Source organism: Mesorhizobium sp. B1-1-6, from assembly GCF_006443035.1.
GTDB lineage: Bacteria > Pseudomonadota > Alphaproteobacteria > Rhizobiales > Rhizobiaceae > Mesorhizobium.
Window position 1 is genome coordinate 104,627 of record NZ_VFWR01000011.1, and the last position, 115,343, is coordinate 219,969.

Genomic DNA, 115,343 nt, shown 5'->3' on the forward strand with positions numbered 1-115,343 from the left:
TGTCGGACGGGCGGCACTGCTGCGGCCGATGCCGGTGCTGGACGAGACGCCGGCAACCGATCTGACCGGCATCAAGGCGCTGATTGTCGCCGGCGCCGCCGACCTGACCTACGGACCCTTCGCGCCGGCCCTGGTAACGCTGCTCAGCCAGCGCGGCGCCGAGGTCGACGCGCGTATCGTCGCTTCGGGCCATGAAATCGGCGACCCCGATGCCACGATCGTGCGGCAATGGCTTGCCCCGCCCGCTCCTGCCGCCTGACGGGCAAGACGCGGATCGCCGCGCTCAGCCTCCTTCAGCGATGCCGGCCTGCGCCCCGGCAATCAGCAAGTCGAGGCCGCTTTCGAACAGCGCCTCGTGACCGCCCGCACGATAATCGGCCAGGGCCTGGCTGAGCAGCGGGTAACCGCTTGCCTTGGCATCGAGCGCCGCACCTCGACCCGGGCCGGCCGGATATTCTGCCTGTTCCTCGAGGACGCAGCCCACCGTGTAGCGCCCGACGATCATCAGCAACCGCATGGCCATGACGGAAGGCATGCCGGCCTCGCGCAGAAAAGTGAGCAACCGTTCGACATGTTCGAGATCGCCCGGATCGGCCTCGGTACCGGCATGGACGCGCGCACCGTCGCGATAGGCCATCAAGGCGCCGCGGAAGCTGCGGGCGTTGTTGCGTACGAATTCCTGCCAGCTCTCGCCCGGCAGCGGTACCTGATGTCCATGGCCGCGCCGCAGGATCTCCTCGTTCATTGCGTCGAGCAGGGCGCGCTTGGTCCTGAAATGCCAGTAGAGTGCCGGCTGCTGGACCTTGAGCCGCTGCGCCAGCAGCCGGGTCGAGAGCGCATCGATGCCGACGTCGTTCAACAGCTCGAGCGCCTGCGCGACGATCAGCGCCTTGTCCAGCTTCATATGCACCTCGCTTGCCCAGCCAATTTATCGGTGATAAACGCCACCTTATCACCGATAAATTTTAGGAAAGAAGCATCTCGATAAAAAGGGCCTATCTTGTCGTGCTGACGGCAATGGCGCTGGACGCGGCCGGCATCGGGCTGATCATGCCGGTGCTGCCGGGGCTGTTGCGCGAGGTTGGCCATGTCGAGGACATTGGCTGGATTTTCGGCGCGTTCCTCGCCGCCTATGCCGCGATGCAGGTGCTGTTTTCGCCCCTGCTCGGCGCGTTGTCCGACCGCTACGGCCGCCGGCCGGTGCTGCTTCTGTCGCTTGCCGGGTCGATGCTCGATTATCTGTTCATGACCTTCGCGCCGTCGCTGCCGCTGCTGTTCGTCGGCCGACTGATCGCCGGCATAACGGGCGCCAGCATGGCGGTGGCCTCCGCCTATATGGTCGACATCAGCAGCGAAGAGCGGCGCGCCCGCGCCTTCGGCCATCTGAGCGCCGCTTTTGGCGTCGGGTTCATCGCCGGTCCGGCGCTCGGCGGCCTGCTCGGCGATGTATGGCTGCGCGCGCCGTTCCTGGCGGCGGCAGGGTTCACCGGCATCAATCTGGCGCTGGCCTTCCTTCTGCTGCCGGAGCCGGAGCGGGTCGGCGGCACAGGCGAGCCGCTGTCGTTCAACCCGCTGGCGCCGCTGCGTTGGGCCCTGACTTTTCCGGCCCTCCTGCCGCTGCTCGGCGCCTTTACCGTGCTCGGCCTTGTCGGCGAAGTCGGCGGCACGGTCTGGGTTCTCTACGTACAGGACAAGTTCGGCTGGAGCCTTTTCACCGTGGGCATATCGCTGGCATTGTTCGGCCTCTTCCATGCCGGCGCCCAGGGTTTCGTCGCCGGACCGATCGCCGAGCGCTGGGGCGAAAGGCGAGCGCTCATGGTCGCCATCCTTGCCGACAGCACGGCCTATGTATCGATCGCGCTGGCCTGGCGAGGCTGGATGGCGTTCGCGCTGTTGCCGCTTTTCTGTCTCGGCGGCATCGGAGCCCCGGCGCTGCAATCGTTGCTGACGTCACGTGTCGCGGCAAATCACCAGGGGCGATTGCAAGGTGTGCTCACCAGCATGACGAGCCTGGTCTCGGTGTTCGGACCACTCGTGATCGCCATGCTCTATTTTCGCACTCGAATGGTCTTCCCAGGCATGGTGTGGGTCGCGGGCGCGACCCTCTATGTCCTCTGCCTGCCCCTGCTGCTCGCAACCGGATCGCCCACGGCCAAACGGGAGGCGGCGGAGTGAGGATAATAGTGGCTGGCGACAGGGTTATCCCTGCCCCATCCTGTTCCAGGCGTCCAGCCCGGCGATCTTATAGGCCTCGGCCAGCGTGGGATAGTTGAATGTATTATTGACAAAGAAGTCGACCGTGCCACCCAGATTGATCACCGCCTGGCCGATGTGAATCAGTTCGGTGGCGCCCTCGCCGACGATATGCGCGCCGAGCAAGCGGCGTGTCTCGATCGAGAACAGAAGCTTCAGGAAGCCGGTGTTGACGCCCATGATGTGGCCCCGCGAGGTCTCGCGGAAACGGGCCACGCCAACCTCGTAGGCGGCGCCGCTCTCGCGCACCTGTTCCTCGGATTGGCCGACGGTGGAGATCTCGGGCACCGCGTAAATGCCATAAGGAAAGGTTTCCGGCGGCGGCGGCAAGGTCACGCCGAAAGCATGGCACGCGGCTACCCGGCCCTGCTCCATCGAGGTGGAGGCCAGGCTCGGAAAGCCGATCACGTCGCCGGCGGCGTAAATGTTGGGCACGCTGGTCTGGAAGGTGTGCGGATCGACCTTGATGCGTCCCCTGGAGTCAGCCTCGATGCCGACCGCATCGAGGCCGAGGCTACCGACATTGCCGGTGCGGCCCGCGGCGTAGAGCACGATCTCGGAACGTATGGTGCGCCCGTCGGCCAGCGTGACCTCTGCATGGTCGGGCCTGGAGGCAATCTCCTTCACGGCGCTTCCCAGCCGGATGGTCATGCCGCGGTCGCGCATCTGGTGGATGAAGTCGTCGACGATCTCGCGGTCGACGAAATCGAGGATCGTGTTGCGCGGCTCGACCAGCGTCACCGGCACGTCGAGTGCCGAAAAGATCGTCGCGTATTCGACGCCGATGACCCCGGCGCCGATGACCGTCAGCGTGCGCGGCAAGCGGTCGAGCTCGAGCATTTCGTCACTGTCGAACACGCGGCTCTTGTCGAACGGCACGTCGCCCGGCCGGTGCGGCCTGGTGCCGACGGCGATCAGCGCATTGGCGAAGCCGACCTCGCTGTAGTCGCCATTGTCCGATGTCAGGCTGACCCTGTTGGGCCCGAGAAATTTCACCGCGGCGCGGGAGCTCTTGACCGTGTTGCGCATGAACTGGTGCTGCAGCACCTCGACCTCGTGGTCGAGCGTCTTGTGCAGGCGCTCGACCAAGTCTCCGACCGAGATGTCCTGCTTAACCCGATAGCCGCGCCCATAGAAGCCGCGCTCACGCCAGCCCGAGAGATTGAGCACGGTTTCGCGCAGCGTCTTCGACGGAATGGTGCCCGTGTGCACGGAAACGCCGCCCAGGCGCCGCCCCCTGTCGACGACCAGTACCGATTTGCCGAGTTTGGCCGATTGTACAGCGGCACGACGGCCGGAAGGGCCGCTGCCAATGACCAGCATGTCGTAATCCATCCTGCCCGTCCCTGCCCCTTGGCGCTTTTGGTGCGCCGCAACAAGCTAACGCCATGTCAGGCGCGAATTCAACCGGCCCGCCGGCCGCTTCCCCCGCCTTGCGCACCGGGAAAGGCTCGATCTTGATTCCGCCATCAGCCTTTACCATTTTCCCAGCAGGTGGGGCGCAGGCTAAGCAGGCCCCTGTTACGAGGAAATGACATGAACGCTCGCGTTCTCGACGGTGAAATCATCAATACCAGGCTCGACGACGTGAGGGCCTATGAAGGGGTACGCACGCGGCGTGTCCTGGCGGTCATGATCGACTATGTCATTGTCGCGCTGCTCACCATCCCTGTCGCCATCCTGGTGTTCTTCCTCGGGCTTTTGACCCTCGGCCTTGGCTGGATGCTGTTTGGCGTCCTGGTCCCGGCCGTCGCGATTCTCTACATCTGGAACACGCTTGGCAGCGCCGACCAGGCGACCACGGGCATGAAGATGATGGGCATCCGGCTCGATCGGCTCGACGGCAGGCCGATCGACGGGCTCACGGCAGTGGTCCATTCGGTGCTGTTCTGGGCCGGCAACGTCATCCTGTCGCCGCTGGTGCTGCTGGTGACGCTGTTTTCCGATCGCAAGCGCACGCTGCACGACCTGCTGCTCGGCACGGTGGTCAGCCGCACCGGCCGCTGAGGCGCATTTTCGCAAGCATCGCCGCGGCGTCGGCACAAATGTGAAGGCGTCCGCATGGCCACGCCTTCACAATCCTGTTGAATTTTTCGCTTTCCGCGCCAAAGGTAGAGCGATTCGAAGGAGTGTTTCCGAGACTCGATGACGCAGCACCCGACCCAGTCGCCGCAGTTCTTCCTGACCGCGCCGTCGCCGTGCCCCTATCTCGACGGCCAGTTCGAGCGCAAGGTGTTCACGCATCTGGTCGGCGACAAGGCGTCAGAGATGAATGATCTCCTGACCCAAGGCGGGTTCCGCCGCTCCCAGAACATCGCCTACAGGCCGGCCTGCGAAACCTGCCGCGCCTGCGTCTCCGTGCGCATCCTGGCGCAGGAATTCGTCGCCAGCCGCAACATGAAGCGCGTGCTGCAGCACAATTCCGATCTCGTCGGCGCCATGCACAATGCCGAGCCCTCGACCGAACAATATTCGCTGTTCCGCAGCTATCTCGATGCCCGCCACCGCCGCGGCGGCATGTCGGACATGACGGTTCTGGACTACGCCATGATGGTCGAGGACACCCATGTCGACACCAAGGTCATCGAATATCGCCGGCGCGGGCCCGATACTTTCATCACCGGCAAGGGACAGGGCGAGCTGATCGCGGTGGCGCTCACCGACAAGATGGCCGACGGCCTGTCGATGGTGTATTCCTACTTCAATCCCGACTTCGAGGAGCGGTCTCTCGGCACGTTCATGATCCTCGATCACATCGCTCGCGCCAGGGCGATGGGGCTGCCCCATGTCTACCTGGGATACTGGGTCAACGGCTCGCGCAAGATGAATTATAAGATGCGCTTCATGCCGCAGGAGCATCTCGGCCCGAAGGGCTGGGAGCGCTACACCAACGAAGCGGTCTCACGCTGAGTTTTTCCAAGATCCACGTTTAACTGTTTCAACGCAGGGGATGCTGGTCTTTCAGCCGCTTGGCGGGAGAGTGCGTCATTGCGCCGATCGGCTGTCCCATCTGTATTTCATTACGAAAGTTTGCAAATGACGTCCCACAGCGACCACCAGAAGGGCCTTCTGATAACCGCCATTGGCGGCCTAACGCTGACCCTCGACATTCCGCTGATCCGCCTCGCCGATGGCGGCGCATGGACGATCCTGCTCTTGCGCGGGGCCGCCACCTTCATCGCCGCAATGATCACATGGGCTGTCTGGCGGGCGCTGAGCCGAAACGCGCCCGAGCTCATTCCAGGCTGGTCGGGACTTGCGGCCGCGATATGCTACGGGCTGACCTCGATCACGTTCGTCACCGCCGTCTTCTACACCTCGACCGCCGACCTGGTGTTCATCCTGGCCTTCAACACGGTGTTCGCTGCGCTCTTGTCCTGGTTGTTTCTCCAGGAAAAGCCGCGGGCGGTGACGCTCGCGGCGATGCAGGTCATGATCCTCGGCGTGCTGGTAATCGTCGGCGGATCTGTCGGCACCGGACACCTGTTCGGCAATTTCATGGCGCTGTGTTCGGCCTTCTTCATTTCCGTGGCCATCACCATTTCGCGGGCCAGCGGCAAGGACATGGGCTTCACGGCGCTCGTCGGGGTGGTTCCGTCGCTCGTGCTGGCGGCCTTCATGGTGTCAGGTGAAGGCATCCATGTGAGCGCGCCCTGGTGGATCATCTTTAATGGCGCCGTGATCATGCCGATTTCGTTCTTCTGCCTGGCGGCCGGCCCCAAATACATCTCCGGACCGGAAGTGGCGATGTTCTACCTTCTGGAGACCGTGCTGGCACCGGTGTGGGTATGGCTGATCTTTTCCGAAACGCCGTCACGCAACAGCCTGATCGGCGGCGCGATCCTGATCGTCACATTGGTGGTCCATTCGGTGTGGCAGTTGCATGACGGACGCAGGCGCCGCGCCGCACTTGCGGTGCGTCATCCGGCCTGAATCTTCTTCGCCTCGCCGTCGATCTCGATCAGCGACGGCGAGCCTTCCTGTTCAGGGGAAGCAGGCATCTCGTCCATCATTTCCACCTCGCGCAGCCATTCGCGCCAGATCGCCACCAGCAGTGCCATCAGCACCGGGCCGATGAACAGGCCGAGAAAGCCCATCGTCTTGACGCCGCCGATCAGGCCGAAAAAGGTCGGCAGGAAGGGCAGTTTTATCGGCCCGCCGACGAGCTTCGGTCGCAAGGTCTTGTCGACGATGAACAGTTCGACCGTCCCCCAGATGAACAAAGCCAGGCCGGCCACCGGTGAGCCGCTGGCAGCGAGATAGATCGAAACCAGCGTGAAGGACAGCGGTGCCCCGCCGGGAATCAGCGCCATGACCCCGGTGAGCGCGCCAAGCGTCACGGGCGACGGCACGCCGGCCAGCCAGTAGGCGATGCCGAGCACCAATCCCTCGCCGATGGCGATGACGGTCATGCCGGTCACGGTCGAGGAAATGGTCGCCGGCACGACCCGCGAGATGCGCTCCCACCTCGTCGGCAGGATGCGCTCGCCCAGGCGATCGACCTGGCCCGCGAAATGCTCGCCGTCGCGATAGGCGAAGAACAGCGCGATCATCATGAACAAAAGCGTCAAAAGCAGGCCGAAGGCGCTGCCGCCAGCGGCAAGGACGCCGCGATAGATGCTGCCGATATTGGCGCCGCTGACCAGTTGGATCAGTTCGCCGATGCCGCCGGGATGGCCGAGATTGGTCGTCCATTGCTGGTTCAGCCATTCTCCTATGATAGGCAGCGTGGCGATCCAGTGCGGTGTCGGGGCGCCGTGCCGGTTGGTCTCGATCGCCCAGCCGACCCATTCGCGCACCTCGTTGATGGCGTAGGTGCCCGCGAGCGCGATCGGTATGACCAGGAAGGCAAGGATGAACAATATGGCGAAGGTGGCGGCGATGGTGCGGTTGCCGCCGACACCGGCCAAAAGCCGCCGGTAAAGCGGCCAGCTTGCGAAGGCGATGACCAGCGCGGCCAGCACCGGGAACAGGAAGCCGTGGAAGAAATAGACGCCGGCGGCAACGATCAGCACCAGCAGCCAGCGCGCCGCCGAGAGCGGTGGGATGACGGCGGCTCTGAGCGGCGTCGACAGACCGAACAGGCGCTGCCCCGGTTTCTGGATTTTCGCTTCCTTCAAACGCTCGTCTCTCCCCGGCCATCCCGCAGCTTATGCTCTGATATAGTGCAGCAATCGTGACGATAGTTCAAAAGGTGATGGTGAAGCTGCGGATCTCCCCCCTCGAGGGGGAGATGGCCGGCAGGCCAGAGGGGGTAGCCGCGCGTAAGGCGCTAGCATTCTTTGTTCAAAGCGATGAGGTTGCGTCCAGTCGAACCGACCCCCTCTGTCGCCTTCGGCGGCATCTCCCCCTCGAGGGGGGAGATTACCCAAATTTCCCGGTCCTCGGGAAACCCTTCGGCACCATGCGGCCAGCCGACGCGCGGGCGCCGATCCATTCGGCCAATTCCTCGCGCGACCTTATAAAGGTGCGGTCGGCCGAATCCTGCCAGGAAAGGCCGGTCTCCAGCGTAAACGGCTTGAGATCGAGAAGCCCGCCATCCTTGTATTTCTGCAGCCGCACGCCCTTGCCGCGGCTCATTTCCGGAATGTCGGACAGCGGAAACACCAGCATCTTTCGGTTCTCGCCGACGATAGCCAGATGATCGCCGCCGACCGGCACGCAGCGCTTGGCTTCGTCGGGCGCCTTGACGTTCATCACCTGCTTGCCCTTGCGGGTGTTGGCGACGACCTCTTCCTCCGGCACGATGAAACCGTTGGCGTCATGCGAGACCAGCAGCAGCTTGCGCTTCGGATCGTGGACGAAGGCGGTGACGATGTCCTGGTCATTGTCCATGTCGACGATGATGCGGATCGGCTCGCCATGGCCGCGCCCGCCTGGCAGCCGATCGGCGCCGATCGTGTAGAATTTGCCGCCGGTGGTGAACACCAGGATCTTGTCGGTCGTCTGCGCATGGAAGGCGAGTTTAAGGCTGTCGCCTTCCTTGAACGCAAGCTGCGAATGATCGGTCAGATGACCCTTCATCGCCCGCAGCCAGCCCTTTTCCGAAACCACCACGGTGACCGGCTCGCGCTCGATCATAGCATGTGCGATGTCAGTCAGGTCATGCTCGGGCGCGTCGGCGAACTGGGTGCGGCGCTTACCGAGCTCGGTCTCGGGGCCGAATTTGTCCCGCAGGCTCGCAACCTCCCACTTGATCGTCCCCCATTGCTTGGCTTCGGACGCAAGCAGCGCCTCGATCTGCTTCTTTTCGGCAGTGAGGCCGTCGAATTCCTTGCGGATCTCGAATTCTTCCAGCTTGCGCAGGGCGCGCAGGCGCATGTTGAGAATGGCTTCGGCCTGGGTGTCGGTGAGCGACCAGCGGGCCATCATGACCTGCTTGGGCTCATCCTCCTCGCGGATGATCTTGATCACCTCGTCGATATTGAGATAGGCGATCAGGTAGCCGGCAAGGATCTCCAGCCGTCTTTCGATCTCGCCGAGGCGATGTTTCGAGCGGCGGATCAGCACGTCGCGGCGATGCTCGAGCCATTCCTGCAGCACGCCCTTCAGCGACAGGACATTGGGCACCTTGCCGCGCGACAGCACGTTCATGTTGAGCGGGAAACGGCTTTCAAGCTCGGTGAGCTTGAACAGCGATTCCATCAGGATGCCGGGATCGACGGAACGGCTCTTGGGCACCAGCACGACGCGGATGTCCTCGGCGCTCTCGTCCCTGATGTCCTCGAGCAGCGGCAATTTGCGCGCCATCAGGAGCTCGGCGATCTTCTCGATCAGCCGCGCCTTCTGCACGCCATAGGGGATTTCGGTGACGACGATGCTCCAGGTGCCCCTGCCCTGGTCTTCCTGGCTCCATTTTGCCCGCACGCGAAAGCCGCCACGGCCGATTTCATAGGATTCGAGGATGGAGGCTCGGCTATCGACGATGATGCCGCCGGTCGGGAAATCCGGGCCCTGGACGAAATCCATCAGCTTGGCCACCGGCGCGTCCCGATGCTCGATCAGGTGAAGGGCGGCGTCGCAAAGTTCGGCCGCGTTGTGCGGCGGGATCGATGTCGCCATGCCGACAGCGATGCCGGACGAGCCATTGGCCAGCAGATTGGGGAAGGCGCCCGGGAGCACCACCGGCTCCTCGTCCTCCTCATTGTAGGTCGGCCGGTAGTCGACGGCATCCTCGGTGATGCCCGCGAGCAGCTCGGTCGCCACATCGGTCATGCGCGCTTCGGTGTAGCGCATGGCGGCGGCGTTATCGCCGTCAATGTTGCCGAAATTGCCCTGGCCGTCGACCAAGGGGTAGCGCATCGAGAAATCCTGCGCCAGCCGCACCAGCGCATCGTAGATCGACTGGTCGCCATGCGGGTGGAACTTGCCCATCACCTCGCCGACGATACGAGCGCATTTGGCGAAGCCTTGGTCGGGGTTGAGGCGCAGCAGGCGCATGGCGTGCATGATGCGGCGATGGACGGGCTTCAGCCCGTCGCGGACATCGGGCAGCGCCCGGTGCATGATGGTCGACAGCGCATAGGCAAGATAGCGCTCTTCGAGCGCCTTCTTCAGATCGACCGGTTCGATGTGATCGCCGCCACCATTGTCAGGCGGCAAAAGCCTTTTTCCCATGGGCTGGAACTAGCCGAGCGGGTGATTCGCGGCAAGAGGGCAAGCCTTGAAGTGGGTGCATGCCCTGCCCTGCAACACGAAGCCGCAGGCAAGCCCGCCAGCCAACATCAATCCGTTACATGCCGTCTCTATTGCGAAGCGCGACGACGCCGGGCGGCCCGGTCTCCAGCATGTTCGGATCGAGTTTGCCTTTCGCCGCGATTTTTGACCATTGTGGCGGGATGCGCCTTTTTCCCGTCCAGTTCGTCACTGAAGGGTGATGGCGCCAAAAATTGAAAAATAATTTTCAGGACACTCGCAGGGGCATTCGCGATGACAATCAAACGCTCGACTCTCAGGAAATTCGCCTTTTCGACCTTCTTGCTCACACTGCCGCTGAACGCGGCGCTCGCCCAGGACACCGCGGTCGCCGACCGGCTGAAGGCGGCACTTGCCGCGCAGGGCGTCAACATCTCCTGGACCGGCGTGACCGGCGACAACGCCAGCATGGTGTTGCAGGGCGTATCCATCAAACCGGGCGCGGAAAAAGAAGCCCTTGCGATCGGCGACGTCAAACTCGAAGGCGTGACCGAAGCCAATGGCGGCTATGATATCGCAACCGTGTCGACCTCGGCATTCGAACATAGCACGGACGGCGTCACCCTCAATTTAAGCCCCCTCGTCATCCACGACATGATGGTTCCGGCCAGCGGCGCCAGCGGCCCGCTGGGCTCGCTGATGATGTACAAGTCCGCCGAACTCTCGAACATGAGGGTCAAGATCGCCGACAAGACCGCTTTCTCGATGGACGGGCTTGCCATCGAAATCACGCCGCCGGCCGACGGCCAAGCGATGAAATTCACCGGCACCACCGAGAAGTTCAATGCCGACCTGACGCTGGTCGAGGATCCCAAGTCGAAGGAAGTCATCAACGCACTCGGCTACCAGAACATTGCGGGCAATTTCGAGATGGCCGGCACCTGGCAGCCCACTGACGGCAAGATGGAGCTGTCGAAATACAACATTTCGGTCGAGAATGCCGGCACGCTCGGCATGACCTTCGATCTCGGCGGCTACACGCTCGACTTCATCAAGTCGCTGCAGGAAATGCAGAAGAAGATGGCCGCGCAGCCCGAAGGGGCCGACAACTCGGCGCAAGGCATGGCCATGCTCGGCCTGTTGCAGCAGCTTTCCTTCAACAGCGCCTCGATCCGTTTCGACGACGATTCGCTGACGGGCAAGGTGCTGGACTATGTCGGCAAGCAGCAAGGCATGTCGGGCAAGGATATCGCCAACCAGGCCAAGGCGATCGTGCCGTTCGGCATGGCGCAGCTCAACAATCCCGAGCTGACGGCGCAGGTAACGGCGGCGGTCGGCAAATATCTCGACGATCCGAAGAGCCTCGAAATCTCGGCTAAGCCGCCAGCGTCGGTGCCGTTCGCACTGATCATGGCGGGCGCCATGTCCAATCCGACCGACCTGCCGAAGACGCTCGGCGTCACCGTCAAGGCCAACGAAGACTGATCGAAGCGACCTCGACTTGCTTCAAGATACGAAAAGCCCGGCAGCGATGCCGGGCTTTTGTCTGCGATTCTCAATCGAACGAGTCACTTCGGAGGCTTCTTTAAAGCGCCGTCCGAAGCGCCATCATGCCTCTTTCTTGATCGGTGCGACACGCAGCGACAAGTCGCGAAGCTGCTGCGGCGTGGCTTCCGACGGCGCATTCATCAACAGGTCGTAAGCCTGCTGGTTCATCGGGAACATGGTGATCTCGCGCAGGTTCTTGGCGCCCACCAGCAACATCACGACGCGGTCGATACCGAATGCCGCTCCGCCGTGCGGCGGGGCGCCGTACTGAAACGCACGGTAAAGGCCGCCAAAGCGCTCCTCGACGGTCTGGCGATCCAGTCCGACCATCTCGAAGGCCCTGACCATGGTTTCGGGCAAATGGTTGCGGATGCCGCCCGAGGCAATCTCGAAGCCGTTGCACACGGCGTCGTACTGGAATGCCTTGATGCCGAGCGGCTCCTGGTTGTTGAGGGCGTCGATGCCGCCCTGCGGCATCGAAAACGGATTGTGGGCGAAATCGATCTTCTTCTCGTCCTCGTTCCACTCGAAGAACGGAAAGTCGACGATCCAGCACAGCTCGAAACGGTCGCGGTCGACCAGGTTCAGTTCCTCGCCGGCGCGGGTGCGCGCAGCACCCGCGAAGGAGACGAATTTCTTGGGATCGCCGGCGACGAAGAAGGCGGCATCGCCATCGGCAAGGCCCAGCTGAAGGCGGATCGCCTCGGTGCGCTCCTCGCCGATGTTCTTGGCAAGCGGACCCGCGCCTTCGAGTTTCTCGCCTTCCTTGCGCCAGAAGATGTAGCCCAATCCGGGCTGCCCCTCGCCTTGCGCCCAGCTGTTCATGCGGTCGCAGAAGGCACGGCTGCCCCCGGTCTTGGCCGGAATGGCCCAGACCTCGGCCTTGGGATCGTTGGCCAGGATGTTGGCGAAGACCTTGAAGCCGGAATCACGAAAATGGTCGGAGACCGCCTGCATCTCGATCGGGTTGCGCAGATCCGGCTTGTCGGTACCGTATTTGCGCATCGCAACATCATAGGGAATGCGCGGCCAGTCCTTCGTGACGGGCTTGCCGTTGGCAAAGGCCTCGAAGACCGATGTCATCACCGGCGCCATGGTGGAAAGCACGTCATCCTGCTCGACAAAGCTCATTTCGAGGTCGAGCTGGTAGAATTCGCCGGGCAGGCGGTCGGCGCGCGGATCCTCGTCGCGGAAGCAGGGCGCGATCTGGAAATAACGATCGAAACCCGAGACCATGATCAGCTGCTTGTATTGCTGCGGCGCCTGCGGCAGCGCATAGAAAGTGCCGGGGTGAATGCGCGACGGCACCAGGAAGTCGCGCGCGCCTTCGGGCGACGATGCGGTGAGGATCGGCGTCGAGAATTCGGTGAAGCCGACCTCGCCCATGCGCTTGCGCATCTCGGCGATGATCTTCGTGCGCGCCACGATGTTCCTGTGCAGCGTCTCGCGGCGCAGGTCGAGGAAGCGGTATTTCAGCCTGATGTCCTCGGGATAGTCCGGCTCGCCGAAGACCGGCAGCGGCAATTCCTTGGCCGCCGAAAGCACTTCGATCTCGCGCGCGAAAATCTCGATCTCGCCGGTCGGCAGGTTGGCATTGGTGGTTTCAGGCAGGCGCGCCTTGACCTCGCCGTCGACGCGGATCACCCATTCGCCGCGCACTGTTTCGGCGATCTTGAAGGCCGGCGAATCGGGATCGGCGACGATTTGGGTCAGGCCATAGTGGTCGCGCAGGTCGATGAACAGCAGGCCGCCATGGTCGCGCACGCGATGCACCCAGCCCGACAGGCGAACGGAAGCGCCGACGTCGCTCTTTCTCAACTGGGCACAGGTATGGCTGCGGTAACGGTGCATTGTCATGGGCAAAAGTCCGGGATGTTGGGTTGCCGGCCGAAGCATCGCGGCCCGGCCTGAAAAATTTGCGCGAAAAGCGCATGGGAGGCCCGGTTTGTCAAGGCGAGTGGGCGGAGGGCCAGGGCAACGAACCCGGGTTGACGGGTTCTTTCGGAGCATTCGCCGGCGCGCAGGTCGCCCTATGAACCAAGGCTTGACAGCCGCAGGCGATGCGCGAGGTGATCGACGACCAATACGGCGCTTGCGGAAGACGTTGTGGCCCGATGAAGGCGGATCTCCGCCCCGGGCAGCGGCGGCACATAAGGGCCAGGATGGACATCGCGCAGGCCGGGCGCGAGCATGCTGCCCTTGACCACGGTAACCGCAAGGCCCTGCTCGACGATCGCCTCCGTCGCGGCAAGGCTCGGGCTGACATAGGCCAGTCGCCACGGCCGGCCCGCTCTGTCGAGCGCGTCAATCGCCCATGCGCGAAACAAGCAATCGGGGTCCGACAACGCGACGGGCAGCGGATCGAGTTCTTCGACAGAGTGGGTCCTCGCCGCCGCCCATATCGCTCTTTCGCGGCGTATCAGATCGCCCTCGGCCACACCTTCCGGATGCATGGCGATGACCGCGTCAAATGATGAGCCGAGCCGTTTCAGCAGCCGCGCCGTGAGGCCGATCTCCATTTCGACCTGCATGAGCGGAAATCGCACGGCGATATCGGCGAGGAGGCGTGGCAGGATCTTGGTGCCGTAGTCCTCCATGACGCCTATCCGGATGCGTCCCGCTACCCGTTGGTTGGAGACACGGGCAATCGCCTGCTCGTTAAGTGCAAGAATGCGGCGTGCGTCGATCAGAAACCCCTCGCCGGCGGCCGTAAGCTCGACATGGGCCGTCGATCGACGGAACAGCGAAATGTCGAGGCGCTCTTCAAGGCGCTTCACCTGCAAGCTGACGGTGGCTTGCGTTCGATTGAGCTGCTCGGCGGCTCGCGTGAAAGAGAGCCGCTCGGCAACGACGACGAAAGTCCGCAACAATTCCGGATCGAGACTCCGACTGCTCATTGCGCAAGCTTATCAAGCTCATTGCATTTATTCGATTCCTTTTACCCGGTTTGCCCGATACCGCTGGACTCCGAACTGGCAGAGGGGAAGCGATGGAAACTGGAGGCGTGCTCGCGGCGATTCTCTCCAGCGCCTTTGGCGGCACCGCTGTCGGTGCAACGCGCTATCTCGCGCGTTCGCTGGATCCGCTCACCATCGGCGCGATCCGGTTCGGGGGTGGTTTTCTAGTGCTCGCCGCCGTAGCGCTTCTGCGGCGGGACAAGTGGCCTGCGAAAAGCGATTGGCCGGGCGCCGCCGCATTGGGCCTGCTGTTCTTCGGCCTATTCCCGGTGCTCTTCAACGGAGCCCTTGTCTACACGACGGCGGCGCGAGGAGCTCTGGCGCTTTCGACGCTGCCTGTGCTCACAATGCTCGCAGGCGCGGTTCTAGGGATCGAACCGCCGACGACGCGCAAGATCGTCGGCGTCCTGGTCGCGATGGCCGGAGTGGCTGTCGCGCTTGGCAGCAGCCTGACGACAGCTCCCCAGGGCGCCTGGCGCGGAGACCTCCTGATGATCGCGGCGGCATTCTGCATGGCGCTCTACAATGTCTGGTCGCGACCTTTTCTCACCCGCTGCGCGCCGACATCATTCGCCGCGTTTGGCATGGCCGTCGGCACGGCCTGCCTGTTGGCGCTGTCGACTTTGACTGGAGGCCTGACGCGACTTGCCGCGCTTGAGGCGTCGCAATGGGTTGCCAGCGGATACCTGGCCGTAATTTGCGGCGCCCTGATCTTCTTCCTCTGGGCGTTCGCGCTTGAACGTGCGCCGCCAACGCTGGTTGCCGTTTCAGTTGCCGTGAACCCCGTGACGGCATCGATCTTCGGCGCCGTCTTTCTCGGTGAGCAAATCAATGCAAACCTAATTGTCGGGCTCATCGCTGTCCTCGCGGGAATAGCCATCGCGTCGGGAGCAGCCGGGCGGTTCGCCGTGGGACGTCGAGGAGGCAGGCGCCGACTTCCTTGAACAGAAAGGCGGACACATCCTGTTGGCGCGGGGAATTGCCGCTGGTATTGACGGAAGCGATGGTTCAAGTAGGGATCACAGACATGTGATCGCCTCTTAATGTCCTCCATCCGTCCGCTGATCCCGCTCCTCATCGCCGCAGGCATCCTGCTCGGCGGCAATGGGCTGCAAAGCACGCTGATCGCGCTGCGCGGCGCGCAGGAAGGTTTTTCGGCTTCCGACATCGGCCTGATGGGCACGTTCTATTTCGCCGGCTTCCTGCTCGGCTGCCTGGCCGTCACCCGCATCCTGAAGGCGGTCGGCCATGTCAGGACCTTCTCGGCGCTGGCCGCGGCCGCCTCGGCCGGCACATTGCTCCTGGTTCTGGTCATCGACCCGGTGATGTGGTGCGCGGTGCGTTTTGCCGGCGGTTTCTGCTTCGCCGGCCTGTTCACGGTGATGGAGGCCTGGCTCAACTCCGGGGTCAGCAACAAGGACCGCGCCCGCGTGCTTGCCATCTACCGCATGGTCGACATCGGCTCGGTCACCGGCGCGCAGTTCCTCATCCCGATCTTCGGAGCAGGCGGCTTCGCCATATTCGCCATCATGTCGATGATGATCACGCTGTCGCTGGTGCCGGTATCGCTGGGCGATCGCTCCAACCCGACGCCGCCGGAAGACGTCAAGCTCGACCTGGCGCGGGTCTGGCGCATCTCGCCGCTCGGCTGTTTCGGCTGCATCGCCGTCGGCGTCACCAACAGCGCGTTCCGCACGCTGTCGCCGGTCTATGCCGAGCAGATCGGCATGTCTGTCGCCGATGTCGTAACCTTCGTCAGCGTCGGTATCTTCGGCGGCGCACTCATCCAATACCCGCTAGGCTATCTCTCCGATCGCTGGGACCGGCGCTCGGTGCTGCTGGCGACGACATGCTGCGCCATGCTGGCAGCGCTGGCGCTTGCGTTCGTGGCGGGAGCCGACCCGTTTCTCAACTTCCTCATCATTTTCATCTTCGGCTGTTTCGCCATGCCGCTCTACTCGCTGTCGGCGGCGCACTCCAACGACCGCGCCGGCGCGGGCGAGTTCGTTCTGATCAACGCCGCCTTGATGCTGTTTTATTCCTTCGGCGCCATTGGCGGCCCTTTCGCCGCATCGACGGCGATGCAGTATTTTGGCCCAAGCGCGCTGTTCGTGTTCAGCGCGCTGGTCTATGCAATCTTCATCGCCGTCATCCTCTATCGGATGCGGGCACGATCGGGCGTGCCGGCTGGCAAGCGCAGCCGCTTCACCGCGCTGTTGCGCACCTCGACGGTTTTCGCCCGGCTGGCGAGAAGAAACGGCGATCCGGACGGGCCGGACGGGCCGTGATGCGAGCGCCAACGCTTGACGAAAGCCTTCCCGGCTGAAATCTAGGAAGACCCTACTCCTGCCAAAAGCGATTTGATGCACGTCATCACCACCCAAAAAGAACTCGAGACCGTTCTCGCCGCTTTCGAAAAATCGGATTTCGTCACCGTCGACACCGAATTCATCCGGGAAACGACCTTCTGGCCGATCCTGTGCCTGATCCAGATGGCGGCGCCCGGAATAACGGCGCTGATCGATCCGCTGTCGCCAGACATCGACCTGAAGCCGTTTTTCAGGCTGATGGCCAATGAATCTGTCGTCAAAGTCTTCCATGCCGCGCGGCAGGACATCGAAATCATCGTCCATCTGGGCGATCTCGTTCCCCATCCGGTGTTCGATACCCAGGTTGCGGCGATGGTCTGCGGGTTCGGCGACAGCGTTTCCTACGATCAGCTCGTGCAGCGCGTCACCGGCGCGCGGCTCGACAAGTCCTCGCGCTTCACCGACTGGCGCCACCGGCCGCTGTCCGAAAAGCAGCTCGACTATGCGCTTGCCGACGTCACCCATCTTATCGAGGTCTACCAGCATCTCAGCGCCGAACTGGAGCGGGAGAACCGCGCCCACTGGCTGAACGAGGAGATGGACGTCCTGACCTCGCGCGAAACCTACGATCCGCACCCCGAGGATGCCTGGAAGCGGCTGAAGATGCGGCTGCGCAAGCCGCAGGAGCTGGCGATCGTGCAGGCCGTGGCGGCATGGCGCGAGCGCGAGGCGCGCGAACGCGACGTACCCCGCGGCCGCGTGCTCAAGGACGACGCCATCTACGAGGTGGCGCAGCAGGCGCCGCGCGACGCGGCCGCGCTGGCCAAGCTGCGCACGATACCGAAGGGCTGGGAGCGCTCCTCGACCGCGGCGGCGCTGCTTGGCGCGGTCAACACCGCACTAGCTCTGCCCAAGGAGCAATTGCCGAAGCTGCCAAAGAGTTTTCAGCCGCCCGAGGGATCGAGCGCCGCCGCGGAGCTGTTGAAGGTGCTGCTCAGGATCGTGGCCGAAAAGCAAGGCGTCGCATCGAAGGTCCTGGCTTCCAGCGACGACATCGACCGCATCGCTGCCGAAGGCGAAGCCGCCGACGTGCCGGCGCTGCAGGGCTGGCGCCGCGCCGTTTTCGGCGAGGCGGCGCTGAAGCTGGTGCGCGGCGAGATCGGCATCAAGTTCGACAAGCGCAAAATAGCGGTGTTCGATTTGTAGGCGGAGCGCCCCAACGAAGGGGAGTACTGCTCAAACCACCCGGAGCAGGTGCAGCGCGAGCCAGATCCAGCCCAGCAAAAGAATCACTGCCCCCAGGGGAAAAAGACCGGCTGCGCAGGAGCAGATTGTTGCTGGTCAGGTGAACCCAGGCATGAAAATAGCGGGTCGCGACAAAGATCCACATCAGGGCCAAGGTCAGATAGTTGACGCCGTTGGTCAAGTGCAACATCAGGCACAGCACATAGAAAAGCACCGGCAGTTCGAACTGGTTGCTGAGGTTGCTGGCAACTGTCACGCAGGAGGCCGGCTCGGTCGAGCGCGCCTTGTACTGGCTGACTTTGGCTTCGCCCGATTGGATGGCGACATACCTGCGCCGGGCCATGGCGCCATAGACGATGTAGACCAGCAACACGTGCGCCAGAACAGGCCAGAAAATCGATGTCTGGTTCATGAACCCTCCCCGCCCGGTGCCGGGTCAGATCAATTCTGTTTCTGACCCGCCAGCCAGAAGACGGCGATGACGATCACCGGAATTGCGAGCAGCGCGAATTTGGTGACGATCAGCGCCGAGGCGAGACCCAGGGAATCGGGATTGGCCGACAGGAAATCCGACAGAAGGCGGGCCACGGCGATGTTCTGGGCGTAGTTGGCGATCGTGTAGGGCAGCACCAGGATCAGTGCGAAGATCGATTGCATCTGGCCCGGGAGCACGCGGAAATTCCTCAACCGCCTTCCCGTTGCCAGGATCAGGCTGACCAGCGTCACCGACAACAGCGCGGGGAACAGGAGATCGAAGGTCAGATAGTGCCAGACCAGGATGATCTCGCCGCCGCGCCGGCCGAGCGCCGTCAGCCAGGCCATGCCTTCGTCCGGCGTGAAGCCAAAAACGCGCATGTCGAGCGACGGCAAACCGCCGCTCAACTGGCGGAAATAGAAGAACTCCATGAGCGTCATGGCGATGAAAACCGCCACCGATGCGGTGCAAAGGGCGGCAGCGTGGCGCGATAGCCGCAAGATGGTCGCGGCCAAATTGCGCCAGAACGTGTACTGGTCGGGCCGATCAGGCTCCGCCGGGATAGTTGGGGCTTTCGCGGGTGATCGTGACGTCATGGGCGTGGCTTTCACGAAGTCCGGCGTTGGATATGCGCACAAAGGTGGCGCGTTCGCGGAAATCGGCAAGGTCGCGGCCACCAACATAACCCATAGCGGCTTTCAGGCCGCCTGCAAGCTGGTGCAGCACGCCAGACACAGGTCCTTTGTAGGGAACCTGCCCCTCGATGCCTTCCGGCACCAGTTTCAGCGTGTCGCGAACCTCCGCCTGGAAGTATCGGTCGGCCGAGCCGCGCGCCATGGCGCCGACCGAACCCATGCCGCGATAGGCCTTGAACGAGCGGCCCTGGTGCAGATAGACCTCGCCCGGGCTTTCGTCGGTGCCGGCAAGCAGCGAGCCGATCATGGCGGCACTGGCGCCGGCGGCAAGCGCCTTGGCCAGATCGCCGGAATATTTGATGCCGCCATCGGCGATCACCGAGGCGCCCGATTTGTGCGCAGTTTCCACCGCCGACATGATGGCCGACAGCTGCGGCACGCCGACGCCGGCGACGATGCGGGTGGTGCAGATGGAGCCGGGGCCGATGCCGACCTTGACGGCATCGGCGCCGGCATCGATCAGCGCCTGGGTGCCCTCGGCGGTGGCGACGTTGCCGGCCAGGATGCGCACCGAGTTGGACAGTTTTTTCGCCCGCGTGACGGCATCAAGAACGCGCTGCGAATGGCCATGCGCGGTGTCGATGACCAGAAGGTCGACGCCTGCCTCGATCAGCCGCTCAGCGCGCTCGAAACCGTCGTCGCCGACGCTGGTGGCGGCCGCGGCGCGCAGACGCCCCTGCGCGTCCTTGGTGGCGTGCGGGTTGAGCTGCGATTTCTCGATGTCCTTGACGGTGATCAGCCCCACGCAATTGCCCTGCTTGTCGACGACGACGAGCTTTTCGATGCGGTGCTGATGCAGAAGCCGCTTGGCCTCGTCCTGGTCGACATTCTCCTTGACGGTGATCAGGTTCTCACGGGTCATCAATTCGTAGACCTTCTGCGCCGGATCGGAGGCGAAGCGCACGTCGCGATTGGTCAGGATGCCGACCAGCCGGCCGCTCTTGTGGCCGCCGGAGCCGCCATTCTCGACCACCGGAATACCCGAGATCGAGTAGGTGCGCATCAGCGACAACGCGTCGGCCAGCGTCGCGTCGGGACCGATGGTGACCGGGTTGACCACCATGCCGGATTCGAATTTCTTCACCTGCCGCACCTGCTCGGCCTGCTCGGCCGGCGAGAAATTGCGGTGGATGACGCCGATGCCGCCGGCCTGCGCCATGGCGATGGCAAGCCTTGCCTCCGTGACGGTATCCATGGCCGCCGACAGGATCGGCACGTTGAGGTCGATGTCGCCGGCAATCCGGGTGCGGATGTCGGTCTGGCCGGGCATGACTTCGGAATGGCCGGGCTGCAAAAGCACGTCGTCAAAGGTCAGCGCCAGCGCGCCGGTGGACGTTTCGATGATTTTTGCCATGGCCAGCCCTTTGAATGCGGGAAAAGCGCTGGACCGGGATGGACAGCGCGACTCTCTTCTTCCCTTTCAGGATTGGCGGTGGCTGGTACCACGTCCCGGCACGGAAGAAAAGCCGATCGTTGCGGACGCTTCAGCTTCTATTGCGAACCAAGGAAAGCATCCAGCAAAGCGTGACGCGGCGATGCAAAGGGGTTGACGACGGTTACACCGCCCCAGGTGAAGCCGTCCTGCAGGTCTTCCGACAGAAGCAGCCGGCAACCCGTTTGGGATGCAGCCGAAAGAATGACGGCATCCCAGATGCCGAAGCGATGGTCCGCCGCAAGATCGACAGCCATCGTCATCACCTCCGGCGTCGTCCCAGCAACCGGGAACGCGTCGCGCCAGCTAAGCAGCGCATCCCGAGCCTCCTGGCGCGACCTTCCGGCTTTGCGGACGAGGACATTGAACAGTTCACCCAGCACCTGAACCGGAACAATGGCAGCGTCTTGTGGAACCTTGCGCAGCAGTTCGAGAACGTGGTCGCGTTTGTCTACGTTGTTAACGCCCTCTGCGTAGGCAAGAATGTTGGTGTCGAGCGCGACCCTCACAGGTCATCCTCGTAGAGCTCATCGCGGGTCCAGCGTCCTGCATCGGCAACCGGCTGCCGTTCGAGTCGCGACAGCAATGCCGCGCGCGAGCGGGAGGCCACACCCTCGTGCCTCTCCGCAGGCACGATCCGTGCCACCGGCCGACCATGGCTTGTCACGACGTAGCTCTGGCCCTCGCGTACCTCACGCAGGATGCGAGAAAATCTGCGATTGGCATCGGCTGCCGAAACGGCCTCTTCCATGATCATAACGTCCTGTAGTTATTTTCACTACAATAGGGATAGTGTCCGCTTTTTGCAAGCAATCGTGTATCGCAGCCGCCATCGGAGGTTGCGGTCGCATAAAAGTGACAGCAATTTAACACGACATTGGTGTCCAGCCGTGATAACCGCCCTGCCTGCCGGCAAACTCCCGGTCGGCAACATCTGGAATCAAGCCCGGACGCGTTCCTTTGAACCGAACCATTCCGCTCATATTGGCGGTCGCTCTTTTCATGGAAAACATGGATTCGACCGTCATCGCCACATCGCTGCCGGCGATCGCCCTCGACATCCACACCAGCCCGATCGCGCTCAAGCTGGCGTTGACCTCCTATCTTGTGTCGCTGGCGATCTTCATTCCCATCAGCGGCTGGATGGCGGATCGCTTCGGCGCCAAGAACGTTTTCCGCGCCGCGATCGCGGTGTTCATCGTCGGTTCGGTCGCCTGCGCCGTTTCGGGCTCGCTGCCGGCCTTCGTGGTGTCGCGCTTCCTGCAAGGCATAGGCGGCGCCATGATGACGCCGGTCGGGCGCCTGGTGCTGGTGCGCGCCACGCCCAAGAGCGAACTTGTCGCGGCGATGTCCTGGCTGACCGTGCCGGCATTGGTGGGCCCGCTGGTCGGACCGCCGATCGGCGGCTTCATCACCACCTACTTCACCTGGCACTGGATCTTCCTGATCAATGTGCCGATCGGCCTGATCGGCATCTGGCTGGCCACCCGCTTCCTGCCGGAAACCGAATCGATGGAGACGCCGCCGCTCGATTTCGTCGGCTTCGTGCTGAGCGGGCTGGCGGCGTCCGGCGTCGTGTTCGGCCTGTCAGTGATCAGCTTGCCCTATCTGCCGCCGGCGACCGGCTTCATCACCGTGGGCGTCGGGCTGGTGTCGGGCGCTCTCTACCTCATGCATGCGCGCCGTGCCAGGAACCCCCTGCTGGCGCTCGACTTGTTCCGCAACCAGGTATTCCGCTCCTCCGTGCTTGGCGGCGGACTTTTCCGCATCGGCATCGGCGCCGTGCCGTTCCTGCTGCCGCTGATGTTCCAGATCGGTTTCGGGCTGACGCCGTTCCAGTCCGGCATGATTACCTTCGTCTCCGCGATCGGCGCCATCGGCATGAAATTCGTCACAGCGCTGATCTTCCGCGTCGTCGGCTTTCGTCGCGTGCTGATCGTCGGCTCGCTGGTGGCCGCCGCGTCGATCGCCGTCAACGGCCTGTTCACGCCCGATACGCCCTATCTCTTGATGCTGGCCATGCTGCTGGTGGGCGGCTTCATCCGCTCGATGTTCTTTACCGGCATCAACGCCCTCGCCTACGCCGAGGTTTCAGCCGAGGACACGAGCAAGGCAACACCGATCGCCGCCGTGTTCCAGCAACTGTCGATCGCGCTGGGCGTGGCGGTTGCCGGCGGCATCCTGGAAGTATCGACGGGTATCCACGGCGGCCCGTTGACATTGCCGGACTTCCATACCGCCTTCTTCATCGTCGCGGCAATTTCCGCCGCCGCATCGCTGTCGTTCATGCGGCTGGCGCCCGATGCCGGCAACGCCGTATCGGGCCACGGCCGCCTGACCATGCCCAAGCCGCTGGAACCGGTGAGGTCGCCGGGGGAGTGAGACGGTTCAGCCGTCGCCGTCCGCCGGCCCTTCGCCATGGCTCCGTGCGCTCAAGTTCTTCGAGACATCCACTGGACGTTCCGATCCGCCTGATGGCGGACCGGATTCTCGCCCTTTGAAATCCTTCGCCAGTAGATACAGCTCCACCGACTCATCGCGCGACGCAGGCGGCTTGACGTGGTGGACGGACCGGAAATTCTTCTTCAGCATCGAGAGCAGCTCGTTTTCGGCGCCGCCCTGGAACGTCTTGGCCAGGAAGTGGCCGCCCGGCCTCAGCACCGACAGCGCGAAATCGGCGGCCACCTCGCACAGATGCATGGTGCGGATGTGGTCGGTCCGCTTGTGGCCGGTGGTGGGCGCCGCCATGTCGGACAGCACGACATCGGGATCGCCGCCAAGCGCCTCGGCCAGCTTCCGCGGCGCCTCGGGATCGAGGAAATCCATCAACAGCACCGGCGCGCCGGGCACCGCGTCCATCTCGAGATAGTCGATGCCTACGACATGCGGATTTTCCGCGGTCGATTTGGTCCGCGCGGCCGCGACCTGGCACCAGCCGCCGGGGGCCGCACCAAGGTCGATCACCTTCATGCCGGGTTTCAGCAGATGGTGCTTGTCGTCGATCTCGATCAGCTTGTAGGCCGCGCGCGAGCGGTAGCCGTCAGCCTTGGAGCGCTGGACGTAGGGATCGTTGATGTGACGCTGCAGCCAGCGGCGCGACGATTCCTTCAGCCCGCTTTTCTTCTTGATCCGCGTCTTCAGCACGCGAATGCCGGCCGAGCCCGGCTTTTCCGGTTTCTTGGTCATTGGTTGACTTCTTGTCCAAGTTTTCTCGCTTGCCGGGTTGTGGCCGTTTTTCGGCGGCAGCGCGTTTGGCAAACGGCTTCCCCCACTCCGTCGCTGCTTCGCAGCGCCACCTCTCCCCCCTCCGGAGGGAGAGGAAGGGCGCCAAGATTGGCTAGCTCGCGCCAATCCTCTCCCCCGTCGATCGGGGGAGAGGTGTCGAGCGAAGCTCGACGGAGTGGGGGTCGACTGCTCACCGGAGCAACGCTTGCGCCAGCTTGCCCGAGCGTGACTTCCGGACAAACGGAACCGTTTGTCCGCGAAAACCGGTCGCCACTTTTCGCTGACGCGGTCCTGCGGTTCGGGATCATGTTCTGCCGCGCCCATCGTTGCGCCAGACGCCGTCATCGGCCATCAGCTCGCTCAATATGCCCTCGCGCAAGCCACGGTCGGCAACGCGCAGCCGCTCCGACGGCCACACGGCGCGGATCGCTTCCAGAATGGCGCAGCCGGCCAGCACCAGGTCGGCGCGGTCCGCGCCGATGCAGGGATTGGCGACACGCTGCTGGAAATCCCAGCCGACCAGCTTTTCGACCATGCGGTCGACGCTGTCCCTGTCCATCCACAGGCCGTCGACGCGGCGGCGGTCGTAGCGCTCGAGATCGAGATGGACGCCAGCCAGCGTCGTCACCGTTCCGGAAGTGCCCAGCAGATGAAATTTCGGGCTGGCCTTGAGGTGGCTAAGCCGATCGCGGCCATCGAAGGCGGCGAGCCGGGCGGCGACGTCGTCGACCATGGCGCCAAAAATCTCGCGCGTCACCGTGCGGCCGCCGAAACGCTCGGCCAGCGAGACGACGCCGACCGGCAGCGACGTCCACGACACGATATGGTTGGCGAGTCGCGGCGAGCGGCGGCCGGTGAGATCGATCAGCGCGATTTCGGAGGAGCCGCCGCCGATGTCGAACAGCACGACGCCCTGCGTGTCGCGCTCGACCAGCGAACCGCAGCCGGACACCGCCAGCCGCGCTTCGGTCTGTCGGTCGATGATTTCGAGCTTGAGGCCAGCCTCGCGCTCGACGCGCTCCAGGAACTCGACGCCGTTCGCCGCCGAGCGGCAGGCCTCGGTGGCGATCAGCCGCGCCTTCCTGATCTTGCGGTTGCGCAGTTTCTCGCCGCAGACCTTCAGGGCCTCGACCGCGCGGTCCATCGCCGGTTGGCCGAGGCGGCCGCTGGCCGTGAGCCCCTCGCCCAGTCGCACGATGCGCGAAAAGGCGTCGATGACACGAAACTGGCCATGACGCGCCGGCACGGCGACCAGCAGCCGGCAATTGTTGGTGCCGAGATCGAGCGCGGCGAAGACCGGCAATTCTGGCATCGGCGGCCGATGAGCCCCCGATTCGGGCCGAGCCACCGCGATGGGCGGTGTGGCTATGCCTGCAAGCGCCGCGCCAGCCGCGGCGGCGCGTGCCGTCGGCGCCCCGTTCGCCGCGGGACGGATATCGTCGCGCGCAAAAACCTTGCGCCCGCGCCGGCGTTTGCGCCTTTTCTTGGCCTTGCCCTTTTGATGGTGGTTCGCGTCGCTCGCCTGCCCGTCGGCGGAGCGTGGCTCCGTCGGGCGGCGTTGCTGCCATTTGGCGGTCCCCGGGCCTGCCGGCCCCGGGGAAGCGCTGGACGCGCCCACCTCCGGCGCGCCGGCGCCGGTGTCGCGGTCTTCCACTGTCGTTCCTTCCGGCGCCGCGCGAACCGGCGAACGGACGCAGCAGGCGCTTCTTTGTTTCAAGTTGCCGCCAGACTAACAGCGCCGGCCCGGATCACCAAGTGCCGCGTGGCACGAATTTTGCCGGGCTGTCCGCAAACCGCCCGCTGCCGCGTCTTACGCAAAGTGGGGGTAAACAGCGACTTTCAGCACAAATGCGTGTGGGGACGGTCGCATGGCCGGGCCGATATTCCCGCTCGGCTGTCGATTTTCCGCCTCTCGACGACGATAACGATTGCGGCTTGCCATGGCGGCAAGGGCCGGCGGTTGAATAGCCGGCTTCGATGAGGCATCTCTGAAATAGAGGGGGCAAAGCGATCGGAATCGCCGACCGCTTTCCCGCAATGACAGCGAAGACAACGGGCCCGCAACGCATGGCAGTCAGGCAATGAACTGGAGACGCTATTTCTGGCCGGTCGTCGGCATCGGGGCGGTGATTTTCTCGCTCCTGCTGCTCTGGCACGAATTGCGCGGCATTTCGCTGGATGATGTCTGGGACGGCATTGCGGCGATCCCGGCGCGCGGCTGGATCCTCGCGGGGCTGAGCTCGGTTGTCGCCTATGCCTCGCTCGCCGGCTACGACCACATCGCGCTCCTGCATATCGGCAAACGCGTGTCGTGGCTGTTCGTCACGCTGTGCTCCTTCACCACCTACGCGCTGTCGCACAATATCGGCGGCTCGGTGTTTTCGGGCGCCGTCATCCGTTATCGCGCCTATGGCACGAGGGGATTGAGCGGACAGGACGTCGGCGTGCTGGTGGCGATCTGCTGGATTACCTTCGTGCTGTCGACGGTACTTGCCTCCGGCCTCGTTCTGGTGCTCGAACCGCAGATCATCGACCGCTTCTCCGGCATTGCCCATCACGGCCTGTCGCGGGCTGCGGGCATCGTCATGCTTGCCGTCGTCGCCGCCTACATCTTCGGCAGCTGGCTGCATCTGCGGCCGCTGAAGATCGGCAGCTTTCAGATTCACTATCCGGCCCTGCCGATCGTGGCGCGGCAATTGCTGATCGGCCCGATCGAACTCCTGGCGGCGGCCGCGATCATCTTCTTTGCCCTACCCGGGCCCCATAACCCCGGCTATTTCGTGGTGCTCGGCGTGTTCCTCGTCTCCTTCTCGATCGCGCAGATCTCGCACGCGCCGGGTGGGCTGGGCGTGTTCGAGGTGGTGTTCCTGGCCGGGCTCTCCGACATGGACCCCGTGGGCGTGCTAGCGGCCCTGCTGGTATTCCGGCTGTTTTATCTCATCGTCCCGCTGTTTCTGGGCCTGGGCATCGTGCTCTACTTCGAGCGCTCGCAGTTCGGGCGGACAGGGAGCTGAGGCGCCGCGCCGAAACATCACAATTGAAACACCGGCAGGCTTGACTATTTTCTGCTGGCGGCTACAAGGCAGCGCTCAAGCGGCTCAGCCGCTCGGCCCGCGCGGTTTTCACGTTTGTCGTGATAGTCACGCCTGCTGGGGAATAGGTTAACGGTAGACCCACGGACTCTGACTCCGTTAGTCCTGGTTCGAATCCAGGTTCCCCAGCCAGCTTCACTCCCATCGTCCGCACCAGACCAACCAGCCTGATCCGCCGTCTCGCGATCGAACAGGCAGCCCGATCGCGGGTTGAAATATCGGGACGGCCTCTTACCTCGGTAAAGGGCGGGCGAACAATCCAGCAGATCGGAGAGCGGTTTTGGCGTCTCGCGGGATTCGACTACCGGCTATCCTGTTTCTTCTCACCGGCACGGGCGCGCTCTGGTCCTGCGTCGTTCCCGACGATACGTCCAAGCTTGCGAAAGAGGATCCCACAACGGCTGCCGCCCAAAAGGAAATGGTCGGCCTCAGCGAAGCGGATCTGCGAATGTGTGCGGGATTCCCCACCGCCACCGCCGACGAAGGAGCATCGGGGCAAATCTGGAGCTACGAGCGTGCGGTGCAGCGGGGCAATGTCAATGTCGTGCTTCCTACCTTCGCGGTAGGCCCCATCCCTTCCGTCGGCGGGTCGTTGAATGTCGCTCCGGGAGGTTATTGCAACACACAGGTTCGCATCGTCGATGGCCGTGTGGCTGAGGTCGCCTATGCGGGCGACAACAACCTTCCAAACCGCCGCGATGGGCTGTGTGTCAGCGCCGTCGACGCATGCGTCGTCTATGCCCGCAAACAAAACAAGGGCAGGTCTGGCAGTTAATGGCGTTCGACACCGGTGCGGGTGAGCCCGGCGTTGCCATAGGCGCTGCACGGGCTGGTGGAATGCCTGACACGGCGCGGCGAAGCGAGGCGTTGCCGGCGCTGCAAGCAAGGTTGGCCAAGACGGATGTACCAATCAGCTCGTCATGCCTGTGCAGGACGAGCGTGCAGCCGGCGCCGAGTTCTTGCCGTTAAGTCTATCATCACATGCATCCGCGCGACCGCCGGACGTCCCGATCCGTATTCCTCATACTGGCGGTCGGTGATCGCGGCTCAAATGCAGGGGGGAATGGAACCAGATCGGCCCTGCAACGTCATAGAAGCAGGTGCTCATGCAGGAGTGTGACGTCGATGACCAGGCTCCTTCTCGTCGCGGCTGTCGTGCTCGCCATGGCATGTGACGTATCGGCGGCGGCAAAGCTGGACGTCGCAGCCGTCAACAACGCGCAATTCGACGACAGCGAAGCAAAAGGCGTCAGTGCGACCGTGCTGAAGGCACAGATCCTTCTGGATCGCGCGCGCTTCTCGCCGGCCCTGATCGACGGCCGCGCAGCAGAGAACTTCGCCAAGGCGGTCCGGGCGTTTCAGGCGGCCAACGGGCTGCCCGCCGATGGTAAGCTCACCCGCCAGACCTGGGACAAGCTGGTCGCGACCTCCCCGAGCCCGGCGCTCGAGACGTACGAGCTGACGCGCAAGGATGTGCGCGGACCGTTTACCAGGCGAATTCCGGCGCGCATGGAGAAAATGGCCCGCCTGCGCAGGCTCGGCTACCACAACGCGGCGGAAAAAATAGCGGAGCGCTTCCACGTCAGCCAACAGTTGCTTCAACGGCTCAACCCTGGCGTCGGCTTCAGGAAGGCCGGGCAAAAGGTGCTGGTGCCTGCCGTCACCCGAGGCGATCCGCCCGCGGGTGTTGCTGAGGTCGAGGTCGACAAGGGCGCGCGCCAGCTTCGCGTGCTCGACCCGTCCGGCAAAGTGCTTGCGGTGTACCCCGCCTCGATCGGCAGCCAGGAGAAGCCGGCGCCGAGCGGCCAGGCAGAGGTCAAACGCGTGGTGCACAACCCGACCTATCACTACGATCCCGACTTCGCCTTCAAGGGGGTCAGGACCAAGCGCCCCTTCACGATCGCCGCCGGGCCAAACAATCCGGTGGGATCGGTGTGGATTGATTTGTCCATCGAAAGTTACGGCATTCACGGGACTCCGGACCCGAGCAAGATCGGGAAAACCTTCTCGCATGGCTGCATCAGGCTGACCAATTGGGACGCCGAAGATCTCGCCTCCGAAGTGCACGAGGGCACGAAGGTCATCTTCACCGGCGAAGCGGTGGGATCAATCGACCAGGGATCGCCGTAGAGGCAACCGGGGGACTCACTTTCACTTGGCTGCTGCCATTGAGGCGCTGCCGGCCTTGGCCGTTAGCCGGCCGGCGCCTCAGTTTACTGCGAAGTTACCCCAGCCACTTCTCATAGTCGGACACCAGCAGGTGCAGCGGGGCGACGTCCTCGTCGATGTTGGAGAAGCGACCGATCGGCTCGCGAAACACATTGTCGGTGAGATCGTCATTGACGGTCGACACCTCGCCGATCAGTACGTCCTTGCCTTCGGCCCAGAAGGCATGCCAGACGCCGGGCAGCAGCGTGACGCTCTGGCCCGGATCGAGCTTCAGCAGCCCGCCCGCCGGCAACCGGTGGATGGTGCCGTCGACAGGCACCGACACCTCGGCCTTGGGATCGATGCCGCCGTCGCGATCGTGCATGAACAGTTCCAGCACCAGCTTGCCGCCGCCACGGTTGATGATGTCCTCGGCCTTGATGTTGTGGCGGTGCATCGGCGACAACTGGTCCTTGCGCGAGATCATGATCTTCTCGGCATAGAGCATGCCCATGCCCTTCTTCATGTCCTCGTAGCGGCCGTTGCGCACGGTGAACAGGAACAGGCCGAGCTCCTTGAACTTTTCCTGGCCGTAGTCGGTGATGTCCCAGCCGAGCCGTGAGGTGAAGATCGCAGAGGAATCGACCTGGCGCGCCTTCATCTCTTCCGGCGACCAATAGGCGAAGGGCGGCATGATGTAACCGAACGAGCGGATGAAAGCGTCGGCTTCGCGGATGATGTCGTTGATGGCGGAGCGTTTCATGATCGTGGTCCTCGTGTCGACTTCTCCGACAAATCGCATAGCCGAACGCCGATGCGGTGTCGATCCGTATTGCCCGATCCCGGCTTGCGGCGTGGCCGCATGGAATCACGGATCCGCTCGGCTGGCCGGGTGACACAAGGCACTTTCAGGGCCATAACCCCTGCGGATTCCACAGGGTGACAGATGATGCCGACCATTCACGACCTCGATACGCCATCGATCCTGATCGACGCCGCGCGCGCCGAAGCCAATATTGCCCGCGCGCAGGCGCATGCCGACCGTCACGGGTTGAAGCTCAGGCCCCACATCAAGACGCATAAGCTGCCCTATTGGGCGAAGAAGCAGGTGGCGGCGGGCGCGGTCGGCATCACCTGCCAGAAGATCGGCGAGGCCGAGGTGATGGCCGATGCCGGGCTGACCGACATTTTTCTCCCCTACAACATCCTTGGCCGGGCCAAGCTGGAGCGGCTGAAGGCGCTGCATGGGCGCGTTACCCTATCGGTGACGGCGGACAGCGTGGAGACGATCGAAGGCTTGGCCGCCACCTTCACCGATGCCGGCCATCCCCTGCCGGTGCTGGTCGAATGCGACACTGGCATGGGGCGCTGCGGCGTGCAGACGGCCGGTGAAGCGGTTGGCCTGGCAAGACAGATCGAGACGGCAAAGGGCCTCGCCTTCGGCGGGCTGATGACCTATCCGGCCGCGGGCCGTGCGGGGGAGGCCGAGGCCTGGCTCGCCGGCGCCAGGCAGGCGCTGGCCGCCTGCGGTCTCGCCTGCGCGCGCATCTCCAGCGGCGGCACGCCCGACATGTGGCGCTCGGGCGAAGACAGCGTCGTCACGGAATACCGCCCCGGCACCTACATCTATCTCGACCGCTACCAGGTCGCCAAGGGCGTCGGCAGCCTAGACGATTGCGCGCTGAGCGTGCTGTCGACCGTGGTCAGCCATCCGACGCGGACGCGTGCCATCCTCGACGCCGGCAGCAAGGCGCTGTCGAGCGATACGCTGGGGCTCGCCGATTTCGGCGAGCTGCTCGGCGTTGCGGGAGCGCGGGTGACGGGCCTGAGCGAGGAACACGGCACGGTCACGCTCTCAGGCGATGGCAAGCTTCGCATCGGCGAGCGCGTGCGCGTGGTGCCCGACCATTGCTGCGTCGTCACCAACCTGTTCAATGAGGTCAATTTGATCGACGGCGAGACGGTGCTGGAAACCCTGCCGGTGGCCGCACGTGGGCGGATGGGATGACTTCTTTGGCCAGGCGCGGGTGATTCAAGCCGGCTGACGCTCAGCCTGCCGGGCCGCGACCCTGCGCATCGCAATCACCCGCCGCCGGTGGATTTCGGTACGCATCGCCATCAGGTGCAGCGCGAAGAACAGCACCGTGAAGCCGATGGCCATCACCAGCAGCGGCCAGAGCATCGAGGGGTCGATGGTCGATCCGCCCATGCGGAACACCGAGGCCGGCTGATGCAGCGTGTTCCACCAATCGACCGAGAATTTTATGATCGGGATGTTGATGAAGCCGACCAGCGTGATGATGGCGGCGGCCCAGGCGGCGCGGCCGGCATCATCGAGCGCGCGGGTCAGCGCGATGATGCCGAGATACATCAGGAACAGCACGAAAACCGAAGTCAGCCGCGCGTCCCATACCCACCAGGTGCCCCACATCGGCTTGCCCCAGATCGAACCGGTGATCAGCGCCAGGGCGGTGAAGACGGCACCTATGGGGGCCGCCGATTTCAGTGCGACATCGGCCAGCGGGTGGCGCCAGACCAATGTGCCGAGCGCCGAGAGCGCCATCAGCGTGTAGCACATCATGGCCAACCAGGCGAAAGGCACATGGATGTACATGATGCGGACGGTGATGCCTTGCTGGAAGTCCTCGGGCGCGGTGAAGCTCATATAGAGGCCGGCGGCAAGGGTCAGCGCCGCAATCGTCGCCAGCCACGGCACCACCCGGTCGGCAAGCGCCACGAACCGTGTCGGGTTGGCAAGATCGGTCCAGCCGCTCAGGCGTGAAGTGCTGTCGCTCATGCCGCTTTAAATAGCCCGGCTATGCGTCTGGGGCAATCGAGGGAGTGTCGCAGGCCTTGTCACCTCCCCTTGGGGGGTTGCTGCGAAGCAGCGGGGTGAGGACGGCGGCGCTCCCCGACCGGACCTTCGGTCCGACCTCCCACGGGGGGAGGTAAAAGAACCCGCTCAGGCGGCCTCGCCCTGTATCGAGCGGCTGAGGCGGCGGACCTCTTCGTCGTTGAGCAGGCCGCCGGCGCGCAGCAGGCTGGCGAAACGGCCGTTGCGCAGCGACAGCTCGGCGAAGCCGCCCATTTCGACCACCCTGCCCTTGTCCATGAACACGACCAGATCGGCGTCGCGGACGGTGGTCAGGCGGTGGGCGATGATGAAGGTGGTGCGGTCGCGGCGCAATTCGTCGATCGCTTCCTTGACGCGGTCTTCTGTCTCGACGTCGAGCGCGCTGGTCGCCTCATCCAGCACCAGGATCGGAGCATCCTTCAACACGGCGCGGGCAATGGCGATGCGCTGGCGCTCGCCGCCGGACAACTGGCCGCCGCGTTCGCCGACCACCGTGTCGTAGCCATTGCTCTTGGCCAGGATGAAGTCCTGTGCGGCAGCCGCGTCGGCGGCGGCATGGATCTCGTCGTTGGTCGCATCGGAGCGGCCGACGCGGATGTTGTCCTCGATCGAGCGGTTGAGCAGGCCCGCATCCTGGAACACGGTGGCGATCGAATGGCGCAGCGACTTGCGGGTCACGGTGCGGGTGTCGATGCCGTCGATCAGGATACGGCCGGTGGACGGCGAGAAGACGCGCTGCAACAGATTGATGAGCGTGGTCTTGCCGGCGCCGGTCGGCCCAACGATGGCTACGGTCTGGCCCGCCTGGACCTCGAAGGAGACGTCGTGGATGCCCTGCCCCGAATTGGCGAATTCGAAGCCGACATTCTCGAAACGGACATGGCCGGTGACGTTAGTGAGATCGCGCAGCCCGTCCGGTTCGGCGGCGTCGGCCGCCGAGTCCTCGAGATGGTAGAAATCCTCGAGCTTGGCGCGGGCCTCCGAAATCTGGTTGGCGAATGCCGACATCTGGTCGAGACGGGCGATCAGCAGCGTTGCAAAACCGGTGAAGGCGATGACGTCGCCGATGCGCAGCTGGCCGTGGGTGACCAGATAGGCGCCGATCAAAAGCACCACCATCATCGAAATCGTCGACGACAGGCGATGCAGCGCATTGGCCATGGCCCACCAGTCGAGCACAGGGTTCTGCGCATCGAGCAGGTTCTTGACGTAGCGGCGCAGCGTATCGGCCTCATGGCCGAGGCGGTTGTAGCTCTGCAAAACGGCGACGTTGCTGACCGAGTCCGTCACATGGGCGAATACGGTATGATAGTGGCGCTCCACGGCGGCCTGGCCTGCCTTGGTCCGCTTCATCACCAGCCGGCCGATGCCGACATAGAGCACGCCGAGAGCCAGCAGCACCATCGACATGCGCACGTCCATGCTGAGCGCGGTCGGGATCAGCAGGAACAACGCGACGGCCGTGGACAGATGCTGGCGCATGAATTCGAGCCAGAGACTAAACAAGGTCTCCACGGCACGCAGCAGCGTGTGCAGGGAATTGGACGTGCCGCGCTGATGATGCCAGGCGAGCGGCATGGTGATGACGCGCTCGAAGGAGTCGCAGAGCACTTCGCTGCGCCGGGCGTGGGCGAAGCGGTCGGCGCCGCGCGCCACAAGAACGAACGCGATGATGTTAAAGGCGCCCAGGCCGGCCCAGAGGGCGAGGGTCGAAAAGACGGAGCCGTGTGCGGAAATCGCGTCGATCACGCGACCGAACATGATCGGCTCCAGGATGGCGATGATGGCCAGCGCGACATTGGCTGAGCAGATCAGCGCTACGCGTTTCCTGTCAGCTGCCAAATAACCGAGCGCTCGCCAGTAGATTTGCAGAAGGGACACTTCAGCTACTCCGCCAAAACATTTATTGTGCACCGCACCATTTCTTGACACGTATCGGTTAACGCGTCGCAAAACAATGCCCGTCTATCCCTTCCGTTCCCGTTTAGCGAACAAAAGATGACGACGATGCGAAATCTCACGTGATCACCTAACGGGTTGAGATAAAAGGTGAAATGTCAGCCTTGCGGCAAAATCATGGCAGCCGCTGAGCGCTGCCACATTTTTAATCACGGGGAACTTGCCCGGCATGGCCCGACCGGATCCGCCGGCTGCCCAAGCGGATATCTGCAAATAGACAAAAGACTATCCCGCGCATTCCGGAGGATGCGCGGGACAGGGTTGAAGCTGTTGATTTTACGAAGGTATCTTCACGACAACTTCGACCTTGCTACCAGCCTTCGGTTGGAAAGACGCGGATTTCGTCTTCGAACCATCAACTTCAAGCGAGATCGACTTGGTCTTTTTGTCGCGGACGACACGCACCGTGACTTCGGCCCCCAGCATTTTGAGCGTGGCGGCGTAGCCATCCCAATGGCTGGGCAGTTTCGGCCTAAACGTGATCTGCTTTCCACGCCGCTCGATGCCGAGAATGCCTTCGACCGCCGCCCGGTACAGCCAGCCCGCCGAGCCCGTGTACCACGTCCAGCCACCGCGGCCGCCCTTGTTGTCGCTGGCATTGCCGTCGCCGGCGTAGATATCGGCCGCAACCACGTAGGGCTCGACGCGGTAGCGCTCTGCCGAGGCCTCGTCCAATGCGTGGTTGACCGGGTTCAGCATCGAGAAGCAGCGATAGGCTTCGTCGTTCAGCCCCATTTCGGCCAGCGCGATGACGAACCAGGTGGCGGCATGAGTATACTGGCCGCCATTCTCGCGAACGCCCGGCGGGTAGCTCTTGATGTAGCCCGGGTCCTTCTTCGTCTTCGAAAAGGGCGGCGTGAACAGCTTGAGGATCTTGAGTTCGTCGTCGACGAGCAGCTTGGTCGCCTGCTGCATCGCCGTCGTCGAACGCGCCGGATCGCCCTCGCCCGAGAGCACGCTCCAGGACTGGGCGATGGAGTCGATCCTGCACTCCTGGGATGAGCGCGAACCGAGCGGCGTGCCATCGTCAAAACTCCCGCGCCGATACCATTCGCCGTCCCACGCCGTGCTCTCCAGCGCGCGTTTCAGCGCGTCGGCATGCTTTGCCCAGGCCTGCGCGTGCTTGGCATCACCCTCCGTCTTGGCCACGGCGGCGAAGTCGCCCAGCGTCCGCAGCAGGAACCATCCGAGCCAGACGCTCTCGCCCTTGCCTTGCTCGCCGACGCGGTTCATGCCGTCATTCCAGTCGCCGCCGAGGATCAGCGGCAGCCCGGCGGGACTGCTGCGCGCAATGGCAAGATCGAGCGCACGCGCGCAATGCTCGTAAAGGGACGCCGTCTTTTTCGAAATTTCGGGCGTGAAGAAAGCATCGTGCTCGCCCTCGCCCAGCGGCTGTCCATCGATGAAGGGCAGCTGCTCCTTCAGGATGGTGGCGTCACCCGTCACCAGCAGGTAGCGCGCGGTGGCATGGGCCAGCCAGACCACGTCGTCGGAGATCAGCGTACGCACACCCGCCCCGGTGCGCGGCAGCCACCAATGCTGCACGTCGCCTTCAGGGAACTGCCGACGCGCCGCGTTGAGGATCTGGTCTCGCGCCAGTTTGGGATCGTGCGCCAGCAGAGCCAGCGTGTCCTGCAACTGGTCGCGGAAGCCGAAGGCGCCGCTGGCCTGATAGAAGGCAGAGCGGGCGCGGACGCGGCAGGCGAGGCTCTGGTAGGGCAGCCAGTGGTTGACCATGGCGTCGAGCGCCTTGTCCGGCGTTTCGACCTGAATGGTGTCGAGGAAGCCGCGCCACTCGCGCTCGTTGTCGGCCAGACGCTGGTCGAAATCCCTGCCCCGATGCTTGCGCACCAGGGCGCTCGCTTCCGCGGCCGAGCCGGCGTCCCCGAGCAGCCAGAACAGCGTGACGTCGCCGCCGGCCGGAACATCGATGTCGCGGGCGATTGCAGCGCAGGGATCGTCGCCGGCCTCCACGCGGCCTGACAGTCCCGCGCCGCTCAGCACCGCCTGCGGAAACTCGCTGGTGCCGTGCCGGCCCAGGAATTCAGTCCGGTCTGCTGTCACCGAATGCACGCCGTCATCGGCGGCGAGGAAGGCGACGCGCTCCCCGAAATCGAGCCCGTAGGGGTTCTGTGCCAGCAAGGCGCCGGTGGCGGCATCGCGCGACGGAACGATGGTCGCCGCCGTGCGCGAGCGATGTCCGCCCAGCACCCATTCGGCATAGGCATAGACGCGCAGCCTGGCCGGCGCCGGGCCGGCATTCTGGATGCGCAGGCGGGAAATCTTCACCGGGTCGACCGGGTCGACGACATGGGTGAGGTCCATCGACAATGAGCCGCGCTTCGACCGGAAGGTGGAGAACCCTTGGCCGTGCCACGTCTCGTAAGTCATCGACGGATCGCGCACCATGGCGGCGAGCGGCGAGAATGCCCGGCCACTGGCGTGATCATAGATATAGATGCCCTCACCGGGCCGGTTCGAAACCGGATCGTTCGACCACGGCGTCAGCTGGTAGTCGCGGCTGTTGCGGCTCCAGGTGAAGGCAGCGCCTTCGGCGGAGACGTGGAAGCCGAACGAGGCGTTGGAAATAACATTGATCCAGGGTTGGGGCGTGGTGCTGCGACCGGCCAGGCGCACGACATAGTGCCGCCCGTCGCCCTCGAAACCACCGAACCCGTTCCATTGGCTGAGCCCGTGCCCGTCCGCCGCCAAGGCCTGCGAGCCAAAGGAATGCGTCATAGACGCCAATTCGGGCAATGCCGCCGGCTGCTGGGCATCGCGCGCCTGCAAGGCCGCCACCTCGGCCCGCTCGATCTGATCGAAGATGGTGCCGTTGCGCGTGTGCAGAACCACGCGCGCAACCGCAAGCAGCGTCTTGTAGGTGGTCTCGTCCATCAGGTCGCGACGCACGGCGAATATGTGCTGGCGCGGTCCGAGTTCCTTGCCGCGCAAACGGCTGTTCTCGCACAGGGATTCGACCGCCCGCTGCAGGTCCTGCACATAGGACGAGGCCTGCTCGTTGACGACGACGAAATCGATCATCATGCCACGGGTGCGCATGTACTCCTGGAAACGCAGCGCCTGCGCGACGATTTCGAGATCGGCGACGTCGCCGATCCTGACCAGGAAGATCGGGAAATCGCCCGAGATGCTGGTCGGCCACAGGCTCGACTGCTTGCCCAGTCCCGAAGCGATGGATTCTGCCGGCAGGCGCAGGAATGGATCCGGATAGATCAGGTAGCGCGCCAGCTTCTGTACGTTGGCGGCGTCGGCCAGGCTGAGGCCGAGATGCCGGGTCTGCACCTGGCTGCGCGTCCAGGCGAGCATGGCCTGGCGGGCAAAGCTCTCCGGGTGGTCGAGCCGGGCAATGGCCTCCTCCAGCTCCGCGCGGTTGGAACCGACGACGGTCCAGAAGGTCAGCGATATCTTCTTGTTGGCGGGCACGCGCACCTGGCGGCGCAGCGAAGCGACCGGATCGAGGGTAAAGCCGGAATGGCCGCCAAGCCGGGCGCCCGGATCGAAAGCGGCAGCGTCGACGATGGTGCGGCCACGGCCGATGAAGGCGCGCCTGTCGGTCTCGGCTTCGGCGTCGCGCGCCGGACCGGACGGGTCGGTGACGAAATGCACCATCGTCACGTCTGGCTCGCTGGTCTCGCGCTTGCGCCGCGTGGCGAAGATCGCCCCATTGTTGGGGGCAATTTCGGTCTCCACGAACATTTTCGAGAAGGCGGGATGGGCGTTGTCGGATACCTCCAGGCCCAGCACCAGCTCGGCGAAGGAGGTCACTTCGATGTGGCGGTCGGTCGGTCCCTCGTTGAACAACGTCACGCGCCGGCCTTCGCCGTTGCCTTCCGAGATGACGATGCATTCGACTTCGGAGCGCAGCGTGCCGACCAGTTTGACGAAGCTCGCCTTGTCGTCGGAGAACAGCGTCTGGGTGCGCTCCTCGGCCGCGCGCTTGGGCTCCGCCGTCGCCGACCACCAATCACCAGTGCCGGCGTCGCGCAGGAAAATGTAGGAGCCGAGCCGGTCCTCGGTCGGATCCGGTTGCCAGCGCGTGACGGACAGATCGCCCCACCGGCTGTAGCCGGAGCCTGTCGCGGTGACCATCACCGAATAGCGGCCGTTCGACATCACATTGGTCGAACGCAGTGCCCGCACAGGATCGAGCACGATGCGGGTGTCGGGACTCTCGGTTTCGGTCTCGTCCTTCGCCCGTTCGTCCGCCTCGGTTCTGACGGTCGCAGTCGGGATGTCGCGCGGCGCCCTCTCCTGGAGCAGAAGTTCGGCCGACTCGATGACCGGATCGCTGTGAAAACGGTCGCGCAGGCGACCCTCGAAAATGGCATCGGCGACCGCCGCGATCGACATACCGGAATGGTGGGCCATGTAGTTCTGCACGACGACGTGATCGGTGCCTTCCGGCACGCGCTGCGGCGTGAAATCGACCGCGTCGTAGTAACCATGGCGGCCAAGCGCGCCGAGCTCCCGCAGTCGCGCTAGGTTCTGCACCGCTTCGCGCGGGTTGAACTGCGCGGCCAGCACGGTGGCGTAAGGCGCGATCACCGTGTTCTGGCCAAGGCCGCGCTTCAACCCGAGACCAGGCACGCCGAAATTGGTGTACTGGTAGGTCAGCTCGCGGTCGCGGGCGTTGTAGGCCGCTTCCGAGATGCCCCAGGGCACGTTCTTCTGGCGGCCATACTGGATCTGACGTTTGATGATCAGCTTGCTGGTCTGGTTGAGAATCGAACCTTGCGGTTCCTTCATCACCAGCGGCGGCATCAGATACTCGAACATCGAGCCGGACCAGGACATCAGCGCGCCCTGGAAGCCTATCTCGACGATCGGCCGGCCAAGCCGGAACCAGTGCTCAGTCGGCAGGTCGCCCTTTGCGATGGCGAACAGGCTGGTCAGCCGCGCCTCGGAGGCCAGAAGATCGTAGCAGCTCTCGTCGAGCTGGTGCTCCTCGACCCGGTAGCCGATCGACAGCAGCTTGCGCTCCGGCCGCATCAGGAACGAGAACTCCATCTCGAAGGCGAAGCGGCGCGTGCGCTCGCGCAGGGTGAGCAGCTTGGCACGCAGCGCCTCTACGGCGTTGTCGTCGCTGTGGGCGTCGTGGACATGCGCCTCGCAGGTGGCTTCGAGCCTGGCCGCCCAGTCGACGATGACATCGCTCTGTGGCGATGCCGCCTCGGTGTGGATGGCGGTGGCGAGCTTGCGGATCTCGCCGGCCAGCACAGCCAAATTGATGGTGCGGATCGAGGCCATTTCCGGCTGCGCCTTGATGGTGTCGACGGCGCGCCGCATGCCGTCGAGGCGGTCGGCAAGGCGCTGGCGCAGCGGCCGCAGCTGACGGCGGTCGTCGGGCAGCTCATCCAGGCTCTCGCCGAGGATGGTCACTGTGTCGAGGATGCCCTCGAAATCGCCCTGGAGATGAACGGACGGCGCCTCGGCCCATTCGGCGCAGGCCGCCGCCACCGCCACCAGATGGCCGGCGAGATTGCCGCTGTCGACAGCCGAGATGTAGAGCGGATAGAGCGGCTTCAGTGTGGTGGTGTCGTACCAGTTGAAGAGATGGCCGCGGTTGCGCGGCATGCTCTCGATGGTCGTCATGGTGGCATCGATGCGGGTGATGGCGTCGGACAGGCTGATCCAGCCGAAATCGCGGGCCGAGACGACCGACAGGAGATAGACGCCGATATTGGTCGGGGAGGTGCGCGGCGCGACCACCGGCGCCGGGCTCTCCTGGAAATTGTCCGGCGGCAGGTGATGATGCTCCGCCGTGACGAAGGTTTCGAAATAGTGCCAGGTGCGGCGCGCCACGGTGCGCAGCGCATGGATGTCGGCCTGCGAGATGCGCAGCCGGTCCTCGGTCTCGGCCGAGCGGCTGATCCAGCTTGCGATCGCCGGGGAGCCGATCCAGAACAGAGCGAAGAAAAAGGCGACGAAGGCGCCGGTGGAATCGGCCAGCACCGGAATGGCGAGGCCGACGAAGCCGACGATCACGGCGCCGTACATCATGCCGTAGTAGGAGCCGACATCGTTGTCGCCGGCCTTGTGCGCCTGCGAGGCGGTGCGCCATTCCAGCAGGTTCTGCCGGGAGACGAACAGCCGGTAGAGCGTGCGCACGATGGCGTCGCCCATCATCCAGGCGTTATGCGCCATCAGCACGATCTTCAATGCCACCATGGCGGTGCCGAAGGCCACGTCGCGCGCCAGCGCGGAGAAATGGCCGCGCGGCGTCTGGTCACCGCTCTTGGGCAGTATGGCGTTGACGACGTCGAAAGTGGGCGCCATGAACAGGCTGAGGATCAGCAATGCCTGCCATTGTGCTGCCTGCGTGAAGGGCAGCAGCGTCCAGCCGGCGATCGCCGCCATCACCCAGAAGATCGGCGTCAGCGAGCGGCGCAGATTGTCGACCATCTTCCAACGCGACAGCGCCGGCACGCCGGAGCGCGGATCGAGGATGAAGCCCAGGAGCTGCCAGTCGCCGCGTGCCCAGCGGTGGTGGCGCGAGGCATCGACCGAGTAGCGGGTCGGGTAATCCTCGACCAGTTCGACGTCGGTGACGAGCGCCGAACGCGCCAGCGCGCCTTCGAGCAGATCGTGGCTGAGGATGGTGTTTTCCTCGATGCGGCCCTGTAACGCGGCCTCGAAGGCATCGACGTGGTAGAGGCCCTTGCCGGTGAAGGAGCCGTCGCCGAAGACGTCCTGGTACAGGTCGGACACCGCAAAGACATAAGGATCGAGGCCGCGAGTGGCCGAGAAGACCCGTTGGAAGAACGACGCCTCGTCGCCGCTGGTCAGCGAAGCGGTGATACGTGGCTGCAGGATCGTGTAGCCCGAGGTGACGACGCGCCTGGTGGCATCGAAATGCGGTCGGTTGAGCGGGTGGCAAAGCTTGCCGACAAGCGTAGCGACCGCATCGCGGGTGGTGCGCGTGTCGGCGTCGAGCGTCATTACGTGAACGACTTTTTCCGGCAGCGGCACATCGAGCGGCAGGAAGGTGGTGTCGCTGTCGCCGCGCAGCAGCAGGTCAAGCTCGTGCAGCTTGCCGCGCTTGCGCTCCCAGCCCATCCAGCATCCCTGCGCGGCATTATAGAGCCGGCGCCGGTGCAGGAGATAGAAGCGCGGCGCGCCTTCGGCGGGATAGCGGGCGTTGAGGCGGGCGATCTCGTCACGGGCGAATTCGAGAATCTCGGTGTCGGCCGCGTCGATCTCGGTCTTGCTGTCGGGCCAGTCCGACAGCAGGGCGAAGTGGATCTCGTCCGCCAGATTGGCGAGGTAATGCACCTCGATGTTGCGGATGTTTTCCTCGACATCGTCGCGCGAGCCGATCAGCGACGGCACCACCACCAGCGTGCGTGCCTCGGACGGCACGCCGTGCCTGTAGTCATAGCCGATAAGGCGCGTCGGCTTGAGGAACAGCGAGACAACGGTATTGAAGAAAGCGAGCGCGCCTTCGCTGGCCGGCACGGCAAACAGCGCCAGCATCAAGACGATCGAAGGCACAGACAGGCCGAGATTGGCAAGGGCATTGCCGGAAACCACCAGCAGCAGCACGGTCAGCGCAAAGACCGGCAGGACGATGCCCAGCCATCCGGTCTTGGCAAAGGTGCGCTTGACGGTCTGACTGACGGTCGGTCGGTAGCCGATCGCCTTTTCCAGCTCCAGCCGGCGTGGCCCGACAAGGAAAAAACCGACATCCGTGTGCGCTAAAGGAGCCGCAAGGCCATCTGCGCCGTCGGCGGCGGATGCAATTTCGTTGGTGATCTGGCCGGCCAGTTCGATCGCCTTTTCGGCGACGCGATATTCCGACAGATTCGAGCGGCGGGCCAGCTCTTCGATCGCGGTCCGGTACTGGTCACGCGAGAAGAAATCGAGCGCGGCGAAGTCGGTGCGCTCGCGCAGCACCGTGTCGATACGGCTGACGCCCTCGAACCACACCGTCCAGTCGATATCGTTGATGAGCCGCAGGCCGCGTATGATGTTGCCGGTCGTCACATTGCCGCTGGACAGCGTATGATGCTCGGAAATGATGATTTCCTCGGCGTCCGAGCCGGTCTTCTCGAGTTCGCCTTCCAGCCACTCCAGCGCCTTGCCTGCATTCTGCGAGCCGTCGCGCAAGCGGTAGAGCAGTTGCGTGGCAAAGGTGGTGTCCTGGGCGTGCGCGCTGAAATTGGCCAGGATCGCTTGCCGGTCGCGGGTATCGTCGGTCGCCAGCACCTTGTCGGCGACATCATTGGCGATCTGGCGCATCTGCCGGGTGCGGTTGACCCTGACCGCAAGGCGGCGAAGATTTTCGATCAGAACGAAGCGCAACAGCGACGGCAGCGCCCAGAGTTCGCCGATCTTCAGCGGCTCGACCGACTGGAAGCCCTGGACGATGGCCTTGAACATGGTCGCGGAGACGGAACTGTCGGAATGCGCCACATAAGTCCAGGCCAGCGCCAGCGCGCGCGGCACGCCGCCGCCGTCGGGCAACTTCAGCGTCGGCAGTTGACGATAGAAGCGGCGCGGCAGGTCGCGCTTGACCTGGAAAATGGTTTCCTCGACCAGATAGTTGTTGTCGAGCAGCCATTGCGCCGCGGGCGTGATGGTCTCGCCCCTCGCCTGCGCGGCGTTGGTCGAACGGTAGACTTCGAGGATCTTCTTGGCGCTGTCGCGGATGCGGGCCTGGAAATCGAATGGCGTCAGGCCGAACAGATCCGCGAGATCGCCCTTGGCCAGGCTTTCACCGAGCAGCCGAAGGCGTTCCTCCGGCAGGAAAATGGATCTTATCGGTTCTTCCGTGATGGGCGGGAAGCTCGCGCTCGTCTTTTCGATTTGTGCTGGATTCGTCTGAATATTCATTGAAAATTCCGTAAGCGGGCACTCAGCGGCGTCACCGCCACGGCAATGGCCCTAAAACCGATTCAAATGCAATTGGTTGCATGCCCAGCTTTTGCCGAAAATTGTTTCCGCACCACGACAAGGCATCGTCTTTTCGACCGTTTCAAAGACAAACGCCTCTCACTCCCGCCGAGACCGATCGACGGAAAGGATTCAGGCTTTTTCGTGATCCCGGCTGGAGCTTACCCTATATTTCGCCGGCATCGCGATCATGTTTGGAAACAAGCGTTAATCGTTGGCTCGAATGCCATCGATCCGGACCACGAATACTGTCGTGTCGTCGATCGGCTGGATGCGCAGGCCAGTTGTGGCTGAGGCAGTCAGGAGCGCGTCGAGGTGGCCAAGGCGAACAGGCTCAGCGGCGGCAACCACGACTTCCCCACCCAGACACAGGACGAGGGTCGCCCGGCTTTCAGTTCCGATTTCCAAAGGGTTCGAGATTACGAGGCGTTCGACGGAATGCCTCATGCGGCCGCGACGGGTCATTACGTTGAGATCGGTGATCGGGCCGGCGATCAGTTCGGCACCGGTCGGCCGGTCGGCCGGAAAGGAAAGCGGGGCTGAAGCGGCGGTCAGGCGCGCCGGCGGCTGGCCGGCGACATCAAGAACGATCCCCTCGCCCTCCAGCACCGACAGCGTGCGGTCGATGCCGGCAAAGCTGGAGAACGGCCCTCCGCTCTCGACGCGCGCCATCGAGACACGCCAGTCGAAGGCGTCGAGCCCGGCATCGGCCGGCGAGACGGCGATTTCCGTCGTCACGCCGCCGCCGTTCTTCCATGGCATCGATTTGTATTCGGCTGCCCGCAGGACGCGCATCGGTCGGCCTGTTATCCCAGAATGCCGGGCAAATTGAGCTGATGTTCCCTGGCGCAGTCGATGGCGATGTCGTAGCCGGCGTCGGCGTGCCTCATGACGCCGGTCGCCGGATCATTCCACAGCACCCGCTCCAGGCGCCTGGCTGCCTCAGGCGTGCCGTCCGCGACGATGACCATGCCTGCATGCTGGGAAAAGCCCATGCCGACACCGCCGCCATGGTGCAGCGACACCCAGGTAGCGCCCGATGCCGTGTTGAGCAGAGCGTTGAGCAGCGGCCAGTCGGAAACAGCATCCGAGCCGTCCTTCATCGCCTCTGTCTCGCGGTTCGGCGAGGCGACCGAGCCGGAATCGAGATGGTCGCGGCCGATGACGACAGGCGCCTTGAGTTCGCCTTTGGCGACCATCTCGTTGAAGGCGAGGCCCAGCCGGTGGCGGTCGCCGAGGCCGACCCAGCAGATGCGCGCCGGCAAGCCCTGGAAGGCGATGCGCTCGCGCGCCATGTCCAGCCAGTTGTGCAAATGGGTGTTGCCGGGCGTCAGTTCGCGCACCTTGGCGTCGGTCTTGTAGATGTCCTGCGGGTCGCCGGAAAGGGCCGCCCAGCGGAACGGGCCGATGCCGCGGCAGAACAGCGGGCGGATATAGGCCGGCACGAAACCGGGAAAGGCAAAGGCGTTCTCGAAGCCTTCTTCCTTGGCGACCTGGCGGATGTTGTTGCCGTAGTCGAGCGTCGGCACGCCGGCGTTCCAGAAGGCCACCATCGCCTCGACATGCTCGCGCATCGAGGCGCGGGCGGCTTTCTCGACTGCTTTCGGGTCGGACGTGCGCTTCTCGCGCCACTCGGTGAGCGTCCAGCCCTTGGGCAGATAGCCGTTCAACGGATCGTGCGCCGAAGTCTGGTCGGTGACCATGTCGGGGCGCACGCCGCGCCGCACCAGTTCCGGCACGATATCGGCGGTGTTGCCGACCAGGCCGACCGATTTCGCCTCGCCCGCCCTGGTCCAGCGCTCGATCTTCTCCAGCGCCTCGTCAAGCGTGTCCGCCCGCTCGTCGACATAGCGGGTGCGCAGCCGGAAATCGATGCGGTCGGGATCGCATTCGGCGGCCAGGCAGCAGGCGCCGGCCATGACGGCGGCGAGAGGCTGCGCGCCGCCCATGCCGCCGAGGCCGCCAGTCAGGATCCATTTGCCCCTGAGATCGCCGCCATAGTGCTGGCGTCCGGCTTCGACGAAGGTCTCGTAGGTGCCCTGCACGATGCCTTGCGTGCCGATATAGATCCACGAGCCGGCCGTCATCTGGCCGTACATCATCAGGCCTTTCCTATCGAGCTCGTTGAATTTCTCCCAGGTCGCCCAATGCGGCACCAGATTGGAGTTGGCGATCAAAACGCGCGGCGCGTCCGGATGGGTGCGGAAGACGCCGACCGGCTTGCCGGACTGCACCAGCAGCGTCTCGTCCTCGCCAAGCGTCTTCAGCGAAGCGGCGATGCGGTCGAAATCGTTCCAGGTGCGCGCGGCCCGGCCGATGCCGCCATAGACGACCAGTTCGTTGGGATTTTCGGCGACATCGGGATCGAGATTGTTCATCAGCATGCGCAGCGGCGCTTCGGTCGTCCAATACCTGGCATTGAGCTTGTCGCCGCGGGGGCTGCGCACTTCGCGGATGTTGTGGCGAGGATCGGTCATGTCGTCACTTCCCTTTCAGATGAGTGCGGCGAGGCGTCAGCTCTCGACCCACGAAATCGCGGTCTCGAGGATGGATGTCAGCGTGGCGCGGATCGGCGCGGCGAAGGCGGCGTCGTAAGGCACCGGCCAGTTGTCGGGCGCGCCCTTGCCTTCGGGCTCTCGCATGTAGCCGCGGTTGGACAGTTCCATCTGCAGCGCATGGACGCCGTTTTGCGGCTGGCCGAAATGGCGCGTGATCCACCCGCCCTTGAAGCGGCCATTGACCACGAAGGTCTCGCCGGTCTCGGCCAGGATCCCGGCGACCTTTTCCTGCAGCGCCGGATCCGTGCTCTTGCCGTCATTGGTGCCGAGATTGAAGACCGGCAGCGTGCCATCGAACAGGCGCGGCAGCACAGAGCGGATCGAGTGGCAGTCATAGAGGACGATTTTGCCATGCAATCCGCGCAGCCGGTCGATCTCGGCCTGGAGCGCGGCATGATAGGGCATGAAGAATTTTCGGCGGCGCTCGTCGATTTCCGACGGTCCCGGTTCCTCGCCTGTACGGTAGAGCGGATCGCCATCGAAGGTTTCGGTCGGGCACAGCCCGGTCGTCGCCTGACCAGGGTAGAGCGAGGCCCCGGACGGATCGCGATTGACGTCGATGACGGTGCGCGAGATGGCGGTGTGCACGACGGTGGCGCCAAGACCTGCGGCAAAATCATAGAGCTTGTCGATCCACCAGTCGCAGTCGCGCTGGCCAAGCCAGCTCGAGACCAGCCGGTTGTCGAGACCGGCGAGATCGATGCCGGTGTGCGGCATGGAAACCAGCAGCGGTGCGGTGCCTTGATTTACCGTCAGCCAAGGAGGTGTCATGCGAGATCTCCGCAAGTTGGAGCTCTACGGCTGGGATGCGAAGGAACGAGACCTATCATGCCAAGCACTCTCATGAGGCAATCCCCGGCAGCGCCACCGCGCTCGCCGCCTTCACCGCCGCACCGCTTCGCACCATGGCGATGGCTTTCTCCATGTCGGGATGGAAATGCCGGTCGTTGTCGAGATGCGGCACCTCGGCCCTGACCAATTTGCGCACCGCTTCGAGTGCGGCGCTGGAAGCAAGCGGCGCGTGGAAATCGCAGCCCTGGGTCGCGGCCAGCAACTCGATGCCGATGACGGCCGTGGCGTTCTCGACCATGCCGATCAGCCGGCGCGCACCATGTGCGGCCATCGAGACGTGATCCTCCTGGTTGGCCGAGGTCGGGATCGAATCGACGCTTGCTGGATAGGCCTTCTGCTTGTTTTCGGAAACCAGTGCCGCCGCCGTCACCTGCGGGATCATGAAACCGGAGTTCAGGCCGGGCTTCGGCGTCAAAAAGGCGGGCATGCCCGACAGCGCAGGGTCGACCAGCATGGCGATGCGGCGCTCCGACAGCGAGCCGATCTCGCAGACGGCGAGTGCAATCATGTCGGCGGCGAAAGCCACCGGCTCGGCATGGAAATTGCCGCCCGACAAGGCCGTGTCGTCCTCGGCGAAGATCAAGGGATTGTCGGTGACGCCATTGGCTTCCGTGCCGAGCGTGTCGGCCGCCTTGCGCAACACGTCGAGGGCGGCCCCCATCACCTGCGGCTGGCAGCGCAGGCAATAGGGATCCTGCACGCGCTCGTCGCCGACGCGGTGGGATTCGCGGATGGCGCTGCCGGCCATCAGACTGCGCAGCGCATTCGCCGTCTCGATCTGGCCGCGATGCTTCCTCAAGAGATGGATGCGCGGATCGAAGGGGGCGTCCGAGCCCCTGGCGGCGTCGGTGGACAGTGCACCCGCGACCAGTGCCGACTGGTAGAGAACTTCGGCCTCGAACAAGCCCGCCAGCGCGTAGGCGGTCGAGAATTGCGTGCCGTTAAGCAGCGCCAGCCCTTCCTTGGCGCCAAGGATGACAGGCTCCAGCCCATGCGAGACGAAGGCGACCTTGGCCGGGAAGCGGCCATGCGGCGTGAAGCATTCGCCGACGCCGATCATCACGGCCGTCATGTGTGACAGCGGCGCGAGGTCGCCGGAGGCGCCGACCGAACCTTGCGCCGGCACCACCGGGATGACATCGTTGGCCAGCATCGCTTCCAGCAGCTCGATGGTGCGCGACCGCACGCCGGAGGCGCCCTGCGCCAGGCTGGCAAGCTTCAAGGCCATCATCAGCCTGCAAACAGCGACCGGCATCGGCTCGCCGACGCCGGCGGCGTGCGAGAGCACGATGTTACGCTGAAGCGTTTCGAGATCCTGGGCAGGAATGCGGACGCTGGCCAGTTTGCCGAAACCGGTGTTGATGCCATAGACCGGCTCGCCCTTGGCGACGATGCGTGCGACAGCCTCCGCACTCGCCTTGATCTTTGGCCGGCAGGCATCGTCGAGCCTGGGCACGGCGCCGCGATAGATGGCGCGCCAGTCGGCCAGGGTCACGTTGCCGGGTTTCAGTACGAGTTCGGTCATTGTCCTCTCCAGATGCGCGCGTGCAAGGGGTTGAAGCCCATGCGGTAGACGAGTTCGGCAGGGCGCTCGATGCTCCAGATCGCTAGATCGGCGGATTTGCCCGCCTCCAGCGTGCCGGTCTGTCCGAGCAGACCCAGTGCGCGGGCGGCTTCGCGGGTCACGCCCGCGAGGCATTCATCGACCGTCATGCCGAACAAGGTCGCCGCCATGTTCATGGTCAGCAGCAACGACGTCAGCGGCGAGGTGCCGGGATTGTTGTCGGTGGCGACGGCCATCCTGACGTCATGCCTGCGGAATAATTCGATCGGAGGTTTCTTCGTTTCGCGAATAAAATAATAGGCGCCGGGCAGGATCGTCGCCACGCTGCCCGATGCAGCCATTGCCGCCGCGCCTGCCTCATCGGTGTATTCGAGATGATCGGCCGACAACGCGCCATAGCGCGCGGCGAGTTCGGCGCCATGCAGGTTCGACAATTGGTCGGCATGGAGCTTTACCGGCAGGCCAAGCGCCTTTGCGGCTTCGAAGACCCGTGCCATCTGCTCGACCGAAAACGCGATGCCTTCGCAGAAACCATCGACGGCGTCGGCAAGCCCGTCGGCAGCAATGGCCGGCAGGATCGTGGCGGTGATGAGATCGATGAAGGCGTCCTTGTCGCCCTTGGCTTCCGGCGGCAAGGCATGGGCGCCGAGAAAGGTCGTGCGGATCGTCACCGGGCGCTCGGCGCCCAGGCGGCGCGCCGCGCGCAGCGACTTTTTCTCGTTTTCCAGGTCAAGGCCATAGCCGGACTTGACCTCGACGGTGGTGGCGCCCTCGGCGATCAGCGCATCGAGACGCGGCAGTGTCTGAGCGACCAGTTCGTCCTCACCCGCGGCACGCAAGGCCCTAACCGACGAGACGATGCCGCCGCCGGCCCTGGCGACCTCCTCATAGGTGGCGCCGGCCAGCCGCATCTCGAACTCGTTGGCGCGGTCGCCGGCATGGACGAGATGGGTGTGGCAGTCGATCAGGCCGGGCGTGATCCAGCGGCCCTCGCAATCGACGATCTCGGCACGCTGCTCGAACGCCGCCGGAATATCGGCTTCGGCGCCGGCATAGACGATGATGCCGTCACGCGCGGTGACGGCGCCCTTTTCGACGACGCCCTGCCCTGCCCCTTCGGCAAAAGTCGCCAGGCGCGCATTGCGCCATATGCGAACCGCCGCCGCCCGGCTCCTGCTTTCTCCAGCCATCATATTTTCCCTTTGAAAGGATGGCGGTTATGTATATACATATTAAAAAGCACCGCAAGTGCTATTGTCATCATAAGCCAGGATTCGGAGAACAACGTGACGGCGATCTTTGCGGAACAGGCGCTTCTGCCGGAAGGCTGGCGAAGCAATGTGCGCATCGCCCTGGGCGGAGGCCGCGTTGCGGCAATCGACGCCGGGGTTGCGCCGAACACCGGCGACGAGCGCCACGCCATCGTCCTGCCGGGCATGCCCAACCTGCATAGCCACGCGTTCCAGCGCGGCATGGCCGGACTTGCCGAGTTGCGCGGCCCGTCGGCCGACAGTTTCTGGAGTTGGCGCGAGGTGATGTACCGTTTCGCGCTGTCGATGACGCCCGACCAGGTCGAGGCGGTAGCCGCCCAGCTCTATGTCGAGATGCTGGAGGCCGGCTTTTCGCGTGTGGGCGAATTTCATTATCTGCATCACGACCGCGACGGAAAGCCCTACGCCAACATTGCCGAAATGGCCGAGCGCATCGCGGCCGCCGCCGCAGAAACCGGCATAGGCTTGACGCTGCTGCCGGTCTTCTATGCACACTCTTCTTTCGGCGGCGCGGCTCCCAACGAAGGTCAGCGCAGATTTCTCAATGATGTTAACCGGTTCTCACGCCTGGTTGAGAAAAGTCGCGAATGCGTTCGCGCCTTGAATCAAGCGGTCATCGGCGTCGCCCCCCATAGCTTGCGTGCCGCGACGGTCGAGGAGTTGCGACAAGTCGCTGCGATGGCGCCGGACGGACCGATCCACATCCACGTCGCGGAACAAGTGAAGGAGGTCGAGGACTGCATTGCCTGGTCGGGGGCGCGTCCGGTCGAGTTTCTGCTTGGCCATGCCAATGTCGACCGGCGCTGGTGCCTGGTCCATGCCACCCATATGACCGATGCCGAGACCATGGCGATGGCAAAAAGCGGCGCGATCGCTGGGCTGTGCCCGATCACCGAAGCCAATCTCGGCGATGGCATTTTTGCGGCGCCGCTGTTCGCGCAACATGGCGGCCGCTTCGGCGTCGGCTCCGATTCCAACGTGCTGATCGGGCTGCCGGACGAACTTCGGCAACTCGAATATTCGCAGCGTCTTGCCCACCGCGCCCGCAACGTGCTGGCGGTCGCCGGCGGCTCGACCGGCCGCGCGCTGTTCGACGCAGCGCTTGACGGCGGCAGCGTCGCCCTTGGCGCCGGCGCCTCGCGGATCGCCATTGGCGCATCCGCCGACCTCGTATCGCTCGACCACAGCCAGGCTTCGCTTGCCGGCAAGACCGGAGACGCGATCCTCGACGCCTGGATCTTCGCCAACGGCACCAAGGTCGATTGCGTCTGGGTGCACGGCCAAAAGCAAGTCAGCGGCGGCAGGCACGCCAGGCGCGACGCCATCGCGGCGTGTTTCCGCAATGTCATGACCGCGCTTTCGGCAGGCTGATCAGAGACAGCCCATGAGCATGGTGACGACAGCGGAGACGGAGGGCGGCGAGACGGTGTCGCTGCATCAGCGCATCCTGTCGGACATAAGCGAGAAAATCCTGTCCGGCGCCTGGGCGCCGGGGCATCGCATCCCGTTCGAGCACGAGCTGACGGCCGAATATGATTGCTCGCGCATGACGGTGAACAAGGCGCTGTCGCAGCTTGCCAAGTCAGGACTGATCGAACGCCGCCGGCGCTCAGGCAGCTTCGTGCGTCAGCCGCAATCGCAAGCGGCGGTGCTGGAAATCCATGACATCAGGATCGAGGTCGAAGCGCTCGGGCTGCCCTATCGCTATGAGCGGCTGGCGCGCCTGAAGCGGCGCAGCAGCGCGCAAGACCGGTCGCTGCTCGGGCTTTCTGCCTCGGGTTGGGTACTATCGCTGGAATGCCTGCATTTCGCCGGAGAGCGGCCGTTCGCGCTCGAAGAGCGGCTGATCAATCTCTCCGCCGTCGCGGAAGCCGGCGAGGAAGAGTTCCTCGACATTGCACCGGGCCCGTGGCTGATCGGCCGTGTGCCATGGAGCGAGGCCGAGCATCGCATTCGTGCTGTTGCCGCCGACGAGCGTGTTGCCGATGCCCTCGACATCGACCTGAGCGCGGCCTGTCTTGTGGTCGAGCGCCGGACATGGAGCGCCGAGCACCCGGTCACCCATGTGCGCTTCACCTATGCAGCCGAGAGCCACACGTTGGTGGCAAGATTCACGCCGCAGGCCTGACCCTCCCCCTCTCCGGGAGGGTCGCGGAGCCGACGTTGCGAAGCAAGGTTGGCGAGACGGGTGGGGTGAGCGCCGCTCCCACCCCGCTGCTGCGCAGCGACCCTCCCACAAGGGAGAGGGTAAAAAGCTCAGATCGCCGCGGTGATAATGATCTCGACCAGATATTCCGGACCGGCGAGCTTGGCTTCGCCGGTGGCGCGTGCGGGTGTGTGGCCCTGCGGCACCCACTTGTCCCATTCCGAGTTCATCTCGGCGAAGGTGCCCATGTCGGCCAGCCAGATGATCGCCTGGACGATCTTGGTCTTGTCGGTGCCGGCCTTGGCCAACAATTCGTCGATCGTCGCCAGAATATCGCGGGTCTGCGAGGCGACGTTGCCGCCCGGCTCTCCGACCTGGCCGGCCAGATAGACGGTATTGCCGTGAATGACGATCTGGCTCATGCGCGGGCCAACATCGATGCGACGAATGCTCATGGGAGGTTTCCTTCCTTTGTGGTCGCGCCTCTTTAGAGTTGGCATCGGCTTCGGGCAAGGCCGAGCGTTCCAAATCCCCTTGGACCAGCAGCGCCGGAGGGTCACGGCAAGTTGAGCCGGCAGCCACAATTCCGCTCGATTGGCTTGTTGACTAATGTAATAACATCACATATCCAATCGGCGCTGCCCGGCAGCTGCACTACCGCCCCACGGACCGTCAAATGACCGAAACCTGCCTGACATTCCGTGACCTGACGCTTGGCTATAACAGCCATCCGGCGATCCATCATCTGGACGGCATCATACGCAAAGGCTCGCTGACCGCCGTCGTTGGCGCCAATGGCTCGGGCAAGTCGACGTTGATGAAGGGTATCGTCGGCGTGCTGAAGCCGATGGTCGGCGCGGTGACGCGGGCGCCAGGCGTGCGCGCCGCCTATCTGCCGCAGCAGTCGGAACTCGACCGCAGCTTTCCGGCCCGGGTCGTCGATCTGGTCTCGCTCGGCCTGTGGCCGAAACGCGGGCTGCTCGGCCGCCATACCAAGGAGGATCGCCAATCCGTCAGCGAGGCGTTGATGGCGGTCGGCCTTGGCGGCTTCGAGACCCGCCCGATCGACACGCTGTCGGGCGGCCAGTTGCAGCGCACCTTGTTTGCCCGCGTGCTGTTGCAGGATGCGGATCTCATCCTGCTCGACGAGCCGTTCAACGCCGTCGATGCAAAGACGATGGGCGATCTTATTGCGCTGATCAAGCGCTGGCATGGCGAGGAACGCACAATCATGGTCGTCGTCCACGACCTCGACCTTGTCCGGCAGAATTTTCCCGAAACGCTGCTGCTGGCCCGCCAGCCTGTCGCCTGGGGCGAGACGAAGGAGACGCTGCGGCCTGAGAATCTCCTGCGGGCCAGGCGCTTCCATGAAGCGTGGGAAGAGAACGCGCCATGGTGCGAGCCGGGCGGACCCGATCATGACCATGACGGACATGACCATGAGGGACATGGTCACGATCATGATGAGCCTGCCCATGCACAGGATCGTCACCACCATCATGGCGCCGGACCAAGGGCTGCATGATGAACGTCTTCTACGAACTCTTCATCGCGCCTTTCGCCGATTTCGCCTTCATGCAGCGGGCGCTGTTCGGCTCGCTGATGCTGTCGCTCGGCGCCTGTCCGGTCGGCGTGTTCCTGATGTTGCGGCGCATGAGCCTCTCGGGCGACGCCATGGCGCACGCGATCCTGCCGGGCGCCGCCGCCGGCTTCCTGCTTTACGGGCTGGAAATCCTGCCGATGACCATTGGCGGCCTGATCGCCGGCATCGTCGTTGCACTCGGCGCGGGCGCCGTCTCGCGATTCACCATCCAGCGCGAAGACGCCTCGATGGCCGCCTTCTATCTGATTTCGCTCGCCGTCGGCGTGCTGATGGTTTCGGTCCGCGGCTCCAGCGTCGACCTCATGCATGTGCTGTTCGGTACGGTGCTGGCGCTCAACGATGAAGCGCTGACGCTGATCGGCGGCATCGTGCTGGTGACGCTTGCCAGCCTTGCCGTCTTCTGGCGGGCCTTGGTCGCCGAATGCCTCGACCCGCTATTCCTGCGCTCGGTCAGCCGGTGGGGCAGTCCGGTGCATTTCATTTTCCTCGGCCTCGTCGTGCTCAACCTCGTTGGCGGCTTCCAGGCGCTGGGCACGCTTCTGTCGGTCGGGCTGATGATGCTGCCGGCCGCCGCGGCCCGTTTCTGGACCGTGCGCGTCGAACCGATGTGCGTGCTGGCCGTGCTGATCGGCTTTGCCTCCTGCATCGCCGGACTGCTTCTGTCCTACCACGCCTCGCTGCCCTCAGGCCCGGCGATCATCCTGTCGGCAGGCGTCGTCTATTTCGCCTCGATCCTGTTCGGCACGCGCGGCGCGCTGCGCGCCCGCATCGTCCATCACCGTCATCGGACGGCCTGATCCACCCCAGCCTCCAAGGAGACCGCCCATGTTGAAATCGATCCGCGCCGCCCTTACGATGAGCGTTATAACATTAACTGCTCTCGACGCGTCGTCGGCCTTTGCGGCGCCCTTGAAAGTGGTCGCAAGTTTTACCGTCATTGCCGATTTCGCCAGGAATGTTGGCGGCGACCGCGTCAACATCACCACCATCGTGGGACCCGACGGCGATGCGCATGTCTACGAGCCGAGCCCGGCTGATGCGGTAGCCATGGCGGGCGCCGATCTGGTGCTGGTCAACGGCCTGCATTTCGAGGGCTTTCTACAGCGGCTGGTCGATGCCAGCGCCACCAAGGCCTCGATCGTCACCCTGACCAAGGGCGTGGCGGCGATCGACTTCAAACCGGAATTCGCCGATGCGGACGCGGCGGAGGGCGCGGGTACAGGCGGCGGCAAGACGGTCGCCGACCCACATGCCTTCCAGTCGATCGCCAACGCCAAGATCTATGTGAAGAACATTGCCGAAGCGTTCTGCGCGGCCGACAATGATGGCTGCGTCAGCTACCAGACCAACGCCGCGGCTTACACAAAGAAGCTCGACGCGCTCGAAGGTGAAGTGAAGGCGGCGATCCAGTCCATCCCCGAGGCAAAACGCGTTGTCATCACCTCGCATGACGCGTTCGGCTATTTCGAGCACGAATACGGCCTGACCTTCCTAGCGCCGGAGGGCGTCTCGACGGACTCCGAACCGTCGGCCGCCGACGTCGCCAAGCTGGTCGAGCAGGTCAAGCAGGACAAAGCGGCGGCGATCTTCGTCGAGAACATCACCAATCCGCGCCTGATCGAGCAGATCGCCAGCGAGACCGGCATCAAGGTCGGCGGCACGCTCTATTCCGACGCGCTGTCGCAGCCCGACGGCCCGGCCTCGACCTATGTCGACATGATGCACAACAACATCACGCAGATCAAAGGCGCGATCCTCGGCAGTTGAGCCGCTCCGACCCAACCGGGCCCTCGCGGCCCGGTTGGATTTTCCGGTCAGCACTCGCTATTTGGCAGAGAAATCCCTCGGCGTGGATTGCCGGCCGTGCCGGGGAGTGGCAAGACTGCCCAACCAGATTGCGAGGACACCACAATGGAATACCGCGAGATCAGCGAGGACTATTCGGTCTCGGGCCAGATCCAGCCCGAGGACGTCGCCGCCATCAAGGCAGCAGGCTTCAAGAGCGTGATCTGCAACCGGCCGGACGACGAGCAGCCCGGCCAGCCTTCGGCCGACACGCTCAAGGCCGCAGTCGAGGCTGCCGGGCTTGCCTTCCGCTACATTCCCGTCATCAGCGGCCAGATCACCGCGGAGAATGTCGAGGACCAGGGACAAGCGCTCGACGAGCTGGAAGGCCCGGTGTTCGCCTACTGCCGTTCCGGCGCCCGCTGCACCAATCTCTATGGGCTGATTCAGCAGTCGAAGGGTTAGATTGGCAGCGCGCCCGTCTCCTTGAGCGTCTCGAGCACAATCGCCGTCTTGACGTGCTGCACGGATTCGTGGGGCAAGAGCACGCCATTGACGAACTCCGACAATGATTTCAGGTCGGGCGTAACCACCTTCAGGATATAATCCATTTCGCCGGTCAGCGCGTGCGCCTCCTGCACTTCGGGCAGCCGCGCCACCAGTTCGCCGAAGCGCCGCGCATTGTCGCGGTTGTGAGTGGCCAAGGTCACCGAGATGACGTTGACCAGCGAAAAGCCCAGCCGGTCGCGGTCAAGCACGGCGCGATAGCCCTTGATATAGCCGTCCTCCTCAAGCCGCTGGCGGCGGCGCGAGCATTGCGAGGCCGAGAGGTTCACCCGCTCCGAAAGGTCGTTGTTGGTGAGCCGTGCGTCACACTGCAACAGCGCCAATATCTTGCGATCAAACTGATCAAGACGCGTATCATTCATGATACTTCCAAAAACCATGCACATTTCATGCATCAGATAAACATTTCAAGCGTTTGAATGCAAGCACCGTGCGACCTGCCCGCGCTATGATGAGTTGAGATGGCCTATCCAGGCCAAGCCAGCTTCCGGAGGATTATCATGGGTCCCTTCCCGCACGACGCCCCGCCCGCCAAGATCAGCAAGGCGAACCCTGCCGGCACCGACGGTTTCGAGTTCGTCGAATTCGCGCATCCGGAGCCGCGGAAGCTGGCCGAGTTGTTCACCCGCATGGGCTACGTAGCCGTGGCCAGGCATCGCACGAAGGACATCACCGTCTGGCGGCAAGGCGACATCAACTATGTCGTCAACGCCGAGCCCAGCTCGCATGCGATGAAGTTCGTCGACAAGCATGGCCCATGCGCCTCCTCGATGGCGTGGCGGGTCGTGGACGCCAAGCATGCCTTAGAACACGCGGTATCGAAAGGAGCCACGCCTTACGAAGGCGCCGACAAGACGCTTGACGTGCCGGCGATCGTTGGCATCGGCGGCTCGCTGCTCTACTTCATCGAAACCTATGGCGAGAGGGGTTCGGCCTATGATGCCGAATTCGAATGGCTGGGCAAACGCGACCCCAGGCCGGAAGGCGTCGGCTTCTATTTCCTCGACCACCTCACGCATAATGTCTACCGCGGCAACATGGACAAATGGTGGGATTTCTACCGCGACCTGTTTGGCTTCAAGCAGATCCATTTCTTCGACATCGACGGCAAGATCACCGGGCTGGTCAGCCGGGCGATCACCTCGCCCTGCGGCAAGATCCGCATTCCGCTCAACGAGTCCAAGGACGACACCAGCCAGATCGCCGAATATCTGAAGAAGTACAATGGCGAGGGCATCCAGCACATAGCGGTGGGCACCGACGCGATCTACGAGGCCACCGACAAGCTTGCCGCCAACGGGCTGAAATTCATGCCCGGCCCGCCGGAGACCTATTACGAGATGTCGCATGCACGCGTGAGCGGCCATGACGAGCCGCTCGAACGCATGAAGAAGCATGGCATTTTGATCGACGGCGAAGGTGTGGTCGACGGCGGCACGACGAAGATCCTCTTGCAGATCTTCTCCAAGACCGTGATCGGACCAATCTTCTTCGAATTCATCCAGCGCAAGGGCGACGAAGGCTTTGGCGAAGGCAATTTCCGCGCACTGTTCGAATCGATCGAGCAGGACCAGATCAAGCGCGGCGTGATCAAGGTGCAGGCCGCGGAGTAGATCGATCCCGACCGGCGGCTTGCGGTTCGATAAATTATGACCTAAATTATGGTCACAAAGGATCGAGCCATGAATGTTTCCATCGCCGAGGCCAAGGCCAAATTGTCGGAACTCGTCAGCCGCGCGGAAGCCGGTGAAGAGATTGTACTCACGCGCCACGGCAAGGTGGCTGCGCGTATCGTGCCTCCGGCAGCGGCGGAACCCTTGCCGCGTATCGGCGCGTTGAAAGGCAAGATCTGGATTGCGGACGATTTTGACGAACTCGGCCCCGAATGGGACGAGTACGTCAAATGATGATCGGCCCGTTTCTCGCCGATACACATATCATCCTTTGGTCGATTTCGGACGATCGACGTCTCAGCAAGCACTACCGCGCCATCCTGGCTTCGGAAGCGGTGGTGTTCGCCAGCGCGGCAAGCGTCTGGGAAATTGCCATCAAGCGCTCAATCAGAAAACTCGATGCGCCGGATGATCTGCCAACACTGCTTCCAAGGATGCAATTTCAGCCGCTCGCCGTCACCTTCCAGCATGCGAACGCTGTCGCTGGCCTACCCCACCACCATGGCGATCCATTCGACAGACTACTGATTGCGCAGGCGCAAATGGACAAACTAACCATCATGACATCCGACCCGCATTTCGCCCGCTACGACGTCGCCCTGACATAAGCAGTGGTCTCACAAACCCAGCCGTCCAACCTCCTCCTGCCTCAGCTTCAAATCATAATCGAGCAGGAACTCGTCGAGTTGCGGCGGCGCGACCGACGTGCCGGACAGCATCGCGTGCACCTGGCCGCGATGGTGGATGTCATGCAGGAAAACATGGGCAAGGATATCGCCGATCTTTTCCGGGATCATGCCGTCTCCACGCCGGTCAGTGATGACATGGCGGTCGAGGTCGGCTTCCAACAAGGCATCGCAGAAGGTGATCAGCCTGCGGTCGAACTTGATCTGGGCCACTGACAAATCGGCTGCGTTATCGAACGGCACGAAATCATCGTACACCGCGGCGCCGATACCGCCCTGCTCCAGAAAATCGAGATAGAGAAGATCGACCGCAAGGATGTGGTTGAGCGTCGCCCTTATCGACGGGAAGAAGCTGATGCGATTGGCTTCGAATTCACCAGGCCCCAGCATAAGCACGGCGCGGTAGAGCCGGTCGTTCGACCAGCGGTTGTTGCGGGCCATTCGGCGCAGATGATCAAGCAGGTTCATCCTTCAACTTCTTGCGCTCTCACCCTTCATATTTCTCGACCGTCTGCTCGATGGCGCCGAAGATCGAATGCCCGGCCTTGTCCTTCATCTCTATGCGCACCGTGTCGCCGAAACGCAGAAACGGCGTCTTCGGCTCGCCGCTCTCGATGGTCTCGATCATGCGCAGTTCAGCGATGCAGGAATAGCCAGCGCCGCCGGCCGAGACAGGCTTGCCAGGCTCACCGCCGAGCTTGTTGGAGACGGTGCCGGAGCCGATGATGGTGCCCGCCGCCAGCGGCCGTGTTTTCGCCGCGTGCACGATGAGCGCGGGGAAATCGAACGTCATGTCGACGCCGGCATTCGCCCGGCCGAAAGGTTTGCCGTTGAGGTCGGCAAGCAGCGGCAGGCTGACCTTGCCGCCATCCCAGGCCTCGCCCAACTCGTCCGGCGTCACCGCGACCGGCGAGAAGGCCGAGGACGGCTTGGATTGAAAGAAGCCGAACCCCTTGGCGAGTTCCGGTCCGGTAATGGCACGCAGCGTCACGTCGTTGACCAGCATCACCAGGCGAATCGCCTCCCGCGCTTTTTCAAGGCCAGCGCCCATCGGCACATCATCGACAACGACCGCGACTTCCGCCTCCATGTCGATGCCAAAGGCCTCGTCGGCCATGCGGATCGGGTCTCGCGGCGGGATGAAGCTGTCGGAGCCGCCCTGATAGATCAGCGGGTCGGTCCAGAAGCTCGCCGGCATCTCGGCCCCGCGCGCCTTCCGCACCAGCTCGACATGATTCACATAGGCCGAACCGTCAGCCCATTGATAGGCGCGCGGCAGCGGCGAATGGGCATTATGTTCGTGAAAGCGCGCCGACGGCACCGCATTGCTCTCGAGCGACTCCGCCATTGCGGCCAGATGCGGCGAAATCCGCCGCCAATCGTCGAGCGCCGCCTGCAGCGTCGGCACCAGGAAGGAGGCATCGGTGAAGCGTGTAAGATCGCGCGAGACGACGACGAGCTTTCCGTCGCGCGTCCCGTTCTTCAATGTGGCAAGCTTCATGCGGTTTCCTCTCCTGACGCGGCCTTGCGCCGCTTGGCCCACAACAAGGCTGTTATGGGCAATCGTCAAGCCGCCGGCTCAACTTTCCTGAAGGCAGTTTTCCGACGGCAGCGATCCATTCAGGACCAATCGCCCTCGGGCGTGCCATTGAAGCGCTTCTTCAGATCGGCCCAGCAGTCGATGTAATTGTCCTGCCTGGTGTCGAGTTCGGCGGCGTAGCGGGTCAGCATCTGCGGGAACCGGGTCTCGAACATGAAGGCCATGGTGTTGTCGAGCTTGACCGGTTTCAGATCCGCGCGCGAGGCCTTTTCGAAGCCAGGTGCATCCGGGCCATGGGCCAGCATCAGATTGTGCAGACTGATGCCGCCGGGAACGAACCCTTCTTCCTTGGCGTCGTACTGGCCGTGAATCAGCCCCATGAACTCGCTCATGATGTTGCGGTGATACCAGGGCGGGCGGAACGTATCCTCCGCCACCAGCCAGCGCGGCGGAAAGATGACGAAATCGATATTGGCGGTGCCCTCCTCGCCGCTCGGCGCCGTCAGCACCGTGAAAATCGACGGATCGGGGTGGTCAAAGAGGATCGCACCAACCGGCGAAAACGCCGCCAGATCATATTTATAGGGTGCATAGTTGCCGTGCCACGCCACCACATCGAGGGGCGAATGGCCGATTTCCGTGACATGAAAATGTCCGCACCATTTGACGATCAGCCGGCAGGGCGTCTCCTTCTCCTCAAACCAGGCGCAGGGCGTCTTGAAATCGCGCGGATTGGCCAGGCAGTTGGCGCCGATCGGGCCGCGGTCGGGCATCGTCAGCTTGGCGCCGTAGTTCTCGCAGACATAGCCGCGCACTTCGGCATCGACCAGTTCGACCTTGAACACGAGACCGCGCGGCAGGACCGCGATCTCGCCGGGCCTGAGCTCGATGACTCCCATCTCGGTGACGAAGCGCAAGGCGCCCACCTGCGGCACCACCAGCAACTCGCCGTCGGCGTTGAAGAAATGGTCGTCGACCATCGACCTGTTGGCGACATAGACATGCGCCGCCATGCCGGTCTGCCCAAGCACGTCGCCGGCGGTGGTGATCGAGCGCATGCCGGCGATGAAGTCGGTCGGCTCCTTCGGCATCGGCACCGGGCGCCAGCGATACTGGCCGAGCGCCAGCTCATGATCGCCGACATTGGGCGCACTTTTCCAGAAGGGATAGCTCACCGACTTGAAGCGCCCGGTATGTCTGACGCTCGGCCTGATGCGGTAAAGCCACGAGCGCTCATTGGTGCCGCGCGGCGCGGTGAAGGGCGAACCGGAGAGCTGCTCGGCATAGAGGCCGTAGGCCGGCCGCTGCGGTGAATTACGCCCGTGCGGCAGCGAACCCGGCAGGCTTTCGGTTTCGAAATCGTTACCGAAACCCGGCATGTAGGAAAAGGCCATCGCTTCCTCCTCGCGAATGCTTGACCAAATTGGTTTCATTTGTAACCATCCAAAATGTAACTATCAATGCCGTGCGCGGGCATTTCTCGATGGCTGGTCATGGAATCCGAAATCCTGGAACTCGAAAGCTTTCTGCCCTACCGGCTGTATCGGCTGGCCGATGCGCTGAGCCGCGAATTCTCTCGGATCTACAAGGAGCGTCACGGCCTCACACGGCCGGAATGGCGTACGCTTTCGGGGCTTGGCCAGCGCGGCACAATGACCGCGACGGAACTCGGCGCGCAGTCGGCGATGCACAAGACAAAGGTTTCGCGTGCCGTGGCGGAGCTTGAGCGTCGCCGCTGGCTCATCCGAACCACTGACGAGAACGATCGCCGCGTCGAGCACCTGGCGCTGACCAGAGCCGGACTTGCGGCCTATAGCGAGATGGTGCCACTGGCAAAGGCTTTCGAACGGGAGCTGCTGGCCCAGCTGAGCGCCGACCAGCAAGCCTCCATCGTCAAAGGCGTTGCGTCATTGGAAAGCGCGTTGGGTCTGAGATAGCGGCTATCGGCAGATAGAATATGAGACGGTGGCTCGACGCGACAGCGCCTTGAAGCAGAGACTGTCTGGCGGTCATTTTCGATCGCTGCTTGCTCGGTGGCGGATTTTCAGCGCTGTATGTAAGCCGGTGATCATCGACGGGCGAATTGGGGGGAAGGATGAAGTCGCTGCTCGCGAGGCCGGTGGCCGTGGTCGTCTTGCTGTTTGCCAGAGTCATCACCGCTGTGCGGCCGTTTTGGCATGAAGGCAGATTGCCTCGGCGTCGCTCGATCTTCTTTGCCAATCATTCCAGCCATGGCGATTTCATCCTGATCTGGGCTGTTCTGCCGCCGCGCCTGCGTCGGCGGGTGCGTCCCGTAGCGGGTGCCGACTACTGGCTGAAATCAAAAGTCCGAGCCTTCATCGGCCGCGACGTTTTCAATGCCGTCCTGATCGAGCGCAATCGCAATGGACGCACGATGGATCCCGTCGAGAGCATGGGGGAGGCGATGAGAGAAGGCTCTTCGCTCATTCTCTTCCCGGAAGGCACGCGCAACCAATCCGACGCGTCCTTGCAGCCATTCAAGTCCGGGCTGTTCCATTTGGCGGCATCGCACCCGGATTTCGAGTTGGTGCCGGTATGGATCGCCAATCTCAACCGGGTGATGCCGAAAGGGGAATTCGTGCCTATCCCGCTGATCTGCACGGTGACGTTCGGCGAGGCAATGCACCTGGCTGACGGCGAGAGCAAGGATATGTTCCTCGAGCGGGCACGTGGGGCGCTGCTGGCGCTGGCACCGAAAAAGGCAGCGGAATGAGCTCAACCCAATTCGATATGATGGTTCTCGTGCTCGGCGTCTGCGGGATCCTGCTCGTGGCCTCTTTCGTGGGGCATATCCTGGAGCGACGGCTGTCGCCGGAAGGCTCCAACCCAGCCATCGAGAACCTCAACGCCCGTATCAATGCGTGGTGGGTAATGGCGATCCTCATCGCCATAGCATTCATCGCCGGGCGGATCGGCGTCCTGCTTCTCTTCGGCTTCTGTTCCTTCGCCGCACTTCGCGAATTCGTGACGCTGACCAATACCCGGCGTGCCGACCACTGGGCGCTGGCCACGGCGTTTTTCGTCGTGCTGCCGGTGCAGTATGTGCTGCTCTGGATCGAGGACTACGGGATCTTTTCTGTTTTCATCCCGGTCTACGCCTTCCTGTTGATGCCAATCATCTCAGCCACACGGGGCGACACCCAGCACTTCCTCGTTCGAATTGCCGAGGTGCAATGGGCGTTGATGATCTGCGTTTTCTGCGCCTCCCACGTCCCGGCTCTTCTGACGTTGCATATTCCCGGCTACGAGGGTCGCAATGTGCTTCTGATAGCCTTCCTTGTCATCGTCGTGCAATTGAGCGACGTACTGCAATACATCTGGGGAAAGGCGATCGGGCATACGAAGATCGCACCAAAGCTTTCGCCGTCCAAGACGCTTGAAGGTTTCCTCGGCGGCGTTGCAAGCGCCAGCCTCATCGGCGCTGGCCTGTGGTGGATCACGCCGTTCTCTCCGCTTCAGGCGGGCGCGATGGCCTTCCTGATCACGCTGATGGGTTTTTTCGGCGGCCTTGTGATGTCCGCCATCAAACGTGACCGCGGCGTGAAGGATTGGGGCCATCTGATCGACGGCCATGGCGGCCTGATAGATCGGCTGGATTCGGTGGTTTTCTCCGCTCCGATCTTCTTCCATCTCACTCGTTATTTCTGGTCACCGGGATGAGGCAGTGATGAACACGGGCGATCGCAGACCACTTGCAAGCCGCGACACGCGCTGGGCACAAGCGACGGCCAGACGTCTCGCCGCACTCTCCGTGACCCCCAACCAGATTTCGCAGGCCAGTATCCTCGCCGGCGCGCTGGCAGGCACGGCCTTCTGGCTTGGCGGGCAGAGCGGCGGCACTTCTCGTTTGCTGCTGTTGCTGGGCGCGGCGCTGTTTTGCCAACTGCGGCTGCTGTGCAATCTATTCGATGGCATGGTCGCCGTCGAGGGCGGCAAGGCGTCGGCCGACGGGCCGTTCTGGAACGAGTTCCCGGACAGGCTCGCCGATATCGCCATCATGGCCGGCATAGGTTACGGCATCGGCATGCCTGGCCTTGGCTGGGCAGCGGCCTGTTTTTCGGTTCTCACCGCCTATGTGCGGGAATTGGGGCGGGCCAACGAGACGCCGAGTGATTTCACCGGACCGATGGCCAAGCCACATCGCATGGCAGTCGCAACCGTCGCGGCACTGCTATCTACCGGAGAATTCCTTTGGAATGGCCACAACGAAGTCTTGACGCTTGCGCTCGCCGCCATTGCCATCGGCGCCGCCGCAACTGCGTTGCGGCGCGCCTGGCGACAGGTGCGATGGCTGAAAACCAGGCGACCCTAGCATCGCCTGCCTCGAAGCCTGAGACTCCCGGCGCATCGATTACCAGTCCATCACCACCTTGCCCGAACTGCCGCTGCGCATCGCGTCGAATCCAACCTGGAAATCATCGATGCCGATGCGGTGCGTGATCAGGCCTGAGACGTCGAGCGGGCCCTGGACCAGCGCGATCATCTTGTACCAGGTCTCGAACATCTCGCGGCCATAGATGCCCTTGAGATGCAGCATCTTGAAGATGACCTTGTTCCAGTCGATCTCGAACCCGGTCGGCGCAATGCCGAGGATGGCGATCTTGCCGCCATTGTTCATGGTGTCGATCATGTCGCGGAAGGCGGGGGCTGCCCCCGACATTTCCAGGCCGACATCAAAACCCTCCGTCATGCCGAGCGCCGGCATCACGTCGCTCAGTTTTTCCTTGGAGGCGTCGACGACGTGCTGGACGCCAAGCTTGCGCGCAAGATCCAGCCGAACCGGATTGATATCGGTGATAACGACCTTCCTGGCGCCGACGCATTGCGCCACCAGCGCGCCCATGATGCCGATCGGTCCGGCGCCGGTGACCAGCACGTCCTCGCCGACCAGATCGAATGACAATGCGGTGTGAACCGCATTGCCCAGGGGATCGAAGATCGCGGCGATCTCGTCCGGCACATCGTCGGGGATCGGCACGACATTGTGCTGTGGGATCGCCAGGTACTCGCCGAAGGCGCCCGGGCGATTGACGCCGACGCCGAGCGTGTTGCGGCACAGATGCCCCCTGCCCGCGCGGCAGTTGCGGCAATGTCCGCAGACGATGTGGCCTTCGCCAGACACGCGTTGGCCGACCTTATATTCGGTGACCGCGGCGCCGAAATCCGCGACGGTGCCGACGAATTCATGGCCGGTCACCATCGGCACGGGCACCGTCTTCTGCGCCCACTGGTCCCAATTGTAGATGTGGACGTCGGTGCCGCAGATCGCAGTCTTCTTCACCTTGATCAGGACGTCGTTGGGGCCGATTTCCGGCACCGGCACCTCTTCCATCCAGATGCCCGGCTCGGCCTTGGCCTTCACCAGCGCCTTCATCATGTTCGACATTCTTTTGTCCCTTGAATCTCTTGATCCGGAAGCGGTTTGCGGCGCCGGTCGCTCAGGAAATCACACCTAGTTCCTTGCCAACCGCACCGAAAGCCTCGACCGCCCGATCAATGTCGGCGCTGGAATGCGCAGCCGACATCTGCGTGCGGATGCGCGCCTGGCCCTTGGGCACCACCGGGAAGGAGAAGCCGATGACATAGATGCCGCGTTGCAGCATGCGCGCCGCCATCTCCTGCGCCAAGCTCGCATCGCCCAGCATGACCGGGATGATCGGATGGCCGGCGCCTGCCAGCGTGAAGCCGAGCTTCCCCATCTGTGTCCGAAACCGTTCCGCATTGGCATATAGGCGCTCGCGCAGGGCATCGCCATTGCGGATCATGTCGAACACTCTGATCGAGGCGCCGGCGATCGCCGGCATCAGCGTGTTGGAAAACAGATAGGGCCGCGAGCGCTGGCGCAGCCAGTCGACCACCTGTTTCTTGCCGGACGTGTAGCCGCCGGAAGCGCCGCCCAGCGCCTTGCCGAGCGTACCGGTGATGATGTCGACCCTGCCCTCGACGCCGCAATGCTCAGCCGAGCCGCGGCCGTTCCTGCCGACGAAGCCGACCGCGTGACTGTCGTCGACCATGACCATGGCATCGTATTTTTCGGCCAGATCGCACACACCCGCGAGATTGGCGATGATGCCATCCATCGAGAACACGCCGTCGGTGGCGATCAGCCGGAACCGGCAATCCTTCGCCTCCTTCAGCCGCGCCTCGAGATCCGCCATATCGTTGTTGGCGTAGCGGAAGCGCTTGGTCTTGGACAGCCTGACCCCGTCGATGATGGAAGCGTGGTTCAGCGCATCGGAGATGATGGCATCCTCCTCGCCCAGAAGCGTCTCGAACAGTCCACCATTGGCATCGAAGCAGGAGCCGTAGAGGATAGTGTCGTCCATCCCGAGGAAGGACGATATCGTCGCTTCCAACTGCTTGTGCTCCTCCTGCGTGCCGCAGATGAAACGCACCGAAGCCATGCCGTAGCCGTAGCGGTCGAGCGCGTGCTTTGCCGCCTCGCGCAGGTCGGGGCTGTCGGCGAGGCCGAGATAGTTGTTGGCGCAGAAATTCAGCACCTTCTCGCCGCCGACATCGATCTCAGCCGACTGCGTGGAGGAAATCACCCGCTCGGACTTGTACAGTCCGGCCGATCTGAGCCCCTCAAGTTCGCCGTCGATATGGGAGAGAAATGCTGCGGTCATGATCGTGCCTCGTTTGACGTGGGCCGACTGTCGTCCCGCACGCACAAAAAATCCACCGCAAAAGCGACCGGATCAGGTGGCTGGGTAATGTCGAACGGATGCCGCAGGCATGGCTCGAGGGACGATCCGGATCACATGGGGCCGGCGAATGTTCAAATGCGGACCGGCCGCGAAAGAGGCCGATAACCATTTCGCGACCTTTAAGCCTTTCCCCTTGTCGGCCAGCTGTCGATTTCCAGTCCTGTTAATGTTTGCAGTTCAATGATGCTCATATAGGAATCCGTTGGCGAGAGGGCCGCCCCCCAAGATGTCGCAGCAGCCGGTGCAAACCGTTTCAGGCAAGCTCATACTGCTGATCAAGGCTGGTTATTGGCTGGCGCTGCTGATCATCGCCGCCATGGTGGTGGCTTCCTTCATCCTGCTGCAGCAGGTGATGGCCACCCAACGGCACAACCATACGCTGCTCGATATCGTCAGCACGCAAAAGACGCTGTCGCAGCGCATCGTCTTCCTCGCCGGTGCGACCGGTGCTGCTTCGCGCGACAAGCAGCCGGCGCTCGTCAACGCGCTCAAGCAGGCGACGGCGGAGTTCGAAACCAACTATGACCTGCTGCTCAAGCAGACGGCCGCCGATCCAAAGTCGCCGGCCAGGCTCGATCCGAAGACGGTCGAGAACGTCCTTTTCGGCAAGCCTTTTCATCTCGACTATTTTTCCGTCGGGCTGGTCGCCAATGGCGAACGCCTGGTATCGGCCTTCTCGTCCCAACTCGCACTCGGCGACAATGGAGGCTACAAGGGCGGTTACGAACGCGTCACCCTCGACGCCTCGGTCGCCAACGCAACATTGTCGGGCTATTCGGCGCTGGGCCAGCGCATCAGCGCTTTCGCCGACGAACGATCCGAAAAGATGCTCGATCTGCACCGCACGCTGTTTTACGCCACGATCGGCGTCATCGTTCTGGTGGCGCTGTTCATCTTCCGGCCCATGTCAAACGCGATCCTGCGCAAGACGCGCGAACTCGTCGATGCGCGCAATTCGATGGCCTTCATCGCCGTTCATGACGGGCTGACAGGTCTGCACAACCGCACATTCCTGACCGACCATTTCGACACGCTGATCAAGAGCGCGCATCGTCGGCGCGAACGTCTTGCGGTGGTGCAGCTTGATCTCGACCGGTTCAAGCAGATCAACGACACGCTCGGCCACGCCGCCGGCGACTATGTGCTGGTCATCACGGCCCAGCGCATGCGCGATTCCTGTCGGGCGTCGGATCTGTGCGTGCGCCTCGGTGGCGACGAGTTCGTGATGATCCTCAACGGCGCCGGCGGCAGCGAAGACATCAACATGCTGGCACGGCGCATTCTTGCGCACATCAACGAGCCGATCGTCTTCCAGGGCACGACCATTCTACCGGGCGCCAGCGGCGGCATCGCCGTCTATCCGATCGACGCCGACAACGCCCAGGACCTGCTGGTTCACGCCGATCTGGCGCTTTACTCCGCCAAGAAGATGGGCGGCGGCAATTTCTCGTTCTTCTCCGAGGAATTGCGTCGCGAACTCGATTATCGCAAGCAACTCGAGCACGACATCAAGGTTGCCATTTCACAGCAGGCATTCCAGGTCTATTTCCAGCCGCAGGTTTCACTGAGCGACGGCACGATCAGTGGCATCGAGGCGCTGGTGCGCTGGAACCATGCCGAGCGCGGCATGATCTCGCCTGGCGAATTCATTCCCGTCGCCGAGAAATGCGGTTTCATGCCTGATATCGGCCGCATCGTCATCAGCAAGGCGATCAACGAAGCCGCCGAATGGAACCGCGACGGCATTGCTTTCGGACGACTTGCGGTCAACGTATCCGGAACCGAATTGCGCGAGCACGACTTCGATGCTTTCCTGTTCGAGACGCTTGAGAAGGCCGGCCTGCCGCCGCAGAAACTGTCGCTGGAAATCGTCGAATCCGTCATTCTCGATGACGAGAAGACAGGCATCGCGGCAAAGCTACGCCATATCAGGGCCGCCGGCGTTCATCTTGAGCTCGACGATTTCGGCACCGGTTACGCATCGCTCAGCCACGTCAATCCCAACGAGATCGACCGGCTGAAGATCGATCGCCGCTTCGTCCAGAACATCCATGAGAACGGTGACAACTCCAAGATCGTGCGCGCCATCACCGAGCTCGCGCGCGGCCTTGGTATCTCGATCGTCGCGGAGGGCGCCGAGACCGAAGCCGAACTCGATTCACTGATGGCCATCGGATGCGACCAGGTGCAGGGCTACTCCATCGCCTTCCCGATGCCGCAGGACAAAGCCCGTGACTGGCTGAGCGCCCGCATGCCGAAGAAGGCCAGGCTAACGGTGCTGCAGGGAAGCCTGGCGTAGGCAGCCCTCACCCGCGCTTGACGACTCATCACCGAGATGGCGCCCTGTGACGATCGCAAACGGGTAGTCCCGATGCCGCTTCTGCTTGCTTTGCTGACCATGCTCGCCGCATTTCCCGCTTATGCAGTGGATCGCACCATCTATCTGACTTTCGATGACGGACCGCTGAACGGCACCAGCAACATCCTCGACGTGCTGGAAGCGCAGCAGGTGCCGGCGACGTTGTTCATGGTCGGCATGCATGCGCAGGCGAGCGCGGGCAACAAGGCATTAGTCAGACGCGCAAAAGCTCTGCCGCTGGTGACGGTCGGCAATCACAGCTACAGCCACGCCAACAACCGCTACCAACATTTCTATGCCGATACGGAAGGCGTGGTGGCAGACATGCTGCGGGCCAACGCCGTGCTCGGGCTCGCTCCGGAGGTTCATGCGAGGCTGCCTGGGCGCGACGTGTTCAGACTGCCCTCAATGTCGAAGAACGACACCTCGCTCGGCCTTGCGCAGGAAGGCCGGGAGGAGCCGGACTACGAATTCGTCGCCGCTTCCGGCTTCTATCTCTATGGCTGGGACCATGAGTGGGTGCATGACGACACAGGCAAGCCGGTGCAGAGCGTCGACCACCTGGTCAGCGAGATCGATCACCTGTTCGGCTATGGCCGCTTCGTCAAGCACGGAAAGATGATCCTGCTCATGCATGACGAGATGTTCCAGGACGGCTTCGACGGCAAGACGAAACTGGCCATGCTGATTACCGCGCTGAAGCAGCGCGGCTATGCCTTTGGGACAATCCAGAGTTATGACGACTGAGGCGGTGATCCGGCTTTCCTACAGCGCGTAGTGTCGAAGAGATTCACGCGGCGCGCCTTGGACATCGTCAGCTTTCCACGTTGGCCCGCAAGGTCGCCAGCACTTGCGCAAACTCCGCCAGCCTGTCGTCTGACAGGCCCACGCGCAGCCGCTTGTCGAAGGCAAGCGCCGCCTTGCGCAGTGTCTCGAACATCGCTTCTCCGGCCTCTGTCAATTCGACCAGATGGACCCGGCGGTTGACGGGATCGCGGCGGCGCGTCAGCAATCCTTGCGCCTCCATCGCGTTTAGATGATGGGTGAGCGTCGCTCCCTGTATGCCGATCATTCCGGCGAGCTCGCGCTGGTTGGCTAGCTCGCTCGATTTGACCGACAGCAGAGTAAGCCAGACGGGCAACGTGCCGCCCGCTTCAACCAACGCGGTGTCGAAGGCCTGTGCAACAAGCTTGGCGGTGCGGCCGAGATTCATGCCAACCGGCGGGCGTTCAAAGGGCGTCATGGCAAGACACTAGACGGTGTTTTGCACGGATGGAACTGGCACTCATTTATACATTGGCATCTAACAGTTAGATATCTAACTATTTAGGCGACGGCGGGCAAGAGAGGAGAGCTGGTATGCAATATGTCTACATCATCACCATCGGTCTTCACGTCATGGCGGGGGTGTTCTGGGCCGGCACCACCATCACGCTGGCGCGCGACCCCGAAATCCGGGCTGAACGCTTCATTGGACCGCAAATGGGAGCGGCCGGCATGGTGTTTCTCACCGGTGCGCTGCTCTGGTATTTTTTCCATGGTGCCTATTTCGGCTCGATGGAAATGGTGCTGGCCCTCGGCATCGTTGCCGCTTTCGCCGCGGCTGGAGTGCTCAGCGCCATGGTCCGCCGCACCAGCACGCAGCTTGTTGGCGCCGACGCGGCCACCGAACCTGCCCTGCGCGCGAAGATGGCCCAAGGCGAGCGAATCGCCGCCTGGCTGCTGGTTCTCACCGTGCTCTGCATGGCCACCGCCAGAATGTTCTGATCACGGATCGTACGGTGCCGGCGCAAGCAGGCGGCGTACGCGGCGCGCAACGAACCAAGGCAGCAGATGGCTCTCCTTGCGGAGGTTCCGTTGCGCGCCTCCTCGAAATTGTTAGCGACAGCAGCCTTTCAAATCCTTAGCCCGAACCGGATGCCGTCATAGATGGCGGCGTGGATGTTGCGCGAGGCGACGGCATCGCCGATGCGGAACAGCACGAAAGATCCTTGCGGATTGCGCTCGGGAAAAATGTCGCCGCCACTCACCAGCCGCTCATAGTCTATGGCGCCGCCGTTCGTCGCCAATGGCTTCAGCGAGAGATAAAGGTCGTCTAGCGGCGCCGTGCCATGCTCGACCACCACCTGGTCGACCCGCCGCTCGCCGCGCCAGCCGTCGGCGAAATCGGAGGCAAGCTCGGCAACCAGTTGATTGCCCTCGCGGCGCACCGAGCGCAGCCTTGTGTTGATAGTGATGGTGACCCCCTTCTCCTGGAAGGCGCGCATGTAGGGTACGTGGTTCATGCCGCCCATTTCCGGCGCGAAGAATCGCTCCGGCGAAACCAGTTCCAGCTTCGAACCGGCAGCCGCGACGAGTTCCGCAGCGCCCATTCCCTGATGGCCTCCATTGTCGTCATAGAGCAGCACGTTTTCAGCCGGCTTGACGCTGCCAGCCATGATGTCCCAGCTCGATGTGACAAGAGTGTCGCCCGCCGTCAGCGGCGGATTCTGCGGCAGTCCGCCGGTGGCGATCACCACGACATCGGGCGACAACGCCAGAACGTCGTCCTTCTCGGCCCAACTGTCGTAGCGGATCTCGACGCCGAGCCGGTCGAGTTCGGCCAACCGCCAGTCGACGATGCCGATCAATTCCTTGCGGCGCGGGTTCTGCGTCGCCAGCCTGACCTGTCCGCCGGCCTGGCCCGATGCCTCCAGCACCGTCACCTGATGGCCGCGCTCCGCGGCCACGCGCGCTATTTCCAGTCCGCCTGCACCAGCGCCGATGACGACGACTTTTCGCTTTGGTCCCTCGGCCTTGGTGATGATATGCGGAATGTCCGCCTCGCGGCCGGTCGCCGCATTGTGGACGCAGAGCGCCTCGCCGCCTTCGTAGATGCGGTCGAGGCAGTAGGTGGCTCCGACACACGGGCGGATTTCGTGCTCGCGCCCTTCCATCACTTTGCGGACGATGTGCGGATCGGCGATGTGGGCGCGGGTCATGCCGACCATGTCGAGCTTGCCGGCGGCGATGGCGTGGCGCGCAGTTGCGACGTCGGAAATTCGCGCCGCGTGGAAGGTCGGGAATTTCGTCGCCGCCCTCACCTCGCCGGCGAAGTCGAGATGCGGCGATGAGCGCATGCCGGTCACCGGAATGACCTTGGTCAGTGCCGCGTCGGTCTCGATCGAGCCCCGGATGATGTTGAGGAAATCGACCTTGCCTGATGAGGCAAGCCGCCTGGCGATCTCGACGCCCTCCTCTTTCGACAGGCCTTGCGAAAAATCCTCGTCGGCGACCATGCGTATGCCGACGACGAATTTTTCGCCGACGGCCGCCCGCACGGCGTCGAGCACCATGTCGGTGAACCGCAGCCGGTTGTCGAGCGAGCCGCCGAACTCGTCCTCCCGATGGTTGGTGGACGGAGACCAGAAGCCGTCCATCAGATGGCCGTAAGCCTCGAATTCGATGCCGTCGAGACCGGCGGCCTGGCAGCGCTGGGCGGCGGAAGCATAGTCGGAAACGATGCGTTCGATATCCCAATCCTCGATGGTCTTGGGAAAGGCGCGATGCGCCGGCTCCCGCACCGGCGAAGCCGACAGGACGGGCAGCCAGTCGGCCTTGTTCCAACCGGTTCGACGGCCGAGATGGGTGATCTGGATCATCACCTTGCATTCATGCTCGTGGCAGGCGTCGGTCAGTTCCGCGAGCCATGGCACGATCCCGTCATCATAGAGATGCAAATTGCCGAAGGCGGCCGGGCTGTCGCGTGAAACGATGGCCGAGCCGGCGGTCATTGTCAGCGCCATGCCGCCCTTGGCCTTCTCCGTGTGGTAGAGCCGGTACCGCGCCTTGGGCATGCCGTCTTCCGAATAGGCAGGCTCGTGGCTGGTCGACATCACCCGGTTCTTCAACGTCAGATGCTTGAGCTGATAGGGCTGGAGAAGCGGATCGTTGCTGGTCATCGTCTTCCTGCGGTTTCAAATTGTGTTATTGAGCGGCCAGATGCGCCGCCCCTGAGTGGATTGCGGCGTTTATTCCAATCTTCGTTCGCGCCGACCGCCATGGAAGCGTGCTTCCGGCGACAGGCAGGCAAGGAGCCGTCCATGATCGATACCAAAACCCTCACCCAGCTCGGCGCGCATGTCGAGACGCCACAGAGCCCGGAAGCGGCGGTCCTGGAAACCGTGCCGTTTTCGCGCGGCGACGGCCCGCCGGCCATCGTGCGCTTCACCTGCCCGGAATTCACCTCGCTGTGCCCGGTCACCGGCCAGCCTGATTTCGCCCATATCGTCATCGACTACGCACCCGACGCGGCTCTGGTGGAATCGAAGTCGCTCAAGCTGTTCATGACCTCGTTCCGTAATCATGGTGCTTTCCATGAGGATTGCACCGTCATGATCGGCCGCCGCATCGTGGCGGCAACGAGCCCGCTATGGTTGCGCATCGGCGGCTATTGGTATCCACGCGGCGGCATTCCGATCGATGTGTTCTGGCAGACGGGCGCGCCGCCGGAAGGCGCCTGGCTGCCCGAGACCGGAGTGGCGCCCTATCGCGGGCGAGGCTAGCTCGAACCATTATTCGCATTGGTACTGGCTGAGCGCCCATTCACCGGTCACCGATAGCAGGTCCGATATCTTCCATTCGCCGTCGACCCTTTTGAACTTCCACTCAAGGCGGTGCGGGTTGCCGGCGACGACGAAGGCGACGATGACCTTGGCCTGGTCGCCATTGATCGCCTCGAGCGTCTTCAGGCTCTTGTCGATCTCGGCCTTATCATAGTCGGCATTGTCGAGCGCCATGTTGGGGTCGAGGCACTCGCCCTGCCCGGATTTGCGCAGCGCATCGCTCTTGTCGAGCACCGTTTTCGCCGGATCGACGAAATGGCGGCGCTGCGACGGATCGACCTCCAAGCCGACCTGGTCGTAGAATGGCCGGACCACCGCTGTCGGCGAGCCCGGCTGAATTGGGGCGGCAGGTTCGCTCGGCGAGGCAGCCGGTGGTGTTGCCGGCTCGGCGGCTGCGCGAGGTGCAGGCGCTGGCGGCGACCCGTTGTCGTCGGGCGCGGTGGCCGCCGGAGCGTTTGCCGGCGGCGCGCCGAGCAGCCCCTGCGCGGCGCCGCCACTCAAGTCCGCCGCCATAATGCACACGGCCGACAGTGCCAGGAACCGGCGGCGGGCCATCGGATCACTCCGGATCTTGGCCCGCCAGGCATTCGAGCTGGCTCAGCGTCCAATCGCTGGTCTTCGATGCGATGTCCGATATCCTCCACTTGCCGTCGATCTTCTTCAGCGACCAATGCATTTCGCGTTGTGCATCGTCTCCTTCGGGAAAGAGGCTGAAGCTCGCCACCACCTGGGCAGTATCGCCATCCACCATCTCGGACACTTTCAGGGTCTTGGAGACGGTCTTCTGGTCGAAATCCTGCGCATCGAGGCCCGGATCGAAATCGATGCAGGCGACCTGGTCCGGATTCTTCCTCGTTGCCTGATCGTTGAGGTCGAACAGTCTCGTCACCGGCTCGGTGAAGCGATCCCGGTATTTTGCGTCGGCCTCGAACTTGACATCCGGAACATAGAAGAACTTCACGGCGTTCGACGCCGGACCGGCCAGGGCGACAGCGGGAAAGGCCGTCGCAAGGGCGGCAAGGAGCACTGTCAGTCTCATGCAGAATCTCCGGCTTTTGATGGCTTGGCGCAATCCAGTAGCACGCATCCTGCATATCGGCTTTTTTGCGGCTCATGAAGCCCGCGGCCGCGTCGCGGCCGATGCAGGTCATCCGACAGTCGTGCGTGCCAAGACTGCGATCAGAGACCAAGCGCCACCTTGCGGCCATCATGGATGGCAAAAGCCGCCTGCCTTGAGGCGGTACAATCACCAATCGACGTGTGGGCAATTTTGCGCCTGTCGAGTTCGACGGAAAGCATGTCGGCTGCCATATTCGTCGTGGCGAAGACCAGCGCATCGGCTTCGACGTCCTGCTCGGTTCCGTCGAGCAGGGAAGCGACCCTGGCGGCCTTCCCGTCCCAATGAACGATGGCGCTCTCGGTCAAAAACCGCACCCGCAGCCTGGCGAGTGCGCGGCGCAGCGGCGCGTCGACTGCCATTCGCTGAAGCTCTTTGCCAACCAGGGCGTCGGGTGTCACAAGCGTCACATTGTGACCGTCCTCGGCGAGTTTCCAGGCGGTGCCGCACCCTTTCCAATTGCCGCCATCGTCGAGCAAGATAACATTTTTGCCTGGTCTCGCCTCACGGGCCATCACGGCTTCGGCCGAGAGAACCAGCCCGCCGCCCGGGATGCTTTCCCACTGCGGCAATGCCCGTTGGAAAGCGCCGTCTGACGGCATCGAGCCGGTTGCGATGATGACGTGGTCCGCGCCTTCGCGCTCGACATCCTCCGCCTCGACATATTGTCCGTACTGGACGTCGACCTGAAGCTGGCTGAGCTGGCGCTGGTACCAGTCGATCAGATCCAGAATCTGGGCGCGGCGCGGTTGCAGCCCCGCAAGGCGGAACTGCCCCCCAAGACGGTCGGAAGCCTCGGCCAGCGTGACACGGTGACCGCGTTCGGCTGCTACACGCGCCGCTTCGAGGCCGGCGGGACCGCCGCCGACGACCAGTACGCGCTTGGGTTGGCTAGCCGGGGCGAAGCGATCTCCGCCCCATTCCCATTCCCGCCCCGCCGAGGGATTGATGACGCAGCTGATCCAGTAGTCGCGGCTGCGTCGGCCCCAACACATCTGGTTGCAGGACAGGCACCCGCGAATGTCTTCCGGCCGTCCGGCGGCGGCCTTTGCGGCCAGGTGCGGATCGGCGATCTGCCCCCGCACGATGGAAACCAGATCAGCGTGGCCTTCGCTCAGCACACTTTCGGCATTCTGCGGGGTACGGATGTGACTCTCGGCGGTGACCAACGCGTGGCGCACGGTGGATTTGAGCACGGACGCCAGGTCGGCGCCGAGCTTTTCCGGATAAACAAAGGTCGGGATGATTTTGGAGAAATCGAAGTAGGAGCCCGTTCCACAAGTCACATAATCCATCAAAGAATGGCGGTCGTGGAGGTCGATTATCTCGGCCAATGCTTCGCGCTTCAGCGCCACTTCGACTTCCGGTTCGTCGTTGACCGCAAGGCCGATGATGAAATCATCGCCGCATTCCCGGCGAATTCTGCTCATCACCTCACGGCTCATCCGGGTGCGATTTTGAAGGCTGCCGCCCCACCGGTCGTCGCGGCGATTCGACCAGGGCGTCCAGAACTGGTCCAGCATCGAATGATACGCCGCCCAGACCTCGACGCCATCGAAACCGGCCTCGCGGCAACGGCGCGCCGCCTGTACGAAACCGTCGATCGTTTCCTCGATCTCGGCTTCGGACATTCGATGCGAACCGTCAGAGTCGTGATAACTCGGCAGTCCGGAAGGGGACCAGCCGGCATGGAACGAGTTGTCCGCGTCCGCGTGCTGACCGACATGATAGAGCTGCTGGATGGCGACGGCGCCATTGCCGCGGATCGCTTCCGTCACTTTGCGGAAATGGGGGATCACGCTGTCGTCGGAAGGACGGAAGTTGCCGCGGGTAAGAACCGCGGCCCGGTGCACCGGCATCGGCTCGACGACGATCATGCCCGCGCCGCCGATAGCGCGTTCGGCATAATAGCCGACATGCCGTTCTGTCGGCAGTCCCTCTACTGCCATGTTCGCGGTATGGGCTCCGAACACGATCCTGTTGCGTAAGGTCTTGCCGCGCAGAGCAATCGGCGTGAACAACCGGTTGAAGACCTGCCCAGACATGTACCGCTCCTCAAAAGCCCTAGCGGCAGCACCCGAGCGCCAGCGCCCGCAGCCATAATCGATTTGCCGGACAGCCGGCACCTGAAAGGGTGCCGGCATTCGCCAACCATTGCAGCTAGGCGTCCAGCCAGACATTCTGGAGGTCCATTTCAAAAGTCTGGTGGACGCCGTAGTTCTTCACCTTCTTGCTCGTATGACTGTAGAGCTTCTGCCAGAACGGCTGGATGATGACGCCGGAATCCTGCAGGATCTGCTCGACATCCTTCATCACCTCCTTGCGCTTGGCGACGTCGATCAGCGATAGCGCCTGCTTGAGCTTGGCGTCGAAATCGGGATTCGAATACGCCGATTCATTCCAGGCCTCGCCGGTGCGATAGCCGAGCGCCAGCACCTGGACGCCGAGCGGGCGCATGTACCAGATCGTCATCGAATAGGGATATTTCGTCCAGTCGTTCCAGAACGTCGAGCCCGGCAGCACCGTCCGTTTCACCTTGATTCCGGCCTCGCGCAACTGGCCCGCGATGGCATCGCCGGTGTTCTTCTGCCAATCGTCCTCGATGGTGATCAGCTCATGCTCGAAGTCGGCCTGACCCGCCTCCGCCATCAGCTTCTTGGCGCCAGCGGCATCACGCTCCTTCTTGGGCAGCGGGTAATACTCCGGATGGATGGGGCTGACATGGTGGTTTTCGCCGACCGTGCCGCGACCGCTGTAGCCAAGCTGCAGCACCGCGTTGTTGTCGACCGCCATCTGGAGCGCGTTGCGAACACGCTTGTCGTCGTAGGGTTTGTGCGTGACGTTGGTGCGCGCAACCAGGGTGGTCGCGGTCGCCACCTCCGATTTCTCCAGCCCCATCTTGTCGAGGATGTCGATAAAATCGGCGGGCGACTCGAAATTGAGGTCGATTTCGCCGGAATCGAAGGCATTCACCGTGGCGTTGAAGTCGGTGCCGTAGTCGATGAATTCGACGCCGTCGAGCGGAGCTTCGCCGCCCCACCATTTGCCGTTCTCGCGGCGCTTGACGACAGCCTTCTGGCCAACATCGTAAGAGACCAGCTCGAAGGGTCCGGTGCCGATCGGCTTCTTGATCGGATCGGCGCCATCGGCATCGAAATTGCGGTGGACGACGAGCGCCGGATAGTCGGTGAAGTTCGGGATCAGCGAAATGTCGGGCTCGGAGAGCTTCAGCTTGACCGTGTTGTCGTCGACCTTGGTGATCGCGCCGTCCCTCGCCTTGCCGGTCTTGGCGTCGATCAGCGCGCCGACACGCGCGGCCATGGAGTTGCCGGCGACGCCCTTCTCGCACCAGCGCGTCAGATTGTGCACCACATCATCGGCGTTGAAGACATCGCCATTGTTCCAGGTGATGTCCTTGCGCACGTGCAGCGTATATTCGGTGGCGTCGTCGTTGATGTCCCAGCTTTCGAGCAGCACCGGCTCGAAGGTGAACTGCCTGGTATAGCGCACAAGCGGCTCCAGCCAGGTGCGCGAGATGTTGGCAAGCTCAACCCAGTCGTAGGTGCGCGGATCCTTCTGCGCCTTGACCGACATCGAGACACGCAGCGTTCCGCCCTTCTTCGGCTCCTCGGCCAAGGCGTCCGTCGGCGCGGCAAGGCCGATCATGCCATAGGCCAGAGCCGTCGATGCCCCGAAGGCGCTTGCCAACGCCAGGAATTCGCGCCGATCGAACCTACCCGCACGCGCCTCGTTGGCCATCTCCTCTATGGCGCTTGGAACACGATCACCATTGCTTTTGAAAAGCGTCATTTTTTCCTCCCTGTGGTTCCCGTCAGATCTTCGTCCCGTCAGCTAACGCTGTCCGGCAATTTCTCCTCGCGCAGCGCGATAAAATCCCTGAGACCGTCGGCGATGCCCACATCGAGCTTCGGCTCCTCATAATCGGCCAGCATGTTGCGCGCTTTCTCCCGGCCGCGCGTGTCGTGGTCCTTCGCCCCTTCGGCCTTCCACTGTTCATAGGAATTGAAATCCATGATGCTGGGCATGAAGAAGGCCCGCTCGAAATGCTCGAGCGTGTGCTGGGTGCCGAGGAAATGGCCCTGCGGCCCCACCTCGCGGATGGCGGCCATCGCTTCCTTGAAATCGTCGAACGGCAGCCCGCCGGCATATTTGTACCAGCCGACGAGCTGTTCGCAATCGGTCGCGAACTTCGAATAGCCGCAGGTGAGACCCGCCTCGAGCCATCCGGCCGAGTGCCAGATGTAGTTGGCTCCGGCAAGGATGGCGGCATGCATGAGCATGTTCGCCTCGTAGCCGGCCTGGGCATCGTTCAGCTTCGAGCCGACATGGAAGCCGGACGTGCGCCACGGCAGCCCGTATTTCCGCGCCAGCGCGCCCATCAGATACATCATCTGCGCGGCCTCCGGCGTGCCGCCCATCGGAGCGCCGGTCTTCATGTCGACCGTGACCATAAACTGGCCGTAGATTTGAGGCGAGCCGGGACGCAGGAGCTGGGTGAACGCTACACCGGCAAGCGCCTCGGCATTGACCTGCGCCACCGCGCCCACGGCCGAGGCCGAGGTCGAGGCGCCGCAGAGCGCGAAGGGCGCCAGGATCAGCGGCTGATTGTGACGGGCATAGACCTTCATCGCATCCAGCATGGTGGCATCCCATACCAGCGGTGAATTGCAGTTGGTGATCGACACCAGCACAGGGTTGTCGCGCACGTAATCCTCACCGAACACGATGCCCGCCATCGCCATCGTGTCTTCCGCCCGATCCTTCGACGTCACGATGCCCATGAACGGCTTGTCGGAATGCTTCAGCGCCGAATGGATGATGTGGAGGTGACGCTTGGGCACCGCTATTTCCATCGGCTCGCAGATGATCGAGCTCGAGGAATGCAGGGCTGGCGCCATGTAGGCGAGCTTGTGGAAATTGTTGAGGTCGGCGAGCGTGCCGTAGCGCCTGACATTGTCGAGGTCACGCACATAAGGCGCGCCATACATCGGCACGAAGATGGAATTCTTTCCGCCCACGCGCACCGTACGCTCAGGGTTGCGCGCGTTGAGCGTGAACTCCGACGGCACCTTCGAGACGAGCTCCATCAGCAAGGCCCGGTCGATCCGCACTCTTGTCTCGGAGACGTCCGCGCCGGCGGCCTTCCACATCTCGATGGCCTCATCGTCGCGGAACTCGCATCCCACGTCCTCCAGGATGGCGAGCGATTCCTGGTGTATGAGTTCCACTGCCTCGTCCGGCACCATCTGATAGACGGGGATTTGGCGGACCAGTGTCGGAAACGACGTTACCGGAGCTCCCCGCAGCGCCTTGCGCCCCAGGCGGCCGCCGGCTCGACGATTGGCGTGTTCGGTCACAGCGGCCGGTGCGTTCATGGCAACTCCATTCCTCTTATACCTCGCAGCCTAGACGCACAAAACAGGAATGTGACGCTGGAAAATCCTGATCTCTTGTATAAGCTCTGCTTATGCGAAACCTGCGCCACCTCCTTCCCTCGGCCGGCAGCCTGATCGTCTTCGAGGCGGCGGGCCGCCTGTCGAGCTTCACCGCCGCCGGGCGAGAGCTCGGCATGACCCAGGCCGCCGTTTCCTACGCGGTGCGCGGGCTGGAGGAACAGCTCGGCGCCAAGCTGTTCCAGCGCCGTCACCGGCAGGTCAGCCTGACGGAGGCCGGCGAGCGTTTCCACGCCGACGTTTCGCTGGGCCTGTCCCACATCCGAAAGTCGGCGGAGGATCTGCGCCTGCAGGCGACCGGAGGCCACGTGACGCTTGCCGCCTCGACTGCGTTCGGCTCCTTCTGGATGATGCCGCGGCTGCAGCAGTTCCGCGACGAACTGCCGGGCATTGATCTGCGCATCCAGACCGCCGACCGCGACCTCGACATCATCGCAGAGGGAATCCCGCTTGCCGTGCGCGGCGGCGAACCGAGGGACTGGCAGGACTATCATTCGCTGCCGCTTGCCGACGAAGAGATCTTTCCCGTCGCCGGCACCAGCTACGCGGCGAAGTTCGGCCTGCCCAAATCGGTCGCGGAACTGGCCACGCACCGTCTCATCCATCTTGAGGAGCCCTATCGGGAGGCGGCGAGCTGGAATGAGTGGTTCGAATCGGCCGGCGCCCGTCTCGGCGATACCGCGCGCGGCCTGCGCATCAACGATTACGGGCTGGTAATCCAGGGCGTCATGGAAGGGCAAGGCATCGCGCTCGGCTGGCGCCACCTTGCCGAGCGGATGCTCGCGACGGGACTGCTGGTGCCGGTGACGGACCATGTGCTCAAGACCGGCAAGGCGTTCTATGTCATCTGGCCGAGGAACCGGGAGCTTAGCGAGAATGCCCGCAAGGTACGGGATTGGCTGGCAGCGCAAGCGTGAGGTCGTTCACTGTTTTCACCGTATTTCACCCTCGCCCGCTCGGCACGAATCCGCCTATACTGTCACCATGCCCATACGCCAGCTTTCCGAAACGATGATCAACCAGATCGCCGCCGGCGAAGTCATCGAGCGTCCGGCAAGCGTGGTGAAGGAACTGGTCGAGAACGCGCTTGATGCCGGTGCGGGAAAGGTCGAGGTCGTCACATCAGGCGGCGGGTTGAACCTGATCCGTGTCACCGACGACGGCTTCGGCATCCCCGAACAGGAGCTTTCGCTGGCGATCGCACGCCATTGCACCTCCAAGCTTGCCGAAGACATCCACGACATCCGCTCGCTCGGCTTTCGCGGCGAGGCGCTGCCATCGATCGGCTCGGTATCGCGCTTGTCGATCCGCTCGCGCACGGCGGCAAGCGACAGCGCCGCCGAGATCGGCATCGAGGGCGGCAGGATCTCGCCCGTTAGGCCGGCGGCGGCCAATCGCGGCACCACCGTGGAGGTGCGCGACCTTTTCTTCGCCACCCCGGCAAGGCTGAAATTCATGAAAGGCGAGCGCGCCGAAAGCTCGGCGACCAGCGACGTGGTCAAGCGCATCGCGATCGCCTTTCCGACCGTTCGCTTCACGCTCAGCGGTTCCGACCGCTCGACGCTTGAATTGCCGGCGACCGATGACAGCGCGGACGGACGCCTGCGCCGCATCGCCCAGGTGATGGGGGCCGAGTTTCCCGACAATTCCATTGCCATCGATGCGATGCGCGAAGGCGTGCATCTGACCGGCCATGTATCGATCCCGTCCTTCACCCGCGCAAACGCGCTGCAGCAATATGCCTATGTCAATGGCCGGCCAGTGCGCGACAAGCTGATCGCCGGCGCTATCAGAGGCGCCTTCGCCGACGTCCTGCCACGCGACCGCCATGCGGTCACGGTGCTTTTCCTGACACTCGACCCGGCGATCGTCGACGTCAATGTCCACCCAGCCAAGGCCGATGTCCGCTTCCGCGACCCCGGCCTGGTGCGCGGGCTGATAGTCGGCGCCATCCGTCAGGCGCTTGCCGAAGCCGGCATCCGCGCCGCCACTTCCGGTGCCGCCGGCATGATGGCGGCGTTCCGGCCGGGAGCGGCGTCATACGCCCATGGCGGCCCGGCCAATGGTCACCGCAGCTACGAAGCGGCCTACCGCGCCTCGGGCTCTGCCGGTTTCGACCACGCACGCTCGCCGCAACGGCCACTCGACATGGAGTTCCAGGGTTCAGGATTCGAACGAAACGGCGGGTTCGGCGAAAACGAGCAGGCGGCGTTCGATGCCGGCCCGATCGCCAGCGCCGACGCCCGGGCAGGACAGGGCGAAGCGGCGGAGACGCTGCTTGGCACGGTGCTCGGTGCGGCACGGGCGCAGGTGCATGAGAACTACATCGTCGCCCAGACCAGGGACTCACTTGTCATCGTCGACCAGCATGCCGCGCATGAGCGGCTGGTCTACGAGGCGTTGAAGAACGCGCTGCACGCGCGCGCCGTGCCGTCGCAGATGCTGCTTCTGCCGGAGATCGTCGACCTGCCTGAAGAGGATGCCGAACGGCTCGCCACGCATTCCGAAACGCTCGCCCGCTTCGGGCTCGGCATCGAGCGTTTCGGGCCGGGCGCCGTGGCCGTGCGCGAGACACCGTCGATGCTGGGCGAGACCAACGTCCAGCAATTGGTGCGCGACCTCGCCGACGAGATCGCCGACAACGACACCGTCGACACGCTGAAGGAAAGGCTGGACAAAATCGCGGCGACCATGGCCTGCCATGGTTCAGTGCGTTCCGGCCGCCTGCTCAAGGCCGAGGAGATGAACGCGCTGCTGCGCCAGATGGAGGCCACGCCCGGCTCCGGCACCTGCAACCACGGCCGCCCGACCTATATCGAACTCAAGCTGGCGGACATCGAAAGGCTGTTCGGGCGGCGGTGAAGTTTGGCCCTATGTCGGCAAGGCCGGGCGCCATCGGTCACTTCTTTTGCTGGTATTTCCTGGCGGAACGATTGAAAATGTAATCCATCGTGTGTCCGTTGCCGCCGCCACGAAAGTTCACGGAGATGATGTCCTTGCGACGCTCCACCCATTTCTGGACGTTCATGTATATAGGCGTCATCAACATGCCCGCATCGCAACCATCGTCATCGAAAGGGATTTGCTGGACGACCTTGCCGCTGGTCTTCTTGATGACCTGCATTTTCGTCATGCAAATCCCTGAACCGGTGTTTGTGTAAAGTCCGGCAAACCGGTCGGCAGCGGTCTCAGCCCAAAAGGGAATTTCAACAGTTCCGTCGAGTTTCGCCTCGCCCGTGTCGTCCAGGCTTGCAACCTTCTTCAGCGTGACCGGAAATTTGTCCGCGCCTTTGCGCCAGGTCCCTCTCGCACCGCTTTCGCCGATGTCGAGGGAAAGCGGGCAATTCGTGGTATCGACTGGTGTCTTCGATCCCATCACCATGATGCGTTCAAATTCCTGGTCGTCCGAAATCGCGCACAGCGAGAGCCTGGTGCCGCTGACCGTGCCGTAGAGCGCGATCGGATTCTGCCTGGCGTCGTAGAAATAACTTCCCTCGACCGTTATGCCGCTGCCATAGCTGTCATATGTCTGAAGCGATAGATGAACGGGATCGGGTCCTATCGACCCTTCGTAGTTCTCCACGTGATACCAGCCGGCGACGGCCTTTTGGCTCAGCAGCAGCAAGCAGAAAAACGCGGCCACGAACGCTCTTCCCATCCCGATCCCCTCCATCAGCGCAAATCAGGATAGCGCGCCTTATGCCCGTATCACAGGGGTTGCCGGTTGAAGCAGCGCGACTTGTGGATTTGAGTCGGAAAACAGCCGCAACTCTCTGATTTATCGCTTCAAATTCACTACGATGACGCCCCCTAGCGCCAGCGCGCCGCCAAGCAGGCCGAGCAGCATCGGGACTTCGCCCAGCCAGAAGAAGCCGATCAGGGCGGACATGGGAGAAACCAGATAAAGGAAGTTCGAGGCACGCGCCGCAGGCAAGCGCGAAAGCGCCGTCGCCCAGGCGGCATAGGCGATCAGGCTCGGCACGACGCCGAGATAGATGACCGCCCCCAGCCCCGCCATATCGGCGACCGCCGCCTGCGAAAAAGCTGCCGGCAGGAAGGGCGCCAGGCAGAGCGCGCCGAGCACCATATTCGAGGCCGCGATGGTCAGTGGATGGTGGCGGGCGAACAGCGGCTTCTGCACGATGGTGTTGACGGCCGAACAGAGCGCTGATCCCAGCACCAGAAGCGCACCCGTGTCGAAATGCAGGCCCTGTCCGTCGGCCATGGCGATAATGCCGATGCCGCTGAAGGAAATGGCGGTGCCGACCCAGGCCATCGTCGAGAATCGTTCGCCGAGCAGCGCCATCGCCATGATGGCGGTGAAGATCGGGCTGACATTGATGATGAATCCGGCAGCACCGGCCGAAACCGTCAGTTCGCCGAAATTGAGCATGGCGGTGTAGAGCGCGACGAAAACGGCGCCGCCAAAGGCCAGGCGCCACAACTCGCCTATGCGCGGCAGCGTCGGCCGCCTGACAGCAAGGAAGATCGCCGCAGGTACCGCGGCGATGGCAAAGCGCAGGGCGCCGAGTTCGAGCGGCCCGAACGCGGCGAGGCCAGCCCGGATCGCCGGAAAGGCCGAGGCCCAGCCAATCACCGTCAGCGCCACCGCTACGGCCGCGGTGGTGTCCATCCGCTGTGCTGGATTCAACGTGCTCGTCATCGCCCTCATCTCATCGTCCTCCCGTTCTTTCGCCTCTCGATGGGGAGAAAACGCTTTTTCGGACCAATTGACAAACGACCAAATCGAGGGTCAGCTGTGACTATGGATCACAGCTTAGACGACATCTTGCCGCTCGAGACACTGCGCGCCTTCGATGCAGCGGCACGCACGGGGAGTTTTTCGGCAGCCGCGCAGAGGCTCAATCTCACCCATGGCGCTATCAGCCGGCAGATCGCCAAGCTGGAGGGCTGGCTTGGCCTGAAGGTTTTCGAACGCGGGGCGCGCGGCGTGACGCTGACGAACGAAGGCAATCGCCTGCATCTCAGGACCACCGAAGCCTTCGCGTTGATCTCGGTCAATTCGGACCGCTGGGTTGAACCGCGCGGCACCGCAGTGGTGCGGCTGGCCTCGATCCCCTCGGTAAGCGGCCTATGGCTGATGCCACGCATGGCGGCGCTTGAGAATGATCCCACCCGCCTGCGCATCGTGCTGGATGTCGATAACCGCCAGGCCGATCTCGCCGATGAAGGCATCGATCTGTCGGTGCGCTGCGGACGCGGCCGCATCCCGGGCCGCGTTTCGATGCAGTTGTTCGAGGAGTATCTGTTTCCGATCGCCTCGCCGAGCCTCGCGCCTGAGATCGGTGGCGGCGACCCGGCCCGGCTGCTCAAATTCCCGCTGATCAACGATTCCGACGCATCCGGCTGGCGCGCCTGGTTCGCCGCGCGGGACATGGATTACCGGCCGCGCCCGCAGGATCGCCGCTTCGAAGACTACAATCTGGTGCTCGATGCCGCGGCGCACAGCCTGGGCATCGCCCTGGCGCGCCCGCCGCTCACCGAACACCAGATACGGTCGGGGCGCGTCGTGGCCGTCGACGACCGTGTTGTGCTCAATCCCGTCTCCTACTGGCTAGATCGTCCCGCCGGGAGGCCCCGCGCCGCTGCCGCCGACCTGTCGCGCCGCATCGCGGCGCAGGCCGGTGTGTCGGCGGAAAAGATCGAACACTTCATCGAAGCCGACACGTAGGTTTCAGAGCAGTTCACCGTTTCACGGAAACGGCGAACCGCTCTATGTCTTTGTTTTGCGCAATTCCATAGGGAAAGCGCTACGCGCTTTTCCCGGGAAAACCGTACACACTTGCTTTAGCGAATGGCCAACCAGACAAATGCAATGAGCGCGGCAACCAGCAGGCCCGTTGCGATGGGGCCGATGCCGACCGCGCCTTGTTCGCGATTCCCCGGTGCGGCTCCCTTTGGCTGGCCGGTCATGCGCCCCGGCACCACATTGTCGGCTGACGCCTTTTGCACGACGGATACCCGCGGCGAGACGAACGCCGGCCACGAGAGCGGCGCGGGCCGTGCAGCCCCACCGTCTTCGGCTCTTGTGACCGCCACTGGCACGCCGCGCTGAGCCTCGTCGCCTGGCGACGTCTGCTTGCGCGCCGCAATCTCGGAAACGGTCTTTCCGGCGGTGTCCATGTCCGGCTCCATCGCCGCCTGATAGGCCCGCACGATCTGCGGTGCGGCCAATTGCTGCGACGTCTCGGCCGACGCGGGCGGCAGGGCCGCCAACGCTTCCAAGGCCGGTTGCGGGCGCAAGGCCGGCAGCGGCGGTCGCAAGGCCACCTTGACCAGCGCTGCCTTGAGCGCATCGGGTTTCGCCGACGGCACCGCCTGCGGCGTCATCGCCTCCTTGAGCAAGGAAGCCGGCCGAGCGGAAGAAATGTCCATCATGTCCCCACCAATGGTACCCTTCGGCTCATCAAATAGGATATCAGCATTGCCTCGAGCTTGTCCCATGCTTGACCTTGCCGGCAATTTGTGGCGATGAACTCGGCATGAAGCTCGGCACCAAAGCATGATGAACCGTTTCGAAGGCCCCGGCGGCAAGGAAGCCCGTATCCGCTATCTCGACGGCGACTTCCAGGTGACGAGCCCCGGCGCGTTCGTGCGCTGCGCCGTGACCGGCGAAAGCATTCCGCTCGACGAGCTGAAGTACTGGAGCGTCGAGAGGCAGGAGCCCTACATCAACGCCGCGGCCTCATTGCGCCGCGAGATCGAGGCGCATCCGGAATTGCGCAAGCGAAGCTGAGCAAATCCAGGAATGCGCAGCGATTTCTGTCCGCCGTTGCGTAAAAACCAAGAGGCAGAGCGGGTCGGCGATTCCATCGAAGGCTGAACGCCTTAGCCCTTAAGCTTAAGCTTACGCTGGCGCCAGGCATCGAGCGTCTCCCCGATGATACGTTCGGGAACGTGGTCGAGCTCGAAGACCGCGTCGATTTCCAGCACGTCGAGACGATCGAGAAAGTCCTTCGAGGCGCCGTGGCGCAGCCGGGCGGCATCCTTGGCGGTGGTGATGAGGCCGAGCCCTTCGGCGCGCGCGGTGGCCGCCAGTTCGGCAAGCTCATCCTCGGCGTAGAAATGATGATCCGGAAACGGCCGCTTCAAAGCCACCTCGCCGCCGGCCTCCTCTACCGTGTCGAAGAATTTCTCGGGGTGGCCGATGCCGGCGAAGGCAAGATAGCGTTTGCCGGCGAGGCGTTCCTTGCCGCTCGGCTCGGTGTGAGCCTCGAAGATCGGCCGGCCGGCGCGCGCCGCCTGGCGCACCACCGCGTCGGCGGCGGTGCCGTCACCCATCTTCAGCAACCCGCTGGTGAAGACCAGCTGATCGACGACCTTGGCCCTGAGCGGCCCGCCCGGGATGACACGGCCGTTGCCGATGCCGTACCGCGCATCGACGACGACCAGCGCATAGTCGATATGGATGCGCGCGCTCTGGAAACCGTCATCCATGATCAGGAAATCGCAGCCATGATTTTCCATGAGCAGTCGGGCGCCGGCGGCGCGGTGCGGCGTCACTGCCACGGGCGCGTGTTCGGCCAGCAGCAGCGGCTCGTCACCGACATGCCTGGCGCTGTCGTGTTTGATGTCGACGACATGCGGCTCGGCGAAGGAGCCGCCATGGCCGCGCGAGAGGAAACCGGGTTTGAGCCGCATGCGCCTGGCGTGTTCGGCCATGGCGATCGCCACCGGGGTCTTGCCCGTCCCGCCGACGGTGAAATTGCCGATGCACAGAACCGGCGCTTCGATCTTCTCGCGTCTGGCCCGCCGCATGCCACGGCCGGCGACGAATGCATAGGCGGCCGACAGCGGCGACAGCGCGAAAACGCGCCAGTCCGGCTCCTCCCACCAGAACGGCGGTGCTTCGGAGGCCATTTTAGCGCCCGTTCGCGCCCTTCAGGCGCGCCTTGACGACCAGCGGCTGGATATAGGGCTCAAGCGACTTCAGCGTGCGCGCCAGCGCGCCGCGCATCTCATCGACGGTCGCGGCGCCGGCCGCCATCATCTCATGGCGCGCGACTTCGTTGGTGAGCAGGAAGTTGACCGCACCGGCCAGCATGTCGCGGTCGCGCACCAGCTTGGCGCCGCCGCTGTCGAGCAGGCGCTGGTAGGCCTCGCGGAAATTCTGCACGTTGCGTCCGGCAAGGACCGCCGTCTCGAGCATGGCTGGCTCGAGCGGGTTCTGGCCGCCTTCGGAGGTGAGCGAACGGCCGACAAAGGCGATCTCGGTCATCCTGAGATAGAGCCCCATCTCGCCGATCGTATCGCCGAGCAGGATGTCAACGTCGGGCCCGATCCTGTCGGCCTTGCTGCGCCGCGCGACCTTGAGGCCCATGCCGGAAATCTGCTCGGCCAGGGCCTCGGCGCGGTCGGGATGGCGCGGGACTACGATCGTCAGCAGGCCGTGGTGACGCTTGTGCAGCATCGCATGGACCTCGGCGGCAACCACTTCCTCGCCGTCATGGGTCGAGATCGCCGCCCAGGTCGGACGGCCGCCAATCTGCCGCTGCAAGGTGGCCAGCGCCCGTTCGTCGACGGGCGGCGGGTTGGTGTCGACCTTGAGATTGCCGGAAACGGTTACCGGCCGGGCGCCGAGCGCGCGGAAACGCTCGCCGTCGACATCGGACTGGGCAACGACATGGGCAAGGTTCTCGAACAGCGCCTCGGCGATGTTGGGGCGCTTCTTCCAGGACGTGAAGGAGCGGTCGGACAGCCTGCCATTGACCAGAACCTGCGGCACGTGGCGGGCGCCAAGCTCGAGAATCGTCATCGGCCAGATCTCCGATTCGGCGATGATCGCCAGATCCGGCTTCCAGTGGTCGAGGAAACGGCTGACCGCCGGCTTGAGGTCGAGCGGCACATACTGGTGGATGATGCGGTCGCCCAATCTCTCGTCGGCGACCTTGGCCGACGTTACGGTGCCGGTCGTCAGCACGATATTGACGCCGTAGTCGAGTATGCTCTCGACCAGGGGAACGACAGCTATGGTTTCGCCGACGCTCGCGGCGTGGATCCAGATAACAGGCCCATCGGGGCGAGGCCGGCCGGCGACGCCGTAGCGTTCGCGGCGGCGGTTGCGGTCTTCCTTGCCGCGCGAGGTGCGCCAGGCAACATAGGGTCCGACCAGCGGATAGGCGACAGCGCCCGCCAAACGATATGCCGTCAGCATGGTACGCGCCCAGCGACCGCTCATCGCGGGGCATCCACGAGACGGTAGGCCTCGGCGGTCGCGGCATTGAGCGAGGCCGTCACTTCGAGGCGCTTGCGCTCCATCTCGGCGTCATCGGCATTGGCCGGCACGAAAACCGGTGTACCGATGATGATGGACGAGCGGCCGAACGGCAGGTTGATGGTCGTCTTGTCCCAGCTCTTCTCCAGCACCTTGCGGCGGCTGGTGGCAATGGCCGCCGGCAGGATCGGCCGGCCGGAGAGCCGCGCCAGGAGCACGATGCCAAGCCCCGCATCGCGCGGCGTGCCATGGGGGATGTCAGCGATCATGGCGACGTTCTTGCCGGCGACGAGCGACTTTTTCAGGGCGATCAATGCCTTGGCGCCGCCCTTGTCGAGATGTTTGGCATTATCGCGCCCGCCGGAGCCGCGTACGGCCTCGATGCCGAATCTCTCGATCATCAGGGCGTTGAGTTCGGCATCGGCACTGCGCGACACCATGGCGACGAGCGGCCTGCCCTTGGGGTAGTAGGCCGGCGTCAACAGATGCTGGCCGTGCCAGAGCGCAATGATGCCGGGCTCGAACTGGGCATAGGCACCGCCGGTCAATTTCGCCGAGCCGTCGACGACGCGGTTGGTCAGGCGCACCAGCCGAACGAACTGCGCCAGCAGGCCGACGATGATGTTCTTGACGAATCGCGACTGCGCCAGCGGCTTGCGGATCCTGCGCCAGAAGGCCTTGGTGGCGCGGCTGCGGCCCCTGCCCGTCGGCGTAGCCTGGCCGGGCGGCGCTTTCGCCAGATCATTATCCATCGAAGTCAACCGACGGCCTTGTGGTCGGGGTCGAGGAGCCGATGCAGGTGCACGACGAAATAACGCATATGGGCATTGTCCACGCTGGCCTGCGCCTTGGCTTTCCATGCCGAATGGGCGGATTGATAGTCGGGATAGATGCCGACGATGTCGAGCGCGTCAAGATCGCGGAATTCGGTGCCGCCAAGCTTCTTCAGTTCGCCGCCGAACACCAGGTGCAAAAGCTGTTTCTTTCCGTCTTCCGCGGCCATTTCGGTCCTTCACATATTGTGAGTTTGTGACAGGTCTAGACCAAAGCCGCCGACTTTGGAACCTTCGATAATGCTTTCAATCATCCAGTCCGGCAATGACGCCCACGAGCACCGCCAGCAGTTCACCGCTGCCGGCGGCGAGCGCGCCGTGGCGGGTCACCTCGCCGGCATAGAGCGGCGCGCGGCCATGCGGGTCGAGCAACTGGCCGCCCGCCTCGCGCAGGATAAGGTCGGCGGCGGCGATATCCCAGTCGTGCGCGTTCGGCTTTACGAAAGTGGCATCGAGCGTGCCGTTGGCGATCATTGCCAGGCGATAGGCAAGCGAAGGGCTGTAGGGCGCCCGCTTCAGCCGTTCCTGCCAGCCGGCCGGTATCCTGTCGAGCAACTGCTTCAATCCGGAAATTTCGGCCTTGTCGCCGGGCTGGCGCACCGCGATGCGGCTACCGTTGCGGAAGGCGCCCTGGCCAGGCAGCGCCCAGTAAGTCTCGTTAAGCGCCGGACACTCGAGCACGCCGGCAAGCGAACGGCCATGCTCCACGACGGCGACGCTGACACACCAGGTGCGCTGGCCTTCCAGGAAGCCGCGGGTGCCGTCGATCGGATCGACGACAAAGGTTCGGCGCGCCGAAAGCCGCACTGGATCGTCGACCGTCTCCTCGGACAGCCAGCCATAATCCGGCCGCGCCGCAAGCAGGGTCTGGCGCAAATACGCATCGGCGGCGTGATCGGCCTCACTGACCGGCGAGGTCCCGCCCTTCATCCAGACCTGCGGGCTGTTCCCGAAGTAACGCATGGCGATGACGCCGGCCTCGCGGGCAGCGTCGCGCAGCAGCGGCAGATCCTCCGTGGCGCCAGTCGTGGTCAGATCATGCTCCGGCAAGGGTCATGCCTTCGATCAGCAACGTGGGGGCGGCGGTGCCGAAATTGCGATCGAGATCGCTTGCCGGCACCATGTTTAGGAACATCGTCTTCAAATTGGAGGCGATCGTGACTTCGGCGACGGGATAGGCAAGCTGGCCGTTGTCGATCCAGAACCCGGATGCGCCGCGGCTGTATTCGCCGGTCACCATGTCGACACCTTGCCCGAACACCTCGGTGACGTAGAAGCCCGTCTTGAGCGAGGCGATCAGTTCTTCCGGCGAGCGCTCGCCCGGCTCGATGGCAAGATTGGTCGAAGACGGCGAGACGGACGAGCCGCTGCGCGAACCGCGTCCATTGGTAACGAGACCCAGTTCCCGCGCCGCCGAGGTCGACAGGAACCAGTGGTTGAGCACACCGTTCTCGATCATCAAAAGCTTGTCGCCTTCAACGCCTTCGCCGTCGAACGGACGCGAGGCCTGGCCGCGCCGCCTCAGCGGCTCGTCGGTGACGGTAATGGCCGATGCAGCCACCTTTTTGCCCATCATGTCGCGCAGGAACGACGTCTTGCGCGCGACGGCAGCGCCGTTGATGGCGCCCGCGAGATGGCCGGCAATGCCGCGCGCCACGCGCGGATCGAACACCACGTCGACCGGTCCGGTCGCGGCCTTGCGCGCGCCGAGCCGGCGCACGGCGCGTTCCCCGGCCTTGCGGCCTATGTCTTCCGGCGCATCCAGGTCGGCAAAATGCTGGCGCGAGGAGAATTCATAATCGCGCTCCATGCCGGTACCCTCGCCGGCGATGACGCTCGTGGAGCGCGAGAAGCGCGAGGCGACATAATGGCCGAGGAAGCCGTGCGAGGTGGCCAATACCAGCCCTCCGAGCCCGGCGCTGGCATTGCTGCCCGCCGAATTGGTCACGCCTTTGACGGCCAGAGCCGCCGCTTCCGCGGCCAGTGCCGCTTCCTTCAACTGGTCGGCCGATACTTCTGTTGCATCGAACAGGTCGAGATCGCGCGTCTGCCTGGCCAGCAGCGCCGGATCCGCGAGGCCCTGGTTGGGATCTTCGGGAGAGACCCTGGCCATGGCGACGGCACGTTCGGCAAGCGCCTTCGGATCGGACGCGGCAGTCGCGGAAACACTTGCCACCCGCTGGCCGACAAAGACACGCAGCGAAACGTCGTCGCCTTCCGACGCCTCGGTGTTTTCGACCTTGCCCAGCCGCACCGACACACCGGTCGAGCGGCCACGCACCGCGACGGCATCCGCGGCATCGGCGCCAGCTTTTTTGGCAGCCTCGACCAGGGCCGCGACGCGGTCGGTCAATCTTGATGCGTCCGATATATCGCTCATGCGCGTGATCCTGCTGTTGCGGCTGGCCCGAGAGCCGCCGTCCCCCATCTATTGTTCCGGTCCGGCTTGTGCAATGGCACAAGCTTCAATCAAAATGCATCGGTTCAGCCGCCCATCGCGAAGCGCGGCACCGCATCGCCAGCACGGAGCATTTCCAATGACGCCTTTCCATCTTGCCTTCCCGGTCCGTGATCTCGATGAAACACGCGCTTTCTATGGCGAGGTGCTGGGTTGCGCCATCGGCCGCTCTTCGGAGACCTGGGTCGATTTCGACCTGTTCGGCCACCAGATGTCGGCGCATCTGCGGCCACGGGCCGCGCCGGCCGCCAGCGACGGCAAGGTCGACGGCATGGCGGTGCCGATCCCGCATTTCGGCGCCGTGCTTTTGATGGATGACTGGCAGCGGCTTGCCACGCGGCTGGAAGCACGCGCCGACATAGACTGGCTGGAGCGGCCGATGATCCGCTTCAAGGGAGAGCCCGGCGAACAGGCGACGCTGTTCATCCGCGATCCCTCGGGCAACGCGCTGGAATTCAAGGGCTTTCGTTCGCTGGAGCAGATTTTCGCGCATTGACATGGTGCAAGCCGTGGCGCGCGGACTCAGGACCCGGCAACAGGCGTCCAGATCACATCCTCGATTTTTTGCGCGCCCGTGGCCAGCATCGCCAGCCTGTCGAAGCCGAGCGCGATGCCGCTGGCCTGTGGCATGACCGCGAGTGCCGCGAGAAAATCCTCGTCCAGCGGATAGCGCTCGCCATAGACGCGCTCTTTCTCGTCCATTTCCATGATGAAGCGCCGGCGCTGCTCCTCGGCGTCCGTCAACTCGCCGAAGCCGTTGGCAAGTTCGACGCCGCAGCAATAGAGCTCGAAGCGCTCGGCGACGCGGGGGTCGCGTGGGCTCGGTCGCGCCAGAGCCGCCTCGGCGACCGGGTACTCGCAAAGGATGGTCGCGCGGCCGATACCGAGATTGGGCTCGATCTTCTCCACCATCACCCGGCTGAACAGGTCGGCCCAGCCGTCGTCGGGCGCGGTACGCAGGCCGGCACCGGTCAGGGCCTGATGGAGCGAATCGCGGTCGGTGATGCCGTCGGCGCTGACCGTCGCAAGCAGATCGATCCCGGCATGGCGCGCGAAGGCGTCCGCCACCGTCAGCCGCTCCGGCTCCGCGAAAGGATCGCAGTCGCGGCCGCGAAAGCTGAAGCGCGTGGCCCCTGCCCTTGTCGCGGCCAGCGCCAGCAGATCCGCGCAATCCCGCATCAGGCTCTCATAGGTTTCGCCGACCCTGTACCATTCGAGCATGGTGAATTCGGGATGGTGCAAAGGGCCACGCTCGCGGTTGCGATAGACCGGGCCGAAGCTGAAGATCCTGGTCTCGCCGGCAGCGAGCAGCTTCTTGCAGGCGAATTCCGGCGACGTGTGCAGATAGAGCGGCTTGCGATGCCCGTCCGGCGCGACCGCCTCGGTTGCGAAGGCCGCCAGATGCGCCTCGTTGCCGGGCGATATCTGCAGGGCCGATGCCTGCACCTCGATGAAATCGCGACGGGCGAACCAGTCGCGCAAGGCGGCGGCAAGGCCGTTGCGCAGCATCAGGCGCGAACGGCGATCGGCATGCACATGCGGCGTCCACCAGGGCGAAGCGGCGGTCATGGGCGGTTTGAAGGCGCGCTGGTTCGCGTTGGGGGCTGGCGGTTCGCGCCGAGATGCGCTAGGCCCCCATCCAGCGCCGCGCAAGCCGGCAAACGCCCGTCAACTCTCGCAGGATAAAAAACCGTGGTGAAAGTCATCGCCAGTTCGCTCCGCAAAGGCAATGTCGTCGACAAGGACGGCAAGCTTTATGTGATCCTCTTTGCCGAAAACATCCACCCAGGCAAGGGCACGCCCGTGACGCAGCTCGACATGCGCCGCATTGGCGACGGGGTGAAGGTTTCGGAGCGCTACCGCACCACCGAACAGGTGGAGCGTGCCTATGTCGAGGAGCGCGAGCACACCTTCCTCTACGCCGACGGCGAAGGCTATCACTTCATGAACCCCGAGACCTACGACCAGGTGGCGGTGTCGGAAGCCGTCGTCGGCGATGCCGCCCCCTATTTGCAGGAAGGCATGCCGGTTCAGGTCTCGCAGTTCAACGGCATCGCTATCTCCCTGGTGCTGCCGCAGCGGGCCACCTTCGAAGTGGTCGAGACCGAGCCGACGACCAAGGGCCAGACGGCGTCCTCTTCCTACAAGCCCGCCCTACTCTCCAACGGCGTGCGCACCGCCGTGCCGCCGCATATCGCGCCAGGCACCCGCGTGGTGGTGATGACGGCCGATGGGTCCTATGTGGAGCGCGCGAAGGACTGAGAGCACGGCGCCAGGCGTCGCCAGCTTCTCAGCCGGACCCTATTTTTAGCCGCTGACGATGATCGGCGGCATCGCCAATTGGCGCCTGCCGAGGCCGGCGCTGCCCGGGCAAACAACAAGCGCAGCGTTATTTCCAGAAGCGTGTCGCACAAAGCCATCATCGTTCGTCCTTGTGGAAAGGAGAACGCCAATGAGAAAGCTTATCGTCACCGAATTCATCAGCGTCGATGGTATCGCCGAGGTCGAGAAACTGCCCGGCGTGACCTGGAACGACGAGATGAACAGGTTCAAGGAGGACGAGCTGGCTGACAGCGGCGCCATGCTTTTGGGGCGCACGACCTACGAGATTTTCGCCGGCTCGTGGCCGAGCGAAACCGGAGACTTCGCCGACCGGTTCAACGCGCTGCCGAAATATGTCGCGTCCAGCAGTTTGAAGGTGCTCGACTGGAAACCGGCCGAGCTGCTCAGTGGGCCGCTGCCGAAGGCGGTCAGGACATTGAAGCTAGGCAGCGGCGGCAACATCTATGTGCATGGCAGCCTCAGCGTCGCGCAGGAACTGTTGCGCCATGGTCTGGTCGACCGCGTCAGGCTGCTGAGCTACCCCGGCACCGTTGGCCAAGGCAAAAAGCTGTTTCCGGCCGGCGATCCGGTGTCGTTTGAGTTGATTTCCGCCAAGCCATTCAGTAATGGGGTGGTGGCGCTGGAGTATGCGCCGGTGCTGGCGAAATCGTAATCGGTTAGAGTGCCCTTCTTCCAGAGAGGACTGGAGGGCGCCTGGCTTTCGGGATCAAAGCTATAGCGGTGACGTGAGGCAACGTGTGGACCTCGCGTCACCCGGTCTGCTTTCCCCGTCTTTGCTCGACAGCAGCACTTTCCCTAGCCTCCACAACCCTCTCCACCTCGCGCTTCAGCTGGTCCTTGATATCCGCCGTCTCGGTCATCAGGACCTCGATCTTGAGGAAGTCGAGCACGCGGTATTTGGACACCGCCGGGCGGATCAGGATGTCGGGCTGGCACTGCTTCAGCTTGTTGGCGATGATCGACTGCATCATCAATTGCGTGGCGCCGAACATCAGGTCGACAGAGGTCGGCCGCCTGTGGTCGGCCTCTTCCGGCGCGCCGACCACGTCGACGCCGATGATGATGTCGGCATCATCCTCGATAAGGTCGAAGGGCACGGGGTTGTAGATGCCGCCATCGATCAGCAGCCGGCCGTCGCGCATCACCGGGCGGAACACGGCAGGAATGGCCGCTGAAGCCGCGAGCGCCGAATGCAGGTCGCCTTCGGCGAACACGGCCAGCTTGTGGCCGAAATAGTCCGTCGCCGTCACCTTCAGCGGGATTTTCAGCTCGGCGAAGGTTTCGGGAATGGCTTCGGGCAGGAATGCCTTGAGGATGCGTTCGACATTGAACTGGCTGACGCGGATGCCGGCCTGCATGGCCTCGGCGATGGTGCCGGGCCGCGCCCGCCACATGCGGCTCGCCACCTCGGCGCGACGGCCGAGGATCGAGCGGGCATAATCATGGATGTCCTTGCCGGTCATGCCGGAGGCCATGCCGGCGCCCATGATGGCGCCGATCGACGAGCCGGCGATTGCGACCGGCCTGATGCCCAGTTCGTCCAGCGCCTCGATGACATGGATGTGCGCCAGACCGCGCGCGCCGCCGCCGCCAAAGGCGATGCCGAAGGTGAGGTTCATCCCTTGTTGGCTCCGGCCAAGGGCGGTCCGACGACCATGATGGTCGGCTCGGCCGACAAAAGCTTCTTCGCCGCGGCCTTGACCTGGTCGAGTGTCACCGCGTTGATGAGGCCGGTGCGGCGCTGAATGTAATCGACGCCGAGGTCGTCGAGCTGCAGCTCGACCAGGGTCGCGGCGATGGCGCTGGAGGAGTCCAGGTTGTTGATGGCGTAGGCGCCGATCATGTATTTCTTGGTCGCCGCCAGTTCCGCGTCGGTCGGGCCGTCCTCGGCAAGCCGCTTGACCACGTCCCGCACGATGCCAAGGGTTTCGGCGGCCCGGTCCGATCGTGTGCCGGTGGTGACGATCAGAGCGTCGGCATGGTCCTGGTTGATGAGCGAGGAATTGACGCTGTAGGCCAGCCCGCGCTTCTCGCGCACCTCTTGGAACAGGCGCGAGGTGAAGGTGCCGCCGCCGAGAATCTCGTTCATCAGAACCGCGGGGAAGAAATCTGCCGCCTTGCGCTTCACGCCGGGCCAGGCAAGCTGCAGCGAGGTCTGCGGCAGGTCGTAGTCGACCTCGATATGCCGCGCCAGATTCGGCTCGACGTCGGCAACCGGCGCGAGCGCCTGGTTCTGCGGCAGGTTGCCGAATACCATGTCCAGTTTCTTCTTCAGCGTTTCCGGGTCGATGGCGCCGACCACCGCGACATGCAGTCCGCTCCGCGCGAAGACCGCCTTGTGCAGCGCCTTCAGATCGTCCCGCGTGATGGCGGCGATGCTCTGCCTGGTGCCCTGGTCGGAGCGCGAATAAGGATGATCGCCATAGAGCGCGCGCGCCCACCTGTCCTGCGCGATCGTATCGGGGTCGTTCTCTCCGGCGATGATGCCGGACAGGATCTGGGCGCCGATGCGATCGATCGGCGCCTGGTCGAAACGCGGCTCGTTGACCGCCAGCCGCAGCAGGTCGAACGCCTCGTCGCGCTGCTCGGCCAACATGCGCATGGAACCGTAGATGCCGTCGCGGGTCTCCTCGAAGCTCATCTCGGCGCCGGCGTCGTCGAGCTTCACCTGGAAGGCGTCGCTGTCCAGAGGGCCTGCGCCTTCGTCGAACAGACCGGTCATCAGATTGGCCAGCCCTTCCTTGCCCGGCGGATCCTGCGTCGAGCCGCCCCCAAAGACGAAACGGATGGCCACCATCGGCACCGAATAGTCTTCGACCAGCCAGGCGGTGACGCCCTTGGGCGAGGTGACCTGCTGGATGTCCATGGCGCGGGCGGCAAGCGCCGGCAGGACCAGGAAGAAGATGGAAAGGAGCAAAGTGACAAGCGCTGCGCGTGCCCTCCCTTCTCCCCGTTTGGGAGACGGGAAAGAGCCGTGTTGCTCGCTCTTCATCATCAATTCCCCGCCTGTTGCTGCGGCAAGAGATAGCCGGTCGTCGACCGGGCCAGCACCAGATAGCGCGCGGCGACGGCCTTGATCTCGCCGGGAGTGATGTTGCGGATGCGCTCCGGCCATTGCTCGATGTCCTGCACATTGCCGCCGGTGGCAAGCTCGGCGCCATAGATATTGGCCATCGAATCCTGTTTGTCGCGGGCGAAAACCATCGAGCGGACATAGCGGTCCTTAGCCTTGTCCAGCTCCTTGACGGTGACGCCTTCCCTGGCGATGCGCACGACCTCCGCGTCGACGGCCGCCTCGACATCGACGAGCCTGGCGTCGCCGCGCGGCGTGCCATAGACGGTGAAGTTGGTGTCGTCCAGCATGGTGCCCTGGAAATAGGCCCCGGCGTTGGAAGCGATGCCTTGCCTGACCACCAGCGCCTGATACAGCCGGCTGCGGTTGCCGCCGCCCAGTATTTCCGCCAGCAGGTCGAGCGCCTCGGCTTCGCCGGGCTTGGCCGTGTGGTAGGACGGCACCACCCATTGGGTGGAGAAATTCGGCACGCTGACGCGGGCGTCGGACAGCGTCACCGTGCGCCTGGTGTTCTGCTCCGGCTCGACCGGGCGGACGCGCGGCGGCAGGTCGGGCCCGCGCGCGATCTTGCCGTAGGTTTTCTCGGCCAGAGCCTTGACCGTGTCGGGCTCGACGTCACCGGCCACGATCAGCACCGCGTTGTTGGGCTGGTAGTATTTGTTGTAGAAGGCGATGGCATCGGTGCGGTTCAACTGCTCCATCTCCTGCATCCAGCCAATGACCGGAATTCGGTAGGGCTGGTTCTGCCACAGCGTGGCGTCGAGTTCCTCTTCGAGCACCGCCTCGGGACTGTTGTCGATGCGCGAACGGCGCTCCTCCAGGATGACGTCGCGCTCGGTCTTGATGACATCGTCGGTGAGGATGAGGTTGCGCATACGGTCGGCCTCGAAGCTCATCATCAGCTCGAGCGCCGACGGCGCCACCGTCTCGTGGAAGGCGGTGTAGTCGTAGGAGGTGAAGGCATTGTTGGAGCCGCCTATGTCGGAGACGGCGCGGTCGAACTCGCCGGCGGCGTGATTGGCCGTCGCCTTGAACATCAGATGCTCGAAGAAATGGGCGATGCCGGATTTGCCTGGCGGCTCGTCGGCGCTGCCCACCTTATACCACACCATATGGGTGACGATCGGTGAGCGATGGTCGGGAATGACGACCACTTCCATGCCATTGTCGAGCAGGAAATCCGTTACCTTGAACTCGGCCGGCCGCTTGTCGGCGGCGAAGGCCGCCGGGACCAGTCCGGCAATGACCAAAGCCAGCGATGTGGCCAAGAGCGTCTTGCGCAGCCATTCAGCCTGAAATGTCATCAATGGCTCCGGTTTCTCATGACGGACGATAGGCGGCGAGCCGATGTTGTGAAAGTGAATTGTTGATCACCGGCATGGCACGACCTGCTCCCCTGGGCAGAGAGGGTCGCATTCCATCTTCGCCTGCAAATGAAGCTTAACTCAGGCGGCCTCGACAAGCCGGATCAGCGTCTCGCCATAGTGGCGCTCGTCGACAACTGAAAATCCCGGTCCCGGCTCGAAAGGCGCCGCCGCTGCCTCCTCGACCACGCACAGCGCGCCGGGACGCAGCCAGCCGCCTTGCTTGGCCGACTTCAGCGCACGCTCGCCAAGACCCTTGCCGTAGGGTGGATCGGCGAAAACGAGGTCGAACGGCGCCAGCGTGCCGGCCTCGCCCAGAGCCGTTGCGTCGCGCCGAAATATCTTGGTGCGGCCGGTCAGGCCGAAGGCCTCGACATTGTCGCGGATCAGGCCGCGGCCTTCGGCCGACTCCTCGATGAAGACGCCATAGGACGCGCCGCGCGACAGCGCCTCGAGCCCGAGAGCGCCCGTGCCTGCGAACAGGTCGAGCACGCGCGCGCGCTGCAACCGATCGGCAAAGCGATGCGCCAGCACATTGAAAACAGCCTCGCGGGTGCGGTCTGTGGTGGGGCGGATGGCGCTGCCGCGGGGCGTCGCCAGCGGGCGCCCGCGAAACTCGCCGCCGACGATCCTCATTTCGCCCTTGGACCCTTGAAACCGCCGCGCGGCCGCTCGCCGCCGCCACCCGGACGTTCGCCACGCGGCTTGCCGAACGGCTTTGGGCCGCCCGGCTTGCCGCCGGGCTTGCTATAGGCCGGCTTGAAAGACGCCTTGCGGGCCTTGGCCTCAGCGGCTTTGGCAGCGTCCGCTTCCGCCCTGCCCTTGCCGATCGGGCGCGCGCCCGGCGCCATCCAGACATTGGCCTTGCGCTGGCCGGGCGGCTCGATCGGCCGCTGCTCGCGCTCGGATTTCTTGCCGCCTGGCTTGCCGCCAAAACCACCGCGCGGCTTGTCGCCGAAGCTACCGCGTTCGGGTCTCGGGCCGCGGTCGCCAAAGCTTTTTTCCGGCCTCGCGCCTCTGTCGGGGCTGGTCGACAGTTTGCCCAGGGCTTCATCACGGCTGCCTTCGCGGCGCTTGCGGTTCTTGATCAGGCCGCCCTCGCCGATCGGCCGGTGGTCACCCTCGCGCGAAAATCTCGGCCGCTCGGCCTCCTCGCGGCGCGGCTCGACCCGCCGCACCGGCAGGTTGGAAAACGGCTTTGTTATCTCCGCATCGAAATTGGCGCCGGATTCCTCTATCAGGCGTTCGCCGAGCTGATCGCGCAACACCTTGCCCTTGATCTCCAGCACATGGCCTTCGGGGAGTTCGTCGAGCTGGAACGGGCCGTAGGAGATGCGGATCAGCCGCGTCACGTCGAGGCCGAGCGCGCCGAGAATGTTCTTGACCTCGCGGTTTTTGCCCTCGCGCAAGCCGATCGTCAGCCAGGCGTTCGAGCCTTGCTCGCGATCGAGGCTCGCCTCGATGGCGCCATAGAAGACGCCGTCCACGGCAATGCCTTCGCGCAAACCCGCAAGCGCACTTTCCTCGACCTTGCCATGGACGCGCACCCGGTAACGGCGCAGCCAGCCGGTGGCCGGCAGTTCGAGCACGCGAGACAGGCCGCCATCATTGGTCAGCAGCAGCAGGCCTTCGGTGTTGATGTCGAGGCGGCCGATGGTCATCAGCCGGGGCAATTCAGCCGGCAGCACGTCGAAGACGGTCTTGCGGCCCTCGGGGTCGCGGTTGGTGGTCACGACACCGGCAGGCTTGTGGAACAGGAACAGCCGAGTGCGCTCGATCGGCGGGATCTCCATGCCGTCGAGATGGATGATGTCGCCCGGCATCACATTGAAAGCCGGCGAAGACAGAACCCGGCCGTTGACCTTGACGCGGCCGGCCGCGATCAACTCCTCGGCGTCACGGCGCGAGGCAAGCCCGGCGCGAGCCAGCCGCTTGGCGATCCGCTCGCCGGCTTCCTCGGGCGCCTCCGCAGGACGCGGACGGGACTTGAAACCGCCTTGCGGCCGGTCGGCAGCGAAATCGCGCTTCGGACGGTCTGCGAAATCGCGCTTCGGACGGTCAGAGAAGTCGGGCTTGGGCCGATCGGCAAAATCACGCTTAGGACGATCGAAGCGTCTTTCACCCGTCGCACCTTCAGCCGCCATTGGCCGCTCGCCGCGCGGTGCATACGGCTTGCGCGGGCCTTCGCGGTTTTCATAAGGCTTGCCTTGCGGACGCGGACCCTTGTTGAAGGGCCGCTCCGAGCGCCCGCCTTCGCCGCCTTCGCGCGGCTTATACTCACGCTTCTGGGGCCGTTCGCCATCGGCGGTCATTGGACGGTCGCCACGCGGCGCGTAGGGCTTGCGCGGCCCTTCGCGCTTCTCATAAGGTTTGCCTTGCGGACGCGGACCCTTGTTGAACGGCCGCTCCGAGCGCCCGCCCTCGCGCGGTTTGTACTCGCGCTTCTGGGGCCGTTCGCCATCGGCGGCCATCGGCCGCTCGCCGCGCGGCGCGTAGGGCTTGCGCGGCCCTTCGCGTTTTTCGAAGGGCTTGCCGCCGTCGCCACGCTTGGCAAACGGTTTCTTGGCGCCGAAGGCCGGCTTGCCGCCTTTGCCGGCATCGCGCCCACGCGCGCCCGCCGGTTTCGGACCGCTTTTGCCCGGACCCTTCTGGCGCGGAGATTTCTTGTCGTTGTCGTCCATGTGGCCTTTGTCCGTTTGCGCTGCTACAGCGTGGCGCATCCTTTCGGGCGCGCAACGAACGCTGTAGCATTTTTGATTTGGCGCATGATCATTTCCGAAAACCGTACCCGATTTTCGAGGTTATGCGCTCAATAACAGGATCACCGTCGAGTGGCGAGGAGATAATCGGAATGGAAACCCGCGTGAAGCGGCCCGATTTCATGGCGCTGGCGCTGGAGGAGGCGCAAGCGGCAGCCTCGCGCGGCGAAGTGCCGGTCGGCGCCGTCATCGCCAGCGCCGGCACGGTCATTGCCAGTGCCGGCAACCGCACCCGGGAGCTTGCCGATCCGACGGCCCATGCCGAGATGCTGGCCATCCGCGAAGCCTGCCGAAGGCTGTCGAGCGAGCGGCTCTCCGGACACGATCTCTATGTGACGCTGGAGCCTTGCGCCATGTGCGCCGGCGCCATCTCCTTCGCCAGGTTGCGCCGGCTCTACTTTGGCGCCGCGGACGAAAAGGGCGGCGCGGTGGTCAACGGCGTGCGCTTCTTCGCTTCGCCGACCTGCCATCACACGCCTGACATCTATGCGGGCATCGCGGAGGCCGAATCGGCCCTGCTGCTGAAGGATTTCTTTCGGGAACGCCGCGACTGAACGGGGTGCGATACCCGTCAGCAAAGCAAATGCGCCCCGCTTTTTACAGGGACGGCAGCCAGTCGAACCAGCCGCCCTTCTTGCCTTCCGCCTCTCTCTTCAGGCGGCGTTCCTTTTTGTACTCGTCTTCGCCGAGTTCGTTTTGCGGCGCCGTGCCGGATGCGACGCGATAGGCAAGGGGCGGCTCGCTCAGATATTTGCGGGTATTCGGATCGCCCTGCTTGCTTTCGGCAAGGCGGCGCTGGATATCGGCGGCGCGGCCCTTGTCGGAATCGGCAGGCGTCCAACGCGGCGGGTGACTCGATCCGGATTCCTCCATCGCCTTCTTCACCGAGGCGGGATCCGTCTGCACGTCGTCGACGATCTGCGACTGGTAGGACGGATCATCCTGGTGTGCGGTGGCGTCGGCGCGCAGGCGGGCACGGCGCTGCTCGGGCGATTCTGGCCATTCGGCGCTTGCGGTCTCGATGCTATCCTGTGGCGCCGGCAGCGCTTCCTTCTGACCAGGCGCCGGCTTCACCAGGGTCGGACGCGGCTTGTAATCGATGTGTTCCTTGCGCTTCGGCGCGAACGAAAAAGCGCCCGTGAGATCGCCGGCCAATTGTTCGCCGGCGGTCTTGTCGGTGCCGTAGGTCGGAGAACCGACACATCCGGACAGAGCGAGCCCCGATGCGACAAGCGGCGCCAACAGCGCGAGGCGCGCATTAAATCTCTCGGTCATGCCAAAAAGTCCCACTCTAGACAGCCTCTCGATCGCCGCCGGCCCCAAGGTCCGGTCCCCGTGTCCAAGCACTTGCGACGAAAATCCGGCGACAATTTGTCTTCCGGAGTTTCGCGTGTTTACCTCAACCACTCGTTAAGGGCAACGCGCGGACGGATTTGCACCGACCGGCGTGGCATTTGTGCACCGATATGCCTGGCCTTCAAAGCCGGCCGAGCGCCTTAAGCTCATGCAGCACGGCGGCGTCGCGCGCCGAGACATCGGGAAAGGCAGGATCCTGCCCGACATCGGCGGTGTAACGCCACGACCGCGCGCATTTGACCAGGCCGCGGTCCTCGGCTTTTTCGATCACCACGGCGATGCCCTTCACGTCTTCGAGCGTGAAGGCGCCTTGTTGCGCCTCGCCATGGGCGATGACGAGATCGCTGGTGATCGCCATTTCGGCCATGTCGACATCCGATATCGCGGCTTCGAGCGCCGCATCGTCGATGGTAACGACGGGAACCGCTTCCAGCGACGAGCCGATCACCTTCTGGGCACGCGCGATTTCCAGCGCACCGGTGACGACGCGGCGCACCTGCCGCACCTTACGCCATTTCTCCGCCAGCGCCTCGTTCTTCCAGTTTTCCGGGATCGCCGGGAACTGATCGAGATGCACCGAGACGGCATCGGGATGGCGGTCGAGCCAGGCCTCTTCCATGGTGAAGGGCAGCATCGGCGCCAGCCATCTTACCAGGCAGTCGAAAAGGTGGCGCACCACCTGCACCGAGGCCTTGCGCTTCGCGCTCGACGGCGCATCGCAGTAGAGCGCGTCCTTGCGAATATCGAAATAGAAGGCCGACAACTCGACCACCATGAAATCGAGGAGCGCACGGGTGATGCGCTTGAACTCGAAGGCATCGTAGCCCTGGCGCACCACCTCATCGAGTTCGGCGAGGCGATGCAGCATCAGCCGTTCCAGCTCCGGCATCCCTTCCAGCGGCACCTCCTCGCCATCGTCGTGGGCGAGCGTGCCCAGCATCCAGCGGATGGTGTTGCGCAGCTTGCGGTAGGCGTCGATGTTGGTTTGCAGCACGTTCTTGCCGAGGCGCTGGTCTTCCCAATAGTCGGTCGTCACCACCCACAGGCGCAGGATGTCCGCGCCGGACTGCTTGATCACGTCCTGCGGGACGACGGTGTTGCCGAGTGACTTCGACATCTTGCGGCCGTCCTCGTCCATGGTGAAACCATGGGTGACGACGGTGTCGTAAGGCGCCCTGCCCCTGGTGCCGCAGCTTTCGAGCAGTGAGGAGTGGAACCAGCCGCGATGCTGGTCGGAGCCTTCGAGATAAACGTCGGCCGGCCATTTGAGATCGGGACGATCCTCCAGCGTGAAAACGTGGGTCGAGCCTGAATCGAACCAGACGTCGAGGATGTCCGTCACCTGCTTCCATCTGGAGGCATCGTGATTGCCGAGGAAACGGTCCTTGGCACCGGCGGCGAACCAGGCATCGGCGCCTTCTTTCTCGAAAGCGTCCATGATGCGCTGGTTGACCGCCTCGTCCTGGAGCACATTGCCGTCGGCGTCGGCGAAGACCGCGATCGGCACGCCCCAGGCGCGCTGGCGCGACAGCACCCAGTCGGGCCGTTCCTCGATCATGGCGCGAATGCGGTTCTGCCCCGCCCCCGGCACGAAACGGGTGTCGTCGATCGCCTTCAGCGCACGGCTGCGCAGCGTCGTGCCGTCGCCGAGGTCCTTGTCCATGTAAACGAACCATTGCGGCGTGTTGCGGAAGATGACCGGTTTCTTCGACCGCCAGGAATGCGGATAGGAGTGTTTCAGCCGACCGCGCGCGAACAACGCGTTGCGCTTGATCAGCTCATCGATGACCGCTTGGTTGGCATTGCCCTTCTTGCCGTTGTCGTCAAGGACGCGCGCCGCGCCACCCTCACGATCCGGACCGAAGCCCGGCGCGTCCTTGGTGAAAAAGCCGGCATCGTCGACGGTGAACGGGATCGCGGTGTCGACGCCGCGCGCGCGCAGGTCCGGGGCCGCCTCCATCCAGGCGTCGAAATCCTCGCGACCATGGCCCGGCGCCGTGTGAACGAACCCGGTGCCCGCATCATCGGTGACATGGTCGCCGGCAAGCATGGGCACCGGAAACTCGTAACCGCCGCCAAGACCCTTGAAGGGATGCGAAAGCGTAAGACTTCCAAGCTCTTGCGCCGACACGCTGCGAAGACGATTCAAGGTGACTTTGGCCTTGACCGAAGCCTCTTCGGCCAGCGTATCGGCAAAGATCAGCTTTTCGCCCGGCTGCGGGCCGAAGGCGTTCTCGGCTGCCGTAACCTCGTAGAGACCGTAGTCGATGCGCGGCGAATAGTTGACGGCACGGTTGCCGGGGATCGTCCAAGGCGTCGTCGTCCAGATGATGACATGGGCCTGCAGCAGATCGAGAGCGCCCTCGGTCAGTGCGGCCTCTCCGTCAGCCACGGGGCGCACCAGACTGGCGACCGGGAACTTCGCCCAGATCGTATCCGACTCGTAGTCCTGGTATTCGATCTCGGCCTCGGCGAGCGCGGTGCGCTCGACGACACTCCACATCACCGGCTTGGAGCCGCGATAGAGCTGGCCCGACATGGCGAATTTCAACAGTTCGCCGGCGATACGCGCCTCGGCGTGGAAGGCCATGGTCGTATACGGGTTCTTGAAGTCGCCGATGACGCCAAGGCGCTGGAATTCCGCCCCCTGAACGCCGATCCAGTGAGCGGCGAAATCCCGGCATTCCTTGCGGAACTCGTTGACCGGCACCTCATCCTTGTTCTTGCCCTTGGCGCGGTACTGCTCCTCGATCTTCCATTCGATCGGCAGGCCGTGGCAGTCCCAGCCGGGCACGTAGTTGGCGTCGCGGCCGCGCATCTGGAAGGAGCGGTTGATGACGTCCTTGAGGATCTTGTTCAGCGCATGGCCGATATGGATGTTGCCGTTGGCATAAGGCGGGCCGTCATGCAGCACGTATTTCGGGCGACCGGCGGAGGCCTCGCGCAGCTTGCGGTAGAGATCCATCTCCTGCCAGCGCTTGACCAGCACCGGCTCCTTCTCGGGCAAACCGGCACGCATCGGGAAATCCGTCTGCGGCAGGTAAAGCGTCTTGGAATAGTCGATCGTTTCAGCTGTATCGGTCATTGGTCTGCCATTGTGGATTGCCCGGCGGCAAGGGAGCTCGGGCCTGAACTATCATGATCTGGAAAAAGCGCGAGGGGTCGCGCGCAAGATTCCCGGCGGCTCCGACAGCTCTCAGGCCGTCCGGAACACCGGGCTGGTAATTCGTATCGTAATCGCGACGGAACGCGAGACCACTGTCATGGCCGCGCTTTTAAACGAGGTGGGCCAGCTTGGAAAGCCCGAACTCCAAGGCACTCGCCTTGCCGCTTGTGCCAATTGCGCATATATGTTTGGGCAAATGGCACCGGAGGCGCGTCATGTCCAATCCGCATCGCAAGGTCCACGTGCCGGCTGCCAGACGGGCCGCCCGTAAGGAGAAGGTCGAGCGTGCGCAGGATGGCTTGGTCCGGGATGCCGCAACGGGGCAATTCCTGGTCAGCTTCACCAAGGTGGAAGAACTCCGCCACCGTGGGTTCAGCAATGACGAAATCTACAAGATCGTAGGATCGCGGCGCACTTTGGCGCGCAGGAAAGAACGCAATGAGAAACTGAGTATTGCCGAGTCCGATCGCGTCATGCGCATCGAGCGCATTTCCACAATGGCGGATCGTGTTTTCGGAGACCACGAAAAAGCGCAACGTTGGTTGCGCAAACGCAGCCGGGTGCTCAACGAAGCGCCTATCACGCTCCTGCAGTCGGAAACCGGTGCTTCCCTGGTGGAAGAGGAACTGCATCGCATCGATTATGGCATTTTCGCCTGACGATGCGTCTATGGCGTATCTCCAACTTCGCCGACCTGTCCGGCCGGGGCGGCATGCTTAGCTCCGGCCGTTGGAACATCAAGGGCACCGCCATTGTGTACTGCGCGGATCATCCCGCCACGGCGCTTCTTGAAATTCTCGTTCATGTCGACGTGGAAGATTTGCCGCCCACGTTCCAGCTCCTGGAAATCGAAGTGCCTGACGGCGTCTCCATTGCCGTCCCCGATTTGCCCGAGGGCTGGAAAGACAATCCGGCCAAGACACGCGAGATTGGCAGCGATTTTGTCAGTGCCGCCAGCCATCCAGTCATGGAAGTTCCTTGCGTGATCGTTCCCTTCGTCAGAAACTATATTCTCAATCCCGCCTTGCTGGAACGCGAAGGCATCGCCATCGTCGGCACCACAAGTCATCAGATCGATACGCGATTGCTGGAATAAGGCCGATACCGGCTACATCTTGAAATCGAAGCGATAGGTCGTCGATACGCCGATCATGAACTGGTTGCGGTCGCCGCGCTCCTTGACCAGGCTGGAATCGGCGGCCGGGCCTTCGAGGCGTGAATATTCCCCGAACAGGCTGGCGGTCATCGGGTCGGTCACCTTCCACGTCACCGCACCGCCAAGGCCGACCGATTTCAGGCCGCCGCCGGGATTATACTGGTTCAACCCCGAGGCCACGGCTTCCTGCGCGTCGACGCCGTAATAGGCGTCGAAATATTTGGCGGAGGCGAACGAGACGCGCGGCCCGCCAGAGATCCTGACGGTTGGCGTCACATCGTAGAAGGCGTCGGCGGCGATGTCGGCGACGAAGCCGTTATGGGCGCGGATGCCGTGCCGCAGCTCGGCACGCGCACGTATCCAGTCCGTCGGATAGAATTCGAAGAAGCCGCCCACCTCGCCGCCCCAGCGGACCGGATCGAGGCCCTTCAACTCGTCGGCATCGCCATCGTCGCGCGAGAACAGGAACTTGCCGGTCAGGCCGGCGCGAACGCCGCCGTCATCGACCAGCGCCAGCGAAATGTTGTCGTTGCGTGAGGTGAAGCGGGCCGCCGGGCCAGCCTTGCCCAAGGAGATGATCGGCGAGGCGCTGAGCAGGTACTTCTTGCCGCCCTCGAAATTAGGCGCCACCATGCCGGTGGCGCCGACCGTCAGATACCAATCGCCGGACAGCCAGCCGAAGGCGCCCTCGCCGGCATCGGCCGCACCCGAGGTAGCCAGCATGACGGTAGCCAAGGCTGCAGAAATTTTCCCGACCGGACTCATGACTACCCCATTAACACGATACGACTGTCTTTCGGTCACAGCTTTGAAGAGGCTTTGGTAAAATTTGATTTAAGGTCGAGACGTCCGGCTCGCATTGCTCACCATCCGGCCGCCGTCGGCTGGACGCGGGTCGGCACCAAGGGTAACTTCATTCCCTGCTGGCGGTCCTCGATGGAGGTGGCGACATGACCTTGCACGGCGATGCACTGAAGAACGCGATCGGACAGACGCGAGCAAAGTGGGGGTGGTTTGTTGGCCTGGGCGTGTTGCTGCTGATCCTCGGCGGCATTGCGTTCGGCAACCTCTTCATTGCCACGGTGGCTTCCGTCTATGTCGTGGGGTGGCTGATGCTGGTGGCCGGCATCATCGAGATCATGCATGCCTTCGGGGTCAAGACGTGGGGCCGCTTCTTCTACTGGCTGCTCAGCGGATTGCTCTACGCGGTCGCGGGCTTTTTCGCCTTCGACAACCCGCTGCTGGCCTCGGCGGTGCTGACCTTCCTGCTGGCCGTCGCGCTCGTCGCTTCCGGCGTGCTGCGCGCTTGGGTCGGCTACAGCCACCGGCCTGAGCGCGGCTGGGGCTGGATCGTCGCGGCCGGCGCCATCAGCGCGATCGCAGGATTGATCATAGCCATGGGCTGGCCGGTCAACAGCGTATGGGTGCTCGGCCTGTTCCTGGCAATCGACCTGATCTTCCAGGGCTGGACCTTCATCGCCGTCGGTCTGGCGCTGAAAAAGTAACGTCTGATTCGAGCATGATCTAACCCGAAAACCGGACCATGCTTCAAAAAGCCATGGCCGCGTCGAGTTGCGAAAGTGGCTTGACGCCGGCCAGCAGTGCTCTCGCCTCAGCCTCGTCGCGCTTCATCTGCGCGACCAGCGCATCAAGCCCGTCGAACTTCACCTCGCTGCGCAGGTAACCGAAGAACGACACCTGGCAGATCTCGCCATAGAGGTCACCGGAAAAATCGAAGACGAAGGTTTCCAGAAGCGGCGCGCCATCATCGTCGACGGTCGGACGGCGGCCAAAGCTGGCAACGCCATCATGCAGCCTTCCGTCGGCGCGGCGAAAGCGAACGGCATAGATGCCTTCCCTGAGGGTGGCCTCGGCGGGAAGCCTCATGTTGGCGGTCGGAAAGCCGAGCGTTCGCCCCAGTTTCTGGCCGCCCACGACTTCGCTCTCCACCGTGAAGCGATAGCCGAGCAGGCCGGCGGCCTCGGCCGCCGCGCCTTCGCAAAGCAAGGCGCGGATGCGGCTCGATGAAACCACCTCGGCGCTTTCGTCCCGAAATGCATCGACCAGCGTGACGCCGAAGCCATGGCGCTCGCCAGCCGCCATCAGATAGGCCGGCCCGCCCTGGCGGTCCTTGCCGAAATGGAAATCGAAGCCGGTCACGGCATGGGTGATGCCAAGCGTTCTCTCAAGCACGTCGGTCACGAAGGCTTCCGCCGATAGCGAGGCGAAGTCGCGCGTGAAAGGCTGTTCGACGAGCGCGGCAAAGCCCAGCAGCGACAGGAGCCGCGCCTTCATCGGCGGCGGCGTCAGCACGAACAGCGGTATCTCGGGCCTGAATATCTTTCGCGGGTGCGGTTCGAAAGTCAGCACCAGCGCCGGCACGCCACGCCGCCGCGCCTCCGCCAATGCCCGTTCGAGCACCGCCTGATGACCGCGATGGACACCGTCGAAATTGCCGATCGCGACAACGCCGCCGCGCAAATCGGCGGGCAGCGGAGCGGTTGCCGAAAGGTGCTGGAAAGCGTCCATCGCCATCTACCGCAGCCTGGGAATGACGGCCACTGGATGATAGCCGTGCCTGTCAAGAAACGCGGCGAGCCTTGCGGGATCCGGTTGCGATGCATCGCCATAGTCGCGGGCATGAATGCCGCCTGAGACATAGAGAACGTCGAAACCGTTGTCGGCGGCGCCCTTGATATCGGTCAGCATGCCGTCGCCGATGGCCAGCACCTGGCGGCGCTCGACCGGCCGGCCAAGGATCTCCGCCACCTCCCTCATCGCCACATCATAGACGGGCGCATAAGGCTTTCCGGCTATCAGCGTGCGACCGCCGAGCTGCGCGTAGTCGCGTGCCAGGGCGCCGGCGCACCAGATGATGCGTTCGCCGCGCTCGACCATGATATCCGGGTTGGCGCAGATGAAAGGCAGGTTCCTGGCGCGCAACCGCCGCAGCAGCTCCGCATAATCTTCGGGCTTCTCCACTTCGTCATCGAACAGGCCGGTGCAGACGACGCCGGATGCCTCGAACTCCTCGACGAGATCGACGTCGAGCCCGTCATAGAGGGTCAAGTCTCGCTCGGCGCCGACATGGAAGATCTTTCGCGGGCCTTCCACGATCAGGTCGCGGGTCACGTCGCCCGAGGTGACCACGCGGTCGTAGGCCGATGGGGGAACGCCGATGACGTTCATCTGGGCCACGACGTCGGCGCTGCGGCGCGGCGAATTGGTGATCAGGACGACGGGAATGCCGGCCGTACGGGCTGCCGTCAGCGCCGACGCAGCCGCGGGAAAATGCCTTTCGCCATTGTGCACCACGCCCCAGACATCGCAGAGAATGGCCGAATAGTTCTTCGACACGTCTTCGAGCGAACCGATGATGTCAGGCGAGGCCGCCATGCCGTATCCTTCAGTCATGATCGTTGCGGTGCCGCAGCCGACGGTTCGCCGCAGCCGGTTGGAATTATCCGAACCGGCCCAGCCTGTCACCAGCTTTCGCCCGCCTGTACCGGCATCCGCCACCGTTCACTGGTTGGTTAACGAGCTTTGAAAATGCAGCCTGACCTTGGATATATTCCAGAAACCTGAAATTTAACGATTTATGACACCGTCCCCACTGACTATCGATTTGGCGGGGCAGCTGTGACAATGATCCGAAGATTCGGACGCGACCGGCGTGGCAATTATGCGCTGATGACCGTGCTCGCCATGGTGCCGCTGATGGGCGCCGTGGCGATCGCCGTCGACTATACGGAAATGGTGGGCCAAAGGCAAAACGCCTTGAACGCCTTGGACGCGGCCGGCTTCGCCACGGCCCAGCAGATCGTTGCCGGCGCCAGCGACGCCGACGCCGTGGCCTATGCCAAGAATTTCTTCGAAGCCAATCTCGCGCATATCGATCCGGCCAACACCACGCTGGCCGTGACGCTGCCCAACAACAACACAGGCGGCGGGACGCTGAAGCTCTGCGCGACCTTGGTCTACAAACCCTATTTCGAGCCGACGGCTAAACTACTGCTGGGCGGCAGCGCCGGCAGCACCGATATCGGCTTCAGCACCTGCTCCGAAGTGCGCCTGAAGAACACGCTGGAAGTGTCGCTGGTGCTTGATAATTCCGGTTCGATGAAGGAGCTCGGCAAAGGCTCGAACAAGGTGCGGTTCGACCTTCTCAAGAGCGCCGCCAAGCAGTTGGTCGACCAGTTGGCCGGCCAGGCCCAGCAGATGAGACAGGTCACCAAGCCGGTCCAGTTCAGCCTCGTTCCCTTTGCCGCCTCGGTGAATGTCGGTGCGGGCAACGCTTCGGCGGCGTGGATGGACACGACCGGCATATCGCCTATCCATCATGAGAATTTCGACTGGACGACCATGAGTTCGTCCTTTTCGTCCACCAAATACGCGCAGAAGATTGCCGGCATCTGGTACGCGAAAGGCACCGGCTGGGACGCGAGCCAGAAAGACCAGCCGCTGACCCGGTTCTCGATCTACAAACAGATGAAACGCATTTCAGCGTGCAGTCTCAAGAATTGGGACGGTACTTGTGCATCGAACGCGACCTTCACCTATGCGCCGGTCGCGAGTTGGGGTGGCTGCGTCGAGTCGCGTCCATATCCATACAATATCCAGGACACAGCTGCATCGACAACACTGCCTGCAACGCTTTTCGTGCCGATGTTCGCGCCCGACGAAACCGACCGCGTCGATAGCTCTTCAAGGCCAGCCAATAACAATTGGGATGTCGACGCCCCAGTGAGTTCAACCGCGTCCGATGCCGCACGCCAGCGCTACATGCCAAAATATTTCGACTGGGTGAACAAGGTCACGCCGGCCTACGGCATGGACGCGGGGCCGAACACAAGCTGCAGCACGACGGCAATTACGCCACTGACCGATGTTTCCACGACAGCCGGCGCAACTTTGATCAAAAACGCCATCGATGCCATGGCCGACGACGGCGCCACCAACGTGCCGGAAGGCATGGCCTGGGGCTGGCGGACCCTTTCCAGCACGGCACCCTTCACCGAGGGCCGGCCCGAAACGGAAAGAGGCAACGACAAAGTACTGATCGTGCTGACCGACGGCGCCAACACCTACTACACGCCGACCTCGGTGACGGCGCAGACCTACTCTGGAACCAATTGGAGTTCTGGCGGTAACGACCTGGCTGGCAGCAAGGCGATCTATTCGGCTCTCGGTTACGTCGTCCCCTACAGCAACGGCTACAGCTATGGCCGCATGTTCTTGGGGACCAGCGCCAATGTCGCGAAGGACGATTATTCCAACGCCAACTACACCAAAGCGATGAACGAGCATTTCACCGCCCTGTGTAACAACGCCAAGGCCGCCGGGGTCATGGTCATGACCATCGCGCTTGATCTGGACGCCACCAAGACAGCGGAGAAAACGCAGATGGATGCGCTGAAGGCCTGTTCTTCGGATTCCCGCTTCAGCAAGGACAAGACCGATCCGAGCAAGCCGATGAAGCTGTTCTGGAATTCGACGGGCGCAACGCTGTCCGACGATTTCAAGGCGATCGGCAACGAGCTGTCCAACCTGCGCATCGTCAGCTGATCCGACGAATTCCACGTCGACGCCCTGCATCCGGCGGGGTGTCGTTTTTTGGAGGCACCGGGGGGCCGCTCCAGATTGGTTAGTGCTTGGTGAAGCGCGAACCAAGCAATCGAGCGGTTTCCCAAACCCGTCCTTCAGCGTTTTGTGGAAAGCTGGCATCGAACGAGAATCCGCCGGCGGGGGCCGCTGCAAGACATGCGTGAAATCTGGCATCAATTCCGCCGCGACAGGCGCGGCAACTATGCTCTCGTGACGGCCTTCGCGATGGTCCCGCTGATGGGCGGGCTGGCGCTCGCGGTCGACTTCACGGAAATGAACCGCGAAAAGCAGACGGTGTTGAACGCGCTCGACGCCGCCAACTTCGCCACGGCGCGCCGCGTGACGGAAGGCGCCACCGACGACCAGCTGAGGGCCTATGCGCTCGACTTCTTCAATGCCAATCTGAACGATGTCGATCCCGCCAACACGACGCTCAACCTCACTTTGCCCAGCAACGCCGCTGGCGGCGGAACAATGAAGCTTTGCGGCACCTTGACCTATAATCCTTACTTCCTGCCGACGGCGAAGATACTGCTCGGCGGCACCGGCGCCACCAATATCGGCTTCACCGCGTGCTCGGAGGTGCGGCTGAAGAACACGCTCGAAGTAGCGCTGGTGCTCGACAATTCCGGATCGATGGTCACGCCCGGAACCGGCTCGGGGCAGAAGCGCATCGATCTCCTCAAGACCGCGGCGAAGCAGTTGGTCGACACGCTTGCCCAACAGGCCGCGATGATCAAGCAGGTCGACAAGCCGGTGCAGTTCGGCCTCGTACCCTTTGCCGCCTCGGTCAATGTCGGTCCTGGCAATGGCAATGCGTCCTGGATGGACACCGAGGGCCTGTCACCGGTGTCGAACGAGAATTTCGACTGGTCGACGCTGAACGCCGCCAACAAATACGCCCAGCAGACCAACGTCATCTGGTACAAACGCGGCACCGGCTGGGGCGACGAGGAAGGCCAGATGCTGACCCGGTTTTCGCTCTACCGCGACATGAAGGTCGTCACCAGCCATGAGCGTGTTAAAAACAGCAAGCACGTTGTTTGTGCTGAATACAACTGGAACAATACCTGCAAGCGCAGTTACGACGCATACGACTATGTCGATTCCTACGGTCCGTTCGCCAGCTGGCAAGGCTGTGTCGAAGCCCGGCCCTACCCCTACAATGTCAACGACGCCCCGCCGTCCGGCGGCTCGGCCAACACCGGGATAGGCGTGGGCGATCCGGCGACGATGTTCGTGCCGATGTTCGCCCCGGATGAACCCGGCAATCACTGGAAGATCACCCAGGATCCCAACGAAGCCGCACCAAAGACCTACGGCGCCATCAACAGCTGGTGGAACGACGATCCTTCGAGCAGCAGCGGCCAAGCCCGGCTGCGCAACATGACCAAATATTTCCAGCCGCGGCCGATCGATGCGCCGGTATTGCCCGCAGGCAACGGCCCGAACTACAGTTGCACCACCAACCCGATCACGCCGCTGACCGACGTCAGCGTCGCCGATGGGCTCGCCACGATCAAAGCCGCGATCGACCTGATGCAGCCGGATGGCGGCACCAATGTTCCCGAGGGCATGGGCTGGGGCTGGCGGGTGGTCTCGAGCGGCGAGCCGTTCACGCAGGGGCGCCCGGAAACAGAAAAAGGCAACGACAAGGTGGTGATCGTGCTGACCGACGGCGCCAACACCTATTACACGCCGTCTTCGCTCAGCTATTCCGACCCCGCCGATTCGAAGTCGACCTACGCGTCCTACGGCTATCTCAAGCCCGGCTATGCCGGCACCTCGGTCGGGCGCCTGTTCATGGGCACATCGAGCGCCATCGGCCAGTTCGACTATTCGAACGGCAATTACACCAGCGCGCTCAACGAGCAGATGACGACGCTTTGCAACAACGCCAAGGCGGCCAACATCATGGTGATGACAGTGGCTCTCGACCTGTCCACGACCAAGACCACCGACAAGAACGCCATCGATGCGCTGAAATCATGCTCGTCGGTCTCGCGCTTCCGCAAGGACCCGGCGGACCCGAGCAAACCCGCCAAGCTGTTCTGGAATGCGACGGGCGCCAGCCTGTCCAACGATTTCAAGGAAATCGGCAACGAATTGTCGAACCTGCGCGTGGTCGGTTAACCGAACTCTGGCGCAACGCCCGACGCCGCCAAGCCCTTGTGGGCGCCTGCCGCAACGGGCACATAATGGCTGCACGCTGGATCGCATCCATCGCGGCACGCCTGGGGACGAACAATGCCCGATACCGCCAACCACCTCGCCTTCGCGCTGGTCTGCCTGGGCATGGTGCTGACGCCGGGTCCAAACATGATCTACCTGATCTCGCGCTCCCTGTCGCAAGGGCCGAAGGCCGGGTTGATCTCGCTTGGCGGGGTCGCCGTCGGTTTTCTCTTCTATGTGCTGTCGGCGGCATTCGGAATCACGGCGCTGCTGCTGGCCGTACCCTTCGCCTATGACGCGCTGCGCTTTGCCGGCGTGCTCTATCTCCTGTGGCTGGCCTGGCAGGCCGTGAAGCCGGGCGGACGCTCGCCATTCCAGGTGCGCGACCTGCCGAAAGACGGGCCGCGCAAGCTGTTCGCCATGGGCCTGATGACCAATCTGCTCAATCCGAAGGTGGCGGTGCTCTATTTGTCGCTGCTGCCGCAATTCATCAGCATTGGCAAAGGCCATGTCCTGTCTCAGCTTCTTGTGCTCGGCGCGACGCAGATTTCGATCAG

Annotated in this window: 100 protein-coding genes, 1 tRNA gene and 1 pseudogene (2 of these 102 running past the window's edge); 46 read left to right on the forward strand and 56 right to left on the reverse strand. The window is 63.6% G+C overall.

The features are described 5' to 3' along the window. Positions 1-259 carry the 3' portion of an alpha/beta hydrolase gene (locus tag FJ979_RS22060; RefSeq protein ID WP_140583740.1) on the forward strand. It extends 401 nt beyond the left edge of the window, so only the last 259 of its 660 coding nucleotides appear in the window; its start codon lies off the left edge, out of view; the stop codon is at positions 257-259. A gap of 24 nt (positions 260-283) precedes the next feature. Here the strand turns inward: FJ979_RS22060 and FJ979_RS22065 are convergent, their stop codons facing one another. Further along, positions 284-904, reverse strand: a complete 621-nt coding sequence (locus tag FJ979_RS22065; protein WP_140583742.1) for a TetR/AcrR family transcriptional regulator C-terminal domain-containing protein — start codon at positions 902-904, stop codon at positions 284-286. A gap of 80 nt (positions 905-984) precedes the next feature. On the opposite strand from FJ979_RS22065, the gene FJ979_RS22070 reads away from it, so the two are divergent. Continuing rightward, a complete protein-coding gene (locus FJ979_RS22070; protein ID WP_210241479.1) occupies positions 985-2,175 on the forward strand; it encodes a TCR/Tet family MFS transporter in 1,191 nt (396 codons plus the stop codon). Between the two features lie 24 nt (positions 2,176-2,199). Here the strand turns inward: FJ979_RS22070 and sthA are convergent, their stop codons facing one another. Then, a complete protein-coding gene (sthA, locus tag FJ979_RS22075; protein ID WP_140494088.1) occupies positions 2,200-3,588 on the reverse strand; it encodes a Si-specific NAD(P)(+) transhydrogenase in 1,389 nt (462 codons plus the stop codon). Between the two features lie 201 nt (positions 3,589-3,789). Between sthA and FJ979_RS22080 the strand changes: the two genes are divergently transcribed. The 3 genes from FJ979_RS22080 (at position 3,790) to FJ979_RS22090 (ending at position 6,186) form a co-directional block, all read left to right on the forward strand. Then, on the forward strand, positions 3,790-4,260 hold the full coding sequence (locus FJ979_RS22080; RefSeq protein ID WP_140494090.1) for an RDD family protein: 471 nt from the start codon (positions 3,790-3,792) through the stop codon (positions 4,258-4,260). A gap of 138 nt (positions 4,261-4,398) precedes the next feature. Next, on the forward strand, positions 4,399-5,163 hold the full coding sequence (locus FJ979_RS22085) for an arginyltransferase (protein WP_140494092.1): 765 nt from the start codon (positions 4,399-4,401) through the stop codon (positions 5,161-5,163). 126 nt (positions 5,164-5,289) lie between these two features. Then, positions 5,290-6,186, forward strand: coding sequence for a DMT family transporter (locus FJ979_RS22090; RefSeq protein WP_140583745.1), 897 nt, complete (start codon positions 5,290-5,292; stop codon positions 6,184-6,186). Here FJ979_RS22090 and FJ979_RS22095 read toward each other — a convergent pair. Both FJ979_RS22095 and parC read right to left on the reverse strand, forming a co-directional pair. After that, positions 6,174-7,373: an AI-2E family transporter gene (locus tag FJ979_RS22095; RefSeq protein ID WP_140583747.1), complete on the reverse strand. Its 1,200-nt coding sequence runs from the start codon at positions 7,371-7,373 to the stop codon at positions 6,174-6,176. The two genes, FJ979_RS22090 and FJ979_RS22095, sit on opposite strands and share 13 nt — an antisense overlap. A 244-nt stretch (positions 7,374-7,617) precedes the next feature. Further along, a complete protein-coding gene (parC, locus tag FJ979_RS22100) occupies positions 7,618-9,870 on the reverse strand; it encodes a DNA topoisomerase IV subunit A (RefSeq protein WP_140583748.1) in 2,253 nt (750 codons plus the stop codon). Between the two features lie 312 nt (positions 9,871-10,182). On the opposite strand from parC, the gene FJ979_RS22105 reads away from it, so the two are divergent. Then, positions 10,183-11,373, forward strand: a complete 1,191-nt coding sequence (locus FJ979_RS22105; protein WP_140560560.1) for a hypothetical protein — start codon at positions 10,183-10,185, stop codon at positions 11,371-11,373. Between the two features lie 123 nt (positions 11,374-11,496). On the opposite strand, the gene aspS is transcribed toward FJ979_RS22105, so the two are convergent. Beyond that, positions 11,497-13,287, reverse strand: a complete 1,791-nt coding sequence (gene aspS / locus FJ979_RS22110; RefSeq protein ID WP_181167403.1) for an aspartate--tRNA ligase — start codon at positions 13,285-13,287, stop codon at positions 11,497-11,499. Positions 13,288-13,466: 179 nt separating this feature from the next. Continuing rightward, the gene (locus FJ979_RS22115; protein WP_140583750.1) at positions 13,467-14,333 is read right to left on the reverse strand and encodes a LysR family transcriptional regulator; all 867 of its coding nucleotides are present in this window, start codon (positions 14,331-14,333) and stop codon (positions 13,467-13,469) included. A 92-nt stretch (positions 14,334-14,425) separates the two neighbouring features. Between FJ979_RS22115 and FJ979_RS22120 the strand changes: the two genes are divergently transcribed. From FJ979_RS22120 to rnd, 3 genes are all read left to right on the forward strand, one after another. Continuing rightward, positions 14,426-15,337, forward strand: coding sequence for a DMT family transporter (locus tag FJ979_RS22120; protein ID WP_140515818.1), 912 nt, complete (start codon positions 14,426-14,428; stop codon positions 15,335-15,337). 99 nt (positions 15,338-15,436) lie between these two features. Continuing rightward, positions 15,437-16,681, forward strand: a complete 1,245-nt coding sequence (locus FJ979_RS22125; protein WP_140494106.1) for an MFS transporter — start codon at positions 15,437-15,439, stop codon at positions 16,679-16,681. A gap of 75 nt (positions 16,682-16,756) precedes the next feature. Next, positions 16,757-17,908 (forward strand): ribonuclease D, encoded by a 1,152-nt coding sequence (gene rnd, locus FJ979_RS22130; protein ID WP_140494108.1) that lies wholly within the window; start codon positions 16,757-16,759, stop codon positions 17,906-17,908. A gap of 30 nt (positions 17,909-17,938) precedes the next feature. Here the strand turns inward: rnd and FJ979_RS22135 are convergent. The 5 genes and pseudogenes from FJ979_RS22135 to FJ979_RS22155 all read right to left on the reverse strand — a co-directional run bounded on the left by FJ979_RS22135 (position 17,939) and on the right by FJ979_RS22155 (position 21,300). Continuing rightward, positions 17,939-18,359, reverse strand: a pseudogene (locus FJ979_RS22135) (MAPEG family protein). 29 nt (positions 18,360-18,388) lie between these two features. Then, positions 18,389-19,018: a hypothetical protein gene (locus FJ979_RS22140; RefSeq protein ID WP_140494112.1), complete on the reverse strand. Its 630-nt coding sequence runs from the start codon at positions 19,016-19,018 to the stop codon at positions 18,389-18,391. Beyond that, positions 18,969-20,471, reverse strand: coding sequence for an IMP dehydrogenase (gene guaB, locus FJ979_RS22145; RefSeq protein WP_140494114.1), 1,503 nt, complete (start codon positions 20,469-20,471; stop codon positions 18,969-18,971). Before guaB ends, FJ979_RS22140 begins: the two co-directional genes overlap by 50 nt. A 137-nt stretch (positions 20,472-20,608) precedes the next feature. Beyond that, entirely contained in the window at positions 20,609-21,058 is a 450-nt protein-coding gene (locus FJ979_RS22150; RefSeq protein ID WP_140515645.1) for a PIN domain-containing protein, read from the reverse strand. Beyond that, the gene (locus FJ979_RS22155; protein ID WP_140521745.1) at positions 21,055-21,300 is read right to left on the reverse strand and encodes a type II toxin-antitoxin system prevent-host-death family antitoxin; all 246 of its coding nucleotides are present in this window, start codon (positions 21,298-21,300) and stop codon (positions 21,055-21,057) included. The genes FJ979_RS22150 and FJ979_RS22155 overlap by 4 nt, the downstream gene beginning before the upstream one ends. A 209-nt stretch (positions 21,301-21,509) precedes the next feature. On the opposite strand from FJ979_RS22155, the gene FJ979_RS22160 reads away from it, so the two are divergent. Further along, on the forward strand, positions 21,510-22,931 hold the full coding sequence (locus FJ979_RS22160) for an MFS transporter (protein WP_140494120.1): 1,422 nt from the start codon (positions 21,510-21,512) through the stop codon (positions 22,929-22,931). A gap of 6 nt (positions 22,932-22,937) precedes the next feature. Here the strand turns inward: FJ979_RS22160 and FJ979_RS22165 are convergent, their stop codons facing one another. Together FJ979_RS22165 and FJ979_RS22175 are read right to left on the reverse strand one after the other, a co-directional pair. Further along, positions 22,938-23,735 (reverse strand): RlmE family RNA methyltransferase, encoded by a 798-nt coding sequence (locus FJ979_RS22165; RefSeq protein WP_140583752.1) that lies wholly within the window; start codon positions 23,733-23,735, stop codon positions 22,938-22,940. A 343-nt stretch (positions 23,736-24,078) separates the two neighbouring features. Then, positions 24,079-25,428: a Ppx/GppA phosphatase family protein gene (locus FJ979_RS22175; protein ID WP_140494124.1), complete on the reverse strand. Its 1,350-nt coding sequence runs from the start codon at positions 25,426-25,428 to the stop codon at positions 24,079-24,081. A 427-nt stretch (positions 25,429-25,855) separates the two neighbouring features. Here FJ979_RS22175 and FJ979_RS22180 point away from each other — a divergent pair, with 427 nt between their 5' ends. The 4 genes from FJ979_RS22180 (at position 25,856) to FJ979_RS22195 (ending at position 28,996) form a co-directional block, all read left to right on the forward strand. Continuing rightward, positions 25,856-26,788, forward strand: a complete 933-nt coding sequence (locus FJ979_RS22180) for a lysylphosphatidylglycerol synthase domain-containing protein (protein WP_140583754.1) — start codon at positions 25,856-25,858, stop codon at positions 26,786-26,788. A gap of 136 nt (positions 26,789-26,924) precedes the next feature. Further along, positions 26,925-26,998, forward strand: a tRNA-Gln gene (locus FJ979_RS22185). 148 nt (positions 26,999-27,146) lie between these two features. Next, positions 27,147-27,641 (forward strand): hypothetical protein, encoded by a 495-nt coding sequence (locus tag FJ979_RS22190; protein ID WP_246679365.1) that lies wholly within the window; start codon positions 27,147-27,149, stop codon positions 27,639-27,641. A 350-nt stretch (positions 27,642-27,991) separates the two neighbouring features. Then, positions 27,992-28,996: a L,D-transpeptidase gene (locus FJ979_RS22195; RefSeq protein ID WP_140583756.1), complete on the forward strand. Its 1,005-nt coding sequence runs from the start codon at positions 27,992-27,994 to the stop codon at positions 28,994-28,996. A 94-nt stretch (positions 28,997-29,090) separates the two neighbouring features. Here the strand turns inward: FJ979_RS22195 and FJ979_RS22200 are convergent, their stop codons facing one another. Beyond that, positions 29,091-29,777, reverse strand: a complete 687-nt coding sequence (locus FJ979_RS22200; protein WP_140560557.1) for a D-lyxose/D-mannose family sugar isomerase — start codon at positions 29,775-29,777, stop codon at positions 29,091-29,093. Positions 29,778-29,963: 186 nt separating this feature from the next. Between FJ979_RS22200 and FJ979_RS22205 the strand changes: the two genes are divergently transcribed. Further along, on the forward strand, positions 29,964-31,022 hold the full coding sequence (locus FJ979_RS22205) for a D-TA family PLP-dependent enzyme (protein WP_181168505.1): 1,059 nt from the start codon (positions 29,964-29,966) through the stop codon (positions 31,020-31,022). A 24-nt stretch (positions 31,023-31,046) separates the two neighbouring features. Here FJ979_RS22205 and FJ979_RS22210 read toward each other — a convergent pair whose 3' ends face one another. From FJ979_RS22210 to hutI, 8 genes are all read right to left on the reverse strand, one after another. Next, complete coding sequence (locus FJ979_RS22210) at positions 31,047-31,811, reverse strand: heme ABC transporter permease (RefSeq protein ID WP_140557043.1); 765 nt, start codon at positions 31,809-31,811, stop codon at positions 31,047-31,049. A gap of 165 nt (positions 31,812-31,976) precedes the next feature. Next, positions 31,977-33,749, reverse strand: a complete 1,773-nt coding sequence (locus FJ979_RS22215) for a glucan ABC transporter ATP-binding protein/ permease (RefSeq protein ID WP_140521731.1) — start codon at positions 33,747-33,749, stop codon at positions 31,977-31,979. Between the two features lie 354 nt (positions 33,750-34,103). Then, the gene (locus FJ979_RS22220) at positions 34,104-42,680 is read right to left on the reverse strand and encodes a glucoamylase family protein (protein WP_140583758.1); all 8,577 of its coding nucleotides are present in this window, start codon (positions 42,678-42,680) and stop codon (positions 34,104-34,106) included. Positions 42,681-42,947: 267 nt separating this feature from the next. Further along, positions 42,948-43,535 carry a HutD family protein gene (locus tag FJ979_RS22225; RefSeq protein ID WP_140583760.1) on the reverse strand — a complete coding sequence of 196 codons (588 nt, stop codon included), beginning with the start codon at positions 43,533-43,535 and terminating at the stop codon, positions 42,948-42,950. A gap of 11 nt (positions 43,536-43,546) precedes the next feature. Further along, the gene (gene hutU / locus FJ979_RS22230) at positions 43,547-45,217 is read right to left on the reverse strand and encodes a urocanate hydratase (RefSeq protein WP_140583762.1); all 1,671 of its coding nucleotides are present in this window, start codon (positions 45,215-45,217) and stop codon (positions 43,547-43,549) included. Between the two features lie 36 nt (positions 45,218-45,253). Continuing rightward, on the reverse strand, positions 45,254-46,069 hold the full coding sequence (gene hutG, locus FJ979_RS22235) for an N-formylglutamate deformylase (protein WP_140583764.1): 816 nt from the start codon (positions 46,067-46,069) through the stop codon (positions 45,254-45,256). Between the two features lie 70 nt (positions 46,070-46,139). Further along, entirely contained in the window at positions 46,140-47,675 is a 1,536-nt protein-coding gene (gene hutH, locus FJ979_RS22240; protein WP_140521721.1) for a histidine ammonia-lyase, read from the reverse strand. After that, on the reverse strand, positions 47,672-48,904 hold the full coding sequence (hutI, locus tag FJ979_RS22245; protein ID WP_140565160.1) for an imidazolonepropionase: 1,233 nt from the start codon (positions 48,902-48,904) through the stop codon (positions 47,672-47,674). Before hutI ends, hutH begins: the two co-directional genes overlap by 4 nt. A gap of 96 nt (positions 48,905-49,000) precedes the next feature. Here hutI and FJ979_RS22250 point away from each other — a divergent pair, with 96 nt between their 5' ends. Together FJ979_RS22250 and hutC are read left to right on the forward strand one after the other, a co-directional pair. Next, positions 49,001-50,356 carry a formimidoylglutamate deiminase gene (locus FJ979_RS22250; protein WP_140583766.1) on the forward strand — a complete coding sequence of 452 codons (1,356 nt, stop codon included), beginning with the start codon at positions 49,001-49,003 and terminating at the stop codon, positions 50,354-50,356. Between the two features lie 13 nt (positions 50,357-50,369). Beyond that, positions 50,370-51,113: a histidine utilization repressor gene (gene hutC / locus FJ979_RS22255; protein ID WP_140583768.1), complete on the forward strand. Its 744-nt coding sequence runs from the start codon at positions 50,370-50,372 to the stop codon at positions 51,111-51,113. A 128-nt stretch (positions 51,114-51,241) separates the two neighbouring features. Here hutC and FJ979_RS22260 read toward each other — a convergent pair whose 3' ends face one another. Next, a complete protein-coding gene (locus tag FJ979_RS22260) occupies positions 51,242-51,586 on the reverse strand; it encodes a RidA family protein (protein WP_056562755.1) in 345 nt (114 codons plus the stop codon). 221 nt (positions 51,587-51,807) lie between these two features. On the opposite strand from FJ979_RS22260, the gene aztA reads away from it, so the two are divergent. The 4 genes from aztA (at position 51,808) to FJ979_RS22280 (ending at position 54,984) form a co-directional block, all read left to right on the forward strand. Beyond that, positions 51,808-52,656: a zinc ABC transporter ATP-binding protein AztA gene (gene aztA, locus FJ979_RS22265; protein WP_140583770.1), complete on the forward strand. Its 849-nt coding sequence runs from the start codon at positions 51,808-51,810 to the stop codon at positions 52,654-52,656. Continuing rightward, entirely contained in the window at positions 52,656-53,531 is an 876-nt protein-coding gene (aztB, locus tag FJ979_RS22270) for a zinc ABC transporter permease AztB (protein WP_140557055.1), read from the forward strand. Before aztA ends, aztB begins: the two co-directional genes overlap by 1 nt. A gap of 28 nt (positions 53,532-53,559) precedes the next feature. Further along, positions 53,560-54,501, forward strand: coding sequence for a zinc ABC transporter substrate-binding protein AztC (gene aztC / locus FJ979_RS22275; RefSeq protein ID WP_140583772.1), 942 nt, complete (start codon positions 53,560-53,562; stop codon positions 54,499-54,501). 144 nt (positions 54,502-54,645) lie between these two features. Continuing rightward, positions 54,646-54,984, forward strand: coding sequence for a TIGR01244 family sulfur transferase (locus FJ979_RS22280; protein WP_140494156.1), 339 nt, complete (start codon positions 54,646-54,648; stop codon positions 54,982-54,984). Here the strand turns inward: FJ979_RS22280 and FJ979_RS22285 are convergent. Further along, the gene (locus FJ979_RS22285; RefSeq protein WP_140494158.1) at positions 54,981-55,448 is read right to left on the reverse strand and encodes an Lrp/AsnC family transcriptional regulator; all 468 of its coding nucleotides are present in this window, start codon (positions 55,446-55,448) and stop codon (positions 54,981-54,983) included. The two genes, FJ979_RS22280 and FJ979_RS22285, sit on opposite strands and share 4 nt — an antisense overlap. A gap of 138 nt (positions 55,449-55,586) precedes the next feature. Here FJ979_RS22285 and hppD point away from each other — a divergent pair, with 138 nt between their 5' ends. From hppD to FJ979_RS22300, 3 genes are all read left to right on the forward strand, one after another. Continuing rightward, positions 55,587-56,699, forward strand: a complete 1,113-nt coding sequence (gene hppD / locus FJ979_RS22290) for a 4-hydroxyphenylpyruvate dioxygenase (RefSeq protein ID WP_140583774.1) — start codon at positions 55,587-55,589, stop codon at positions 56,697-56,699. Positions 56,700-56,768: 69 nt separating this feature from the next. Then, positions 56,769-56,993: a type II toxin-antitoxin system prevent-host-death family antitoxin gene (locus FJ979_RS22295; RefSeq protein WP_023813589.1), complete on the forward strand. Its 225-nt coding sequence runs from the start codon at positions 56,769-56,771 to the stop codon at positions 56,991-56,993. Beyond that, entirely contained in the window at positions 56,990-57,367 is a 378-nt protein-coding gene (locus FJ979_RS22300) for a type II toxin-antitoxin system VapC family toxin (protein WP_140494162.1), read from the forward strand. The genes FJ979_RS22295 and FJ979_RS22300 overlap by 4 nt, the downstream gene beginning before the upstream one ends. Before the next feature lie 9 nt (positions 57,368-57,376). On the opposite strand, the gene FJ979_RS22305 is transcribed toward FJ979_RS22300, so the two are convergent. The 3 genes from FJ979_RS22305 to hmgA all read right to left on the reverse strand — a co-directional run bounded on the left by FJ979_RS22305 (position 57,377) and on the right by hmgA (position 60,379). Further along, positions 57,377-57,913 carry a DinB family protein gene (locus FJ979_RS22305; RefSeq protein WP_140494164.1) on the reverse strand — a complete coding sequence of 179 codons (537 nt, stop codon included), beginning with the start codon at positions 57,911-57,913 and terminating at the stop codon, positions 57,377-57,379. A gap of 19 nt (positions 57,914-57,932) precedes the next feature. After that, positions 57,933-58,946 carry a fumarylacetoacetate hydrolase family protein gene (locus FJ979_RS22310; protein ID WP_140494166.1) on the reverse strand — a complete coding sequence of 338 codons (1,014 nt, stop codon included), beginning with the start codon at positions 58,944-58,946 and terminating at the stop codon, positions 57,933-57,935. Positions 58,947-59,065: 119 nt separating this feature from the next. After that, the gene (gene hmgA, locus FJ979_RS22315) at positions 59,066-60,379 is read right to left on the reverse strand and encodes a homogentisate 1,2-dioxygenase (protein WP_140583776.1); all 1,314 of its coding nucleotides are present in this window, start codon (positions 60,377-60,379) and stop codon (positions 59,066-59,068) included. A 99-nt stretch (positions 60,380-60,478) separates the two neighbouring features. On the opposite strand from hmgA, the gene FJ979_RS22320 reads away from it, so the two are divergent. From FJ979_RS22320 to FJ979_RS22335, 4 genes are all read left to right on the forward strand, one after another. After that, on the forward strand, positions 60,479-60,922 hold the full coding sequence (locus tag FJ979_RS22320) for a MarR family transcriptional regulator (RefSeq protein WP_140494170.1): 444 nt from the start codon (positions 60,479-60,481) through the stop codon (positions 60,920-60,922). A 158-nt stretch (positions 60,923-61,080) separates the two neighbouring features. Beyond that, entirely contained in the window at positions 61,081-61,719 is a 639-nt protein-coding gene (locus tag FJ979_RS22325) for a lysophospholipid acyltransferase family protein (protein WP_140583778.1), read from the forward strand. Further along, positions 61,716-62,666: a phosphatidate cytidylyltransferase gene (locus FJ979_RS22330; RefSeq protein ID WP_140494172.1), complete on the forward strand. Its 951-nt coding sequence runs from the start codon at positions 61,716-61,718 to the stop codon at positions 62,664-62,666. Before FJ979_RS22325 ends, FJ979_RS22330 begins: the two co-directional genes overlap by 4 nt. Before the next feature lie 4 nt (positions 62,667-62,670). Next, the gene (locus FJ979_RS22335) at positions 62,671-63,318 is read left to right on the forward strand and encodes a CDP-alcohol phosphatidyltransferase family protein (RefSeq protein WP_181167398.1); all 648 of its coding nucleotides are present in this window, start codon (positions 62,671-62,673) and stop codon (positions 63,316-63,318) included. Between the two features lie 39 nt (positions 63,319-63,357). Here FJ979_RS22335 and tdh read toward each other — a convergent pair whose 3' ends face one another. Together tdh and FJ979_RS22345 are read right to left on the reverse strand one after the other, a co-directional pair. After that, entirely contained in the window at positions 63,358-64,392 is a 1,035-nt protein-coding gene (gene tdh, locus FJ979_RS22340; protein ID WP_140494176.1) for an L-threonine 3-dehydrogenase, read from the reverse strand. Between the two features lie 52 nt (positions 64,393-64,444). After that, positions 64,445-65,632: a glycine C-acetyltransferase gene (locus FJ979_RS22345; protein ID WP_140521700.1), complete on the reverse strand. Its 1,188-nt coding sequence runs from the start codon at positions 65,630-65,632 to the stop codon at positions 64,445-64,447. 307 nt (positions 65,633-65,939) lie between these two features. Between FJ979_RS22345 and FJ979_RS22350 the strand changes: the two genes are divergently transcribed. Beyond that, on the forward strand, positions 65,940-68,012 hold the full coding sequence (locus FJ979_RS22350; RefSeq protein WP_140560538.1) for an EAL domain-containing protein: 2,073 nt from the start codon (positions 65,940-65,942) through the stop codon (positions 68,010-68,012). A gap of 72 nt (positions 68,013-68,084) precedes the next feature. Continuing rightward, entirely contained in the window at positions 68,085-68,819 is a 735-nt protein-coding gene (locus FJ979_RS22355) for a polysaccharide deacetylase family protein (RefSeq protein WP_140515589.1), read from the forward strand. Positions 68,820-68,886: 67 nt separating this feature from the next. On the opposite strand, the gene FJ979_RS22360 is transcribed toward FJ979_RS22355, so the two are convergent. Beyond that, positions 68,887-69,285, reverse strand: a complete 399-nt coding sequence (locus tag FJ979_RS22360; RefSeq protein WP_224655784.1) for a MarR family winged helix-turn-helix transcriptional regulator — start codon at positions 69,283-69,285, stop codon at positions 68,887-68,889. A gap of 146 nt (positions 69,286-69,431) precedes the next feature. Here FJ979_RS22360 and FJ979_RS22365 point away from each other — a divergent pair, with 146 nt between their 5' ends. Next, positions 69,432-69,839 (forward strand): hypothetical protein, encoded by a 408-nt coding sequence (locus FJ979_RS22365; RefSeq protein WP_140560537.1) that lies wholly within the window; start codon positions 69,432-69,434, stop codon positions 69,837-69,839. Positions 69,840-69,967: 128 nt separating this feature from the next. Here the strand turns inward: FJ979_RS22365 and FJ979_RS22370 are convergent, their stop codons facing one another. After that, positions 69,968-72,013: an NADH:flavin oxidoreductase gene (locus FJ979_RS22370; RefSeq protein WP_140560536.1), complete on the reverse strand. Its 2,046-nt coding sequence runs from the start codon at positions 72,011-72,013 to the stop codon at positions 69,968-69,970. Between the two features lie 141 nt (positions 72,014-72,154). On the opposite strand from FJ979_RS22370, the gene queF reads away from it, so the two are divergent. Next, entirely contained in the window at positions 72,155-72,616 is a 462-nt protein-coding gene (queF, locus tag FJ979_RS22375) for a preQ(1) synthase (protein WP_140515582.1), read from the forward strand. 9 nt (positions 72,617-72,625) lie between these two features. Here the strand turns inward: queF and FJ979_RS22380 are convergent, their stop codons facing one another. The 5 genes from FJ979_RS22380 to FJ979_RS22400 all read right to left on the reverse strand — a co-directional run bounded on the left by FJ979_RS22380 (position 72,626) and on the right by FJ979_RS22400 (position 79,189). After that, positions 72,626-73,231 carry a hypothetical protein gene (locus tag FJ979_RS22380; protein WP_140560535.1) on the reverse strand — a complete coding sequence of 202 codons (606 nt, stop codon included), beginning with the start codon at positions 73,229-73,231 and terminating at the stop codon, positions 72,626-72,628. 4 nt (positions 73,232-73,235) lie between these two features. Further along, entirely contained in the window at positions 73,236-73,715 is a 480-nt protein-coding gene (locus FJ979_RS22385; protein WP_140583780.1) for a DUF3828 domain-containing protein, read from the reverse strand. A 140-nt stretch (positions 73,716-73,855) separates the two neighbouring features. Continuing rightward, positions 73,856-75,838, reverse strand: coding sequence for an FAD-dependent oxidoreductase (locus tag FJ979_RS22390; RefSeq protein ID WP_140565144.1), 1,983 nt, complete (start codon positions 75,836-75,838; stop codon positions 73,856-73,858). A 115-nt stretch (positions 75,839-75,953) separates the two neighbouring features. Further along, positions 75,954-77,603, reverse strand: a complete 1,650-nt coding sequence (locus FJ979_RS22395; RefSeq protein ID WP_140565142.1) for an ABC transporter substrate-binding protein — start codon at positions 77,601-77,603, stop codon at positions 75,954-75,956. A 38-nt stretch (positions 77,604-77,641) separates the two neighbouring features. After that, complete coding sequence (locus FJ979_RS22400; protein WP_140515574.1) at positions 77,642-79,189, reverse strand: trimethylamine methyltransferase family protein; 1,548 nt, start codon at positions 79,187-79,189, stop codon at positions 77,642-77,644. Positions 79,190-79,281: 92 nt separating this feature from the next. Here FJ979_RS22400 and FJ979_RS22405 point away from each other — a divergent pair, with 92 nt between their 5' ends. Beyond that, positions 79,282-80,184 carry a LysR substrate-binding domain-containing protein gene (locus FJ979_RS22405; protein ID WP_140557078.1) on the forward strand — a complete coding sequence of 301 codons (903 nt, stop codon included), beginning with the start codon at positions 79,282-79,284 and terminating at the stop codon, positions 80,182-80,184. Between the two features lie 67 nt (positions 80,185-80,251). After that, complete coding sequence (gene mutL / locus FJ979_RS22410) at positions 80,252-82,129, forward strand: DNA mismatch repair endonuclease MutL (RefSeq protein ID WP_140557080.1); 1,878 nt, start codon at positions 80,252-80,254, stop codon at positions 82,127-82,129. A 37-nt stretch (positions 82,130-82,166) separates the two neighbouring features. Here mutL and FJ979_RS22415 read toward each other — a convergent pair whose 3' ends face one another. Then, positions 82,167-82,910: a hypothetical protein gene (locus FJ979_RS22415; RefSeq protein WP_140583782.1), complete on the reverse strand. Its 744-nt coding sequence runs from the start codon at positions 82,908-82,910 to the stop codon at positions 82,167-82,169. Positions 82,911-83,045: 135 nt separating this feature from the next. Beyond that, a complete protein-coding gene (locus FJ979_RS22420; protein ID WP_140521678.1) occupies positions 83,046-83,939 on the reverse strand; it encodes an EamA family transporter in 894 nt (297 codons plus the stop codon). Between the two features lie 93 nt (positions 83,940-84,032). On the opposite strand from FJ979_RS22420, the gene FJ979_RS22425 reads away from it, so the two are divergent. After that, positions 84,033-84,959 carry a LysR family transcriptional regulator gene (locus FJ979_RS22425; protein WP_140521676.1) on the forward strand — a complete coding sequence of 309 codons (927 nt, stop codon included), beginning with the start codon at positions 84,033-84,035 and terminating at the stop codon, positions 84,957-84,959. A 116-nt stretch (positions 84,960-85,075) separates the two neighbouring features. Here the strand turns inward: FJ979_RS22425 and FJ979_RS22430 are convergent, their stop codons facing one another. Continuing rightward, the gene (locus FJ979_RS22430; RefSeq protein WP_140583784.1) at positions 85,076-85,663 is read right to left on the reverse strand and encodes a hypothetical protein; all 588 of its coding nucleotides are present in this window, start codon (positions 85,661-85,663) and stop codon (positions 85,076-85,078) included. A gap of 127 nt (positions 85,664-85,790) precedes the next feature. Here FJ979_RS22430 and FJ979_RS22435 point away from each other — a divergent pair, with 127 nt between their 5' ends. Then, a complete protein-coding gene (locus tag FJ979_RS22435) occupies positions 85,791-86,024 on the forward strand; it encodes a DUF2093 domain-containing protein (RefSeq protein ID WP_140494196.1) in 234 nt (77 codons plus the stop codon). Positions 86,025-86,116: 92 nt separating this feature from the next. On the opposite strand, the gene lpxK is transcribed toward FJ979_RS22435, so the two are convergent. The 6 genes from lpxK to FJ979_RS22465 form a co-directional block, all read right to left on the reverse strand. Then, positions 86,117-87,148: a tetraacyldisaccharide 4'-kinase gene (gene lpxK, locus FJ979_RS22440; RefSeq protein WP_140560527.1), complete on the reverse strand. Its 1,032-nt coding sequence runs from the start codon at positions 87,146-87,148 to the stop codon at positions 86,117-86,119. Position 87,149: 1 nt separating this feature from the next. Continuing rightward, a complete protein-coding gene (gene waaA / locus FJ979_RS22445; protein ID WP_140557085.1) occupies positions 87,150-88,466 on the reverse strand; it encodes a lipid IV(A) 3-deoxy-D-manno-octulosonic acid transferase in 1,317 nt (438 codons plus the stop codon). After that, positions 88,463-89,254 (reverse strand): lysophospholipid acyltransferase family protein, encoded by a 792-nt coding sequence (locus FJ979_RS22450; RefSeq protein ID WP_140521674.1) that lies wholly within the window; start codon positions 89,252-89,254, stop codon positions 88,463-88,465. The genes waaA and FJ979_RS22450 overlap by 4 nt, the downstream gene beginning before the upstream one ends. Positions 89,255-89,259: 5 nt before the next feature. Beyond that, the gene (locus FJ979_RS22455; RefSeq protein WP_140557087.1) at positions 89,260-89,505 is read right to left on the reverse strand and encodes a DUF4170 domain-containing protein; all 246 of its coding nucleotides are present in this window, start codon (positions 89,503-89,505) and stop codon (positions 89,260-89,262) included. Positions 89,506-89,581: 76 nt separating this feature from the next. Then, positions 89,582-90,385, reverse strand: coding sequence for a 3'(2'),5'-bisphosphate nucleotidase CysQ (locus tag FJ979_RS22460; protein ID WP_140583786.1), 804 nt, complete (start codon positions 90,383-90,385; stop codon positions 89,582-89,584). Further along, complete coding sequence (locus FJ979_RS22465) at positions 90,372-91,715, reverse strand: TldD/PmbA family protein (protein WP_140494207.1); 1,344 nt, start codon at positions 91,713-91,715, stop codon at positions 90,372-90,374. The genes FJ979_RS22460 and FJ979_RS22465 overlap by 14 nt, the downstream gene beginning before the upstream one ends. 157 nt (positions 91,716-91,872) lie before the next feature. Between FJ979_RS22465 and FJ979_RS22470 the strand changes: the two genes are divergently transcribed. After that, positions 91,873-92,289, forward strand: a complete 417-nt coding sequence (locus FJ979_RS22470) for a VOC family protein (protein ID WP_140521668.1) — start codon at positions 91,873-91,875, stop codon at positions 92,287-92,289. 26 nt (positions 92,290-92,315) lie between these two features. Here FJ979_RS22470 and epmA read toward each other — a convergent pair whose 3' ends face one another. Continuing rightward, the gene (gene epmA / locus FJ979_RS22475) at positions 92,316-93,362 is read right to left on the reverse strand and encodes an EF-P lysine aminoacylase EpmA (RefSeq protein ID WP_140583787.1); all 1,047 of its coding nucleotides are present in this window, start codon (positions 93,360-93,362) and stop codon (positions 92,316-92,318) included. A 123-nt stretch (positions 93,363-93,485) separates the two neighbouring features. Here epmA and efp point away from each other — a divergent pair, with 123 nt between their 5' ends. Together efp and FJ979_RS22485 are read left to right on the forward strand one after the other, a co-directional pair. Continuing rightward, positions 93,486-94,055, forward strand: a complete 570-nt coding sequence (gene efp / locus FJ979_RS22480) for an elongation factor P (RefSeq protein WP_140494213.1) — start codon at positions 93,486-93,488, stop codon at positions 94,053-94,055. A gap of 190 nt (positions 94,056-94,245) precedes the next feature. After that, the gene (locus FJ979_RS22485) at positions 94,246-94,788 is read left to right on the forward strand and encodes a dihydrofolate reductase family protein (protein ID WP_140583789.1); all 543 of its coding nucleotides are present in this window, start codon (positions 94,246-94,248) and stop codon (positions 94,786-94,788) included. A 97-nt stretch (positions 94,789-94,885) separates the two neighbouring features. Here FJ979_RS22485 and FJ979_RS22490 read toward each other — a convergent pair whose 3' ends face one another. From FJ979_RS22490 to FJ979_RS22510, 5 genes are all read right to left on the reverse strand, one after another. Beyond that, a complete protein-coding gene (locus FJ979_RS22490; RefSeq protein WP_140521662.1) occupies positions 94,886-95,755 on the reverse strand; it encodes a patatin-like phospholipase family protein in 870 nt (289 codons plus the stop codon). Further along, positions 95,752-97,128, reverse strand: a complete 1,377-nt coding sequence (locus tag FJ979_RS22495; RefSeq protein ID WP_181168491.1) for a pitrilysin family protein — start codon at positions 97,126-97,128, stop codon at positions 95,752-95,754. Before FJ979_RS22495 ends, FJ979_RS22490 begins: the two co-directional genes overlap by 4 nt. Positions 97,129-97,130: 2 nt before the next feature. Then, positions 97,131-98,513: a pitrilysin family protein gene (locus FJ979_RS22500; RefSeq protein WP_140583792.1), complete on the reverse strand. Its 1,383-nt coding sequence runs from the start codon at positions 98,511-98,513 to the stop codon at positions 97,131-97,133. A 141-nt stretch (positions 98,514-98,654) separates the two neighbouring features. Beyond that, entirely contained in the window at positions 98,655-99,209 is a 555-nt protein-coding gene (gene rsmD / locus FJ979_RS22505) for a 16S rRNA (guanine(966)-N(2))-methyltransferase RsmD (protein WP_140583794.1), read from the reverse strand. Then, a complete protein-coding gene (locus tag FJ979_RS22510; protein ID WP_140583795.1) occupies positions 99,206-101,254 on the reverse strand; it encodes a pseudouridine synthase in 2,049 nt (682 codons plus the stop codon). The genes rsmD and FJ979_RS22510 overlap by 4 nt, the downstream gene beginning before the upstream one ends. A 182-nt stretch (positions 101,255-101,436) precedes the next feature. Here FJ979_RS22510 and FJ979_RS22515 point away from each other — a divergent pair, with 182 nt between their 5' ends. After that, positions 101,437-101,886: a nucleoside deaminase gene (locus FJ979_RS22515; protein ID WP_140495017.1), complete on the forward strand. Its 450-nt coding sequence runs from the start codon at positions 101,437-101,439 to the stop codon at positions 101,884-101,886. 43 nt (positions 101,887-101,929) lie between these two features. On the opposite strand, the gene FJ979_RS22520 is transcribed toward FJ979_RS22515, so the two are convergent. Further along, entirely contained in the window at positions 101,930-102,607 is a 678-nt protein-coding gene (locus tag FJ979_RS22520) for a hypothetical protein (RefSeq protein WP_140494227.1), read from the reverse strand. A gap of 202 nt (positions 102,608-102,809) precedes the next feature. After that, the gene (gene ileS, locus FJ979_RS22525) at positions 102,810-105,773 is read right to left on the reverse strand and encodes an isoleucine--tRNA ligase (protein WP_140583797.1); all 2,964 of its coding nucleotides are present in this window, start codon (positions 105,771-105,773) and stop codon (positions 102,810-102,812) included. 296 nt (positions 105,774-106,069) lie between these two features. Here ileS and FJ979_RS22530 point away from each other — a divergent pair, with 296 nt between their 5' ends. Next, entirely contained in the window at positions 106,070-106,513 is a 444-nt protein-coding gene (locus tag FJ979_RS22530) for an antitoxin Xre/MbcA/ParS toxin-binding domain-containing protein (RefSeq protein ID WP_140494231.1), read from the forward strand. A 2-nt stretch (positions 106,514-106,515) separates the two neighbouring features. Then, entirely contained in the window at positions 106,516-106,950 is a 435-nt protein-coding gene (locus FJ979_RS22535) for an RES family NAD+ phosphorylase (RefSeq protein WP_140583798.1), read from the forward strand. Between the two features lie 12 nt (positions 106,951-106,962). On the opposite strand, the gene FJ979_RS22540 is transcribed toward FJ979_RS22535, so the two are convergent. Next, the gene (locus tag FJ979_RS22540; RefSeq protein WP_224519163.1) at positions 106,963-107,733 is read right to left on the reverse strand and encodes a MipA/OmpV family protein; all 771 of its coding nucleotides are present in this window, start codon (positions 107,731-107,733) and stop codon (positions 106,963-106,965) included. A gap of 227 nt (positions 107,734-107,960) precedes the next feature. Here FJ979_RS22540 and FJ979_RS22545 point away from each other — a divergent pair, with 227 nt between their 5' ends. After that, the gene (locus tag FJ979_RS22545; RefSeq protein ID WP_140494237.1) at positions 107,961-108,515 is read left to right on the forward strand and encodes an HdeD family acid-resistance protein; all 555 of its coding nucleotides are present in this window, start codon (positions 107,961-107,963) and stop codon (positions 108,513-108,515) included. A 43-nt stretch (positions 108,516-108,558) separates the two neighbouring features. Here the strand turns inward: FJ979_RS22545 and FJ979_RS22550 are convergent, their stop codons facing one another. Together FJ979_RS22550 and FJ979_RS22555 are read right to left on the reverse strand one after the other, a co-directional pair. After that, positions 108,559-109,539, reverse strand: coding sequence for a bifunctional riboflavin kinase/FAD synthetase (locus FJ979_RS22550; RefSeq protein WP_140583827.1), 981 nt, complete (start codon positions 109,537-109,539; stop codon positions 108,559-108,561). A 6-nt stretch (positions 109,540-109,545) separates the two neighbouring features. Beyond that, a complete protein-coding gene (locus FJ979_RS22555; RefSeq protein ID WP_140583829.1) occupies positions 109,546-110,406 on the reverse strand; it encodes a TIGR01459 family HAD-type hydrolase in 861 nt (286 codons plus the stop codon). 249 nt (positions 110,407-110,655) lie between these two features. On the opposite strand from FJ979_RS22555, the gene FJ979_RS22560 reads away from it, so the two are divergent. The 3 genes from FJ979_RS22560 to FJ979_RS22570 all read left to right on the forward strand — a co-directional run. Next, on the forward strand, positions 110,656-112,575 hold the full coding sequence (locus tag FJ979_RS22560) for a pilus assembly protein (protein ID WP_140583800.1): 1,920 nt from the start codon (positions 110,656-110,658) through the stop codon (positions 112,573-112,575). A 195-nt stretch (positions 112,576-112,770) separates the two neighbouring features. After that, positions 112,771-114,747: a TadE/TadG family type IV pilus assembly protein gene (locus FJ979_RS22565; protein ID WP_181181812.1), complete on the forward strand. Its 1,977-nt coding sequence runs from the start codon at positions 112,771-112,773 to the stop codon at positions 114,745-114,747. A 114-nt stretch (positions 114,748-114,861) separates the two neighbouring features. Further along, positions 114,862-115,343, forward strand: the 5' portion of a protein-coding gene (locus FJ979_RS22570; RefSeq protein WP_140583801.1) for a LysE family translocator. It continues 151 nt past the right edge of the window; only the first 482 of its 633 coding nucleotides appear in the window; it begins with the start codon at positions 114,862-114,864; its stop codon lies beyond the right edge, outside the window.

Bases quoted from the DNA above. Each gene is read 5' to 3' on its own strand.
- FJ979_RS22065 (WP_140583742.1), bottom strand. From the start codon at position 904: ATGAAGCTGGACAAGGCGCTGATCGTCGCGCAGGCGCTCGAGCTGTTG.
- sthA (WP_140494088.1), bottom strand. From the start codon at position 3,588: ATGGATTACGACATGCTGGTCATTGGCAGCGGCCCTTCCGGCCGTCGT.
- FJ979_RS22080 (WP_140494090.1), top strand. From the start codon at position 3,790: ATGAACGCTCGCGTTCTCGACGGTGAAATCATCAATACCAGGCTCGAC.
- FJ979_RS22085 (WP_140494092.1), top strand. From the start codon at position 4,399: ATGACGCAGCACCCGACCCAGTCGCCGCAGTTCTTCCTGACCGCGCCG.
- FJ979_RS22090 (WP_140583745.1), top strand. From the start codon at position 5,290: ATGACGTCCCACAGCGACCACCAGAAGGGCCTTCTGATAACCGCCATT.
- parC (WP_140583748.1), bottom strand. From the start codon at position 9,870: ATGGGAAAAAGGCTTTTGCCGCCTGACAATGGTGGCGGCGATCACATC.
- FJ979_RS22105 (WP_140560560.1), top strand. From the start codon at position 10,183: ATGACAATCAAACGCTCGACTCTCAGGAAATTCGCCTTTTCGACCTTC.
- aspS (WP_181167403.1), bottom strand. From the start codon at position 13,287: ATGCACCGTTACCGCAGCCATACCTGTGCCCAGTTGAGAAAGAGCGAC.
- FJ979_RS22115 (WP_140583750.1), bottom strand. From the start codon at position 14,333: ATGAGCAGTCGGAGTCTCGATCCGGAATTGTTGCGGACTTTCGTCGTC.
- FJ979_RS22120 (WP_140515818.1), top strand. From the start codon at position 14,426: ATGGAAACTGGAGGCGTGCTCGCGGCGATTCTCTCCAGCGCCTTTGGC.
- FJ979_RS22125 (WP_140494106.1), top strand. From the start codon at position 15,437: ATGTCCTCCATCCGTCCGCTGATCCCGCTCCTCATCGCCGCAGGCATC.
- rnd (WP_140494108.1), top strand. From the start codon at position 16,757: ATGCACGTCATCACCACCCAAAAAGAACTCGAGACCGTTCTCGCCGCT.
- FJ979_RS22140 (WP_140494112.1), bottom strand. From the start codon at position 19,018: ATGACGTCACGATCACCCGCGAAAGCCCCAACTATCCCGGCGGAGCCT.
- guaB (WP_140494114.1), bottom strand. From the start codon at position 20,471: ATGGCAAAAATCATCGAAACGTCCACCGGCGCGCTGGCGCTGACCTTT.
- FJ979_RS22155 (WP_140521745.1), bottom strand. From the start codon at position 21,300: ATGGAAGAGGCCGTTTCGGCAGCCGATGCCAATCGCAGATTTTCTCGC.
- FJ979_RS22165 (WP_140583752.1), bottom strand. From the start codon at position 23,735: ATGACCAAGAAACCGGAAAAGCCGGGCTCGGCCGGCATTCGCGTGCTG.
- FJ979_RS22180 (WP_140583754.1), top strand. From the start codon at position 25,856: ATGAACTGGAGACGCTATTTCTGGCCGGTCGTCGGCATCGGGGCGGTG.
- FJ979_RS22195 (WP_140583756.1), top strand. From the start codon at position 27,992: ATGACCAGGCTCCTTCTCGTCGCGGCTGTCGTGCTCGCCATGGCATGT.
- FJ979_RS22200 (WP_140560557.1), bottom strand. From the start codon at position 29,777: ATGAAACGCTCCGCCATCAACGACATCATCCGCGAAGCCGACGCTTTC.
- FJ979_RS22205 (WP_181168505.1), top strand. From the start codon at position 29,964: ATGCCGACCATTCACGACCTCGATACGCCATCGATCCTGATCGACGCC.
- FJ979_RS22210 (WP_140557043.1), bottom strand. From the start codon at position 31,811: ATGAGCGACAGCACTTCACGCCTGAGCGGCTGGACCGATCTTGCCAAC.
- FJ979_RS22220 (WP_140583758.1), bottom strand. From the start codon at position 42,680: ATGAATATTCAGACGAATCCAGCACAAATCGAAAAGACGAGCGCGAGC.
- FJ979_RS22225 (WP_140583760.1), bottom strand. From the start codon at position 43,535: ATGCGCGTCCTGCGGGCAGCCGAATACAAATCGATGCCATGGAAGAAC.
- hutU (WP_140583762.1), bottom strand. From the start codon at position 45,217: ATGACCGATCCTCGCCACAACATCCGCGAAGTGCGCAGCCCCCGCGGC.
- hutG (WP_140583764.1), bottom strand. From the start codon at position 46,069: ATGACACCTCCTTGGCTGACGGTAAATCAAGGCACCGCACCGCTGCTG.
- hutH (WP_140521721.1), bottom strand. From the start codon at position 47,675: ATGACCGAACTCGTACTGAAACCCGGCAACGTGACCCTGGCCGACTGG.
- hutI (WP_140565160.1), bottom strand. From the start codon at position 48,904: ATGGCTGGAGAAAGCAGGAGCCGGGCGGCGGCGGTTCGCATATGGCGC.
- hutC (WP_140583768.1), top strand. From the start codon at position 50,370: ATGAGCATGGTGACGACAGCGGAGACGGAGGGCGGCGAGACGGTGTCG.
- FJ979_RS22260 (WP_056562755.1), bottom strand. From the start codon at position 51,586: ATGAGCATTCGTCGCATCGATGTTGGCCCGCGCATGAGCCAGATCGTC.
- aztA (WP_140583770.1), top strand. From the start codon at position 51,808: ATGACCGAAACCTGCCTGACATTCCGTGACCTGACGCTTGGCTATAAC.
- aztB (WP_140557055.1), top strand. From the start codon at position 52,656: ATGAACGTCTTCTACGAACTCTTCATCGCGCCTTTCGCCGATTTCGCC.
- aztC (WP_140583772.1), top strand. From the start codon at position 53,560: ATGTTGAAATCGATCCGCGCCGCCCTTACGATGAGCGTTATAACATTA.
- FJ979_RS22280 (WP_140494156.1), top strand. From the start codon at position 54,646: ATGGAATACCGCGAGATCAGCGAGGACTATTCGGTCTCGGGCCAGATC.
- FJ979_RS22285 (WP_140494158.1), bottom strand. From the start codon at position 55,448: ATGAATGATACGCGTCTTGATCAGTTTGATCGCAAGATATTGGCGCTG.
- hppD (WP_140583774.1), top strand. From the start codon at position 55,587: ATGGGTCCCTTCCCGCACGACGCCCCGCCCGCCAAGATCAGCAAGGCG.
- FJ979_RS22295 (WP_023813589.1), top strand. From the start codon at position 56,769: ATGAATGTTTCCATCGCCGAGGCCAAGGCCAAATTGTCGGAACTCGTC.
- FJ979_RS22300 (WP_140494162.1), top strand. From the start codon at position 56,990: ATGATGATCGGCCCGTTTCTCGCCGATACACATATCATCCTTTGGTCG.
- FJ979_RS22305 (WP_140494164.1), bottom strand. From the start codon at position 57,913: ATGAACCTGCTTGATCATCTGCGCCGAATGGCCCGCAACAACCGCTGG.
- FJ979_RS22310 (WP_140494166.1), bottom strand. From the start codon at position 58,946: ATGAAGCTTGCCACATTGAAGAACGGGACGCGCGACGGAAAGCTCGTC.
- hmgA (WP_140583776.1), bottom strand. From the start codon at position 60,379: ATGGCCTTTTCCTACATGCCGGGTTTCGGTAACGATTTCGAAACCGAA.
- FJ979_RS22320 (WP_140494170.1), top strand. From the start codon at position 60,479: ATGGAATCCGAAATCCTGGAACTCGAAAGCTTTCTGCCCTACCGGCTG.
- FJ979_RS22325 (WP_140583778.1), top strand. From the start codon at position 61,081: ATGAAGTCGCTGCTCGCGAGGCCGGTGGCCGTGGTCGTCTTGCTGTTT.
- FJ979_RS22330 (WP_140494172.1), top strand. From the start codon at position 61,716: ATGAGCTCAACCCAATTCGATATGATGGTTCTCGTGCTCGGCGTCTGC.
- tdh (WP_140494176.1), bottom strand. From the start codon at position 64,392: ATGTCGAACATGATGAAGGCGCTGGTGAAGGCCAAGGCCGAGCCGGGC.
- FJ979_RS22345 (WP_140521700.1), bottom strand. From the start codon at position 65,632: ATGACCGCAGCATTTCTCTCCCATATCGACGGCGAACTTGAGGGGCTC.
- FJ979_RS22350 (WP_140560538.1), top strand. From the start codon at position 65,940: ATGTCGCAGCAGCCGGTGCAAACCGTTTCAGGCAAGCTCATACTGCTG.
- FJ979_RS22355 (WP_140515589.1), top strand. From the start codon at position 68,085: ATGCCGCTTCTGCTTGCTTTGCTGACCATGCTCGCCGCATTTCCCGCT.
- FJ979_RS22360 (WP_224655784.1), bottom strand. From the start codon at position 69,285: ATGAATCTCGGCCGCACCGCCAAGCTTGTTGCACAGGCCTTCGACACC.
- FJ979_RS22365 (WP_140560537.1), top strand. From the start codon at position 69,432: ATGCAATATGTCTACATCATCACCATCGGTCTTCACGTCATGGCGGGG.
- FJ979_RS22370 (WP_140560536.1), bottom strand. From the start codon at position 72,013: ATGACCAGCAACGATCCGCTTCTCCAGCCCTATCAGCTCAAGCATCTG.
- queF (WP_140515582.1), top strand. From the start codon at position 72,155: ATGATCGATACCAAAACCCTCACCCAGCTCGGCGCGCATGTCGAGACG.
- FJ979_RS22380 (WP_140560535.1), bottom strand. From the start codon at position 73,231: ATGGCCCGCCGCCGGTTCCTGGCACTGTCGGCCGTGTGCATTATGGCG.
- FJ979_RS22385 (WP_140583780.1), bottom strand. From the start codon at position 73,715: ATGAGACTGACAGTGCTCCTTGCCGCCCTTGCGACGGCCTTTCCCGCT.
- FJ979_RS22390 (WP_140565144.1), bottom strand. From the start codon at position 75,838: ATGTCTGGGCAGGTCTTCAACCGGTTGTTCACGCCGATTGCTCTGCGC.
- FJ979_RS22395 (WP_140565142.1), bottom strand. From the start codon at position 77,603: ATGACGCTTTTCAAAAGCAATGGTGATCGTGTTCCAAGCGCCATAGAG.
- FJ979_RS22400 (WP_140515574.1), bottom strand. From the start codon at position 79,189: ATGAACGCACCGGCCGCTGTGACCGAACACGCCAATCGTCGAGCCGGC.
- FJ979_RS22405 (WP_140557078.1), top strand. From the start codon at position 79,282: ATGCGAAACCTGCGCCACCTCCTTCCCTCGGCCGGCAGCCTGATCGTC.
- mutL (WP_140557080.1), top strand. From the start codon at position 80,252: ATGCCCATACGCCAGCTTTCCGAAACGATGATCAACCAGATCGCCGCC.
- FJ979_RS22420 (WP_140521678.1), bottom strand. From the start codon at position 83,939: ATGAGGGCGATGACGAGCACGTTGAATCCAGCACAGCGGATGGACACC.
- FJ979_RS22425 (WP_140521676.1), top strand. From the start codon at position 84,033: ATGGATCACAGCTTAGACGACATCTTGCCGCTCGAGACACTGCGCGCC.
- FJ979_RS22430 (WP_140583784.1), bottom strand. From the start codon at position 85,663: ATGGACATTTCTTCCGCTCGGCCGGCTTCCTTGCTCAAGGAGGCGATG.
- FJ979_RS22435 (WP_140494196.1), top strand. From the start codon at position 85,791: ATGATGAACCGTTTCGAAGGCCCCGGCGGCAAGGAAGCCCGTATCCGC.
- lpxK (WP_140560527.1), bottom strand. From the start codon at position 87,148: ATGGCCTCCGAAGCACCGCCGTTCTGGTGGGAGGAGCCGGACTGGCGC.
- waaA (WP_140557085.1), bottom strand. From the start codon at position 88,466: ATGAGCGGTCGCTGGGCGCGTACCATGCTGACGGCATATCGTTTGGCG.
- FJ979_RS22450 (WP_140521674.1), bottom strand. From the start codon at position 89,254: ATGGATAATGATCTGGCGAAAGCGCCGCCCGGCCAGGCTACGCCGACG.
- FJ979_RS22455 (WP_140557087.1), bottom strand. From the start codon at position 89,505: ATGGCCGCGGAAGACGGAAAGAAACAGCTTTTGCACCTGGTGTTCGGC.
- FJ979_RS22465 (WP_140494207.1), bottom strand. From the start codon at position 91,715: ATGAGCGATATATCGGACGCATCAAGATTGACCGACCGCGTCGCGGCC.
- FJ979_RS22470 (WP_140521668.1), top strand. From the start codon at position 91,873: ATGACGCCTTTCCATCTTGCCTTCCCGGTCCGTGATCTCGATGAAACA.
- epmA (WP_140583787.1), bottom strand. From the start codon at position 93,362: ATGACCGCCGCTTCGCCCTGGTGGACGCCGCATGTGCATGCCGATCGC.
- FJ979_RS22485 (WP_140583789.1), top strand. From the start codon at position 94,246: ATGAGAAAGCTTATCGTCACCGAATTCATCAGCGTCGATGGTATCGCC.
- FJ979_RS22490 (WP_140521662.1), bottom strand. From the start codon at position 95,755: ATGAACCTCACCTTCGGCATCGCCTTTGGCGGCGGCGGCGCGCGCGGT.
- FJ979_RS22495 (WP_181168491.1), bottom strand. From the start codon at position 97,128: ATGAAGAGCGAGCAACACGGCTCTTTCCCGTCTCCCAAACGGGGAGAA.
- FJ979_RS22500 (WP_140583792.1), bottom strand. From the start codon at position 98,513: ATGACATTTCAGGCTGAATGGCTGCGCAAGACGCTCTTGGCCACATCG.
- rsmD (WP_140583794.1), bottom strand. From the start codon at position 99,209: ATGAGGATCGTCGGCGGCGAGTTTCGCGGGCGCCCGCTGGCGACGCCC.
- FJ979_RS22510 (WP_140583795.1), bottom strand. From the start codon at position 101,254: ATGGACGACAACGACAAGAAATCTCCGCGCCAGAAGGGTCCGGGCAAA.
- FJ979_RS22520 (WP_140494227.1), bottom strand. From the start codon at position 102,607: ATGACCGAGAGATTTAATGCGCGCCTCGCGCTGTTGGCGCCGCTTGTC.
- ileS (WP_140583797.1), bottom strand. From the start codon at position 105,773: ATGACCGATACAGCTGAAACGATCGACTATTCCAAGACGCTTTACCTG.
- FJ979_RS22530 (WP_140494231.1), top strand. From the start codon at position 106,070: ATGTCCAATCCGCATCGCAAGGTCCACGTGCCGGCTGCCAGACGGGCC.
- FJ979_RS22535 (WP_140583798.1), top strand. From the start codon at position 106,516: ATGCGTCTATGGCGTATCTCCAACTTCGCCGACCTGTCCGGCCGGGGC.
- FJ979_RS22540 (WP_224519163.1), bottom strand. From the start codon at position 107,733: ATGCTGGCTACCTCGGGTGCGGCCGATGCCGGCGAGGGCGCCTTCGGC.
- FJ979_RS22545 (WP_140494237.1), top strand. From the start codon at position 107,961: ATGACCTTGCACGGCGATGCACTGAAGAACGCGATCGGACAGACGCGA.
- FJ979_RS22550 (WP_140583827.1), bottom strand. From the start codon at position 109,539: ATGGACGCTTTCCAGCACCTTTCGGCAACCGCTCCGCTGCCCGCCGAT.
- FJ979_RS22555 (WP_140583829.1), bottom strand. From the start codon at position 110,406: ATGGCGGCCTCGCCTGACATCATCGGTTCGCTCGAAGACGTGTCGAAG.
- FJ979_RS22560 (WP_140583800.1), top strand. From the start codon at position 110,656: ATGATCCGAAGATTCGGACGCGACCGGCGTGGCAATTATGCGCTGATG.
- FJ979_RS22565 (WP_181181812.1), top strand. From the start codon at position 112,771: ATGCGTGAAATCTGGCATCAATTCCGCCGCGACAGGCGCGGCAACTAT.